Origin of the sequence: Bradyrhizobium sp. 191, assembly GCF_023100985.1 — a bacterium.
Taxonomy (GTDB): domain Bacteria; phylum Pseudomonadota; class Alphaproteobacteria; order Rhizobiales; family Xanthobacteraceae; genus Bradyrhizobium; species Bradyrhizobium diversitatis.
Genome location: NZ_CP064692.1, coordinates 6,189,477 through 6,301,506, shown reverse-complemented (window position 1 = coordinate 6,301,506; position 112,030 = coordinate 6,189,477). Strand labels below are relative to the sequence as shown.

The window sequence follows — 112,030 nt, the reverse complement described above, 5'->3', positions numbered from 1 at the left end:
TGGCCGCGCCTATGGACCGGGTGTCGCCGACATGAAGTCCGGCCTCGTCATGAACGTGTTCGTGGCAACCGCCTTCCACAAATTCGGCGGCTCGCCGCACCCGATCAAGGTATTGATCACCTCGGACGAGGAGATCGGCTCGCCCTCCTCGCGCCCGGTGATCGAACGTGAGGGACGCGCCGCCCGCGCGGTGTTCAATTCAGAGCCGGGCCGCCCCACCGGCAATATCGTCACCGGCCGCAAGGGCGGCATCTTCATGCATCTCGGCATCACCGGCAAAGCCGCGCATTCCGGCGCCAATTTCGCTGCCGGCATCAGCGCGATCGGCGAACTCGCGCACAAGATCGTGCATATCCATGCGCTGACCGATCTCGACAAGGGCATCACGCTCAATGTCGGCCTCGTCTCGGGCGGCCAGTCCGTCAACACCACGGCGCCCTACGCCGAGGGCCAGATCGACCTGCGTTACGTCGATCCGGCGGAACGCGCGAGGGTGATGGCCGCAATCGAGACGATCGTCGCGACCTCCTACGTGCCGGGCACGAGCGCGACGCTGACGATCAAGGGCGAGTTCGTGCCGGTGGTGCAGAGCACGGATTCGAAAGCGCTGTTCGAAAATTATCAGGCCGCCGCAAGGCAGGTCGGCCTCACCACGCTCCAGGGCGAATTCTCCGGCGGCTGTGCCGATTCCGGCTTCACCGCCGCGGTCGGCACGCCGACCATCTGCGGCCTCGGCCCGGTCGGCGGGCTCGCGCACACGCCGGAGGAATATCTCGAGCTCGACAGCATCGTGCCGCGCGCGCAGGCGCTGGCATTGGCGATCTTGAGGGGATAGCCGCCACGCACTCCGTCGTCATGCCCGGGCTTGACCCCGGGCATCCACCTCGATCCCAAACTGCCGATGCACGTGGATGGCCGGGTCAAGCCCGGCCATGACGAGAGAGGACGGCGCGCACCCACGCGCACGCATTCAACTCACGAATAACTCGGCGCGTCGGGCTTGCGGAAGATGTGGATGGGGTCACCCGGCACGATCGGAGAGCCTGAGAACATCGCGTAGGCGTAGAGCGCGAGATAGACGATCGCGAGCGCGCCGACGGCGTAGAAGGCCCAGGTTGCAACGCGTTTCATCGATCCGCTCCATTGCCGTCCCGCATGGGGGTTCAGGCGCTTCTAGAGCGACGACGGAGAAAAGGCCAGCCTTCCGCGCCGACACGCGCGGCGATCAAATGCCGCGCCGGCCGCGCGCGGGAAGGCTGACATCCGCAAGCCTGGCCGCGTCCTCGTCCTGGTCGACTGCCAGATACTGGCCGTGCCAATAGGCAAGGGCCGCGGTGCGGGCCGAGCTCCTGATGTCCCTGACACGGCCGATGACGATACCGTGCGAGTGACGTTCGACGATCTCCTCGACCTCGCAATCGAAGGCGGACAATGCATCGAACAGCAGGGGAACGCCGGAGACTGCCGTCACCCATTTGGCGCCTGCGAAACGATCGGCGCCCTTCAACCCGCCCTTGCCGGAAAAGCGTTCGGCAATCTCGAGCTGGTCGGCATTGAGGATGCTCACGCCGAAGGCGCCGTGGCGCTTGATCAACGGAAAGGACGACGCATCGCGGTTGATGCTGACCAGCAGCGTGGGCGGCTCGACTGACAGCGAGGTGACCGAGGTCACCGTCATGCCCGTAATATCCTTGCCCCGCCCGGCGGTGATGACGCTGACGCCGCCGGTGAGGTGGCGCATGGCGCCGCGGAAATCGGCGGACGAGACGGGGATTTCGGTCATGAGATCGCGGGGCACTACATTCATGGCATTGCTCCCCGAAGCGGGGATTCCTCTTATTTAGGTACGATCGTCCGCCGACAAAAGATGGCTGAGGATCGAGCCTTCAAGGCTTGCGAGTTCGGCCGAGCCGCGCTGGCGCGGCCGGGCCGCGTTGACCGTGACGTCATGGGCGATCCGGCCCCCCTCGATCACCAGCACCCGGTCCGCCAAGGCGACGGCTTCGGAGACGTCGTGGGTCACCAGGATCGCGGTAAAGCCCTGGTCGCGCCAGACGCGTTCCAGGAGCCGCTGCATCGAGATGCGGGTCAATGCGTCCAGTGCGCCGAGCGGCTCGTCGAAGGCGAGCACGCGCGGGCGCGAGACCAGCGCGCGGCCGAGCGCGACGCGCTGCTTCTGGCCGCCCGACAGCACCGAGGGCCATTGGTCACGCTTGTCGGCGAGACCGACCTCGCTCAAGGCTTTCTCGGCACGCGCATGCGCATCGCCGGAGGCACGATCGCGGCCGAGGCCGACCTCGACATTGGCAAGCACGCGGGCCCAAGGCAGCAGCCGCGGCTCCTGGAACATCACGCGGATGTCCTCGGGCTGGACGTCACCGCCGAAGCTGATGCTGCCGGCATCGATCTCGTCCAGGCCGGCGATCAGACGCAGCAGCGTGCTCTTGCCGCAGCCGCTCTTGCCGACGATCGCGACGAACTGGCCGGCGGGGATGTGCAAATCGATCCCGCGCAGCACCTCGTTGGCGCCGAAGGATTTGCGCAAGCCCCGGACGCTGAGCGGCCGGCCGCCGGTGTGAGCCGGACGCTCCTTGTGCACGACACGCGCATGAGGGACGAAATTGGCACGGCTGGCGAGCTCGGTCTCGGGAAGAGAGGTACGAAGCGCTGTCTGCATGTGATTCCCAGTATTTCTTGCTCAACGTTTCTGGAAGGCGGGGTGCCAGGAGAGCGTCGCCCGCTCCAGCACGCGGGAGGCGCTGTCGGCAAGCTTGCCGAGTAGGGCGTAGATCAGGATCGACAGCACGACGACGTCGATCAGCATGAACTCGCGCGCCTGCATCGCCATGTAGCCGAGGCCCGAGGAGGCCGCGATGGTCTCGGCGACGATCAGGGTCAGCCACATGATGCCGAGCGCGAAGCGGATGCCGACGAAGATCGAGGGCAGCGCGCCAGGGAAGATCACGCGGCGGAACAATTCGCCGTCGCTCATGCCGTAGATGCGGCCCATCTCGATCAGCTGGGGATCGACCGTGCGGATGCCGTGCAGCGTGTTGAGGTAGATCGGGAAGAAGACGCCGAGCGCCACCAGGAACAGCTTTGCGCCCTCGTCGATGCCGAACCAGAGGATGACCAGCGGGATCAGCGCCAGATGCGGCACGTTGCGCACCATCTGCAGCGTGGTGTCGGTGAGCCTTGCCGAGAGCTGAGACAGGCCGTTGGCGAGGCCGAACGCGAAGCCGATGCTGCCGCCGATCAGAAAGCCGATCGAAGCGCGCCAGAACGAGACCCAGATGTTGCGGACGAGCTCGCCGGAGAGCAGCAGCTTCCAGCCGGCCAGCACGACGTCGCTCGGCGCCGGCAGCACGCGGGTCGGCACGAAGCCGGTGACGCTCGCGACCTGCCAGATCGCGATGATGGCGAGCGGCACGATCCACTGGATCAGGCCGTCGAGACGCGGCAGGCGGAGGCTGCGCGGAAGCGAAACGCTGTCGATCAGGCTCATGACTGCGACACCCGGTGCTGCGGACGGAGATCGCTGCCGACCGTCTCGCCGAACGGACCGCCGTTGAAATGGAGCTTCGTCACGTTGCTCGGCTGCTCCAGCGAGAGCAGCGGGAACACCAGCTCGGCGAAGCGATAGGCTTCCTCCAGATGCGGATAGCCCGACATGATGAAGGTATCGATGCCGAGATCCTGATACTCCCTGATCCGGGCCGCGACGGTCCGGGCGTCGCCGACCAGCGCCGTGCCGGCACCGCCGCGCACGAGGCCGACACCGGCCCACAGGTTCGGTGCGATCTCGAGCTTGTCGCGCTTGCCGCCGTGCAGCTGCGCCATGCGCTGCTGGCCGACGGAGTCCATGCGGGCGAAGTTCTTCTGCGCCAGCGCGATGGTCTCGTCGCTGACATGCCTGATCAGCTCGTTCGCAGCGCTCCAGGCCTCTTCATTGGTCTCGCGGACGATGACGTGAAGACGGATGCCGAAGGAGAGTTTTCGGCCACGGGCCGCGGCGGCCTCCCTCACCTTCGCGATCTTCTCGGCGACCTGCGCCGGCGGCTCGCCCCAGGTGAGATATTTGTCGACGGTGTCGACGGCGACGTCGATGCCCGCATCCGAGGAGCCGCCGAAATAGAGTGGCGGCCGCGGCGACTGCACCGGAGGAAACAGCAGCTTGCCGCCCTCGACACGGATGTGCTTGCCTTCGGCGTTCACCGTCTTGCCGGCGAGCAGATCGCTGTAGACGTTCAGGAACTCGCGGGTGACCTCGTAGCGCTCGTCATGGCCGAGGAAGACGCCGTCGCCCTTGTTCTCGACCGGATCGCCGCCGGTGACGACGTTGACGAGGAGCCGGCCATTCGAGATGCGATCGAGCGTCGCCGTCATGCGAGCGGCAACGCTCGGCGATTGCAGGCCGGGACGGACCGCCACGAGATAACGCAGCCGCTCGGTGAACGGCGCCACGCTCGCGGCGACGATCCAGGAATCCTCGCACGACCGGCCGGTCGGCAAGAGCACGCCGAAATAGCCGAGTTGGTCGGCGGCCTGCGCGACTTGGCGCAGATAGTTGAAATTGACCTCGCGGCCGCCGATGCCGGTGCCGAGATAGCGGCCGTCGCCATGCGTCGGCAGGAACCAGAGGATGTTGGCGCTGGATTGGCTCATGGATGTGCTCCTAACCGTAGGACGTGCCGACCGCGGCGGCGACGATGCCGATCGAGAGCACGATGGCTGCGATCAGACGCTGGATGATACGCCTCATGTTCAAACCCTTGTGGATGGGAAGGCCGGTCGGCACGATCAGGCTGCCGGGTTACGCCAGACGATGTCGCGGATGACGATCGGCTTCGGGATCAGGCCGAGCTTGTGGAAGCGGTCGGCGACGCCCTGCTGAGTCGCGACGATGTCGTCGGTGACGGGGCCGACCACGAATGACGAACGGTTCGCGGCGATGGTCTGGATGTCGAGGGGAATGCCGGTGACCGCAGCGAGCGATTTCGCGACCTCGTCGCGGTGCTGCTCGGCCCATCTGGCGGTCGCGGTGGTGACGTCGACGATCTGTTGCAGGATCGCGCCATGGTTCTTCGCGAAGTCGCGGTTGGCGATGTAGAACGAATTGGTCTTGGTGACCTCGCGCGCATTGATCAGGATGCGGCCGCTCTGCCTGGTCTCGCCGATCGCGAAGTATGGATCCCAGATTGCCCAGGCCTCGATGCTGCCGTTGGCGAAGGCAGGCCCGGCGTCCGGTGGCGTCAGGTAGACCGGCGTGATCTCGGCATAGGTGAGGCCCGCCTTCTCCAGCGTCTGCACCACGATGTTGTGGGCGCTGGAGCCCTTGGTGAAGCCGATGCGCTTGCCTTTCAATTCGGCGATGGTGCGGATCGGCGAATCCTTCGGCACCAGGATGCCCTGGCCGTTGGTGATGGGCTGGCCGGCGGCATAGACGATCGCGGCGCCCGCGGCCTGGGCGAACACCGGCGGGGAATCGCCGACCGCGCCGTAGTCGACGCTGCCGACGTTCATCGCCTCCATCATCGGGGGACCAGAGGAGAATTCGATCCATTTCACCTCGATGCCTTGCGGGGCGAAATGTTTTTCCAGGGCGGCCTGCTGGCGCGCGATGACCAGCACGCCGTTCTTCTGGTAGCCGATGCGAATTTCCTTCACCGCGCCTTGCGCGTTGCCGCGCGAAGTGACGGCAGCGGCGGCCGCTGTTCCAATCGACAGTATCAAAAAGTCCCGACGCTTCATTCCACACTCCCGGCCGCGTGCGGCCGTCATTCATCTGCGTTCGGGAATGATGGTGCGGCTTATCGGAGGTGTCGAGACGTGCGGAAAAATAGCGATGCGCGCACTGTGCGTGTGGCGGCGTGCATGATTAATCTTTCAATTGGCCGCGGTGATGCAGAGAGATTTTTCCGCACGCGAATGTGAGCGCGGCTTCCGTCCGAGCCTTGACGACCGGATCATAGAAAGTCGCAAAACAACCCCATGCACAGTAGCTGGGCGTGCGAAAACAATGACTTACGCATTATCCGAAGTCTGTTTGACCCGTCGGGCAAAACAGGGGCATAATGGCATCATCGCGAACTGGGGGTGCTGGGGCGCTCCCTCCACCCTCTCGCCGGCATTCCCCGCCACCGGGTCTCGCCTTCGGCGAGCCCGATGACAGGCTCCGGCGGGGAATCCAGTACGCCGCGGCGTCTCCGCATCAAACGACTGTCTCTGGAATACTGGATCGCCCGCCTTCGCGGGCGATGACACTGAAGCCGTGGCGGGCGCGTGCCTCGCGCAGAACCGTTTGCAACTAGTGCAACCACCTCACCGGCAGATTCTGCAGCCCGCGGAACGCCCAGCCGCCGATCCGCACCGGCTCGTCGCCGGCGATCTCGATGCGTCTGGCGCGCGCAAACACGGTCGGCAGCGCGACGTCGGCGATCATGGCGCGGGAGGCGAAGGCACCGGCGCAGAAATGCGGGCCGGCGCCGAAGGCGACGCTCTTGGAGGTGTCGCGCCGCACGTCGAACTGGTCGGCGCGCTCAAAATGCTTCTCGTCGCGGTTGGCGGAGCCGAACATCAGGAACACGCGCTCGTCGGTTTCGAAGGCGACGTCGCGGATGCTCCAGGGCTTTGCGATCCGCCGCGGCGACATGCCGATCGGCGAGATCCAGCGGGCATATTCCTCGAAGGCCTGCAGCCAGGACACTTTACCGCGCAAAACCAGATCGAGCTGCTCGGGATGGGTGAGCAGCGCCCACACCGTGCCGGCGATCGCCTTGCGTGGCTCGTTCTGGCCGCCCGAGATCGCGAGCTTGACGTTGGCGCGCACGCTCTCCATCGGCATGCCCGAGGCGAGCAGCACGCCCAAGATGCTCTGGTCGGGGTTCTTGCGCATCACCGGCAGGATGTCGTCGATCGCGGCGTCGATGCCCGAGGTCGCCGCATGGCAGCGGGCCTCGACGGCGGGATCGCCGGCATAATTGGCGATGCCCTCGATCATGCCTTGCGACCACGCATCCATGTGCTCGAAGCCGATATTGGTGAGGCCGGTGATCGACTTCAGGCATTCGCCGGAGAACGGCAGCGCGAAGTCGCGCATGAAATCGATCCGGCCGGGCCCGAGGCGGTCGAGGATTCGATCCGCATGGGCCTGGAACAGCGTGGTCCAGTGCGCCTTCACCGTCTTCGGCGACACCGTCGGAAACATCGCGCGCCGCTCCACCTGGTGCGCCTCGCCGTCCTTACGCATCATGTTGTGGCCCATCAGCCGGTTCATCAGGCCGGCGGGCTGGTGCGAGGAGAACACGTCGATCTGCTTCTCGGAGATCGAGATGTCGTCGCGGCTCGTCAGCAGCGTCGAGCCGAGTTGCGGCACGAAGGCGATCGGCGCCTCCCGCCTCATCTTCGCGAGCATCGGATAGGGATCGGCCCAGAAGGCGGCCGGGTCGATGTCGATGCGCGGCGCGGTGCTCAAGGCGGTCCCTCCTGATTTCGTATGCTTTAGGGCACATTAGCGAACTCCGCGGCCGCCGTCTGTCCCTAGCGATAGGGACGGGCATTGGTCTGCTTCGTGAGCCTCCGGCAATGATCTATTAATCGTGAGCACGCGCCTCACGTGCCAGCCGATCGATTATCGCCTAAGTTGCAATCGACAATCATCGAAGAGCTCTGGCGCAAATCGCATGCAACCATCCGATTGGACTGTTGTCCTGTACTACGCGTGGCCAGTCATCTTGATACCTGCGGGATGGCTCGTGTTCGGGCGATTGTTCCGGGAACGCGCAGCTTCCGGGGCATCGATGATGGAATTGCGGGAGCAGCACCTCGCAGAAACACACCGGATGAGCGCTGTGATGGAGAGGATCGCAGCTGTTCTCGAGAAGAACGACGGGAAATTGTCGAAGTTACTGGCTTGGGAGGTTGAGGATGACCGTAGCCGATATACTGCTTGCGATGTACTCGTGGTGGCCGTTCATCCTGATCGTGGGTGGATCGATCCTCGCGATGCGTGCGATGCGCCAACGCACGTCGTCAGGCGCCACGATGATCGATCTGTATGAGCAGCAGATTGCCGAAACGCGCAGAACGAATGCCGGATTGGAGCGAATCGCTGCTGCTCTCGAGCTTGGGATGGGCACGGCCGGATCCCAGGCCAATAAGGGTGGCGGAACCGCTTGAATACGCAAAGTGTCCGCGAGACCATGTCGACGGTGCGACCGTGAAGCACCCCAATCCAAGAAAGCATCGATCGATTCGGCGAGACCGCTGGACTCCGGATCGCACGGGCATTGCATGGATGCTGATGTCAGCAATTTTCGCTGTCGCCATCTTTGCGGCCGTCGTGATTCATTATCCATTCCTGCCACAGCGAAACGCCGGTGCCGGCTTTGGACCCGACTGGGACTGCACACCGCAGCCCAGTGGCGAACCCACTTGCATCAAGAAGATTGATCGGTAAATCAGCCTGGACCTGTCGCCTGGACAATCAAGCAGTTGCTATCGCGGCGCCTGGATCGCCGCCCGTCGAAACCGAGGACTGACCTACCGGACCTCGGCAACCTTCGGTCCAGGTGACATCATCTGCGCGTTGGCCGCCAAGGGCCGCTTTGACGGCGATGCCGGATCCGGCAATCGGAAGGCGGCGTCGGGCGGCGTTCCCGGACGCCGGGCAGCGGTTGCCGGAAGCACGATCACCTTGGCTCCGACCTTCACCCGCTCGTAGAGATCCGTGACGTCCTCGTTGGTCAGCCGGATGCAGCCAGACGATACCTTCTTTCCGATCGTCGCGGGATTGTTGGTGCCGTGAATTCGATATTCGGTCTCGCCCAGATACATCGCCCGGGCGCCGAGCGGGTTGCCGGGGCCGCCCGCCATGAACCGCGGCAGATAGGGCTGACGCGAGACCATCTCCGCAGGCGGATGCCAATCCGGCCATTCGGCCTTGCGGGCCACGGTCTGCTCACCGGACCATGTGAAACCTTCGCGGCCAACACCGATGCCATAGCGCATCGCCTGCCTGTCGTTCAGGACGAAATAGAGGAACGTGTTTCCGGTATCGATGATGACGGTGCCCGGGGCCTGGCGGCTCGTATAGTCAACCACCTGGCGGACGAGTGCTCCGGGAGCATCAGCATCGGCTTTTGGCGGTTCGACCAGCGGAGCCGGGACCGGAATCGGAGCTGGAGCCGGGGTGAGAGCCGCCGCGGACGCATGAACTGGAGGTGCCACGTAAACCGGCGTTGACGATGCCCGGGCTTCGCGCGCGGGCGGTGTCCGTGCCGGTTGCACGCTCGCCGGGCGAGACAGCAAACCGTACCCCAATGCGGCGACGGCCACCGCGCCAATGGCAACTCTCGCGGCCATTGGTATTGCGAGCGTCTCAGCCTTTCTACGTTTCGCCCGCTTGCTCACGTCTCTCCCCAGGTCACCATGCCCAAGAGAGGTACCCAGCAAAATTTAAGAAACTTCCAAGCGATTTCGCACAGACCGGAACCGTTAGCTGTGGTTAACGCTGAACTCCTGTTCGGCAACAGGAACCGGGAGTACCGTCTGCTACTCAGGCCGCGGCATGAACGCGCGCTTCTCGTCGTGGAACGAGTCGAGATTTGAATCGCCCGGCGGAGCGGACACGCTCCGCTCTTCATGAACCGCGGCTTCGGGGCCAATCGCGTCGATTTGGCTTGGGTTCTGCCAAGTCCGATCCGACCTCGACCGCTGACGCGGCCAGACGCCATCACAATCTTCGCCTTCGGGCCGATTCCGTTGAAAAAGGCCGGCAGTATTTCGTTGTAATGGCTCCGTCGCGATGTGGCCGAACCGCTCTACCGGCCTCTATGCGAGCCTCGGGGTGGGTATCGGGATCAGCTTGGCCATCTTTCGAAGGTTCTGAGCGGTGGCTGCGAGGATGAACTCGTCGCGCGCGCCGTTTGGGCCTCGTAGACGTAAACGGTCGAGCTTGAGAATGCGCTTGAGGTGCGCGAACAGCATCTCGATCTTTTTGCGGAGCCGGCGCGAAGTGCGGCCCTCCAATGATCTTGCGATCTGGCGCGCCATGTCGCGAGCGCCCTCGTAGATCGAGCGCGGCACCCTCCGTGAAGGCTGCTTAGGGCAACACCGGGACTTCAATGCGCAGCGATCACAATCATGCTTGCTGGCGAGGTAAAGCATGGTGGCGCCATCATTCACCAGCGTTCCAGTCGTGGTAAGAACTTTACCGCTGGGACAACGGTAGAGGTCCCCGGCATGGTCATAGGTGAAGTCATCGCGCGAGAATATCCCGTCTGTGCGGGCGGACTTGTCGAAGACTGTAACATGCGGCTCGATGCCGTGCTCATAGACCAGCCAGGCAAGCATCTCGGCCGAGCCGTAGCCGCTGTCACCGAGGAGCCGGTTCGGATAGAGATCGAACCGTTTGAGCGAGCGCTCAATCATGCGTTTGGCGGCCAACACCTCCGCCTGCCGGATTGCCGTCGTCGCCTCGACATCGACGATGATCGCGTTCTCGACGTCGATCAGGTAGTTCGTCGAGTAGGCGAAGAAGGCTTGGCCACCATGCGCCCCCGTCCAGCGTGCCGCCGGGTCGGAGGGCGACACGAACTTCGGCGTGACCTCGGTCGCAGCTCCGAAAGCGGCATCATCGAGGACAGCCAGATACTCATCGATCGCTCGGCCGGCAGCCTCCGGCGGAAGTCCCCTGTCGCCTTCGATCCCCTTCTGCCGATTGGCATCGGCCTTGATTAGGCTCGCGTCGACGGCAAATCCTTCGCCGCCGACCAGTCGTTCCTTGATGCAGCGGCCCAACACGCTCTCGAACACGCGACGGAAGAGATCGCTCTGCCGGAAGCGGCCATGCCTATTCTTGGAGAAGGTCGAATGATCCGGCACCGCCCCATCCAGACCGAGCCGGCAGAACCATCGGTAGGCCAAATTGAGGTGAACCTCATCGCACAGGCGCCGCTCCGACCGGATGCCGAAGCAGTAGCCGATCAGGAGCATCCGGATCATCAGCTCGGGATCGATCGAAGGTCGACCGATACTGCTGTAGAAGGGCGCCAGGTCCTGCCTAATCTGTTCAAGGTCGACAAATCTATCGATCGACCGGAGCAAGTGGTCGGCGGGGATGTGCCTTTCGAGTGAGAACTCATAGAACAACGCAGCCTGTTCGACTTGCCGATGCCCCATCATGATCTTCAGTCCTGCCAATTAGACAGACTGAATCACTGATACCTCTGCGTCGCAACCGCTGCCTTTTTCAACAGAATCGGTCCAAAAGCTGACGGTCGGCGGGCAGCGGGCCAAGGTCCGCGATGGGTCAAAGGCGCCGTTTGAGCAGTCAGTCGGGTACTTCCGGTCTATCCCAATGAACGGACATCTTCAGAGCCGGTCGTCATATCCCAAAGGTGCCACTTCCAGGATTCGCAGCACGCCGCAGAAGTAGACGTTCGCGTTACGCGGACCTGCCGCGACACCACCTGTTATCAGGGCCCTGCCGCAGGACATCGCCGCTGGCGGCAGATAGGCGCCACTCACGATGAACATGCTGCCGCTCGGCGGCCCGCGCTTGAACTCCTGAGCCGTCCCTGCCTGCCAAGCTGGAGACCCAGCTTGCGTACTTGCAAGATTCCGCTCTACACTCTTAGACAGCATCGACACACTAAAGTATCCATAAGTTGTGTTCCGCGATTAACGGGACATTAACCCGCGGCTCAAGCGCGTGCCGTGGCCTTGTCGGACAGGAGTGGACCAGCCCCATGTGGAAAGACCCCATCACGAGCACGCCTTCGATCATCCAGACCGATTTCGGGCCCTTCGGGCAGAGCCTGCCGGGGGACGGTGAAGCCTATTGCGGCCCGACGTCGATGGTCATGGGCCTTTACTGGCTGTCGGCAAACGGCTTCACGCAGGTTGCTCCTGTCGTCTACAACGGCGAGGACGACCCCGTGACGATCAACCTGGAAAGGGTGGTCGCGGGCTTGATGCAGACGTCGAGCGAGAGCGGCAGCTTCGTGGACGGCATGACGAGCGGGATGGCCGACTATCTGTCGGCCTGCGGAATCGGGCCTGATCTCTATCATTTGACGAGCACTTCCAATCCGGACCTCGCGTGGCTCGCCGATCAGTTGGCCCCGAACGTGTCCGAGAGTCCGCAGACGATCGTCTTGGCCAATTTCGCGGTTGGCTGGTTTTCCGTTTCCCAGACGACGAAGGGATACATGGAGAATATCGGCGGCCATGTCCTCGCGCCGCTCACGGTGAACCTGACGGGCGGCACGATCACCATCAACAACGCTTTCCCCGCCTCGTTCGAGAACGTACCCAACCTCCCGTCCAGCAATCCGCAGACCGTACAGATCGCGCAGATGCCCAGCGGATGGACGCTGCAAAATCAGCCGCTCCCCTCCGAAGACTACAGCCAGGTCGTCACCGACGCGCTCACCGGGAGGGGCGTCTACGCCGTGCTCTGGCAGGGGCAAGCCTGGGCGATCTCGCCGTCGGCGCTGCCCTCGACATCCGGATATGAACCCAGCACCTGGACGATCAACCAGCCTAAGGTCATCAACACGAACGGCGGCACGCTGACCGTCGTCGCGCCGATCTCCGGGCTGGGCGGCCTCCAAAAATACGGCGAAGGCACGCTCCTGCTCACCAACACGAACCAGCTGATAGGATACAACACCGTAGGCGCCGGGACGCTGGCAAGTACCCGGACATCCGGCACACCATTTGGCAGCTTCAGGGTGATGGTGACGAACGGCGGAATACTCGAGCTTCGTTCGGACGGCGCGACGGTCGATGTGCAGATCGCCTCGGGATCTCTGGCGACGTTCGTCATCGGCTCTACGGGAGGCGCTTTGCAGCTTTCCGGAAGCGGCAACTTTCGCGTCGTCATCGGGGGCAATGACGACGGTACCCTGACGAACATTGTCCGCAACTCCGGCGGGACTCTCGTCATCGTGCCGGGCGGCGGCATGGCCCAGCTTGGGCTGACGCAACAGGTGTTCGTGGCAGGAACGGGAGCAAACCTGCCCGTCGTCACGAACGGGATCGTCGCTCCCTACATTCTCGGAGAGGACGACGACGCGGCCAGCTCGGGCAAGTTCCTGACCTATTCGCCCTCCGAGGGCTTCGCGAGCGCGGCGACCGTGTCCTCGACGGATGTCGGCATCAACGACGTTCCGGCCGACGCCGTCTACGAGGTCGTCGACAGCCAGGCGGTCGAGAGCGGCGGTGTGCCGCAGGTGGCGGCGCTCGAAGTGAACGGCGGGGCGATTACGGGCGGCGATGCGAGCATTCTGGTCGGAAGCCAGGCGAGCGGCGACGCCGCGGGCCTCATCATGAACGGCGGCAGCATCGCTACTGCGAGCCTTTCGTTCGGCGCGGCAGAAGGCCTGATCTACACCAATGCCAGCGGCGATAGTTCGCAGATCGCAGCCGCCATCGAGGGATCGGCGGGCCTGACGATCTTCGGTCCCGGCACGCTGACCCTGAGTGCAGACAGCAGCGGCACGCTTTCCGGTCCGATCAGGGTCAATGGGGGTACGCTGATTGCCGGCGGAACCGGTGGATCAGCAACGGGTGCCGGCGAGGTGCTGGTATCCTACGCGGCGACGCTGGAGGTCCCCGGCACGGTGACCGGCGCGGTTGTTGTCGGCGAGGCGGGCACACTGTTCATGAACGGTGGAACGGTCTCGGGCCTGGTCACCATTGCAGCGACCGGCACCGATACGCCTGCTCCCGGCGGCATATTGCAAGGGAGCGGAACAATCAGCGGGACCACCTCCATCAGCGGCATCATCCAGTCAGGCCCGCAGGCTGGCCTGATCACGTTCACCGGCGAGACCACCATGACCGGCGACGCGAGCTTCTATTGGCGGCTGCAGAAGCTCGTGGACGATGCTGATCCCGGAGCCGGACCTGGGATCTACTGGAACGCGCTGCAGTTCAACTCGCCGGATACGAACCTCGGCACCAAGAATGCACCTCTCTGGCTCTTCCTCGACTTCAGCGCCCTCGACGGGGACCCGGACGGCGGCAACGCGTTCTGGCAGAAGCCCCATACCTGGACGCTCTTTACCTACGCAGCCGATGCCGGCCGCTTTTGGCCGGCGTACGAGAACTTCTCGTACCAGTCCGGGAGCTTCAACACGGTCTTCGACAACTGGGTCGTGTCCCTGCAGTGGAAACCGGCCGCCTCGCCGCAGAGCCTCCCCGAGCGATGGCGCGCGAACGCTCGTGCGAGAAGCCGGTAACCTTGGGATCGCGCGCGATCTCGTCCATCGAACAGGGCGATGCGTTGCTGCTAACGGGCAAGCGCATCCTTGTAGATAATTCCATCTTTCATGATGATCTTGAAATTTTTGGCGGGGTCGGCAAGAAGGCCGATATTGTCCAGGGGATTTCCGTCGACGAGCAGCAGATCCGCGAGTGCGCCCTGTTCCACGACGCCGAGCTTGCCGGGATAGGGATTCCGCTTGCCCGACAGCGCCAGCAGTTCGGCGTTCGTCGATGTCGCCATGGTCAGCGCCTCGGCGGGCGTGTACCAGCGAGCGAGTGAGGCCAGGATGGCCCCCTGTTGGCGCGCCAGCGCTGCAGAGAACAGGACGTCGGTGCCCCACGCGGTCTTGATCTTGTACTTCCTCGCCAGCTCGTAGGTTCTGGCTATGCCGGGCCAGACCTCATCCGCCTTGGCTCGCTGGACGGAGCCTACGGGAAAGCCCAGCCTCAGATCCTCGGGGAGAGGCTGCGTGCTCAGCCAAACACCCTTCTCCGCCATCAGTTTCGCTGTTGCGTCGTCCATCAGGAAACCGTGTTCGATACACGTCACCCCAGCCGCAATGGCTCCCCGAATCGCGGCAGCCGTAAAGGCATGCACAGTGACATACGTGCCCCAATTCTCAGCCGCTTCAACGGCGGCGCGTATTTCGGGTTCGGTGAACGTCGTCACGTCGATCGGACTGAAAGGCGACGACACTCCGCCGCCAGCCGTCAACTTGACCTGGGAAGCGCCTTGCATGAGCTGCTCGCGGACGCGGACGCGGACCTCGTCGGGGCTGTCCGCAATCATTGCCCCACCGGTCTGCTCCATGCGGGTGAGCATGCCCCCGATCGTCCGCGGCAGGTCGGTAAGCTGGCGGAAGTCCCCATGCCCGCTCGTGACGGTAATGACCGCGCCGGACGGATAAATGCGCGGACCCTTGATGATACCTTCGTCGATGGCGCTTTTGAGCCCAAACACCGGCCCGCCCACATCGCGAACGGTAGTAAAGCCGCGCATGAGAGTGTTGGCGGCCTCGTCGCCAGCGACAAGATTGACGTAGCCGACGTCGCCGAGCGACTGTGCAGGTGTGACGCGGATCAACATCGCATGCCAATGGTTGTCGATGAGACCGGGCATCAGCGTGCGTCCGCCGCCTTCGACAATGCGAATGTCCGCCGGGCTATCCACCGCTATCGGCTGTAGCGAGATTGATTCTATCTTGTTGCCGCGCACCAGGACGTTGGAGGAGGCAGACAGCGTGGCGCTCTTGCCATCGAAGATGCGGACATTCTGAAAGAGCGTGGCCGCGCCACCTGCCTGAAGCGCCTGCTGCGCCAGGCTCGCTCCACCGAGCCAGGTCGAGAACACCACCGCGATCGACAAAGAACGGCATGCTCCGCTCATCGACGGTCGGATCCGCCGCGCGCCGTACAATTTATTCAAGAGAGTTCCTGACATCATCGCGCGCGGCCCCTCTCGTTGCGTATCGGCTGCGTTCGGTTGAAGCGGCCAGACCTTCGCGATTGCGATGCCGTGCATGGCTCTCGCAGCGACAGACCGATCTCGCGGCCTCGGTCAGAGCGGATCGCCCTGGTTGCGCCTCATGATCTTGAGAACCAGGAAGATCGCGCCGGCAACAAGGAAGGCAACACCGATCGCGGTGACTCCGCTGGACTCGCCGCTCAGGCCGAGCGCCGTCATCAGCAAACCGAAGAGCAGGAGAAGGATGCCCGCGAGTTTCTTGATCAGGAGGATTGGTCTTTCAACTGCGATCGCCATCAGCCCGCTCCCTTTTATCGACTCGTTTCCGCTATGCCGTTCTCGCCGCCGGCGGCCATGCATAGGTCAGCCAGGCCATGTCGTGAGAGATCAGGTCGACGCCGAGCACAAATCCGAGCACCCAAAGGCCTGTCATCGGGAATCCACCGAGGATAACGAGGAATTCCGAATGCGCTGGACGGCAGCATCATCCGAGCGGCTGCGAAGGTCGCGCAGCCCTTCCAACGCGCGGTAAAGAACGAGGCCATCGCTTCCAGCTCGCGAAAAGCTACTGTAGCGTGTAGACATTCGCATTGAAACGACAGGTAAACTGACACAACGGAGCTGTCGAAAGGCATCGCCGAAGCTTGCGGCAGGAGCAGCCGGGTGATTTCAGTCCGTAAATTCGTATCAATGTTGGTCAGCTGGCCGAGAAAGCCAATCGGCTTTCTTATTCGGATCATGCTCGTCACATGGGCCGTGCTGGCCATCTATTATTCGAACTTGCCTTGGGCCGGGCTGCGCACGATTTCGGCCGGAGCGTTTGCGGGCTTTGCAATCTGGGCGCTCTGGCGTTCGCGCCAACGGCGCATTTCCGTTCTCTTCCTCGTCATGTTTCTCGGTGTCGTCGCATGGTGGATCTCGATCCCTCCATCGCACGATCGCCATTGGCGACCTGAAGTCGCGGTGATGCCGCGGGCGGTCATCGACGGCGACCGCGTGCGTCTGACCGGTGTCCGTAACTTCGACTACCGGAGTCGAAGCGACTTCACGGTGCGCTACGAGGAGCGCGAGGTGTCGTTGTCGCACTTGATGGCCCTCGATTTCTACGTTTCCTATTTCACCGAGGGGCCAGTCGGACACACGTTCGTGAGTTTTGTCTTCGACAATGCGCCACCACTGGCCATCTCCATCGAGACCCGTCCCGAGGTTGGCGAAGGCTTTGCGCCCGTCGCCTCCTTGTTCAAGCAATTCGAGCTGATCTACGTGGTGGGGGAAGAGCGCGATGTTGTGGGCGTGCGCACCAACCATCGCCACGAGCCGGTGTACCTGTATCGCCTCAATACATCGGCTGACGACGCGCGCCGGCTGCTGATGATCTATTTGACGCGCATCAACGAACTCGCCGATCAGCCGGAGTTCTACCATCTGTTGACCAACAGCTGCACGATCAACATCGTGCGCTATGCGAATGCGGCGGGCCGGCGGGGGCGCTTCGACATTCGACATCTATTCAACGGCCTGATCGATAGCTACCTCTACCACTCCGGCCGGATAGATACGACGCTGCCGTTTGATGAACTGAGGCGGGGGTCCTTGATCAACGAAGCCGCACAGGCGGCCGATGGCGCAGCCGATTTCTCACAGCGGATTCGCTTGTCCTTGCCGACAATGATGCGACCCTAGCCGCAGTCGGCTCATCGGGCAGATGCAAGGCAACCAATTTCTCCCCTCACGCCTTGCTTCGGGTCACAAACGATCTCTGACGACAAGCGCTTGGCAGGTCTGCTTCGGGTCCAGCAACGGAAGTCGCCAACGCAGGCGTAATTCAATCGCGAGCGATGTTCAGCCCACCGGCCCCGGTGTCCAATAGTCTCCAGAAAGCGGGCTAACTCGCACGTCATCGATGACTCCGAGCTCGAGGCTCGGATCGAAATGGCGCATCGTGCGCTCGTTGAAGTCGATGATGCGGCCGGGCCTGAGTGGTCCGACGTCATTGATCTTGACGATGACCTTCTTGCCCACGGCCTCGACGAGGGCATATTTCGGCCTCGCACCAAATTGGACCCCGCCAAATTTCCGGCGCAAGCTCGTCTTGATGGCGGCCGCCCAGACAGAGGGATCATAACGCTCGCCGGAGGCTGTGCTCGGACCGCCTTCCTCCTTGCCGGGCTTGAACGGATTGTACATGGATGCAGCGCCAACGACCGCATCCCCGGAAGCGGCATCGACGACGGCATTTGAGTGAACCCCACGCGTCTCACATCGAGCAACGGCAACGGAAACGGCAAACGCGACCAGGGCGCCGCAAATTGCGGCGCTCGAGCGGAACAGCATTATATCTCCTGTGATTTTCGATCGTCGGTTCCGGGAACCGCAAACAGGCAAGCGAACGCGGAAGCGTTCATGGAGCTTGCGCCGTTGTTTTGCGGGTTCGAGCCAACCCCTCGGCTATGGAACCGTTGTGCGAACCGGGTGGCTCCCACGCAGTGTTTTAAGTTGCCGCCGACTAAGACAGAGATTGCGTCAGCAACATGACTTAACGGACAGCCTAAAGCGCGATGACATCGGGATGAATCGTCATCGCGCTTTACGTTGTTGTTTGCGCGTGATCTTTCCGGAAAACCGCTTCGCACTTTTCCGGATCATGCTCCAGCCCGCCGCCGCCTTCACCGGCGCAACATTGATGGCAAGCTTGCCGTAGCGATCCGTAAAAGCACGGGTGTCGATCTCTTCCAGTTGATCTCGCCGCTCATCACGCTCCTCTTCCATGCCGTCTGCGCCGGATCGTTCTGGAACTCCGGCATCACCTCGCGGCCGAACAGCTTAAGCGGAATGGCTTTAGGTTGAATCGACTGCCGCGGGTCGGTCACCTTCCCCGCTTGCTTGCGAGAGAGGGGGCGCACCTCTGTCGTTGCGCGATCAATCCTCATTTCATCGCGCTTTGGTGCGACTCGCAGATGTGTTGATCCAGATCAACGCCGCGACGGCCCGAATGCCTCAAATGTGCAGCAAGGCAACGGCCCGGATGCCGTCCCGATTCCCCATCTCATCCTGTAGAGACCGAACATGTCGGCCCCTGACGACACGACATCGCGCGTGCGCCGTAAGCGCATGGAGATTTTTGCGTTCCTGTTCCTGACGGCGATCGTGATGCCGGTGCTCGCGGTCGGGACCGTCGGCACTTACGGCCTCGGCGTCTGGATCTACCAGATGTTCGCCGGCCCTCCAGGCCCGCCACCCCCGCATTGATTGGCTCAAAGCGAAAGACAGGCATCATGGCTCAAACCACATTCAGCAATGCCAAGCTCGACCGCCGCGTCTTGATCACCGGCCGGGTGCTCACCGCCGAGCGCATCGTTGCACCGCCGGGCGCCGAGATCGCCAGCATCCTGGTGCAGGCGCGGCCCGAACGTCTCGCCGAGCTCGAAGCCGAGATCACTGCGCTGCCCGGCTGCGAGATCCACGGCCGCGATCCCCGAGGCAAGCTCGTCGTCGTGACCGAAGCGCCCGATGCCGGCAGCCTCGGCACCCTGCTCAACACCATTCAATCGCTGCCCAACGTCTATTCCGCAGCGCTCGTCTTCCACGCCATCGAAACCGCCTGAGTCAGGAAGAGCCATCATGACATCGCCCAAGCTCGACCGCCGCCAGATGCTGAAGCTCGAGGCAGCCGCGATCGCAGCGGCCGCCGCAGGCATGCCGGTGCCGGCGCTTGCCGCCAATCTCGTCGCCGAACGCCAGGCCACCGAACTGAAATGGGACAAGGCCGCCTGCCGCTTCTGCGGCACCGGCTGCTCGGTGATGGTCGCGACCAAGGACAACCGCGTGGTCGCCACCCATGGCGACATCAAGTCCGAGGTCAATCGCGGCCTGAACTGCGTCAAGGGCTACTTCCTCTCCAAGATCATGTACGGCCACGACCGCCTGACGCAGCCGCTGCTGCGCAAGACGAACGGCAGGTACGACAAGAACGGCGAGTTCACGCCCGTCACCTGGACCGAAGCCTTCGACATCATGGAGCTGAAGTGGAAGGAGGCGATCAGGAAGCGCGGACCGAACGGCGTCGCCATGTTCGGCTCCGGCCAGTGGACGATCTGGGAAGGCTATGCCGCCTCGAAACTGTTCAAGGCCGGCTTCCGCACCAACAACATCGACCCCAATGCCCGGCACTGCATGGCCTCGGCGGTCGCCGGCATGATGCGCACCTTCGGCATCGACGAGCCGCCGGGCTGCTACGATGACATCGAGGCGACCGATGCCTTCGTGCTGTGGGGCTCCAACATGGCGGAGATGCACCCGATTCTGTGGACGCGCCTGGCCGACCGCCGTCTCTCCGCGCCGCATGTTCGCGTTGCCGTGCTCTCGACCTTCGAGCACCGCTCCTTCGACCTCGCCGACATCGGCATGGTGTTCAAGCCGCAGACGGACCTCTACATCCTCAACGCCATCGCCAATCACATCATCAAGACCGGCCGGGTCAACAAGGACTTCGTCGCCAGGCATACCGTGTTCAAGCGCGGCCAGACCGACATCGGGTATGGCCTGCGGCCCGAGCATCCGCTGCAGAAGAAGGCGACCGGCGCGGCCAAGCCCAACGACGCCACCGACATGAGCTATGACGAATTCGTCAAGTTCGTGTCCGAGTACACGCTGGAGAAAGCCGCCGAAATGTCGGGCGTGCCGCTCAACCGTCTCGAAGCGCTCGCCGAGCTCTACGCCGATCCGAAGACGAAAGTGGTCTCGTTCTGGACCATGGGCTTCAACCAGCACACCCGCGGCGTCTGGTGCAACAACCTCGTCTACAACATCCATCTTCTGACCGGGAAGATCTCCGCGCCCGGCAACAGCCCGTTCTCGCTGACCGGCCAGCCCTCGGCCTGCGGCACCGCGCGCGAGGTCGGCACCTTCTCGCATCGTCTGCCTGCCGACATGGTCGTGACCAACAAGGCGCATCGCGACCACGCCGAGCACATCTGGCGGCTGCCCGAAGGCACCATTCCCGACAAGAACGGCGCGCACGCGGTGCTGCAGAGCCGGATGCTGAAGGACGGGCTGATCAACGCCTATTGGGTGCAGGTCAACAACAACCTTCAGGCCGGCCCCAACATCAACGAGGAAATCTATCCGGGCTTCCGCAACCCCGACAATTTCATCGTGGTCTCGGACGCCTATCCCTCGGTGACCGCGCTCGCCGCCGACCTGATCCTGCCCACCGCGATGTGGGTGGAGAAGGAAGGCGCCTATGGCAATGCCGAGCGGCGCACCCAGTTCTGGCACCAGCTCGTCTCCGCGCCCGGCGAATCGAAATCCGACCTCTGGCAGCTCATGGAGTTCTCCAAGCGCTTCAAGATCGAGGAGGTCTGGCCCGAGGAGCTGATCGCCAAGAAGCCCGATGTCAGCGGCAACACGCTGTTCGACGTGCTCTACCGGAACGGCCAGGTCGACAAGTTTCCGGTCTCCGACATCGAGTCTGGCTATCTCAACGACGAGTCCAAGGCGTTCGGCTTCTACGTGCACAAGGGCCTGTTCGAGGAATATGCCCAGTTCGGCCGCGGCCATGGCCACGACCTTGCACCGTTCGACACCTATCACCGCGAGCGCGGCCTGCGCTGGCCGGTGGTCAACGGCCAGGAGACGAAGTGGCGCTTCCGCGAGGGCAGCGACCCCTACGTCAAGCAGGGCACCGACGTACAGTTCTACGGCCATGCCGACGGCAAGGCGCGCATCTTCGCGCTGCCTTACGAGCCGCCGGCAGAATCGCCCGACAGCGAATATCCCTATTGGCTCTCCACCGGCCGCGTGCTGGAGCACTGGCATTCCGGCACCATGACGCGCCGCGTGCCCGAGCTCTACAAGGCCTTCCCGGAAGCCGTCTGCTTCATGCATCCGGACGACGCGCAGGAGGCCAAGCTCCGCCGCGGCGACGAGGTGAAGGTGGTCTCCCGCCGCGGCTTCATCCGCGCCCGCGTCGAGACCCGCGGCCGCGACCGGCCACCGCGCGGCCTCGTGTTCGTGCCGTGGTTCGACGAATCCAAGCTGATCAACAAGGTGACGCTCGACGCCACCGATCCGATCTCGCTGCAGACCGACTTCAAGAAATGCGCCGTACGCATCGAGCGGGTGAACATGTCATGATGAAACGATCCGCAATCATCCTGCTCGCCTTCGCGATCGCAGCGGGCACGAGCTCGCTGACGGCGCAGACAGTGACGTCGGGCCTGCGCGGCCCGACCCCGCTCAACGACGAGGGACCGGCGCCGCCGATGCTGCCGAACCGCAATACTTCCGAGAGAGAGGTGCGCAACTATCCGGAGCAGCCGCCCGTCATCCCGCACAATATCGACGGCTATCAGATCGACCTCAACGGCAACAAATGCCTGTCCTGCCACGCGCGGGCGCGCACCGCTGAATCTCAGGCGCCGATGGTGTCGATTACGCACTTCATGGACCGCGACGGCCAGTTCCTCGGCTCGGTCTCGCCGCGACGCTTCTTTTGCACCGAATGCCACGTGCCGCAGAACACCGCCAATCCGCCGGTCAGCAACGATTTCATCGACATCGACACGCTGCTGTCGCGCGCAAGCCCGGGTGGCCGCCGATGACGACGACCGCTGATGGGCCCAACGCGGAGCTGAAGACCAAACGCGGCTTCATCGCGCGGTGCTGGGTTTTCGCCCGCGAGCTCTGGCAGGTGCTGACCCGGCCGAGCTCGGTGTTCGCGCTCGGCACCCTGGTGCTGGCCGGGTTCGTTGCCGGCGTGATCTTCTGGGGCGGCTTCAACACCGCGCTGGAATTGACCAATACCGAGAAGTTCTGCACCGGCTGCCACGAGATGAAGGACAACGTTTACGCCGAGCTGAAGTCGACCATCCACTTCTCCAACCGCTCCGGCGTGCGCGCGACCTGCCCGGACTGCCACGTGCCGCACAAGTGGACCGACAAGATCGCGCGCAAGATGCAGGCCTCCAAGGAGGTCTGGGGCAAGATCTTCGGCACCATCGACACCCGCGAAAAATTCCAGGATCACCGCCTCGAGCTGGCGGCGCACGAATGGGCGCGCTTCAAGGCCAATGATTCCCTGGAATGCCGCAACTGCCACAGCGCAGATTCCATGGACATCACCAAGCAGTCGCCGCGGGCCGCGGTCGCGCACCAGCGCTTCCTGTTCACCAAGGAAAAGACCTGCATCGACTGCCACAAGGGCATCGCCCACCAGCTACCCGACATGCGCGGCGTTCCCGGCTGGCAGTAGCCTCAGCTCTCACCGCGTCGTGGCCGGGCTTGTCCCGGCCATCCACGCCTAACCACGCAGCACAAGGAACGTGGATGCCCGGGCCTTCGCCGCGCCGGAGCGGCTTCGGCCGCGCAGGCGGGACAAGCCCGGGCATGACGACCTCTTGCAAGGCTCACATGCGGGTGCCCCACCGGCAATTGCGGGGCGACCGCGCTTGAACCCTTGGAGCGAATGGTTAGTTTTGGCGGATGGCGAATCGTCGCCTCTTTCGCCCCTCCTCAAGACAGACATGGCCACTTTCACCCCGCATCAGGATGCCGCGCTCAAGGCCGTCGGCGACTGGCTCAAGGCCAAGCCGGGCCGCAACGGGACGCCGCCGGTGTTCCGCCTGTTCGGCTTTGCCGGCACCGGCAAGACCACGCTGGCGCGGCACATCGCCGAGGGCGTCGATGGCGAGGTGAAGTTCGCTGCCTTCACCGGCAAGGCGGCCCTCGTCATGCGCAACAAGGGCTGCGACGACGCCTCGACCATCCACTCCCTGATCTACCGCGCCCGCGAGTCCGGCGAGGAGCAGCCGAGCTTCGAATTGTGGGACGATGCGCCGGCTTCGAAGGCGAAGCTGATCGTGATCGACGAATGCTCGATGGTCGATGCCGAGCTCGGGCGCGACCTGATGTCGTTCGACTGTCCTCTCCTGGTGCTGGGCGACCCCGCGCAGCTGCCGCCGATCCAGGGCGGCGGCTTCTTCACCAACACCACACCCGATGCGATGCTGACCGAGGTGCATCGCCAGGCCCAGGACGATCCGATCGTGCGGATGTCGATGGACGTGCGCGAGGGGCGCGAGCTCGACATCGGTCGCTACGGCGAGAGCGAGGTGGTCTCGCGCAAGGAGCTCGACCCCGATCGCGTCATGGGCGCCGACCAGATCCTGGTCGGCCGCAACAACACGCGCCGCGCCTACAACATGCGGGTGCGGCAGCGCCAGAACATCGAGGACCAGTTCCCGGTCGCCGGCGACAAGCTGGTGTGCCTGCGCAACAACCGCAAGAAGGGCCTGTTCAACGGCGGCCTGTGGCGCGTGAAGTCGCGCAACACCTCGCGCTCGAAATCCCGCATCCTCAGCATGCGGCTGTCGCCGGACGAGGATTTCGGCCACAAGGTGACGAAGGTCTCGGTGCGCGCCGACTGCTTCGAGGGCGGCATCGAGCAGATCGCCTGGGAGCAGCGCAAGCCCTATGACGAGTTCGACTACGGCTACGTGCTGACCGTGCACAAGTCGCAGGGCTCGCAATGGGACGATGTCGTACTGTTCGACGAGAGCTTTGCGTTTCAGGAGTCCAGGGCGCGGTGGCTCTATACCGGCATCACGCGGGCGGCGAAGCGGCTCAGCGTGGTGGTGTAGAACTCGCCAATCTCCGTGTGAGCGGCTTCACCGAGATGCATTCACTGCCCGCTAGGCTTTGCGATGTATCCCGTACGAAAACCGCATTGGAGTGGAGCGCATGACGGCGCGCGTAACAAAGCCTGAGCATCCCGAAACCGATCTCGATAGTCTCGCCGCGAGCCGTCGGGACTTCCTGAAATCGGCGAGCGCGGCAGCCGGTTCGCTCGCGCTGTCGATCACGGCTCCAGGGATTGCCCTCGCGGCGCCCGGCGGATCGGTGCGAGTCTCGAAGGAGCGGCTCAATACGCTGGCGGCAAAATTCTATGCCGTCTTCAACGAAGGCAATATTCTGCCGGCGAGCTTTGCCGACAAATATGCGGCGCGCCATGACGTCGAGCTGAGGGGCATCGTCACCTTCACGCGCATCCCGGAGACGGGAGAACGCGTCAAGGTCAGCGGCCTGCTTGCCGTCCCGGCGGGCGCGCGCGGCGCTGTTCCGGTGTTGTCGTGGCAGCATGGCACGATCCTGTCGTTCGACCAGGTCCCCTCGAACCTGCTGCGGCTGGCCGACCAGACATATGAACTGCGCGACAACGTCGATTCGATCGAGACCTTGTTCAATGTGCAGCGCTTCGCCGGCAACGGCTATGCCGTCGTCGCGGCCGATTATGTCGGCAAGGGCCCCTATCGCAATGGCCGGAGCGAAGCCTATGCCGTGAAGAGAGCGACCGTGCAATGCTGCCTCGACATCCTGAAGGCGGGGCTGCTCGAGCTGCGGACACTGGGCCTGCGCCAGTCGTCCCTGTTCCTGAACGGTTGGTCGCAGGGCGCCCTGAACACGCAGTGGCTGAAGCAGGAGATGCAGCGCCGCGGCATCAAGGTGCAGGCGGCTGCGGCAGAAAGTCCGTTCAACAATCTCGCCGAGAGCTTTCACTACTGGGCGAACCCGGCGGCTTTTATTCCGGCCTCGGACAGCTCGTATCCGATGCCGCCGGCCTGGATCACGCCTTGCATGATCGTCCTACTCGGCAGCTATCGGCGCTATTACGGGCTCAATGATCTGTTCAAGACCGCGATCAAGCCGCAATATCAGGCGTTCGCGGAGAAGTACTGGTCCGATTACAGCCTCGAGGGCGAGATCGCGAAGAGCATTCCTCCCGCCGGCGATTTCCTCGTCGATGGCTTCTTCGATCGCTTCACCAGCGATACGAACAGCGCCCTCCAGCGCCGCCTCGGCGCCAACAGTGCGACCTTCTGGGATTATGATTCCCCGATCAGGTTCTATTACGGGCTGGCCGACGAGGCTCTGCATCCACGCCTCGTGCGGCCCGCAATCGCCGCCGGCGGACATTTCGCGGAGGGGGTTCCGGTCAAGGGCGCAAGCCATCGCGCCACGTTCCTGACGAGCCTCTATGGTGAGGCGGACGTGCTGAACGGACAGTCGACGGCGTTCGACTGGTTCAATTCGCTGGCGTGAGCGGGCGCGGGCGAGCGCGGCGTGCTGACGTCGCCCGCGCCGCCGGGCGATCGCGCCGTCACGATCTCGTGTCCGCCCCGACGTAACAATCGGCGGCTGCGTCCGTATCTCGGATGGTACGAAAACGCGGCCGGGCAGGCTGTTCGCCTGGTCCCGGCCGCCCTAGACTGTCAGCCCTTCCGAAAGAGGATTGCCATGCGCCGAACCGCCATCGCCTCCCTGCTCGCCGCAACCACCGCCCTGACGCTGGCATTCACGATGCCCTCCCGCGCCGCGGAGGATGCGGTCGTGATCCCCGCCCCCGCGCTGGACGCGGCGCCCGCGAGCGGCATCCAGACCGCCGTGATCGCCGGCGGCTGCTTCTGGGGCGTACAGGGCGTCTTCCAGCACACCGCGGGCGTCGTCAACGCGGTCTCCGGCTATGCCGGGGGCACCAAGGCGACCGCCGACTACCGGACCGTCTCGAGCGGGCACACCGACCACGCCGAGGCGGTCGAGATCAAGTACGACCCGAAGAAGATCTCCTACGGCAAGATCCTTCAGATCTACTTCTCGGTGGTGCACGACCCGACCCAGCTCAACCGCCAGGGCCCGGACGTCGGCCCGCAATATCGCTCGGCGATCTTCACCACCTCCGACGAGCAGAAGAAGGTGGCGGAGGCCTATATCGCCCAGCTCAACAGTGCGAAGGTCTTCAACAAGCCGATCGTGACCAAGATCGGCGCGCTGGAGGCGTTCTATCCGGCGGAGGCCTATCACCAGGACTATCTGACGCTGCACCCGAACCAGCCCTACATCGCCTATAACGACATCCCGAAGGTCGAGAACCTGAAAAAGCTGTTCGCGGATAACTACATTGAGAAGCCGACGCTGGTGAACGCCAGCAAGGCCACCAACTGATCGAGATCACGAAAGAAACGGGAGACCCATGCCCGACACCAAAACGAAGATCACGGACGACAAGGTCATCAAGAGCGAAGAGCAGTGGCGGCGCGAATTGACGCCGATGCAGTACGCGGTGCTGCGCGAGAAGGCGACCGAGCGTCCCTTCTCGGGCGAATATGAGCACGACGAGCGCGTCGGCACTTATGTCTGCGCCGGCTGCGGCAATGTGCTGTTCGCGTCCGACGCCAAGTTCGATTCCGGCTGCGGCTGGCCGAGCTTCACCCAGCCCGCGGTCGAGAGCCATATCGACGAGGAGCGGGATACGAGTCACGGCATGATCCGCACCGAGGTGCTCTGCTCCAAATGCAGCGGCCATCTCGGCCATGTCTTCCCCGACGGTCCCGGGCCGACCGGCTTGCGCTATTGCATCAATTCCGCGGCGCTGAAGCTCGAGCCCAAATAACCTTGCGCGCTGCCGGGTTCCCCAGTGGAACCCGGCGGTATGATGTGCTTTTCTTCCTTGGCGGTGCGGCCCATCAGCGCATTCGGCGGCCGCCAGGGAGGATGCCATGACGCTTGGGACCATCCTGATCATCCTGGTGATCATCTATCTGCTCGGCGGCCTGTCCGGCCGGTTCGGCGGCTACGGCTATGGTCTGGGCCATTCCGGCATGGGCATCGGCGGGGTCGTGCTGGTGGTGTTGATCGTGCTGCTGCTTCTTGGCAAGATGTGAACCACTTAAGTTGTTGAAATAATTCCATTTATTTCGCCCGCGGAGCTGCCATGCGTGGATTCATCATCTCGCGTCGCAGGGGTCGCATTTCTGTCAAATCGGCCTATATTAGAGGACGAGAATGACATGCGGCGGGCCCGCCTGGCGGCTCCTGCCCTCCCCAACCCCACGCGCTTAAAGCCCCAGAGAAGATCACGAGGTCTTTGACCATGCGTCCACTGCGTCCGTTCAACTTCAACACCTCCGCCGAACTCTTTCCCGCCGCGATCCGCAAGAAGAAGCGCGCAGGTTTCACCTATCGCCGGTTCGGCACCGCGGCCGAGGCCGTGCAGTTCGCGATGGAGCAGTTGCCGACGGATTCGCTGAACGGCGCCTATCTCCAGGTCGAGGAAGCCCGCTTCGACCAGAACGGCATCCGCTCGCTGTACGAGAGCGAAGCCTTCCCGCTGCCCCGTCGGCCCAAGCCCGCGCCGGCCGCGGAGACCGACGCCGACGCGGCGTAAGCTTTTCGCTGAGCCTTACGATGTGCGCAGAAAGCGCGATGGCCGAAAGGTCGTCGCGCTTTTTGCGTCTGGCTCACGCTCTCGCGCCAGCGGAAGAGCTGCACCGAACCTGACGCCCGACCGCCTCAATCAAAGATCCTTCAGGGCTCAAATCCGCGGCTGCTTCTCCAACCAGCGGCGGAGCAGGCGCACGTTGCGCATGTTGGCGCGGAACATCACGTCGAAGGCGTCGCCCGCGAACGGGACCAGGCCGACCACGCCGTCGAGCGCGACATTGCCGAGCATGCGCGCCGTGATGTGCCAGGGCGCGCCCAGCGCGCGGGCTTCGCGCACCAGCCACAGCGAGATCGCGGTCGTGATGATGTCGCCGACGACGGGGATCAGGCCGATCAGCCCGTCGATGCCGTAGCGGATGTTGGTGCCGGGCAGGATGAAGGCGACGTCGAGCAGCTTCGCGATCGCCTCGATACGCGCGATCCGCTGCTCGCGCGTCAGGTTGCCGAACGGACTCGCCTGCCCGAATTCGAAGCCAAACTCGCGAAATCCCTGCTCCAGGCTCTCGGGCCTGATCTCGTGGCCTTCCTGGTCGATGATCGGCCCGCGCGCCTCCTTGCCGGAAAAGGGCGCACGCGAGCTGCTCCCCGTACGGGATCTGCGAGGAGCAAGGATGTCGTCGTCGGACATGGTCATGGTCTCTGGACAACGCGCCGCGGCGGCGGAGGTTGCCGCCGCGATCGAATGCCGCGCGTCAGGTCGGCGCCGCCGCTGCCTGCGGCTCCTCGACATAGCGATGCACGAGCCAGGATGAAATCGCCGCCGGCACGAATCCGACGAGGCCATACAGGATGAACTGCACCGCGCCCGAATCCGGTCCGCGCGAGCTGTAGGTGAGCGATGCCAGGACGAAGGCGAACAGGCCGACCAGAAGCATCCGCAAGCCCGGACCGATCCGGCGGATATGGATCAGGATGTCGTCGACCGCGCCGATCATCAGCGCGGGCAGGAAGCCGAACAGATAGCTGTATTGCAGGGTCTTGAAGAACACCGCGAACAGCTTGCCGACTTCGCCGAGGCTGGTCTGGGCCCAATAGCCGGACTGGTAGGTCGTCGTCAGCAGCAGCAGGAACCCGCCCACGAACGGGCCGACCAGCGCAAACACCAGATAGCGTTTCATCAAACACCCTCACCTTCGCCAATATATTATAGCAGTGCAGCGGGAACCTTGAACAGCGGGGCGCCGGGCTCCACCCGAGGGGAACAAGTGGCAAGGCGACGAGTTCATGCTGGACCTGAACTTGACCCTGGCAGATTGGAGCCGCCGATGTCCCCTCAACTCGTTCTGGCGACAATCATGGTGGCAGCCCTGGGCGGCCTCTCGAGCGCCCCCGCTTTCGCCCAAGGCCATATGGGCACGCCACAGGAGCAGAAGGCCTGCTCGCGAGATGCATCGCGCTTCTGCCGCAAGGAGCTCGGCAACGACATGGCCGTGCAGAGCTGCCTGCAGGCCAACCGCGCCAAGCTGTCGCGCGCTTGCAGCAAGGTCTTTCAGAGCCACGGCATGTGAGGATCGGAACCCCATCCCCGCGAACGGAGAGCGATGCCATGTTGCGCGACGAACAACTCTCGATCCTGCGGGACATCAGCCAATCCGTTGCCTTTGCCGACGAGCGGCAGGGCCAGGTCGGGCAACTGATCGCCGACGGCTACGTGATGAAGGACGGCGATCTGTTCGAGCTCACGGCGAAGGGTGTCACCGCCGTCGAGGAACACGCTGCCGCTCTCGGCGTAAGCGATGCGGAACAAGCGGGCGCATCCTCCGATCGGCTGATCTGATCGCGCGCGACGTGACTCGCGCGCAACAATTGCGAATTCCTTTGCGCCGGCCATTGCAGGCTCGTGACAATGGCGCATACTTCGCTCGGGCGGCGCAGCACTTTCGATTCGAGCATCAAGAGATCGAGCGACCACATGCGGGACCAGAGTTCCCGGCGTGAAGGCTGTGACGTACGGCAGATCAAGCCGCGTGCGGCGCCCCAAAAACCAAGTGGCTCAAGCCCTAGGGAAATCGGGGACCCATCCGCATGACACGCCATCAGACGATCGCTTCGCTCTTCGCTTTCGCCGTCACCAGCCTCGCACTCCAGACCTCGCCCGGCCTTGCCTTCTCGTCCGAAGCACAGCAGATGTGCTCGGGCGATGCGATGCGGCTGTGCTCCAGTGAGATTCCGGACATTCCACGGATCACTGCCTGCATGGTGAGGAACAAGTCGCAGGTCAGCCCCGGCTGCCGCGCCGTAATGGACCGCGAGCACGCCGCCGCCGCGGCATCGCGCAAGCGCGAAGCGGCGGCGCGGTAGTTCAAGCTTCCGCAGCGTCATGGCCGGGCCTCGTCCCGGCCATCCACGTCTCGTCCCGACGTACAAGGAACGTGGATGCCCGGGACACGCCCGGGCACGACGATCTCTCTGTCTAGAGAAGTGTCTAATCACCCCACTGCGCGAAGGCGTCGTTGAAGGCGCGCTCGCCGGGGGCACCCTTCTCGATGGCGATGATGGCGCGGCGCTGGTTGGCGTAGACCAGGGGCACGTCGAACCAGGAGCGCTCCTTCAGGAGCTGGACGTTGCGGGCGCGGTCGGCATCGACATTGGAGAGGCCGACCAGGAAGAAGCCGTCGGTGACCTTGACCGCGAGGCCTGCGAGCGGCGTGCCGCGCGCCTGCTCGTTCGACTTCATCAGGATGCCGGGCACGTTGGAGACGCTGCCGCCCGGAAAATCCGGCGGCAGGATGAAGGTCAATTCCGCGGTGTGGCTCGCCGGCAGCGAGGAGTCGGTGTTGCGGCGGAACGACATCGTCATCTTGAACTTGCGGTCGGGGATCTCGATGTCGGCGCGCACGGCGACGTCGGCTTTCTGGTTGCCCGAGGCCTTGATCGGCTCGAGCCGCCACACCACCGAGCCGACATATTGCTTGCCCTTCGGATCGGACGGATCCTCGTCATAGAGCACGACCTTCTGCGCCACCGGCGCGACAGGCTGGTCGCTGGCCGAGGGCTGGCCGACGCGATCCGGAATCTTCGGCTTGCTCTGCGGTTGTGCCGGGCTCGGCGTCTCCACGACCTGAGTCGCGGACGGTTTGAGAAAGCCGTTGACGATCTGAACGGCCTGCTTGCCCCAGAGGATTCCGGCGCCGACCAGGATCAGCACGATGCCGACGGCGATCGCGCTCTTGAACGGAAATGCCGAGCCGGTGCGGACGCGCTTCTTGGCCTCGCCCTCGGACGCGGCGCGCGGACGCGGCGACGGCGGCGCGTAGCGCTCGGCCTCCTCGATCGCTTCGTCGTAGGAATAGGGCGCCTCGGACTCGCCGGCGCGGTTCTCCAGGCTCGGCTCCAGCCGGTCGAATTCCGGCGAGGGCGAGGGCACGTTGGCATAGGTGCGGCGCGCGGCGCGGCTGGCCTGCGCGGCAGCGCCGCCGAGATCGTTGGCGTCGGCCGTGATGTCGCGGAAGCCGCGCACACCAGGTGCCGGCGGCGGGGGTCCCATGTCGGGCGGACGGCGCGCACCGGCGCGATCGCGCCCGGCGGGCGGCGGCTCCGACGGCGGCGGGACGGACGGTCCCGGCGGGCGCGGGGCGTCGAAACGGGGAGCGCGGGGCGGGCGCGGGGCCTCGCCCTGCTCATCGACGCTGATTGACGGACGGTCGGCCCGCGGCGGCGTCGGGGCCGGTCGCGTGCGCGGCGGAGCCGGCTGAGATGCGGGAGCGTTGGCTTCGGCGGCGCGGGTGCTGGCCCGGCGAAAAGCATCGCCGCTGCTGCTGGAGCGGGCGCCGCCACCGGGGCGCGAGGCCTCGCGGGCGCGCTGGGCGGCCTCCGATTCGACCTTGCGAACGGCCTCTTCCAGCGACAGCCGTTCGCGCGTGATCTCGGATTCGGAAAGCGGCGGCTGCACGCTCCGCAGCTGCGCGATCAGCGCCGTGCGCGCCCTCTCATAGAGCGCGCGACGGCTTTCGCCGGGAGCGTTGGGGTCCAAGGCGGCAATAGCGCGGGCGATCAGCGGATAGTAATCAGCCATTTCTACTCAACTATACGCGCGTCCCGGTAAGATATCGTTAAGCCTCAAACGGATTTTGCACGAGGATAGTATCTTCGCGTTCGGGGCTGGTGGAAAGCAGCGCGACCGGGCACCCCACCAATTCCTCGATCCGCCGGACATATTTGATGGCCTGGGCGGGCAGGTCGGCCCAGGACCGCGCGCTCGCGGTCGGCTCCTTCCAGCCCTCGATGGTCTCGTAGATCGGCTCGACCCGGGCCTGGGCGCCCTCGCCGGCCGGGAAATGGTCGATCTCCTTGCCGTCGAGCCTGTAGCCGGTGCAGACCTCGATCGAATCGAAGCCGTCGAGGATGTCGAGCTTGGTCAGCGCCAGGCCATTGATGCCGCAGGTCCGGACCGCCTGGCGGACCAGCACGGCGTCGAACCAGCCGCAGCGGCGGGGACGGCCGGTATTGGTTCCGAACTCGCGGCCGCGCTCACCGATCTTGCGGCCGATCTCGTTGTCCTGCTCGGTCGGGAACGGGCCCTGCCCGACGCGGGTCGTGTAGGCCTTGCACAGGCCGAGCACGTAGCCGACCGCGCCAGGCCCGAGGCCGGCGCCGGTCGCGGCCTGCGCCGCCACCGTGTTGGACGAGGTGACGTAGGGATAGGTGCCGTGGTCGACGTCGAGCAGCGCGCCCTGCGCGCCCTCGAACAGCATGCGCTTGCCGGCGCGCCGCTCGATGTCGAGCAGCCGCCACACCGTCTCGGCATAGGGCAGTAGCTGTGGCGCCATAGCCATCAGCTCTTTCAGGATCACCGCACTGTCGAATTCCGGCAGGTTGAGGCCGCGGCGCAGCGCATTGTGGTGCGCCAGCAGGCGGTCGATCTTGTGCGGCAGCGTCTGATGGTCGGCGAGATCCATCAGGCGGATGGCGCGGCGGCCGACCTTGTCCTCATAGGCCGGGCCGATGCCGCGGCGGGTGGTGCCGATCGCAGTTGCGGCGCTGGCGGATTCGCGGTGCGCATCGAGCTCGCGGTGCAGCGGCAGGATCAGCGTGACGTTCTCGGCGACGCGCAGATTGTCCGGAGAGACCGCAACGCCCTGCGCCCTGAGCTTGGCGACCTCGTCGAGGAAGGCGGAGGGATCGAACACCACGCCGTTGCCGATCACCGACAGCTTGCCCTCGCGCAGCACGCCGGAGGGCAGCAGCGCGAGCTTGTAGGTCTTGCCGTTGATCACCAGCGTGTGGCCGGCGTTATGACCGCCCTGGAAGCGGACGACGATGTCCGCCTGCTCCGACAACCAGTCGACGATCTTGCCCTTCCCTTCGTCGCCCCACTGGGCGCCGACGACGACAACATTGGCCATGCGCGGGTAATCCTTCGAAGATTTCTCTGTAAGTGGCATGATCCGAACGGAAAACCGGGATCCACTCTTCCGGGATCACGCCTGCGCCCAGCCCAATTCCCGGCCGAGGCCGTTCGCACGCGAGGCAGCCCAACCGGATAAAGGAAGCAGCCCCTCTAGGCAAGCAAGAACGGGGCTTTTTTCGGGCTCAACGCGCACTCCAAGCCTTTGATATCCCCCGAAAATCCAGAAACCTTCCGGGCCAGCGCAATGGCTTCGACCAAAGCGTGAGAGGCCGCCTTCGCCGCTGCATGGTCGCGATGCGTCCGCCCCCCATTGATGCAACCTCGATTTCCGTGTCTTTGGACAGCGCCGGGTGATCAGCCGGCCCGGGTCTCGCCGGGCCGGAGGCTTCGGCGTACTCCACGCGGGGCCCCAACAGCCACATGTCCGCCACCGGCCACACCACGAGCGCGGAAACATCCGGACACAGCTGGATCGCCAACCAGCCTTATCTGCTGCTCAGCATTACCGCGCTGTGCTGGGCCGGCAACGCCATCGTCGGACGGCTCGCCGCCGGACACATCCCGCCGGTCACGCTGTCGTTCCTGCGCTGGTTCTTCGCCTTCCTGCTGGTGCTGCCGTTTGCCTTCAAACACCTCGTACAGGACTGGCCGGCGATCCGCGGCAAGCTCGGCCTGATGGTCACGCTCTCGGTCACCGGCATCGGCGCCTTCAACACGCTGCAATATTGGGCGCTGGAGCATACCCAGGCCCTCAACACGCTGCTGCTGCAATCGGCCGCGCCGCTGCTGGTGGCGCTGTGGTCGCTGGTCATTCTCGGTATCCGGCTCACCGCGGCGCAGGCCTTCGGTGTGCTGCTGTCGATGTGCGGCGTGCTGACCATCCTGCTGCACGGCGATTTCACCACGCTGTCGAACATCGACTTCAACAGGGGCGACCTGATCTTCCTCCTCGCGCTCCTGATCTTCGCGCTCTATTCGGTGCTGTCCCTGAAGCGGCCGCCGATGCACGGCCTGTCGTTCCTCGCCTTCACCTTCGGCTGCGGCGCCGCCTGTCTCATTCCGCTGGAGATCTGGGAACTGTCCGCACGCCCGGTCATGAAGCTCGACGGGCCGAACCTGCTGACCCTGTTCTACGTCGCCGTTTTCCCCTCGGCGCTCGCCTATCTCTGCTTCAATCGCGGCGTGCGCCTGATCGGCGCCAACCGAACCGCGCCGTTCTTCCACGTCGTGCCGGTGTTCGGCTCGATCATGGCGATGGTGTTTCTGGGCGAACACCCGCAGGCGTTCCACTTCATCGGCTTCGCCCTGGTGCTGGCGGGCGTGTTCGCAGCGTCAAGGAAGCAGGCGACGTAGCTCTTCCTTCTCCCCTTGTGGGAGAAGGTGGCGCGAAGCGCCGGATGAGGGGTATCCATACGCACATTCCAATGAGAGTTGGACTCGCGGAGAGAAACCCCTCACCCGTCTCGCCGCTTCGCGGCGAGCCACCCTCTCCCACAAGGGGAAAGGGAAAGAAGCGCGCCGCGCGATGGACAGCCTACTTCGTCTTGAACTTGCTGTAGGCCTCGCTCGTCGCGATGATCACGTGCTCGGCGCAGCCGTTGACGCGATGCGGATCGGCCTCGCGCTCGTAAGCCTTGGACGTCATCATGTCGAGGAAGGCCGCGACCGTCGGATAATAGACCAGCGCCACAAAGTCCCATTCGTTGCCGTCGTGCGGACCGAGCGCAACCGCCTTGGCCTCGCCGGTCCAGAGCAGCGTGCCGCCGCGTGCCCTGATCATCGGCACCGTGATCGCGCTGTAGCGAAGATAAGCGTCCCAGCCGGATCCGTCGCCGTCGCGCGAACGCGCATGGAATCGCATCAGGTTCAGCATCACCACCGGCGCCTGCGGATCGAGTTGCTCCAGGCCCACAATGTTCAACATATTGACCGCCAATGGCACCTCCTCGGGTCATGCCTGCATTGTAGCATTGCGGCCCTGTGACTTGTGTCACAACGACAATCCGGCGCAAGCTTTCATGCAACGCCAATGACGACCGCCTCGCCCGCGCCACCGGCCTCGAATCCGGCCAGTTGGCTCAACAACCAGCCTTATCTGCTGCTCAGCCTGACCTCGCTGTTCTGGGCCGGAAACATCGTGCTCGCACGCCATGTCGGCGCGCATGTGCCGCCGCTGACGGTGACCACGATCCGCTGGTACGGCGTGTTCCTCATCCTGTTGCCGTTCGCCTGGCCGCATCTGAAGCGCGACTGGCCCGCCCTGCGCAGGAGCCTGCCCTTGATGCTGTTCCTGTCGCTGGTCGGCTTTGCCTTCAACAACGCGATCTCATATTGGGCGATGCAATACACCGAGGCGCTGAACGCGCTTCTGATCCAGTCGGCAGGTCCCCTGTTCGTGGCGCTGTGGTCGCTGGTGCTGTTCGGCGTGCGGCTGACCGGCGCGCAACTCGGCGGCATCGCGATCTCGCTGCTCGGCGTGCTGATCATCATCCTGCGCGGCGATCTCGCCGCGCTCGCGAGCATCAGCTTCAACAGGGGCGACATCATGTTCGCCTCCTCGCTGGTGGCATTCGGCATCTACTCCGCCTTCATCCCGCGGCGGCCGAAGATCCATCAGCTCTCCTTCCTGTCCTTCACCACCTGCTGCGGCGCGACGATGCTGCTGCCGACGGCGATCTGGGAGGCGGCAAGCGGCCGCGTGCTGCAATTCGACGCGATCACGCTGGCGACGCTGGGCTACATCCTGATCTTTCCCTCCACCCTCGCCTACCTCTTCTTCAACCGCGGCGTGGCGCTGATCGGGCCGAACCGGGCGGCGCCGTTCTTCCATCTGGTGCCGGTGTTCGGCTCGGCGATGGCGATCCTGCTGCTGGGCGAAAAGCTGCAAGCGTTCCACCTGATCGGCTACGTGCTGGTGCTCGCCGGCGTCGTGATCGCATCGCGCCAGGGCTCGGCGGTGAAGTAATTCCACGTGACGGGCGGCAAACTCACGCCTTTCGATTTCATTGAAGAGACGCTAGGTTCCCCGCCAACGAAAAAGAGGGAACGACTCAAGATGATTTCAGGGCTGATTCGAAACTTGCGCACCATCGGCGCGGCCGCGCTGTGTCTTGCCGCCGCATCCACCGCTCAGGCCGACAACTATCCGAGCCGCAACATCACGCTGGTGCTGCCGTTCGCGGCCGGCAGCGGAACCGACACCACGACGCGGCTGATCTCGCAGCATCTGTCGCAGGCGCTCGGCGTCGGCATCGTGATCGAGAACAAGGCCGGTGCCAACGGCATGCTCGCGGCGACCTATGTCGCGAAGGCCGCTCCCGACGGCTACACGCTGCTGGTGACCACCAACACCACGCATTCGGCCAATCCCTATCTGCTCAAGAGCCTCACCTACGATCCGGTCAAGGATTTCACCCCGATCGCGCGCACCGGCGACCTGCCGTTCATGCTGGTCATCAATCCGGAAGTGCCGGCCAAGTCCGTCGCCGAGCTGGTCGCGTACGGCAAGGCCAATCCGGGCAAGCTGAGCTACGCATCGGGCTCGTCGTCGGCGATCGTCTCGGGCGCGACCTTCGCGCACAATGCCGGGCTCGACCTCCTGCACGTGCCCTACAAGAGCTCGCCGCCGGCGCTCAACGACGTCATGGGCGGCCGCGTCTCGATGATGTTCGTCGACATCCTGACCGGCCTGCCCCACGTCAACGGCAACGCGCTACGCGCGCTCGCGGTCACCACGAAGCAGCGCTCGCCGCTGGTGCCGCATCTGCCTTCGATGCAGGAGGCCGGCGTGCCCGACTTCGACATCTCGTCCTGGCAGGGCTATTTCGGCCCGGCCGGCATGCCGAAGGAGATCGTGACGCGGCTCAATACCGAGATCAGGAAGATCGTCGAGAATCCGGAGATCAAGGCCAAGCTCGCCACGCTCGGCATGGATGCGTTCTCGGGGACGCCGGAGCAGCTCGGCACATTCGTGAACGAGCAGCTCGTGCTGTGGGAGAAGCTGATCACGAACGCGAAGATCGAGAAGCAGTAGCGCACGCGCAAATGCCACGTACTCCACATCTTCCGTCATGGCCGGGCTTGTCCCGGCCGTCCACGGATATCCGTGCGCGCGGTGCCCGAGAACGTGGATGCCCGGGACAAAGCCCGGGCATGACGACCGCGTAGAGTTCTTGCGCGACGAGTTACGCCGCCCGCACCTTGGCGAGGAAGCCATCCACCGCGTTGCGCAGCGCGCCGGATTGGCTGTCCAGTTCGCGTGCGTTGGTGAGCACGTCGCCGGCCGCTGTGCCGGTCGCTTCCGCGGCCGAGGTGACGCTGCCGATATTGGCGTTGATCTCGCTCGAACCGGCCGCGACCGACTGGATGTTGCGCGCGATCTCGCGCGTCGCCTCGCCCTGCTGCTCGATCGACGCGGAAATGCCCGCGGTGATCTCGCTCATCTCGGCGATGGTCTGGGTGATGCCGGAGATGGCCGTGACCGCGTCGCTGGTCGAGGTCTGCATCGCCGCGACCTGTGCGGAGATCTCCTCGGTCGCCTTCGCCGTCTGGTTGGCGAGCGCCTTGACTTCGGAGGCGACGACCGCGAAGCCGCGGCCGGATTCACCGGCACGTGCCGCCTCGATGGTGGCATTGAGCGCGAGCAGATTGGTCTGCGCAGCGATCGAATGGATCAGCTTGACGACTTCGCCGATCTTCTCGGCGCCGGTCGAGAGCACCTGCACGGTGGCGTTGGTGCGCTCGGCGTCACTGACGGCGCGGCTCGCGACCTCGGTCGAGCGGGTGACCTGACGGGAGATTTCCGCAACCGAGCTCGACAGCTCTTCGGCGGCCGCCGCGACCGTGCCGACGTTGCCGGAGGCCTTTTGCGAGGCAGCGCCGACCGTCGCGGCACGCGAGGAGGCGTCGCTGGCGGTTGCCGTCATCGACTGCGCCGTCGTCTGCATGCCGGCGGCGGCCGAGGAGACCGAACGGACGATGCCGTTGACGCTGCGTTCGAAGTCGTTGGCGATCTCTTCCATCGCGCTGCGACGTTCCGCCGCGGCGCGCTCCTTCGCCTCCGCCTCGGTCTTCTCGAGATCGCGGATGCGGACCGCATTGTCCTTGAAGATCTGCACGGTCGAAGCCATCGCGCCGACCTCGTCACCGCGACCGACGCCGGGGATGTCGCCCTCGAGCTTGCCCTCGGCAAGATCCTTCATGCGGGCGCCGAGCAGCGCCAACGGACGGCTGATGCTGCGACCAAGCAGCCAGGCGACACTGCCGGCCACGATCACGATGCCGAGCATGGCAAGGCTGAGCATCCAGTAGACCGGACCCATCTTGGCGTCGATGTCGTCGAGATAGGCGCCGGTACCGAGATACATGTCGAAGCCGGGCACCGCCACCGCGTAGCCGATCTTGCGGATCGGCTTCTCTTGCCCCGGCTTCATATACTCATAGTGCAGCAGGATCGATCCCTTCGCCTTCACACCCTCCATCAGTTCGAGGGACAGCTTGCGGCCGTTGGTCACGACGTCCATTCGGTTGGCGCCGATCACCTTCGGATCGGGTGCGAGCTGCGTGATGCCGTCGTAGGAGGTGCCGAACAGATAGCCCGCCCCGTTGTCATAGGTCATCGCGTTGCCGTAGCGGCGAATCTCGGCCATCGCGGCGTCCTTCGTCATCTCGCCGGCATCGACGCGCTTCTTCAACGCGGCGGCATAATTGCGCGCCAGCTCGACGATCGCCTTGGCCTGGTCGATGCGCGCCTCCACCATCTCCTGCTTCATCAGGTAACCGGCAAGGACACCGGAGACGCACAAGCCGAACAAGGTGACGCCGACAAGAATGCCCAGCTTGGGCGCGATCTTCAGATTGCTCAACTTCACAGGTTAGCTCCGGCAATAAAGGGATACGGGCACGCGACGAGATCGATCAAAATCGAATCAAGTTTTAGTGGGGGAGCCCTTAGCAAGTTACTTACGTGCCTCCGTAGAAGCCCGGACCGCGCACGGAAAAACGGAAATATACCTGGCTCACGACAACCGGGAATTGTACGCACTCGCCCCGATTTCGCGTAAAAGACGCAAAGGCCCGCCACGAAGGCGGGTCACAACAAGAAACCAAATCGGGAGCATGACATGCCGAAATACAAGGTGGTGACGCCGAAGGGTGCGAGCTTCACCGTCGCGGGCAGCGATTATTCCTACGAGCGCGAGGCGCTCGATCCGATCGATGCCGAGATCGTCGAGGCGCCCGCCGACGAGGCCGGGTTCATCGCCGCCGCGAAGAATGCCGACGCGATCTACGCCAAGGGCATCCCGATCACCAGGTCGATCATCGACGCGCTCGAGAGCTGCAAGGTCATCACGCTCGGCTCGGTCGGCGTCGACAGTGTCGACGTCAAGGCCGCCACCGCGCGCGGCATTCCCGTCACCAACATCCCCGACACCTTCATCGAGGAGGTCGCCGACCACGCCATGATGCTGCTGCTCGCGGGCTTCCGTCGCCTGGTCGAGCAGGACAGGATGGTGCGCAGCGGCCGCTGGGCCGAGGGCCGGCCGGCGCTGCTCAAGATCCCGAGGCTGATGGGTCAGACGCTCGGCTTCATCTCGTTCGGCCGCGTGGCGCGTGCAGTCGCGAAGCGCGCGGCGCCGTTCGGCCTGCGCATGATGGCCTACGATCCCTTCATCCAGGAAACGCTGATGTACGACCACGGCGTGATCCCGGCGACGCTGAACGAGGTGCTGTCGCAATCCGACTTCGTATCGATGCACGCCCCGGCGAGGCCGGAGGTACATCACATGCTGACCGAGAAGCATTTTCGGCAGATGAAGAAGGGCTCGATCTTCATCAACACCGGGCGCGGCGCCACCGTGGACGAGGAGAGCCTGATCAAGGCATTGCAAGAGGGCTGGATCGCGCACGCCGCTCTCGACGTTCTGGAGAAGGAACCGCCCTCGCACAACAATCCGCTGCTCGGCATGGAGAACGTGACCCTGACCGCCCATGTGGCGTCGGCCTCGGCACGGTTTGACGAGGCACGCAAGCGCCGCGTGGGCTACGAATTGTCACTGGTGCTCCAGGGCATGTGGCCGGTAAGCTGCGTCAATCCGTCGGTGCTGCAGAACACCGCGCTCCGCCGCTGGCAGCCCGTCAGCATGGACCGGGGACCGAACAGCTAGGCGGGCGGCGCAGAACGCGCCGACGACCGAAACGGCCCTTCACCGGCGATCAACGCCGGGAAGGGAGACATCATAGGGAGGAACCGATGAGGAACGACATCACACGTCGTGACGCCTTGGCGCTGGGCCTGTCCGCTGCAACGCTCGCAGCCACCGGTGCTGCAGCGCAAACATCCAATATCAAGGCCGCCGACGTGGCGGCACCCAAGCGCGAGATCGAGAAGGGCGCGTCCCTGCGCATGCTGCGCCCGGTGCGCTTCGTCCAGGCCGACGAGGACGTGTTCCGCGCCAATGCTGCAAAATTCACCAAGGAGACCGGGGTCGAGGTCAAGGTCGACTTCGTCGGATGGGAGGACATCAACCAGCAGACCGCCGTGACCGCCAATTCCGGCGCCGGTCCCGACATCATCATCGGCTTCTCGGATGCGCCGCACATCTACATCGACAAGCTGATCGAGCTGACCGACGTCGCCGACTATGTCGGCAAGCGGTATGGCGGCTGGCTGCCGCTGGCGCAACGGTATGGCAAGAAGAACAAGAGCGACGCCTGGATCGCACTGCCGTTCGGTGCCACCGCGGGCCCCCTGATCTACCGCAAGTCGATCCTGCAATCGGTCGGCTTCGACAAGGTGCCGGAAGACCATGCCGGAATCATCGACCTGTGCCAGAAGCTGCACAAGGCCGGCAAGCCGGCCGGCTTCGCGCTCGGCAACGCCAAGGGCGACGGTAACGGCTTCGCAAACTGGGCGCTATGGTCGCACAACGGCTCCCTGCTCGACGAGGAAGGCAACGTCGTCATCAACAGCAAGGAGACGATCGCCGCGCTGAACTGGGTCAAGCAGCTCTATCCGACCTTCATCGCCGGCACGCCGTCATGGAACGACGTCAGCAACAACCGCGCCTACTCCTCGCAGGAGATCTCGCTGACCGCTAACGGCGTCTCGCTGTACTTCTCGCTGAAGAACGACCCGGCGACCAAGGCGATTGCCGAGGACAGCGAGCATCAGCTGCTGCCCAAGGGTGTTGCGAAGATCTCGCCCATGGCGGGCCTGACCCTGAACGCCATGGTGTTCAAGCACAGCCAGTACCCCAACGCCGCCAAGGCCTTCCTGCAATACATGCTGGAAAAGGACCAGTACGAGCCGTGGCTCAATGCCAACTCCGGCTACTGGTCCCAGCCGCTGGCCGCCTATGCCGAGGCCGCCGTGTGGTCGCAGGATCCCAAGGTGAAGCTGTTCAAGGACACCATGAACAGCACCTATTACGATGGCTACAAGGGCCCGATCTCGACGGCCACGGGTGCCGTCAGCGCCGACTACGTGCTGATCCAGATGTTCGCGTCCGTCGCAACCGGCGCTGCCACTCCGGAGGCCGCCGCAGCAGAGGCCGAGCAGCGCTGCAAGCGGTACTTCCGGCGGCAAGCCGCGAAGTAACGCCCGATAACGCGGCCGTCATTGCGAGGAGCAATGACAAGCCGTCATTCCGGGATGGTGCGCAAGCACCAGACCTCAGGTGCGCAAATGCGCACCGGGAATCTCGAGATTCCGGGTTCGATGCTGCGCATCGCCCCGGAATGACCTTGGAGCCCTGAAAAGACAAAGGTCCGATGTCCGTAACCGCACTTTCAACCCACGGCGCGATGGCCCGGCAGCCCTCCTGGCTGGTCCGCCTGTTCGACTACAAACCGTTCCTGATCGTGATGTGCCTCGCGCCCGCGATCGGGCTGCTCACCGTGTTCCTGACCTATCCGCTTGGACTCGGCATCTGGCTCGCCTTCACCGACACCACGATCGGCCGGCGCGGCACCTATGTCGGCCTGGAAAACTTCCAATATCTGCTCACCGATCCCTTGTGGTGGAACGCAGTGTTCTACAGCGTGGTCTATACGGGAGTCGCGACCTTCGGGAAGTTCGCGCTCGGCTTCTGGCTGGCGCTCCTGCTCAACAATCATTTTCCGTTCAAGAGCCTCTTGCGCGCGATCATCCTGCTGCCGTGGATCGTGCCGACGGTGCTCTCGGCGCTGGCATTCTGGTGGATCTACGATCCGCAGTTCTCGATCATTTCCTATCTTTTGGTCGACGTGCTGCACTGGCGGTCGAGCAATATCGACTTCCTCGGCTCGCCCTGGCCGGCGCGATTCTCGCTGATCGCCGCCAATATCTGGCGCGGCATTCCCTTTGTCGCGATCTCGCTGCTGGCGGGCCTGCAGACCATTTCGCCCTCGCTCTACGAGGCCGCGATGCTCGACGGAGCCAGCGCCTGGCAGCGCTTCCGCTACATCACCTTCCCGATGATGATGCCGATCCTCGCCATCGTCATGACCTTCTCGATCATCTTCACCTTCACCGACTTCCAGCTGGTCTACGCCATCACCCGCGGCGGCCCGGTGAACTCGACGCATCTGCTGGCGACGCTGGCCTTCCAGCGCGGCATCGCCGGCGGCGAACTCGGCGAAGGCGCGGCGATCGCGGTTTCGATGATCCCGTTCCTGGTGTTCGCGACGCTGTTCTCCTATTTCGGCCTGGCGCGACGCAAGTGGCAGCAGGGAGAGGCCAATGACTGACACCGTCGCGCAACCGACCGCGGACGCCAAAGCCGCGCCCGACACCATGGCCTGGGATTCCGGGCTGCGGCGGCTGATGATGATCTACCTGCCGCTCGGCTGCTTCGTGCTGATCCTCCTGTTTCCGTTCTACTGGATGGCGATCACCTCGTTCAAGCCGAACGCGGAGCTGATGAACTACAAGGACAACAACCCGTTCTGGATCTCCTCGCCGACGCTCGCCCACATCAAGCACCTGCTGTTCAACACCGCCTATCCGCGCTGGCTGACGACGACGATGCTGGTCGCGGTCGGCTCGACCACGCTGTCGCTGATCGCGAGCACGCTGGCCGCCTACGCCATCGAACGGCTGCGCTTCCGCGGCAGCCCCTATGTCGGCCTCGGCATCTATCTCGCCTATCTGGTGCCGCCGTCGATCCTGTTCATTCCGCTCGCCACCGTCGTCGTGCAGTTCGGCCTGTTCGACTCGCCGCTTGCCCTGATCCTGGTCTATCCGACCTTCCTGGTTCCGTTCTGCACCTGGCTGCTGATCGGCTATTTCAAGTCGATCCCCTACGAGCTCGAGGAGTGCGCGCTGGTGGACGGTGCGACACGGCTCCAGATCCTGCGCCGGATCACGCTGCCGCTCGCGGTGCCCGGCCTGATCTCGGCCGGCATCTTCTCCTTCACGCTGTCCTGGAACGAGTTCATCTACGCTCTCGCGTTCATCCAGAGCGGCGCCAACAAGACCGTGCCGGTCGCGATCCTGACCGAGCTCGTCACCGGCGACGTCTACCAGTGGGGCGCGCTGATGGCGGGATCGCTGCTCGGCTCGCTGCCGGTCGCGATCTTCTACTCGCTGTTCGTGGATTACTACGTCTCCTCGCTGACCGGCGCGGTGAAGGAATAGCTGGCCGCCTCGCACGAACGATCGTGCTATCGTGATAGATTCCATGCCTGCTCCGATGCTACCCGCTGGACCGGCGGCGGGGGAGCGTTGGCGTTATCGGTACTCGCTCCAGAAAGCGAGGATTTCATGGGATCGTCAAAACTCCCCTCAATGTCCAGACGAGGCTTTTGCCTGTGCTGCGTCAGCGGTGCTTTCGCCGCCACGACAGGCTGGCTTACACCGAGGCAGGCATATGCCGAGGCCCGCGGTATCGTCAGCCTGATCAAGGACAGTGCTGCGACATCTCCGATCACGACCTACAAGCTGCGCAACAACATCAGCGTGCTCGAAGGGTCCGGCGGCAATATCGCGGTGCTGACGGGCCCGGACGGAAAGCTGTTGGTCGACGCCGGCATCGGCGTATCGCGCCCTCAGCTCAGCAAGGCCCTCGCCGAGCTTGGCGGCGAGCCGGTTGCGCATCTGATCAACACGCATTGGCACTTCGACCATGCCGACGGCAATGAATGGCTGCATGCGGCCGGCGCGAAGATCGTAGCCCACGAGAACACCCGCAAGCATCTCTCTGGCATCCAGCGAGTCGAGGACTGGGACTACAATTTCCTCCCCTCTCCCGCCGGCGCCCTACCGGCCGAGGTCTTCGCCAGGGAGCACAGGCTGAAGCTCAACGGCGCGTCGATTTCGCTAAAGCACTACGGACCCGCGCACACCGATAGCGATATCTCCGTCTCGTTCGCCGAGGCCAACATCCTGCATGCGGGCGATACCTATTGGAACGGCATCTACCCCTTCATTGACTATTCCACCGGCGGCAGCATCGACGGCATGATCTCGGCATCCGACGCCAATCTCGCCGCGGCCAAGAGCGATACCATCATCATTCCTGGCCACGGCAAGCCCGTCAGCAACAAGGCCGAACTCCAAGAATTCCGCGACATGCTGGTCGCCATCCGCGACAATGTCGGCAACCTCAAGAAGCGGGGAAAGACGAGGGACGAAGCTGTTGCCGCCAAGCCGACCGCTGCGTTCGACGCAAAATGGGGGCAGTTCGTCGTCGATCCCGGCTATTTCACCAGGCTGGTCTACGAAGGCGTGTGAAGCGCTGCGGCGTTTGGGCCGGATTCACAAAACTGCAACGTGCCATCATAAGGCGTGCGTCCGCCAATGAGAGAAGCACATGCGCGCGACTTCTCTCAGCACCGTCGCAACGATCATCCTCACCGCCAGTTCTGTGCTGGCGCAGAGCGAGGGCGAATTCCCGGCCAAGCTCGCCGGCCACGTGGCGATGCCTGCCGAGTCGTTCATCGACGCGCCCGCCGATCTCGACGCCTCAGGCAAATACACCACCGGCAAGCGCGTCGACGCGCTCGTCACCGGCGACGTCTACCAATGGGGCGCGCTGATGGCTGGATCGCTGCTCGGCTCGCTGCCGGTTGCGATCTTCTACTCGCTGTTCGTGGATTACTACGTGTCCTCGCTGACCGGGGCGGTGAAGGAGTAGCAAAACTAGGCCAGCCGCGCCTTGAGGCGCGGCGTGGCCCAATCCAGAAAGGCGCGGAGCTTGAGCGGAGCGGGCTTTCGCTCCGCGTAGACGATATGCACGGGCCAGGGCGCCTGCTCGAATTCCTCCAGCATGAGGACGAGCTTGCCGGAACGTCGCGCCGCCTCCATCTTGTAGGACATGACGCGCGTGACGCCGGCACCTGCAACGGCAGCTTCGACCGCCGCTTCCGAGTCGCTCACCGTCAATCTCGACCGTATCGGCACCGTGACTTCGCTGCCGTCCTTGACGAACTTCCAGCTCTTCTGCGCCGCATGGCTGTCGACGCCGATACAATCGTGCGACGCGAGATCGGCGGGCTCGCCCGGGTGCCCCCGCTTCACGAGGTATCCGGGACTGGCGCAGAGCACGAACCGGACCGAGCCGACCCGGGTCGCGATCAGGTTGCTGTCCGGCAGACCACCGATTCGAATCGACACATCGATATTCTCGTGGACGGTGTTGACGATGCGATCGGTAAGGACGAGCCGCAGCGCGATCTCGGGATAAGCCTCCATGAACTCGAGCGCGATCGGCAGAAGGTGCATGTGGCCCAGTCCCCACGGCGCCGTGACCGCGAGATCGCCCCTCGGACGTCTGTACTCGCCGGAGACCTCCCTCTCGGCATCGTCCACCTGCTCGATGATCCGCTTGCAGGCCTCGATATAGGATCGTCCCGCATCGGTCAGCGTCATCTGGCGCGACGACCTCTGAAACAGCTGGGCGTTCAGCCGCGCCTCCAGCTCGGCAACCGTCCGGCTGACCGTCGCGACCGGCATCCTGAGGCGCCGGGAGGCTGCCGAGAAGCTTCCTGTTTCATTGACGGCGATGATCACCGACATCGCCTCCAGCCGGTCCATCAGACGCGTCTTTCCGTAACCTGAGAAGTAGCTTCTCGATCATATGGACTGATCCCGCCGGTCGCAATCGGTTACCCGAAGCTTGCCGCGGACTTTGGAATGCGACGGCTGGAAGCTTGCCTGGAAAAAGATCATGACTACCGAGAACATCACGCGCCCATCAGCCGGCCTCGATCGCCGGCACCTCGTCCTCGGTCTGTCCGGGGTTGCCATTGCCGCTACTACGCCGGCTGCCGCGGCGAAACCGCAACACGATCGCTCCAAGACGGGGAGCGGCTATCCGGTCACGTACCATCGGACCAAGACGATCGACGGGATCAACATCTTCTACCGCGAAGCCGGGCCGAGGGATGCGCCCGTGGTATTGCTGCTGCACGGCTTTCCGACCTCCTCCCACATGTTTCGCAACCTGATCCCGGCCCTGGCGGACCGGTACCACGTGATCGCTCCCGACTACCCCGGCTATGGCCAGAGCGACATGCCTCCCCGCGCGTCATTCAAGTACACGTTCGATCGCTTCGGCGAGCTCGTCGACGGCCTGCTGGACCAGCTCGGCGTCAAGCGCTACGCGATGTACGTCATGGACTACGGCGCGCCGGTCGGCTGGCGGCTGGCGGCTGGCGCTCAAACATCCCGAGCGCATCAGCGGCCTCATCGTTCAGAACGGCAACGCCTACGACGAAGGACTGAAGGAGTTCTGGAATCCGATCAAGAAATACTGGACCGACGGGTCAGACAGCAGCCGTCAGGCGCTGATGAAGCTGCTGACCCTGGAGACGACCAAATTCCAGTACACCGACGGCATGTCAGACGTGAGCCGCATCTCGCCCGACAACTGGGTCCATGACCAGGGGCTGCTGGACCGGCCCGGCAACAACGAGATCCAACTGGACATGTTCTACGACTACCGGACCAATCTGCCGCTATACCCGGCAGTGCAGGCCTACTTCCGCAAGCACAGGCCGCCGACGCTGATCGTGTGGGGCAAGAATGATTTCATCTTTCCTGCCGACGGTGCCCACCCTTACAAGCGCGACCTTCCCCAGGTGGAGTTTCATCTGATCAACTCCGGCCACTTCCTGCTCGAGGACAGGTTCGACGAGGTAACGCCCCTGATCCGCGATTTCCTCGCTCGCAAGATTGCCTGAGGCGCAACGAGATCGGATCAAGCGTCACAGAACCCGATTCCGATCTCCTCGCCGCCAAACAGCAGCCGGGCCTGCGGCCTTTGGGCCCGGCTTCACAAAACTGCAACGTGCCGTCCGCATAAGGCGTGCGTCCACCAACAGGAGACGCACATGCGCGCGACCTTTCTCAGCACCGTCGCAACGATCGTTCTCACCGCCAGTTCTGCGCTGGCGCAGAGTGAAGGCGAATTCCCGGCCAAGCTCGCCGGCCACGTGGTGATGCCGGCCAGCTCGTTCATCGACGCGCCGGCTGACGCACCCGCCGATCTCAAGACCGCAGGCAAATATACCACCGGCAAGCGGGTCGACGCGGTTGGCACCGTCATGGGCAAGTCTTACGAGCGACCGACCGGCGTGTCGCTGCCGTTCAAGGGCCAGCCGCTCCAGGGTCATTCGGGCATCAAGACCATGCCCGACGGCAGCTTCTGGGTCATCACCGACAACGGCATGGGTGCGCGCGCCAACTCGCCGGATTCAATGCTGTACCTGAACCGCTACAAGATGGATTGGGCGAGCGGCAAGATCGAGCGACAGGAAACCATCTTCCTGCACGATCCCGACAAGAAGGTGCCGTTCCGCATCGTGCATGAGGATACCCAGAAGCGCTATCTCACCGGCTCCGACTTCGACACCGAAGGATTCCAGATCGTCGGCGACACCTTCTGGATCGGCGACGAGTTCGGCCCCTACATCCTGAAGGCCGACAAGTCGGGCAAGATCCTCGGCGTGTTCGACACGGTTGCCGACGGCAAGCCGGTGCGCTCGCCGGACAATTGGGCGGTCGCGACGCCGGGTGCGCCGGGCGCGACCTACACCAATGTCAATCTCCGCCGCTCCAAGGGCTATGAGGGCTTCGCCGCGTCGAAGGACGGCAAGTTCCTCTATGGCCTGCTCGAAGGACCGCTGTGGGATGCCGAGAAGAAGGACTGGGAGAAGGTCGACGGCAAGGAAGCCGCCCGCATTCTCGAATTCGACGTCGCCGCGGAGAAGTTCACCGGCCGCTACTGGCAGTATGTGTTCGAGCAGAACGGCAACGCCATCGGCGACTTCAACATGATCGATCAGGCCTCCGGCCTCATCATCGAGCGCGACAACGGCGAAGGCACCGCCGACAAGGCCTGCCCGCAAGGCCAGCGCGGCGAGAACTGCTTCCCTGACCTCGCCAAGTTCAAGCGCGTCTACAAGATCGAGCTGACCGACGCCAATGTCGGCAAGCCCGTGCGCAAGATGGGCTATATCGACCTGATGAAGATCAATGATCCCGACAAGAAGGCGAGGAAGCCGCTCAATGACGGCGTCTACACCTTCCCGTTCTTCACCATCGAGAACGTCGATCGCGTCGACGACACCCATATCATCGTCGGCAACGACAACAATCTGCCGTTCTCCTCCAGCCGCGATCCCAACAAGGCCGACGACAACGAGTTCGTGCTGCTCGAGGTCGCGGATTTCCTGAAGGCGAAGTAGCCTCTTCAGTCGCGACACACTCCGCCGTCGTCCCGGCAAAGGCCGGGACCCATAACCCCGAACGGAAATCGTGGCGCGAGATGGTGCTGCGAATCTTCGTCAAACCTGATCCTGTGAGTATGGGTCCCGGATCAGCGCTCCGCTTCGCTGCGCTTGTCCGGGACGACGGCTGAGTTTGCGGGGATGGCACGTCACCTCACCGTAAACTCCACCGGGATCGTAAAACTCATCGAGCCGTTCCTGATCTCGTCCGGGATGGGCGGGAACGGCGAGGCTTGGCGGACCATGGACATCGCCTGAGCGTCGAAGGCGGCGACGCCGGACGAGCCGCCGAGACGGCTCGACGTCACCTGCCCGCTGCGGCTGACCGTGAAGTTGAGCCTGGCGACGCCGCGCTGGCCGCCTCCGGCCGACGGATATGAATGGAAGCGCATCAGATGCGCGCGGACGCGTTGATTGTAGGATGCAATCGCGGAGGCCGTCGCACCCGCACTCATGGCGGATGACATCGGCGCCTCGTGCTCGGCGCGCGGGGGCGCACTGGTGCGCGGCGCGGGCGTTGCTTCCGACAGTTTCTTCGCCTCGCGGCGAACCACCTTCGGCTTCACTGGAGCGGGCTTTTCGACCGGCACGATCTTCGCCGGCTCGGGCCTGGCCGGCGTCGGCTCAAGCTTCTGCTCCGGTGGCGCGACCACGTCCGGCTGCTCCTGCGGCGGCGTCGGCGCGATGGTGTCCTCGACGGCCTGCTGCTGGACGGGTTCCGGCGGCGAGGCGTCGGCCTCTTGCATGACTGGCCCCGGGGCGACGTCGTCCTGCGTCGGCTGCGGCGCCGAGGTCACCGGGGCCATGTCGATCATGATCGCCGGCAGGCTGACGCCCTGCTCGGGCTGCGACTTGAGCCAGCTCATTGCAAGCAGCGCGGCAGCCACATGCAGCGCCACGATCACGGCCGCCGAGACACCCCAGCGCGCGCCCTCGTGCTCGCCGAGCGGCTCGTGCAGGACGAAGGCGTTCGCGCCCATCAGCTGCGTCCGTCGAGGCCGACGAGCGCGACCTTGAGATAGCCGGCATTGCGCAAGGTGTTCATCACCTCCATCAGGTCGCCATAGGAAACGGCCTTGTCGGCGCGCAGATAGATGCGCTCGTCCTTGCGGCCTTTGGTGGCAGCATCGAGCGAGCCGCTGAGCGCGTCGCGGCCCACGATATCCTCACCCACCGCGATCGAAAGATCCGGCTTGACGGTGACGAAGACCGGCTTGTCGGGCCGCGGCGCCGGTTCGGCCGCGGTTGCCGGCAGATCGACGCCGATGTCGACGGTGGCAAGTGGAGCCGCCACCATGAAGATGATCAGGAGCACCAGCATCACGTCAATGAACGGCGTGACATTGATCTCGTGGGTGACGTTTAGATCGCCGGGGTCGCCGCGCTTGAGCGCCGAAGGCGAACGTGCGCCGAGCTTGGTGGCCATGGCTACTCCGCAGCCCGCGCCAGGCGAAGATGGCCGTGGTCGCGCTGGCGGCTCACCAGCAGCATGAGCTGCGCCGAGGCGTCGCCGAGCAGGGCGCGGTAATTGGCAATGCCGCGGACGAGATGATTGTAGATCACGACCGCCGGAATCGCGGCGACGAGACCGAGGGCGGTCGCGAGCAGCGCTTCCGCAATGCCGGGCGCGACGACCGCAAGACTGGTGGTGTGGCTCTCGGAGATGCCGATGAAGGAATTCATGATGCCCCAGACGGTGCCGAACAGGCCGACGAAGGGCGCGATGGCGCCGATGGTCGCAAGCGCGCCGGTGCCGCGTGCAATCTGCCGCGACATCGCCGCCTCGACCCGCTCCAGCCGTAGCGCCACCCGCTCCTGCAGGCCGTCGTCGAGAATGCCGCCGGAGAGCTCCGCTTCCCTGGCGCATGACTGGATGAGCTGGGCGACCGCGTCGCGCGCGTCGCCAGCCCTTGCGGATGCATCGGCCAGCGTCATGTTGCCCTCGAGGGCGCGCGTCCGCCGCAGGGCGAGCGAGCCTTTGCGGCGCAGCTCGATGGTCTTGGCGAGCCACACCGTCCATGTCACCAGCGAGGCGATGACGAGCCCGACCATCACCGTCTTCACGATGATGTCGGCACCGACGAACATGCCCCAAGGCGACAGATTGCGCGGCAACAGGGCTTGGTCGATCGCGAAGGCCGGCGCCGGCGCGAAGGCCAGCGCGATTGTGAGGATCACGTGCCGAAGCCTGGAACTGCCCTGCATCCCGATCTCCCGACAAATGGAAGTTACGCCGAAGGCTGCGCCGCGCTGCGGTCAGCCAGCCGGCGGAACCGCGCCAGCTGGTCTGCGCGCAGCGCCCGCGCCTCGTCGCGGCCGACGAAGACCTTGAACATGATGCCGCCGTCGGCGTTGACGAACGCGACGAAAGCCGATGACTTGCCCATGAAGGGCCGCTCGACGAAGGCAACGGCCGCGCACCGCTCGTGGCGGAGATGGCCGTGCAATCCCTTCGGCTGCATCAGGTTGAAATAGCCCCGGCCGATCTCGCCCGCGGGAATTGGGCCCGTGAACTCGAAGATCGCATCATCGGTGTGGACGATCAGCGTGACCTCGCCCCATTCCGCGATGTCCTGCATCGCGGCGGCAAAGTGCTCGCCGCCCCCGATGCGCATCATGGACGGCGGCAGCGCCTCGATCACCGCGCGCGGGGTGACTTTGCACTCGCGCGCAACGTCCTCGATCACCGCGCCGGGATTGTCGGCCATATACGCCTTGAGATCGGTGCTCGGCATGTCCGGCTCCCTTTCGTGATCGGCCGCGATCTAGGCGGCCGCGCTCGCCTTGCGCTCGGTCATGATGACCTCGAACCCCTCGAACTTGGGATGACCGAGATAGAGGCTCTCGCCGGTCTTGTTGTCGGCGCGCGCATGAGCGCGGCGGAATTCCTCCGAGCGCGTCCAGGCCTCGAAGGCCGCCTTGTCGATCCACACCGTGTGCGAGGAATACAGCGTGTGGTCCCCGGCGACCGGCCCCTTGAGCAGATGGAATTCGACGAAGCCCGCCATGCTGCCGAGATAGGACTCCCGCGTCCGCCAGACGGTTTCGAACGCGGCTTCCGAGCCGAGCTTCACCTGAAAGCGATTCATAGCGATGAACATAAAGGTCTCTCCTTGCTATCAAGACGAAAACGCGCCGAAGCCGCGCTGGAGCATCAGCGCGGCGCGGCGGAGGTTGTGGAGCTGCGGGGCCGGTCGGCTTACGCACCTCCAAAGTGGATCTTCATTCCGGCCTTGTAGACTCTGCCCGGACCCGGGCTCGACCACAGCACGTCGTTCTGCGACGTGCCGTCGGTCGAGCTGCCTGGAATGGCGTAAGGCCGGTAGTACTGGTTCAAGAGATTGTCGATCGAGGCCGAGATCACGATGTCCCTGGTCGCATTGTAGGTCAGGTACAGATTGACGAGATCGTAGCCGGTCGAGCGGATATAGTTGGCCGGCACGTCGTTGTTGGGACCGTACGACGCCCACTGCGCCGACAGGATCAGCGTGCGATCGAGCAGGCGGACGCCGCCGGTGGTGACGACCTTGGTCGGGGTGATGGTCGCAAGCCCGATATTGGTCTGGACGTTCTTGCCCTGGATGTAGTGCCCGGCGACGCCGATGAACCAGTCGCCGGCATCGTACATCGTCTCAGCCTCGAAGCCCTGGATGCGAGCATTGGCGATGTTCTGATACTGGTAGTACTGGCTGAACGAGCCGAACCCGGTCGGCACCGGTGTGGACGCAACGAGGTCGATGTAGTCGCTGACGTCGTTGCGGAAGAGATTGATCTTGCCGCGGAAGGAGTCGTTGGCGCTGAAGATGTTGTCGTATTTCAGGTTGAAGCCGACTTCCTTGTTCTTGCCGACCTCTGGACGAAGGCTCGGGTTCGGCAGGAAGCAGAACAGCCCTACCGTGCCGTTCGGGCAGACGAAGAAGGCCGGTCCGCCACCCGTCGCATGTGCGCCGGAGATCACGGTCTCGGTGATCGACGGCGCGCGATAGCCTTCGGCGTAGCTGACATAGGGCTGGAAGCCCGGAACCGGCGTGACGCCAAGAGTGATCTTCGGCGAGAAGCGGTCGCCGCCGGCGCTGGTCCTGCCGGAATCAAGGTCATAGCGGTCATAGCGGATCGCGCTCACCGCCTCGAACCAGGTGCCGTAGTTCTGCTTCAGCTGAAGGAAACCGCCCGACACGGTGCGGATGCCGCTCGGCGTCGTGATGTTGGAATTGCCGCGGCTGTCGGTCGTGATCACGTCGTCCTGGAAGGCGTCGATGCCCCAGCTGACGGCGTTGCGCCAGTCGCCCACGTTGAATCGCGTGGTGTTGTTGACGTCGATGCCGTAGGTATCGAGGACATAGCCGCGCTTGTCGCCGACACAGCCCGAAATGTTGTTGCCGAAATTGCCCGTCCCGCAATAGGCGCCGCCGGACGTGGAATAGTGATAGGTCTTGGTCTGGTCGTTGTCGACGCGATTGCCGTAGATCGACATGTGCCAGTCAAACAGATTGTCGCTCGGCAGCGAATAGTTCCAGGTGATGGTCCCGGTGTAGTTCTTCGCATCGGAGGCGTAAACCGACGAGCCCTGATAGAGCGCTCGCTGCGCCGCCGTTACCACCGGACCGCGGTTGAACTGGCCGATATCGTATTGATAGTCCTGGAAGACGGCGCCGAACTTGACCTCATGACCGAGAGCCGGCCGCACCGTGAGCTTCATCAACCCGGCCTCGACCTGGTTGCCGGTGTTGCCGATCTCGGTGCCGTTGCCGTCCTTGTAATTGCCTTGGGTGCGGTAGACCGCGCCGCCGAAGATATCAACGTCGGGCGTGGCGCGCACGCCGCCGAACACCGAGCCCAGGCCGCGATTGTTGTTGGAGCCGTAGGAGCCCGAGAGATCGACGCCCCAGCGCTCGCCGGGGCGCAGCACGTCGTTGATGTCCTTGGTGCGGAACGAGACCAGGCCGCCGATCGCGCCGGAACCGTAGATGTTGGCGGTCGGTCCGCGCACCACATCGACCCCGCCGATCAATTCAGGATCGAGGAAGAAGGAGCCGTTGGCGTTGTGGCCGGTGCGCTGGTAGTTCTGCCGCGCGCCATCGACGACGACCGCGACGCGCCCGAAATCCTGCAAGCCGCGAATGTTGATGACTGTCGCGGGATCGTCGCCGCGCTCCTGAAACGATACGCCGGGAATGGCGTAGAAGATGTCCGACAGCCGGTTCGGCTGGAGCCCCTGGATCTTGCCCAGCGAAATCGAGCTGACGGGCGCGAGCGCATCGATCGCCCGTTCCGGAGTCTTGGTCGCGGCGACCGTGATGGTATCGAGCGTCTGCACGGGTGCGGTGCCGCCCGCTTGCGCGTGCGCATTCATGACGTCGGGCGTTGCCTGCTGCGCGACCTGCGGCTTGGCCGGCTTGCGCTTTGCCTGCTTCGGCCGCTCCGACGCCGCACTTTCGGCTTGCGGCGATGCGGTCTGCGCGAGACTGCCCTCCGTCACCAATGCTGCAATTGAAACCACCGACGCGCCCAAAATCAGGGCGCGCGAATACCTAGCCCCGTCAGCCATATCAGCCCCAGCCTGCACTTCGCTTCAATTTCGGAGTTACTTGGCTGGCGCGCGTTCGCAACGCGAACGACTGGCTGGCTGATTGTCTCAAGAGGCGGGCGAGTTCCCCGCTGTCAGAAATGGTTACGTGGCGACACTCTGACGGTCAATGACATCGCGTTACAGTTTATATCGATTGTAAACTGCGACGGTTGGAATGCGCTTGGCGCCGCCTATACAAACGGACGGTACTCCAGGTTTCGAAAGCGCATCACACCGACAATGTCAGCAACATCAGGAGACAGCACCGGCAGCGCGGCAGGGCCGGCACAAAGCCCTTCTGCAGCAACGCGAACTCTCACCATGCGCGGCAGCCGGATCGACAGCCGCGAGCTGTTTGCCGCCGAGCGCGAGATCATCATTGCGCATGGCGAGGACAGTTATCGCCTGCGCCTGACCTCGCAGAACAAGCTGATCCTGACGAAGTGAAACGCAATGGCATTTTGTCGCACCCTCGCCAATCTCCTGCTCTCCGGCACGATCGCGCTCGTGTCTGCTGCGCACGCGGCCGGCATCACCGTGCATGACGCGCGCGATCGCGAGGTCGCAGTGAACGACTTCGCGCGCACCGTCTCGATCGGCGGCGCCATCACTGAGATCCTCTATGCTCTCGGGCTCGAGAGCCGCCTGGTCGGCGTCGATACGACGAGCCTCTATCCGCCGGCGGCGCTGCGCGACAAACCCAATGTCGGCTACATGCGCCAGATCTCCGCCGAGGGCGTGCTGGGCCTCAACCCCACCCTGATCCTGGCGATCCAGGGCTCGGGCCCGCGCGAGACCATGGACATCCTGGAGACGGCGAAGGTGCCGCTGGTGCTGGTGCCCGAGACCTTTTCCGAGCAAGGCCTGATCGACAAGATCAAGCTGGTCGGCCACGCCATGGGCGTCGATGCGCGTGCCGAATGTCTCAGCGCCGCGGTCGGCGCCGATCTTGCGCAGCTCCGTGTCCTGCGCGCCAAAGTGGCGAAGCCGGTGCGGGTGATGTTCGTGATGTCGCTCCAGAACGGGCGAGCGATGGTGGCAGGCCACAAGACCGCGGCGGATGAGATCATCCAGCTCGCGGGCGCGGCCAACGCGGTCGACGATTACGACGGCTACAAGGTCATCAGCGACGAGGCGATCGTGGCGGCAAAGCCCGATGTCGTGCTGTCGATCGAGCGCGGCAAGGAGTCGCTCCAGGCCGACGCGGTCTATGCCCATCCCGGTTTTGCGCTGACGCCGGTCGCGGCCAACAAGAGCTTCATCACCATGGACGGGCTCTATCTGCTCGGCTTCGGGCCGCGGACGGCGGCGGCCGCGCGTGATCTGTCCGTCAAGCTCTATCCGGCGTTGGCCGAGGGCGGCGCGTTCACGTCGGCGCTGTCGGCGGCGAACTGCCGGCAATGAGCGTGGCGGTCGGGACCGAAGCACGGAGCCCGCGACGAAGCGCGAGACGGCGGTCCGCATCATTCGCGTTTCCTGTCCTGATCGCGGTGCTCGCGGTGACGGCGATCGTCGCGCTGACCGTCGGCGCCGCCGGCATCCCTCTCTCCCGGCTGCCTGCGGCGCTGGGCCTTGCCAGCGAAAGCACTGCCATGACGGCCCGCGACCAGCTCGTGCTGTGGTCAATCCGCATTCCCCGCATCGCAGCGGCCGCGATGGTCGGCGGCCTGCTCGCTGCGTCCGGCGCGATCATGCAGGGGCTGTTTCGCAACCCGCTCGCCGATCCCGCCCTGGTCGGCGTCTCCAGCGGCGGCGCGCTCGCAGCCGCAGGCGCGATCGTCTTCACGGATTCGCGCTTCGGCGAGGCGCTGCGCTTTCTCCAGACCGAGCTGTTGCCGCTCGCCGCCTTCGCGGGATCGCTGGCGACCACCGCGATTCTCTACGGCATCTCGAGCCGCTCGGGACGCACCTCGATCGCGATCTTCCTGCTCGCCGGCGTCGCCATCACCGCCATCGCCAATGCCGGCATCGGGCTGCTCGTGTTCATAGCCGACGACCGCCAGCTGCGCGACATCACGTTCTGGATGCTCGGCTCGATGAGCGGCGCGACCTGGACCAAGAGCGCCCTGCTCGCGCCGGTCCTCGTCATCGGGCTGGCCGCCTGTGCCTTGATCGCGCGCGGCCTCGACCTGCTGGTGCTCGGCGAGGCCGACGCCTTTCACGGCGGCGTCGACGTCGAGCGCCTGAAGCGGATCTCGATCGTCATGGTCTCCGCCATGACCGGCGTCGCGGTGTCGATCAGCGGCGTCATCGGCTTCGTCGGCATCGTCGTGCCGCATCTGCTCCGTCTCGTGATCGGCCCGGCGCATCGCCTGCTGCTGCCGGCCTCGGTGCTATCAGGCGCCATCCTGATGGTCGGCGCCGACACGCTGGCGCGCACCATCGTGGCGCCTGCGGAGATGCCGATCGGCATCCTGACTGCCGCCGTCGGCGCACCCGTCTTTCTCTTCATCCTGCTGCGACAGCGCGGGCTCGCCGCGCTATGACCGCGGTGCTTGAAGCACGGCACTTAGGCAAGCGCGCCGGCCGCGCGACATTGCTCGACGGCGTCGGCCTGACGGTTGCGGCCGGCGAGATGGTCGCCATCATCGGCCCGAACGGCGCCGGCAAGTCGACGCTGCTGCGGCTGCTCTCCGGCGATCTCCGCCCGAGCGCCGGCGAGGTGCGGCTCAAGCAGCGCGACATCGGCAGCTTTGCGCCGCGCGAGCTCGCCGCGCGCCGTGCGATGCTGTCCCAGCACATCAACGTCACCTTTCCCTTCACCGTCGAGGAGATCGTGCTGATGGGCGCGGGCGAGCGCAGCTTGCGCGAGGCTGGCCCGCTCGTCGACGCCGTGCTGGACGAGGTGGGCCTCGCGCATTTCCGCGAACGGCAATTGCCGACGCTGTCGGGCGGCGAGCAGCAGCGCGCTCATTTCGCCCGGGTGCTGGTGCAGCTCGCCTGCGGCGAGGCCGAGCACGGCCCCGGGCTTCTGCTGCTGGACGAGCCGACCTCGAGCCTCGATCTGCGTCACCAGATCGACCTCGTCGAAGCGGCGCGCCGCCGAGCGGCGGCCGGCACAGCCGTCATCGCGATCCTGCACGATCTCAATCTCGCGATCCGCTTCGCCGACCGGCTGATCGTGCTGAATGGCGGCCGGCTCGTCGCCGACGGCCCGCGCGCGGAGATTGTCACACGCGAGATCATCCGCGATATTTTCGAGATCGACGCTGTCGTCCATCAGACCGATGGCGTGCCGTATGTGCTGCCGCAGTCGATGCGGGCGCTACCCTAAGGCCTGATGATCCTCGCTGGCGCCCCGACGGAGGTGCGTTCCCTCCCCCTTGTGGGGGAAGGCTAGGGAGAGGGGTGGCCCAGCAAATGGTGACAGTGATCGGCGATGCATCGAGCCCGGTGCGCGACGGAAAGAATCCCCGTGTGGCACCCCCCTCCCTGCCCCTCCCCCACAAGGGGGAGGGAACGCAGAGAGCACTGCCGTTGGCCGAACTCGATTCAACTTCAGACCACCCCCCTACCCCGCCGGGACGATCACCATGCTCTTGTCCTTGGGCCAGCGGATGCGCCAGGCGAAGTTGATGTCCTTGGACTCGCCGGGCTTGGCGTCGAACGACCATTCCAGCACGCCGCGCCTGTCGCGGATGTTGCTCGCGGTCGGCTGGGTGCTCGAGGGCAGCATCTCGACGACGATGTCCTCGTTCTCGCTGACCGGCAGCTGATCCTCGATCGCGACCTTGATCGGGAAATCATGACCGTTGCGGATCGTGGTCTTGAACGAACGCTCGTCGGTCTTCGACGTCGTCACGAGCAAGCCGGCCGAGCCCTCGTTGCGCTTGAGCACGGCGCGCTCGATTCTGACCTTGTCGTCGGCGCCGAAGCCGAGCCGCACGATGTCGTCCTTGGCGGACGCCGTGACCTTGCCGCGGCCGACGAAGGTGCCGTCGCGGTAGATCGCGACCTTGCCGGGCAGCAGCGTCGTGTCGTCGGTCTGCTTGAAGCTGGCTTCGAGGAAGGCGGTTGGATCCATCACCGGTGCCGCGCGAACCGCGAGATCGGCCGGAACCGTCATGGAGGTAATGCGCAGGCTCTTGGCGCCCTCGGCAGCGCCGAGGCTGACGCGGCCGGGAATTCTGAAGGTGGCCTGGAAATCGCCGATCTCGGCAACCGCCTGCTGCTCGTCGGCGCGCTCGGTCGCCTCTGCGACCTTGGACATGGGCTCGAACTGCGCCGAACGCTGGCGGGCGGTTGGCGCGGGCCGCGTCAGGTCCGAGGCGCTGCCGAGCGCAAGGGGCTTCGGCACTTGCGGATATTGCGCGACCAGCGAGTTCAGCTCCGGCGCGCTGCCGCCGCGGCCGATGCGGACCGTGGAGACGCCGAGCGTCACGTTCGACCAGTCCTCGCCGGTCGACTGCGTGACCTCGGCGCGGCGGACGAGTTCGAGCTGCGGCTTGCGATCCTTGGCGCCGGTATCGAGCCGGGCGTCGTAGAGCGGCACCCAGCGCGCATTGCGCACGGCGTAGGTTACCCGCAATGTCGCCTTGGTCGCCGCCGCCGAGGCGACGTCGATCCGCACTTCCAGCTTGCTCGGCGGCTTGGCCGAGCGCTCGGCTTCCAATTGCGCGATCTGTCGGTCGATCTCGCGCTGCTTTCGCGTGGCATCGCGGATTGCGGTGTCAGCGGTCGCGATCTCCTCGGCAACAGCCGCAAACGCCGCGCGCCATTCGGTGATCGGCCGCGCCTCGCCCTTCTCGCCGAGGCCGGCCGGGGAGGCTTCGGCGAAATGCTGCGCGAATTTGCGTCGGGCACCGGCCGAGTCGATCGCACCTTGCAGATCGGCCCGCTGATCTCTCAGTGCTTCGATGCGCTTGTCGAGCTCGGGCAGGTTGACCGGCGGTGCGGCCTTCGGCGGCCGCGCGTCGATCGTGCCGATGGTGAGCTTGGCGCCCGCCTCGCCTTCGACGCGGAGCGACGACGGATCGAGCGAGAGCGGAAAATCCCTGGCGACCAGCGTCGAGTCGCCGGAGGCGAGATCCAACGAGATGACGCGGGTGACGGTGGCGCCATCGGGATAGACGGTGACCGTGTCGATCGCCGAATTAACGTCCACGTTGGCCGCCCAGGACGACGATGCGAGGGCCGTGGTCACAAGGACCAGGCTCGTCGTTGCCAACCGTTTTGCGGTGATGCGCATAAAGTCCCTCCTGCCGGTATCGCCGCGCCGCCAGCCGGACGCGCGCGATGAATGCCTCGCCATCGTGATGAGACGCGGCGGGGAAGGAACTGGTTCGATTGGGGTTTCCTTGGGGCGCCACCGCGGCAGCAGCATGGCCGCGGAACGCATCGGCGCGCGGCCTCGGCGGAGCCTCAGGCCTGCGTGGGCGAACCCTGGCCGAAGATGCGCCGGAGCAGATCGGTCACGTTGCGGGCGCCGGCCTTCTTCAAGATGCTGGCGCGGTAGCCCTCAACAGTCCGCGCGCTCAGATGCATCCGCCGGGCGATCTCCTTGTTGGTGAGGCCGGCGGCGAGATGCTCGAGCACGTCGCCCTCGCGCGCGGTCAGGGGCTCGCAGCCTGTCAGCCAGCGTTGCCGGCTCGCGCCGGGTTGCGCGAATTCGTCGATGGCGGCATCGATCCGGCCGACGATGTCGTGGGTGCGGAACGGCTTTTCGATGAAATCGGCCGCTCCGCTCTTGATGGCGTCGACCGCCATGGCAATGCTGCCGTTCGCCGACGTCACGAGCACGGGCGCCATGCAGTTCTCCCCCCGCAGCCGCTTGAGCACGTCGAGGCCGGACCGATCGGGCGGCAGATCCAGCAGCACGCAGGCCGGCATCCGCGCCCTCGCGGCGGACAAGAGGGATGCACCGTCGGCGAAACAGATCACCTCGTAGGCGTTCTGCTGGAGCGCGGTCGAAAGTTGTTCGCGGGAGGCAGCGTCGGTGTCGATGACGAATATCTCACCCTTGGAAAGCATGTTTCCCGGCATGAACCCGATCCAGCAATGTCTTGGTCAAAAGGCCTGAGACGGTAGCGGGCTCCATCGCCCTGCCGCGCCGTCGTAAGCACGGCATTCACGCCCGCGCTTCGGTCTTATGTATGTTCCGCCGGGTTCCTGGATTTGACGGACCGGGACAGAAATTTTACATTTCGGGACATCTGCGGGAGCAGCTGGCAGGAACGGTTCGCATGACCGACCTCATTCGCAGCTCGAGCCTGAGTTATTATCCGGAGGTCGCCCGGTCGGTCGGGCTGGACCCCAGGCAGATGATGCGCAAGGCCAGGCTGCCGCCAGCCTGCCTCGACAAGCCCGACACGCCCATTGCCGTCGCTGGCCTGCGCCGTCTGCTCGAATTGTCCGCGGAGGCGTCCGGCGCCGAAGATTTCGGCTTGCGCCTCGCCGAGCGCGGCGGCCTGACCAATTTCGGCACGGTCGGCTTGATCGTGCGCGAGCAAGCGACCGTCGGTGAGGCGATCGATGCGTTCTCGCGCTTCATCCATGTCCATCACGATGGCATGCGGCTCGACGTTGCGCGCGGCAAGCAGACCGCGACCATCACGATGCATCTGCGCGGCCGGAAGCCGAGCGCGCCGCGGCAGTCGATCGACGTGGCGCTCGGCAGCGTCCACCGCATCATCCAGTCGCTGTTCGGGCAGGACTGGCGGCCGCGGGAGGTGCACCTGCATCATCCGCCGCCGCACGATCGCAAGCGCTATCGCGAATTCTTCGGCTGCCGCGTGATCTTCAACGCGAGGGATGACGCGATCGTGCTGTCCGCGCACGATATGGAACGTCGGATCCCGAACGCGCATCCGCTGATCGCGAGCTATCTGCGCAAGCGGATCGAGGCGATCGAAACGCGGCCCGCGAGCTGGGAGCAGAAGGTCGACGAGGTCGTACGTTTCCTTCTTGCCAGTGGCGACTGCACGATCGAGCGCGTCGCCGAGCATCTCGCCTGCACCCGCCGGACCATCCACCGCCGCCTCGCAGCATCCGGCACCAGCTTCTCGGCCATCCTGGACGCGCAACGCGCCGATCTCGTGATCCAGCTGATCGACGCTCCCGGCCGGCGGCTGGCTGACATCGCGATGCAGCTTGGCTTCTCCGCGCAGAGCGCCATGGCGCGCTGGTTCCGCAGCCGGTTCGGCTGCACCATCACCGAGTGGCGCAAGGGCGTGCGGCCCGAGACGGCACCGCCCACGGCGACTGCAGCTTGAGTTCAGCGCGCGGGAGCGGGCACGCCCATCGTGGCGAGGCCACGCCACCGGCTGCCGGCGAGCAGCGGACCGAACGCGATGGCAAATCCGAGGAAAGCGACGATCCAGCCGCAGGCGGCGATGTGCAGCAACGCATCGCCATGCGCGGGGAACACGACGGCAGCGACCCGGGCCAGGGCCGCGATGATGATCGCAGCATAGATCCCCTGGATCGCCGGCGAAGCCGTCAAGGCCTGTCCGGTGTGGCCGAGACTCGCGCGGGTCATGACCGCGAGCGTCATGGTTCCCGCCGCACCCGCCATCCAGGCGTGGATGCCGGCGCTAGGTGGCAGCACACCGAAAACCGCGAGCGCATGCAGGATGAAACCGAACGGCACGAAGACGTAGCCGACATGCAGGATCATGAGCAGCCGCTCGCGGAAGGTGCGATCTCCGGCCCAGCGCGCAAGCCGCACCAAGTGCAGCCCGCCGACAAGAGCCATCAGGACACCCGTGACGGCATTCGACGGCGCCACGATCCAGGAGACGAGCGCGACCGCGCTGCATCCGATCACCACGCCGTCGAAGCGTCCGAACGGCACGGGCAGTCGGCCGGGATTGAACTTGACCAGCCAGTTGCGGGTGAAGCTTGGGATGATGCGGCCGCCGATCAACGCAATCAACAGAATGACCACGCTGATGCCGACGCGGATGCTGACATCGGCCGCGCCCTGCTCATGCGTTTCGACATGAAAGGCGACGTTGCCGGCGAGCAGAACGAGCACCAGCCCCACCACGGGCAGGTTGCGCCAGTTGCCGCCTGCGATGATCTCGCGCATCGCGGCGGCGACGACCAATGCGAGGAAGGCGGCATCGACGATCAGCGCAAACGCCCAGCCGATATCGGCCGACATCGTCACGGCGATGCGCCCGGCGAGCCAGACCATCAGCAGCGCCCCCAGCGGCATGCCCTGGATCGGCAGCCGCCCCGTCCAGTTCGGGATCGCCGTGAACAGGAAGCCGGTGATGACGGCCGGCAGGAAGCCATAGAGCATCTCGTGGATGTGCCAGTCACGCGGCCCGAATGCGGAACTCACGGACAATTCGCCATAGAAGATTGGCACCCAGGCCAAGATCGACAGCGCCGCCTGGATCGCGGCGAGCAGGAAAAAGGGCCGAAAGCTGTTCGCGAGCAGCGGCCAGCCCGCAAAGTTATGGGATCGGGCGCCAGCCATGGCATCAACTCCAATAAATTCAGATCGTTGTCTGGAAAAATACCGCCACCCGACCGGCCCGTTTTGCGCTACCGCAAACACCAGGACGATTGCAGGTGCCATCACACTGCCGAGCGCCAAGGAGGCAGAATGGCCAAGGTCGACACATCGCTGGTTGCGCATTTGCCGCTGTTTGCGGGGGTGACGCCGGAGGCTCTGGACGAGATCCTGCGTGAGGCCCGCTCGGCCCGCTTTTCCAAGAACAGTGCCATCTTCGAGCAGGGGGCCGACGCGCAATCCTTCTTCCTGCTGTTGCACGGCCATGTCCGCGCGGCCAAGACCACGCCGACCGGCGAGCAGATCGTGGTGCGCTATGTCGCGCCCGGCGAAACATTCGGGCTCGCGATGGCGATCGGAGCCGCGCGCTATCCGGCGACGGCAATGGCGGTCGACGACAGCGTGGTGCTGATCTGGCCGACCTCGGCCTGGCCGCGGCTGATCGAGCGGTTTCCGGCGCTCGCCGCCAACACGCTCCAGACCGTCGGCACCCGGCTTCAGGAGAGTCACACCCGCATCCTGGAAATGTCGACCCAGCTGGTCGAGCAACGCATCGCGCACGCGCTGCTGCGACTCGCCAAGCAGTCCGGCAAGAAACTCGACCAAGGCATCGAGATCGACTTCCCGATCAGCCGCCAGGACATCGCGCAGATGACCGGCACCACGCTGCACACCGTCAGCCGCATCCTGAGCGGCTGGGAGAGCCAAGGCCTCGTGGAGAGCGGCCGCCAGCGCATCATCCTGCGCGAGCCGCACAAGATCGTCGTGCTGGCGGAGCGGAATGCCGACGGCGGCGCGGCGTGAGAGCCGACGCCGGGATGCCTCCGCTGAAGGGATGAGGGGCGCTTCCGCTTACGGCGAAAACGCTCCCTCATCCGGGAACGCGCGCGCCCGCGCGATTCCGGACCATTTCACGCCGGCACGCAATCGCTCAATGCAGCGAGGAATTTGTCGCGCTCGATGCCATGTTCGCGGCAGGCATCATCCACGGTGTGGAAGGTCGCGATTGGACAGCCGACGCAGGCCATCCTGAAGGCGAGAAACATGCGGATCGTGTGCGGCGCCGTGCGCATGATGTCATCGACCAGATCGTCGGATCCGAAGGGCATGGACAACTCCGTTCCGAATTGACGATAGCGGAGCGAGCGGAAGCCTCTTTGTTGAAGCGCAAGCTGGCTCGTCATTCCGGGGCGCGCGCAGCGCGAACCCGGAATCCATCGGGCAGCAACCAGTGCAGTGAAATGGATTCCGGGTTCGCACCAAGAGGTGCGCCCCGGAATGACAGGAAGCTACACCGCCCGGCTGTGCAGTTGCTTGCCGGGATCCAGATGCGCATCGAATGCGGCGGCGACGCTGCGGACCAGGAAGCGCGAATCCTTGGCGACCGCGAGCCGGTCGCCGTCCAGCCGCACGACGCCGTCGGAGATCAACGGCTTCAGACGACGGGCCGCCGATTTCAGCATCGCGCCGGCCTCTGCGCCATGACGGGCGCAGATGTCGCCGAGATCGGCACCGAACTCGCACATGATGCGTTCGATGATGTCGGCGCGCAGCCGGTCGTCGTCGGTGAGCCCATAGCCTTTCGCGGTGGCGAAGCGGCCGGCGGCGATGCTCTGGGCATAGGCGCCGATCTGCACCTCGTTCTGGACATAGCCCTGCGGCAGATGTCCGATCGCGCTCGCGCCGAAGCCGAGCAGGACTTCACTCTTGTCGGTGGTATAGCCTTGAAAATTGCGCCGCAACGTCCGCTGCTCGTACGCCACCGCCATGGAATCGTCGGGCCGTGCGAAATGATCGAGCCCGATCTGCACGTAACCGGCCTCCTTCAGGGCATTCGCGATCGCGCAGGCCTGGTCGTGGCGCGCAAGGCCGTCGGGCAGCATGGCCTCGTTGATCATGCGCTGGTGCTTCTTGAAATCAGGCACATGAGCATAGCCGAACACCGAGAAGCGGTTGGGCGCGAGCGCGAGGCTGCGCCGCACGGTGTCCAGGCACGAGGCGACAGTCTGGTGCGGCAAGCCGTAGATCAGGTCGAAATTGATTCCCTCGATGCCCGCGCCGTGGAGCATGTTGACCACGGACGCGGTCTGTTCGAAGCTCTGCACGCGGTTGATCGCCCGCTGCACCACGGGATCGAAGCTCTGCACGCCAAGGCTCGCGCGGTTGACGCCGGAGAGCCGCATGGCCTCGACCATGTCGCCGGACAACGTGCGGGGATCGATCTCGACCGCGATCTCGGCCGAAGGCAGCACGAAGAATTTCTGGCGCAGCGTCGCCATCAACTCGGCAAAAGCCTCCGGCGCCATGATCGTCGGCGTACCGCCACCGAAATGGATGTGCTCGACCTTGATGCGGCGGCCGATGGTTTCGGCGGCTAGCGCGATCTCGCTGCGCAGCGTCCGCTGATAGCCGGCGACGAGATCGTCGCGGCGGACGATCTGGGTATGGCAGCCGCAGTACCAGCACATCTCCCGGCAGAACGGCACATGCAGATAAAGCGACGCGCTGGCGCCCGCCGGCAGTTCCGCCAGCCACCGAGCATAGGTGTCTGGACCGATCGCGGGCGAAAAGTGCGGTGCGGTCGGATAGCTCGTGTAGCGTGGCAGGCGTTCCTCGCCGTAGACCGCCGCAAGATCAGTTCTCATATCTTACCTATTCGTAAATTCGCGCCGCGCGCAGACATCGCGGCAAATCACCGAATGCGTGTTAGTTATCCCGAATGCGCGGAAACGACTTTGCGCTCGCGCAAAGCGCGGCGGCCGGTTCCCGGCGATGATTTTCGCAATTCGCGTCGCCATCCGGAGCGCTGGCCATGAGGCTTCTTGCACTCGAACCCATTCTCTCCCTGCTCGACGTCCGCGGCCATATCCCGCGTTTCGACGACTTCCGGCCGGCCCCGGCCACACCAGCCGCCGGCGGCGTGGTGCGCGCCCTGGTCGCAGCAATCGCCGTCTTCGTCGTGTTGTCGCTGGCGATCTGGGGAACGGTCGGGCTTGCCATGTATCTGCTCTGAAGCGGAATGGCTTTGGGTCGAATTGATTGCACGGTTTGGTCCCTCGCAAGCGCAGGGCGATCGCATTTTGAGAGCTTTTCCCTGCGGCCATCCTTCGAGACGCCCGCTTTGGGCGAGCTCCTCAGGATGAGGACGGAGTGCGCGGCAGCAGTTCAACGAGCACTGACGCCGATAAGCCTCATCCTGAGGAGGCGCGTAAGCGCCGTCTCGAAGGACGAGGCGTGCGCGCAGGAACCACCAGCCGCATGTGTTAGCCCGCGCGGTCGAGATCCCAACTTGAAGATGCAAACGAGTTGGCGCTGAGTGCCGATGCGGTTGCGCCGTCGCTCGCGCTCTACATCCGCATCACTCCTGCGGACGCGGTCAGGGTCACATCACCGATCCTGCTCCGCTGAGCACCTAAGTACTGTTGCGGAGGTGAATCCGGCCGAAGCTTGTCGCAGCGCAAACACGCTTGCCGCGATCGGCGCAGACTGCATTCCGTCATCAAAACCTTTTCAGATGAAGGATGCTTCCGATGTTCACCCGCAGAGCCGCATTGATCAGCGCCGCCGCGACCGCCCTGATGCTGGCGACCCCGGCTTTCGCCGCCAGCGATCTCAAGCTGCCGCGTCAGAAGGTAGAGCTGGTCGCTCCGCCCTTCGTGCACGCGCACGAGCAGGCCACGACGCAGGGGCCCAAGATCGTCGAGTTCAAGCTGACGGTCCAGGAGAAGAAAGTCGTCATCGACGACAAGGGCACCACCTTCCAGGCGATGACATTCAACGGCTCGATGCCGGGGCCGCTCATGGTCGTGCACGAGGGTGACTATGTCGAGCTGACGCTGGTCAATCCCGCCACCAACACCATGCCGCACAACATCGACTTCCATTCCGCGACCGGCGCGCTCGGCGGCGGCGAACTCACGCTCATCAACCCCGGCGAACAGGTCGTGCTGCGCTGGAAGGCGACCAAGACGGGTGTGTTCGTCTATCACTGCGCACCGGGCGGCCCGATGATCCCCTGGCACGTCGTCTCCGGCATGAACGGTGCCGTGATGGTGCTGCCGCGCGACGGGCTGAACGACGGCAAGGGCCGAGAGCTGAAATACGACAAGGTCTACTATATCGGCGAGCAGGATATGTACGTGCCGCGCGACGAGAAGGGCAACTTCAAGTCCTACGAATCGCCCGGCGAAGCCTTCACCGAGACCGAAGAGGTGATGAACAAGCTGATTCCCACCCATGTCGTCTTCAACGGCAAGGTCGGCGCGCTCACCGGCAAGAACGCGCTCACCGCCAAGGTCGGGGAGAACGTGCTGATCGTGCATTCGCAGGCCAACCGCGACAGCCGTCCGCATCTGATCGGCGGCCATGGCGACTATGTCTGGGAGACCGGCAAGTTCGGCAATGCACCGGAGGTCGGGCTCGAGACCTGGTTCATCCGCGGCGGGTCGGCGGGAGCTGCGCTGTACAAATTCCAGCAGCCCGGCATCTACGCCTATGTCACGCACAATCTGATCGAGGCGGCCAATCTCGGCGCCACCGCGCACTTCAAGGTCGAAGGCAAGTGGAACGACGATCTGATGACCCAGGTGAAGGCCCCTGCCGAAATACCGCCTGCCAGCACCAACTAGACGCGACAAGGGGCCGGTGATTGATCACCGGCCCCTTCTTCCTTCGGGGGGATCATCATGCTGATCGCATTCAAGCTCAAACTGGTGCTCGCCTGCGCGGCCGGGCTTGCGGGGCCGCTGGCCGTTGCGCCTCTGGTTTCCGAGATAGCGACGCATGATGCGGGAGGCGAGCCGGCCATGGTCGAGGTCGTCCCCGGCAGCTTCTCATATCGTGAGGCCGGCGACTTCACCCGCGGCGGGCAGCAGGCGGAAGCGCCGCTGCGCACGATCCGGATCGACCGGCCGCTGCACATCATGCAGAATCAGGTCTCCTCATCCGACTATCAGCTTTGCGTGACGGATGGCCCCTGCCGCGCGCTCGACCGTAACGTGGCGATCGCCCCCGATCGCCCCGCAGTGCAGGTGAGCTGGCACGATGCCGAGGCCTATGCAGGCTGGCTGTCGCGCAAGACCGGCCGGCATTACCGCCTGCCGAGCGACGAGGAATGGGCGTTTGCCGCCGGCTCCAGGTTCAGGGATGATGGTGTGCCGGTCAATGCAAGCGACCCTTCGAAGCGCTGGATCAGCCGCTACGAGCGTGAATCCGAACGCGGCCTCACCGACACCACGGCCTATCCGTTCGGCAAATTCGGCCCGAACGAGCACGGCGTCGAAGATCTCGCCGGCAACGTCTGGGAGTGGACCTCGAGTTGTTTCGTGCGCTCGCGTGTCGACGACGCCGGAAATGCCGGCCGCCCGACCGTGAACTGCGGGGTGCGTATCGCCGAAGGCGCCCACCGCGCCTATGTCACCGATTTCATCCGCGACACCCGCGCCGGCGGCTGCGCCCAAGGCGTGCCGCCCGCCAATCTCGGCTTCCGCCTGGTGCGCGAGGAGACGTCATGGCTGGTCAGCGTGTCGCAGCGCCTGAGCAAGACGTGGCCGGCAACATCATAACGGCGCGCATCGTTTTCCCGTCAACGCCTCCATCCATTAATTAGAATCGATCTAAAGACAATATTGGAATCCCTCTAAGTCATGGCCCTCGCGACATCGCGTCGCTGACGTTGTCGCATCGCCTGCGCTACTCAATCGGGCGTTCAATCGCGCGCCTGGAGCAGCCCTTATGATCAATCTTCGCGTCCTCGCCGCGTCCGCGGCGGTGTTGAGCCTGACCTCGTCCTTCGTGTCGGAAGCAGCCGCCAATGGCGAGGTCAACGTCTATACCTATCGCGAGACCAAGCTGATCCAACCGCTGTTCGACGCCTTCAGCAAGGATACGGGCATCAAGGTCAATGTCGTCTCCGCAAGCTCCGGTCTGGAGCAGCGCATGAAGGCGGAAGGCGCCAACAGCCCGGCCGACGTGCTGCTGACGGTGGACATCGGCCGCATCGACGAAGCCGTGCAGGCCGGCGTCACCCAGCCGATCAAGTCGGAGGTGGTCGACAAGGTCGTGCCGGCGCAGTATCGCGATCCGGACGGACACTGGGCCGGCATCTCCATGCGCGCGCGCGTGATCTATGCCTCGAAGGATCGCGTCAAGCAGGACAAGATCACCTATGAGGAGCTCGCCGATCCCAAGTGGAAGGGCAAGATCTGCATTCGCTCGGGCCAGCACATCTACAACAACGCCCTGTTCGCGGCCTACACGGCCAAGTACGGTGAGGCCAAGGCTGAGGAATGGCTGCGCGGCGTGAAGGCCAATCTCGCGCAGAAGCCGTCGGGCGGCGATCGCGAAGCCGCCCGTGACGTCGCCGCCGGCAAGTGCGACATCGGCATCGGCAACACCTATTACTGGGCGCTGATGATGAACAACGATCCCGAGAAGAAGCCGTGGGCGGAGGCGACCCGCGTCATCCTGCCGACCTTCGAGGGCGGCGGCACCCACGTCAACCTCTCCGGCGTGTTGCTCGCCAAGAACGCGCCCAACAAGGCCAACGGCATCAAGCTGATCGAGTGGCTCGTGAGCGAGCAGGCGCAGCAGATGTATGCCGACCAGAACTACGAATATCCGGTTCGGGGCGGTGTCGCCGTCAACTCCACCATCGCGGGCTACGGCAAGCTCGGCCCGGATCCGTTGCCGATCGCAAAGATCGCCGCCAACCGCAAGGCTGCGGCCTCGCTGGTGGACAAGGTCGGCTTTGACAACTGATCTCTGGCGGCCCTCGTCACTCAAACTGGCAGAAGCTTCGGGCGCACGGCCTCGTTTGAGAGGCCGCGCCCACGCCGGGCGCGCGGCGACCGCAATCGCGATCGCAACCGCGATCCTGGTCGCGGCGCCCGTGATCTCGATCGTTTCGCTGGCTTTGCAGCCGGCGCCCGATGTGTGGCACGACCTGATCAACTACGTGCTGCCGGCCGCCCTCCTGGACACCGCGCTTCTGCTCGTCGGGGTCGGCGCGCTCACGCTTCTGATCGGCGCCGGCACTGCATGGGTGATATCGCGCCACGATTTTCCCGGCCGGGGCATGCTCCTGTGGCTGATGCCGCTGCCGCTGGCGATTCCGACCTATCTTGCGGCTTACGTCTATGCCGACCTGTTCGAACCGCTCGGCCTGGTGCACCGCACCCTGGCGGTCTGGCTGCCGCTGCGCGATGCCCTCGGCCATCTGCCCAACCTGCGCTCGCTGCCGGGCGCCATCTTCGTGATCGGGCTCGTGCTCTATCCTTACGTCTATCTGTCGGCGCGCGCGACGTTTCAGGTTCAGTCTGCCGAATTCGCCGAGGCGGCTACGACGCTGGGGGCCGGCCGATGGACCGTTTTCTGGCGCGTTTCACTGCCGATGGCGCGGCCGGCGCTCGCGGTCGGCGTGGCGCTGGTCGCGCTGGAAACGCTCAACGACATCGGCGCCAGCGAATATCTCGGCATCCGCACGCTGACGGTCTCGATCTTCACCACCTGGCTCAACCGCGGCAGCCTTGCCGGTGCGGCGCAACTCGCATGCCTGATGCTTGCGATCGTCGCCGGCCTGATCGCGATGGAGCGTTACGGCCGTCGCAACGCCAACACCGAATTCTCGGCCGAAAGCCCGCATGTGAGGCAGCGAACCCCGCTTTCGGGCGCAAGAGCGTGGATCGCGTTCGCGGTCTGCGTGCTGCCGGTGCTGATAGGCTTCGTCGTGCCGCTGTTCTATCTGGCGCATCAGGCTCTCGGTCGCGGACTGCTTGCAGATTTCGACCCGCTCCTGTGGCGCCACACCTTCCATTCGTTTGCCTATGCAGCGCTCGCGACGCTCATGGCGCTGATGCTTGCACTCGCCACGACGATCGCGCACCGCTTTCGGCCCGATCCTCTGCGATATGTGGCGATGAGCATCGCGCAGACCGGCTACGCGCTGCCGGGTCTCGTGATTGCCCTCGGCCTGCTGACCCCCGTGCTGGCGGTCGACAACGCGCTGAGCGCGGTCGTTGCCTGGACGGGACGTTCGCTGCCCGGGCTGATCCTGGTCGGCTCCGGGACGGCCGTCGTCATCGCCTACACGATTCGTTTTCTGGCGGTGCCGGTCGGCATGATCAAGGCCGGGTTCGACAACATTCCGCGCGACTATGACGAGAGCGCGCGGACGGTCGGCGCGGGCCAGGCGGTCATGTTGAGACAGATCTATCTGCCGCTGCTCCGGCCCGCGATGCTCGGCGCCGTCATCATCATGTTCGTCGACTGCCTGAAGGAGCTGCCGGCAACGCTGCTCTTGCGGCCGCTCAACGTCGAAACGCTGTCGACGTCGATCTACCAGTTCGCAAGCCGCGGCAATTTCGAGGACGGCGCGCTCGCGGCCCTCCTGATCATCGCCGCCAGCATCGGCCCGGTCGTCTGGCTGACCCGGTTCTCCGAGGTGCCGAGCGGCCCCGCTTGAAGGCATGGGCACATCGTCCGCACACCCGTGGTGCTTCGACCAATCGAGTTGTCATCGCCCGACCTGATCGCTGAGCAAAAATCGTAAGGACGCGCAGACCGTATTGTGTTGCGCGCCCCCAGCGTTTCCCGCTTACGTGTTCTTCAACGCGACGCGGAATTCGGCTTCGGTCTTGGACTTGACCTCGTCGAGCGAAACGCCGTCGGCGAGCTCGATCAGCGCCATGCCGCCGCTGCCATGCTTGTCGATGGTGAAGACGGCCAAATCAGTGACGACCATGTCGACCACGCGCTCGCCGGTCAGCGGCAGATTGCACTGCTTCAAGAGCTTCGGGCCGTCCTTGGCCGAATGCTCCATTACCACGATGACGCGCTTGACGCCGGCGACGAGATCCATCGCGCCGCCCATGCCCTTGACCATCTTGCCGGGGATCATCCAGTTGGCGAGATCGCCGTTCTGGGCCACCTGCATGGCGCCGAGGATCGACAGGTCCATGTGGCCGCCGCGGATCATGCCGAAGGAATCCGCGCTCGAGAAATACGAGGTCGAGGGCAGCTCGCTCACGGTCTGCTTGCCGGCGTTGATGAGATCGGCGTCTTCCTCGCCCTCATACGGGAACGGGCCCATGCCGAGCATGCCGTTCTCGCTCTGCAGGCTGACGTCCATGCCGTCCGGGATGTAGTTCGAGACCAGCGTCGGGATGCCGATGCCGAGATTGACGTAATAGCCGTCGCGCAACTCCTTCGCGGCGCGCGCGGCCATCTGTTCACGGGTCCAGGCCATCGTTGTGCTCCTGTCGATTCTTTAGTGGCGCATGATCTGATCGGAAAACCGGTGTCCAGTTTTCCGGATCATGCGCTCGGGCGCGGGCGGGTGTTGCGGAATTCGATGCGCTTCTTGGCCGTGCCGACCTCGACGATGCGCTTCACGAAGATGCCGGGCGTGTGAATGTGGTCGGGATTGAGTTCACCGGCCGGAACCAGATGCTCGACCTCGGCCACCGTGATCTTCGCGGCGGTCGCCATCATCGGGTTAAAATTGCGCGCGGTCTTGCGGTAGATGAGGTTGCCGGCGGTGTCGCCCTTCCAGGCGTGCACGATGGCGAGGTCGGCGAACAGGCCGCGCTCCATCAGGTACTTCTCGCCGTCGAATTCCTTCACTTCCTTGCCTTCGGCGATCAGCGTGCCGACGCCGGTCTTGGTGTAGAAGGCCGGGATGCCGGCGCCGCCCGCGCGGATGCGCTCGGCCAGCGTGCCCTGCGGATTGAATTCGAGTTCCAGCTCCCCGGCGAGGAATTGCTGGGCGAACAGCTTGTTCTCGCCGACATAGGACGAGATCATCTTCTTGATCTGACGGGTTTCGAGCAGGCGGCTGAGGCCGATGCCGTCGACGCCGGCATTGTTGGAGACCACCGTCAGGCCCTTGACACCGGACTCCCGGATCGCGTCCGACAGCTCCTCGGCAATGCCGCAGAGGCCGAAGCCGCCCGACATGATCATCATGTTGTCTTTCAGAATGCCTGACAGAGCCGACCTGGCGTCGGGATAGACCTTGTTCATGCAAAAAACCTCGACTGAACCTTCGGCTTGCTGGCCGTCGCGCCTTATTGGCGGCGATTATTAGGCGAAATCGTCCGAAGCCGTCAATGATACGGGGTTCTCCGCTGCGCCGCTGGGTGGTAGAAGCTGCCCACGCCGTGGGCATAACCGTGCAGCGGCCTTGAAAGCGTCAAGAAAACCCATCAAGTTGCGGGGGTTGGGTGTGGGCGCGCAGGTTTCCCGGCCCGCCCTCTGGCTCCAACGACCAACCCGATCAGGACATGCCATTGACCATGGCCCAAGGAATGAAGCGCCTCGGGACGCCGATCGCGGCGCTGCTCGGCGTCGCGCTGATCGCCCTGATCGCGACCTCCTGGCTCATCAACCGCGACGCGCTGCGCAAGGCGGTCGAAGCGCAGATCCGCGACGTCACCGGGCTGGAGCTCAATGTCGCAGGCAGCATCGATATTTCGGTGCTGCCGGCGAGCTACATCTCCTTCCACGACGTCGGCCTCAAGGGCGGCGGCACCAGCACGCCAGCGCTCCAGGTCGACGTGCTCACCGCAAATCTGCGGCTGCTGCCGCTGCTGCTGCAGCGGTTCGAGATCGCCGACCTGATGCTGCTGCGTCCGCGCATCCATGTCAGCCTCAAGCCGGACGGCGAGAGCAACTGGACGCCCTTCATCCAGACCATCGCGCGCACCATGAAGCCCGGGGCCGAGAACCAGGTCTCGTTCTCCGAAATCCGGATCCAGGACGGCGTGCTCGACTACGAGGACGCCGCCACGCGCGCCACCGAGAAGCTCGAGGACATCGACCTCTCGCTGGCCTGGCCTTCGATCTCGCGCTCCTTTGCCGCGACCGGACAGTTCGACTGGCGCGGCGAGCGTGTCGACGGCTCGATCAGCTTTTCCGATTTCGTCGCCGCCCTCTCCGGCGACCGGTCCGGCCTGAAGGCGCGCATCGCCAGCGCGCCGCTCAAGCTCGCCTTCGACGGCAGCGTCGCCAATCGCACCAGCCCGATGATGGAAGGCACGCTCACCGTCGACAGCCCGTCCTTGCGCAACGCGCTGCGCTGGACCGGGCAGCCGCAGCCCGGCAGCGGCGGCTTCGGCCGCTTCGCGCTGAAGGCGCGCGCCAACGTCGTCGGCGCCTCGATCGCGCTCACCAACGTCAACGTCGAGCTGGACGGCAACGCCGCCGAGGGCGTCATGACCTACGCCAATAACGGCCGGCAGACGCTGCAGGCGACGCTCGCCGCCGACGCGCTCGACTTCACGCCTTATATCTCGACGTTCCGCCTGCTCGCGAGCGGCGCGCGCGACTGGAACCGGCAGCTGTTCGATCTCCAGGGATTGTCGACCACCGACCTCGACATGCGCCTGTCCGCGGCCAAGCTCACGGTCGGGCCGACGAGGCTCGGACGCACCGCGATCGGCGCCAATTTGCGCAACGGCACGCTGGCGCTCTCGGTCGGCGAGGCGCAAGTCTATGGCGGGATCGCAAAGGGCTCGTTCGGCATCGCCCGGTCCGACACCGTCGCCGACATCAAGGCGCAATTCCAGTTCACCGACGTCGACCTCCAGGCCTGCGCCACGGAGCTGTTCGGGCTCAACAAGCTGTCCGGCCGCGGCAATATCAACGTCTCGCTTCTCGCCTCCGGGTCGAGCCCGTTCGGCCTCGTGCAGTCACTCGACGGAAGTGCCACCGTGACCGGGCATGACGGCGCGATCGCAGGCTTCAACGCCGAGCAGCTCCTCAAGCGGCTGGAGCGGCGGCCGCTGTCGGGCGGTGGCAATTTCCGCAACGGCTCGACGCCCTACACCAATCTCACCATCGCCGTGAAATTCTCCGACGGGATCGCCACCGCCGAGGACATCCGCGTCGAAGGGCCGGCGACGAAGATCACGCTCACCGGCACCGCCTCGGTGCCGACGCGCGAATACGACATGAAGGGAGTGGCAAGCCTCAACAGCGCCTCGGGATTCGAATTGCCGTTCGTGGTGCAGGGGCCATGGGACGATCCGCTGATCTTTCCCGATCCGGAAAGCCTGATCCGCCGCTCGCCAGCCTCCGCGCCGCTGCTTGACATGCTGAAGGACCGCAAGGGAGGCGATGCCGTGCGCTCCGCGATCGAGCGCATCACGGGAAGCGGAAAGCGTCCCGCGCCGGCGGAAGCGCCGACCGCGGAAAATACTAAAGAGAACGCCAAGTCCAACTAGCAAGTCCAACTGAGCTGACGTCCGACTCAGGTGAGTTTCAACTGAGGACGGCGCCTCTCCGGTGTTGGCCGACCATCGCGAATTGATCCGGCCGAATTGATGCGGCGATTTCATCGTCCACGCGTTTCTGCTCCGGGCCAACACCTCCACGACCCGGGTCTGACAAGATGCGTTGATTGCGCTACCATCCTGCGCTAGTGTTTTATACGACCGGTTAAAAACACCGGCCGTTTGAGGGAGAAAAACGTGAGATCCAAGGTAATTGGCGCAGTATCATTGGCGGTCGCTGCGGTTGGGCTTTTTGCCGCCACTGCACCCGCCTTTGCGCAGCAGAAGACGATCACGGTCTGGTGGGGCAAGGGCTTCTATCGCTCCGAAGACGACGCGCTGATCGAGACGATCAAGAAATTCGAAGCCAAGACCGGCATCAAGGTCGAATTGTCGCAATACGCGATCCAGGACATGATTCCGAAGACGGTCGCAGCGCTCGATGCCGGCACGGTTCCCGATGTCGCCTATTCCGACTCCTATGACGTGCAGGCGCAGGGCAAGTGGGCCTATGAGGGCAAGCTCGAGGACCTCACGGACGTCATGGAGCCGATCAAGGGCCGGTTCGTGCAGAACACGCTCGATGCATCGATCCTCTACAATGACGTCGCCAAGAAGAAGGCCTATTACGGCTTCCCGCTGAAGCAGCAGAGCATGCACGTCCAGATCTGGAACGACATGCTGGAGAAGGCCGGCTTCAAGCAGAGCGACATCCCGAACGACTGGACGGGCTATTGGACGTTCTGGTGCGACAAGGTGCAGCCGGCGATCCGCAAGGCAACCGGCCAGCGCATCTACGCCGTCGGCCAGCCGATGGGCGTGGAATCCACCGATTCCTTCCAGTCGTTCTACACCTTCATGGATGCCTACCACGTCAAGCTGGTCGACGACGACGGCAAGTTGCTGGTCGACGACCAGAAGGTCCGCGACGGCCTGATCAAGGCGATGAAGGACTATACCGACACCTACATCAAGGGCTGCACCCCGCCCTCCTCGACCACCTGGAAGGATCCCGACAACAACGTCGCGTTCCACAACAAGACCATCGTGATGACCCACAACTTCACGATCTCGATCGCGGCGAAGTGGTTCGAGGACTCGCAGAACCAGGCGCTCACCCAGGAGCAGCGCGACGCCGGCAAGAAGGCCTATGAGCAGGACATCATCACGGCATCCTTCCCGAAGGCGCCGGATGGTTCGACTATCCGCTACCGCTCGGACGTCAAGACCGGGCTGGTGTTCACCGCGGCCAAGAACAAGGCCGAGGCCAAGCAGTTCATCAGCTTCCTGCTCCAGGAAGATAACGTCCGTCCCTACATCGAAGGCGCGCTCGGTCGCTGGTTCCCGGTGACCAAGGAAAGCCAGGAAAGCCCGTTCTGGCAGGCTGACAAGCACCGCAAGGCCGTCTACGCGCAGTTCAAGGGCGGCACCGCCGCGTTCGATTTCACCAAGAACTGGAAGTTCACGATCCTCAACAACGAGAACGTGTGGGCGAAGGCGATGAATCGCGTCGTCAGCGAGAAGGTTCCGGTCGACAAGGCCGTCGATGAACTGATCGCCCGCATCAAGCAGGTCGCGGGCTAAGGTCTATCCCCTCCCTCTCCCCGTTCTTACGGGGAGAGGGTTGGGGTGGGGGGCTCTATCCGCTAGTTGTGCGCGTAGTGAGTCCTGTACCCGCTCACCCGGATCGCGCCGGACGATGCTTCGCATCGCCGGGGGCGATCCGACCTCTCCCCGCAAGCGGGGAGAGGTTTTAGATTTGAGAAGAGTCCGAAAAGAATGGCGATCACGCTCTCTGGCGATCAGGCAATCCCCGGCCCGCCCTTGTCGTCGCGGCTGACCCCGGCGCAGGTCTGGGGCATCATCCTGCTCGCGCCCTATCTGCTCGTTTTCCTTGCCTTCGTCGTCTATCCCGTCTGCTACGGGCTGTGGCTGGCACGGGCCCCTTCGAATTATGTGGCGCTCTACAATGATCCGATCTTTGCGCGCGCCGCGGTCAACACGCTGATCTTCCTGGTCATCGGCATCAACATCAAGATGCTGATCGCGCTGTTCCTGTCCGGCTTCTTCGCCCAGCAGCGCACCTGGATCAAATGGCTCTCGGTGATCTTCATCCTGCCCTGGGCGGTGCCATCGATCCCGACCATCCTGTCGGTGCGCTTCATGCTCAATCCCGAATGGGGCATGATCAACCACTACATCTTCGCCTTGACCGGCGATGACGGCCCGAACTGGCTGAACGATCCGACCGTAGCGCTGACCATGGCGATCGCCGTGCACATCTGGAAGTCGCTGCCGTTCTGGACGCTGATCCTGATCACCGGCCGCCTCGCGATCTCGCACGACCTGTTCGAGGCCGCCGAGGTCGACGGCGCGAGCTGGTGGCAGAAATTCCGCTACATCACCTGGCCGTCGATGCAGACGCTCTACGTCACCTGCACGCTGCTCTCGATGATCTGGACGCTCGGCGATTTCAACAGCGTCTACCTGCTCACCGGCGGCGGCCCGGCCGACCTCACGCACGTGCTGGCGACGCTCGGCATCCGCTATCTCCGGCTCGACCAGCTCTCGCTGGCCATGGCATCGATCGTCTGCGCGATGCCGTTCGTCCTGCCGCTCGTGTACTTCATGATGAAACGGTTGTCGCGATGAAGCTCCCCGGCGTAAGACAGTTTTCTTGGCGCGAAGTCGGAACCGAAGCGCGGCTGCTGCTGATCGGCATCCCCGTCTTCCTGTGGACGATGATCCCGATCTATCACATGTTCCTGTTCGCGATCTCCCCGAAGGAGGACGCGTTCTCGGGCAAGCTGTGGCCGGATCACCCGACGCTGCACAATTTCGAGATCGTGTTCAAGCAGCAGCATTACTTCCTGCGCGACTTCTACATCCAGTTCTGGAACTCGACCGTGATTGCGGTCTCCGTCGGCGTGCTGACACTGTTCATCGCGACGGCGGCGGCGTTCTCGATCTCGCGGCTAAAGGTGCCGGGCGGGCGCACGGTGTTGAACCTCGCGCTCTTCACCTATTTCATCCCCGCGGCGTTCCTCGCCGTGCCGATGTACCGCACCATGGGCAATTACGGCCTGCTCAACAATCACTGGTCGCTGATCCTGGCGATGGTGACGATCGCGAGCCCCTACGCGATCTGGGTGCTCAAGCAGGCCTCCGACAAGCTGCCGGTCGAGCTGGACGAGGCCGCCGTGATGGACGGCGCGACCACGCTGCAGATCTTCCGCCTAGTCTATTTGCCGCTGATGATGCCCTCGCTGGTCGCGATCGGCACCTATGCCGTGCTGCTGGCCTGGAACGAATATCTCTACGCGTTCCTGCTGCTCTCGAACGACCGCGAGATCACCCTCCCCGTCGCGCTCGGCAACTTCCTCGCCGCGGACGACTCGCCCTGGGAGCTGCTGATGACCACCGGCTTCATCTATGCGCTGCCGCCGGCCGCGGTCTATTATGCCTTCCGCCGCTACATGGTGGGCGGGCTCACGGCGGGTGCGGTGAAGTCGTAGGGCTCCTTCGTCATTGCGAGCGCAGCGAAGGAATCCAGGATTTTTCCGCGGAGAGACTCTGGATTGCTTCGTCGCTCCAGCGAAAAATTGCTTCGCAATTTTGTCGCGGGCTCCTCGCAATGACAGCAGAACCTACAGCGGCGCCGCGCTCTCGCCCTGCGAGCTCGACAGCTTCGAAGCGAGCGAGGCGATGACGATGACGACCGCGATCAGGGCGATCACGAGCGTGCAGATCGCGTTGATCTCGGGCTTCACGCCGAGCCTGACCTCCGAATAGATCCGGATCGGCAGCGTCGCCGAGCCGGGGCCCGTGGTGAAGCTCGCGATCACGAGATCGTCCAGCGACAGCGTGAACGCCAGCATCCAGCCCGCGACGATCGCGGGCGCGATCAGCGGCAGCGTCACCGAGAGAAAGGCACGCACCGGGTCGCAACCGAGGTCCATCGCCGCCTCCTCCAGCGAGCGATCGAGGGAGCCGAGGCGGGACTGCACGACGACGACGACGAAGCACATCGTCAGCGTTGTATGGGCGATCGTCACGGTCCAGAAGCCGCGCTCGGCGTTCAGCGCGACGAACAGCAGCAGTAGCGACAATCCGGTGATCACTTCCGGCATCACCAGCGGCGCATAGAGCATGCCGGAGAACAGCGTCCGACCGCGGAACCGCTCGCCGCGCGACAGCGCCACCGCGGCGAGCGTCCCGAGCAGCGTGGCGATCGTCGCGGAGGCAACCGCGACCCGCAGGCTCATCCAGGCCGCCTCGATCATGGCGCGGTCGTTGAAGAACTCGTGATACCAGCGTAGCGACCAGCCGCCCCACACCGTCACCAGGCGCGAGGCGTTGAAGGAATAGATGACGAGGATGAGGATCGGCAGATAGAGGAACGCCAGCCCCAGCGCCAGCGAGGCGATGTTGAAGCGGGACAGGCGGGAGACCTTGCGCATCGCGCTACCTTCCCTGTTCCAGCTGCCGCTTCTGCAGCCGCTCGTACAGCAAGAGCGGCACCAGCAGCACGACCAGCAGCACGATCGCCGCAGCGGAGGCAACCGGCCAGTCCTTGTTGGTGAAGAATTCGAGCCACAGGGTCTGGCCGATCATGAGCGAATTGGAGCCGGCCAGAAGGTCGGGAATGACGAATTCGCCGACAATGGGAATGAAACACAGGAGCGCGCCTGCGCCGACGCCGGGCAGCGACAGCGGAAAGGTGACGAGCCAGAACACCTGCCAGGGCGGCGCGCCGAGATCGGCGGCCGCCTCCTCCAACGCCGGCTCCATCTTGGCGAGCGTGGCGTAGAGCGGCAGGATCATGAACGGCAAGTAGGAGTAGACGATGCCGATATACATCGCGGTGTCGGTGGAGAGCCACACCACGGGCTGGCTGACCAGATGCAGCGCCAGCAGGATCTGGTTGAGCAGGCCGTCGTGCTGGAGGATGTTGATCCAGGCATAGATGCGGATCAGGAACGAGGTCCAGAACGGCACGATCACCAGCACCATCGCCACCGCTTGCCAGCGCCTCGGCAGTCGCGCCATGCCATAGGCGATGGGATAACCGATCAAGAGCAGCAGCGCGGTCGCGGTCACGGCGACGGTGAGACTGCGCACATAGGCGAACACATAGATGTCGTCGGAGACGAGCAGCTTGAAATTGTCGATTGATAGCGCGGCAAAGGCGCCCTTGACCGCCTCCCATCCCGCCGTCAGGTCGAAGACCGGCTCGTAGGGCGGCTGTGCGATCGCCGTCTGCGACAAGCTGATCTTCAGCACGAAGGCGAACGGCACCAGGAAGAACAGCACCATCCAGACATAGGGTGCGATCGCGGCAAAGCGCGCCGGCCGCGCGAAGATGCGGCGGGAGCTCATGACGGCAGCACCACGCAATCGTCGGGCGTGAACCAGGCGACGACATGCTGGTTCAGGCTGTAGGCGTCGACGTCTAGCCGCGCGCTGTTGGCAACCGACGCCTGCAGCATCCCGCCGGTGTCGAGCTTCACCTTGAAGGTGGTGGTGCCGCCGAGATAGCAGATGTCGGCGATGACGCCGTCGAGCCGGTTGATCGCCGTTTCACGACCGGCCTCGCTCACGGGACCGCGGCGCGACAGCTTGACTTTCTCGGGGCGGATCGCGACCGCCAATCTTCCCGCGCCGACCGGCTCGCGCGGCTCGGCCACCACCAGCGCACCCGCATCACGCGTGCCGATGACCAGACGATGACCATCGCGCAATTTGGACTCGCCATCGAACAGATTGATGTCGCCGACGAACTCCGCGATCCAGCGCGAGCGCGGCGCCTCGTAGAGCTCGCGGGGGCTCGCGACCTGGGCGAGCTTGCCGGCCTTCATCACGCCGATCCGGCTCGCCATCGTCATCGCCTCCTCCTGATCGTGGGTGACGATGATGAAGGTCATGCCGAGCCGCCGCTGCAGCTCCATCAGCTCGCCTTGCGTGCTCTCGCGCAGCCTCTTGTCGAGCGCGGCGAGCGGCTCGTCGAGCAGCAGCAATTGCGGCCGGCGCGCCAAGGCGCGGGCGAGCGCCACGCGCTGGCGCTGACCGCCCGAGAGTTGATCGGGCTTGCGCTTCTCGAGCCCCTCGAGCTTGACCAGTGCGACCATCTCGGCCACGCGGGTGGCGATCTCGGCGCGCGGCATGCCGGCGCGCTTCAGGCCGAAGGCGATGTTGTCGCGCACAGACAGATGCGGGAATAGCGCGTAGTTCTGGAACATCATGTTGACCGGGCGCTCGTGCGGCAGCGCCTGCGCGATGTCCTTGCCGCCGAGCAGGATGCGTCCCTCGTCCGGCGCCTCGAAACCGGCGAGCATGCGCAAGAGCGTGGTCTTGCCGCAGCCGCTGGGACCGAGCAGCGCGAAGAACTCGCCGGCCTTAATGTCGAGCGAGACGCCATCCACGGCGCGGAACGTCCCGAACGTCTTGGCGACGCCCTCGATCCGCAGCAGCGGCTGCCCTGCCGCCGGATACGGATCTCCACCGGCCGCCTTGGCCGCAGTGTCTGTTCTGGGCAACTCGTCCGTCATGGTCCCCGCCAACCCCGATTCCGCCGCACGCTAGCGGCCGATCGTCCCTAGCTCAACCAGTTCGGGAGGAATCGTTCACATCCGCCATGAACGCCGCCAGCGCGTCACGGTCCGCCGCGGGCATGGTCAGGCCGAGCTTGGAGCGACGCCACAGGACGTCCTCGGGGAAGCGCGCCCATTCGCGGCTCATCAGGTATCGCACCTCGGCGCCGGTCATCTCGGGGCCGAAGGCAGGGCCGAGATCGTCGCGGGTCTTGGCGTCCCCGAGCACCGCCGGCAATCGCGAGCCATAGGCCGCAACCAGGCGCTGGGCCTGCGGCTCCGAGAGGAACCACCAGCGCTCGCGTGCGAGGTCGACCTCGGTGTCGAAACGGTCCCAAGCGAAATCTCCACCCGGCAGCGCTGCGCCCGCGGTCCAGGGCGGCGACATCGGATAGAACGGCGTCAGCTTCGTCACCGCCCGCTCCGCGCGCAGGCGCGACGTGGTGACATCGCCGCCGAACATCGTGAGCAGCGGCGCCTTGCGCCGGCGCGCGTGGAACAGGGTCGTGCCGTCACCTCCTCGCACCGACGCCGGCCTCAAATTGACGCCAGAGACCGTCCGGACCACGTCGACCGGGGCGATGCGCTCGCGGAAATAGCGGCTGGCCGCTTCGCAGAGATAGCTGACGTCGGATCCGGCCATCGCCACGATCGCGGGATCTCCGGTGAATTCACGCGTCACCGTACCGATCAGGGTGAAGTCGCGCTCGAACGGGCTCGCGAAGATCAGCCGGCCGTCGCTGTTCTGGAAGACGTAGACGTTATCGGACTCGAACAGCCGCGGCACGATGATCTGGCTCATCTGTGTGGCGGCCATGGCGGGCTGGGGTTGCCGCAGCACGGTCTCCGCAACCAATGGCGTCCAGGCCCCGCTGGTGTTGGCCAGCGCCCGGGTCGTGATGGTACGGCGATGGCCGCGATCGGCCACGGAGAGCCGCCAGACGTCGGTTCGATCGGCGCGGACGCAGCGTGCCCCGGTTCGGATCGCCGCGCCACGTTCGGCCGCGTCCAGCGCCGTGAGCACCACGAGGCGGGAATCGTCGACGACGCAGTCCGAATATTCGAACGCCGTGCCGAATGGGCGCCTTAGCGCGTTGCCGACCGGATGGTGGGTGATGTCGAGAGTCTTCGATCGGGGCAAGCCGCTCCGGCTGGCGAGGCTGTCATACAGGAACAGGCCGGCGCGCAGCAGCCATGGTGGACGCTCATCCGAATGCGCGGGAACAACGAAGCGCATCGGCCGGACCAGATGCGGCGCGATCCGGAGCCAGGTCCGGCGCTCGGCCAGAGCCCGGCGCACCCGCCAGAAGCCGCGGCGCTCCAGCACCGAGAGATCGCCGTGGATCAACCGCGGTGTTGCCGACGATGCCGCGCCGCCGAGATCGCCCTGCTCGAAGAGGATAACCCGCAGGCCGCGACCCGCCGCATCGCGCGCGAGGCTGGCGCCGTTCAGGCCGCCGCCGATGATCGCGAGGTCGTAATCCGCCATGAAGCCGTCGAATGGGAGCGAAGCATTCCCATAACTAGCCGGTCTTCAGCGCAAGCTCCATGGCTTCGGCGCGACCGATGAGGCCGGCATATGTCCCGATCGGCAGCGGCTTGCCGAGCAGATAGCCCTGCACGCCGTCGCAGCCCTCCTTGGCGAGGAAGGCGAGCTGGTCCACCGTCTCGACGCCTTCGGCGATGATCGACATATCGAGGCCGTGGCCGAGATCGATCACCGCGCGCACGATTGCCGCCGATTGCGGGTTGCGGCCAAGATTGATGATGAAGGCGCGGTCGATCTTGATCTTGTCGAACGGGAACGCCTGGAGGTAGCTCAGCGAGGAGTAACCGCTGCCGAAATCGTCCATGGAGATGCGCACGCCAAGCGCCTTCAGGCGGCGCAGCAACGCAAGGCCGCGATCGAAATCCTCGATCAGCACGCCCTCGGTGATCTCGAGCTCGAGCCGGCCCGGTGCAAGGCCCGTCTCGATCAGGATCGAATGGACCAGTCCGACCACGTCCCCGTGCATGAACTGCGCCGGCGACAGATTGACCGCGACCTGCAGCGGCTTCGGCCAGGACGCCGCCTCGCGGCAGGCCTCGCGCAGGATCCACTCGCCCATCTCGACGATCAGGCCGCTCTCCTCGGCGATTGGAATGAATTCGGCGGGCGAAACCTGGCCGCGCACCGGATGCTGCCAGCGCGCCAGCGCCTCGAAGCCGATGATCTCGCTCTCGGCAACGCTGTGGCCCGCGGCCCCCTGCGGCTGGAAGGCGAGCGAGAGCTCGCCGTTCTTGACCGCCATCGAGAGGTCCTGATGCAGCACGCGGCGATCGCGGATCTGCTGGTCCATCTCCGGCTGGTAGAGGCTGATCGTGCCGCGCGACTTCTGCTTGGCGCGGAACAGCGCCGCGCCGGCATTGGCAAGCAGCGAGGCGCCATCGGTGCCATTGTGCGGGAAGACCGACATGCCCGTGGTGATGCCGGCGCGGACCGGCCGGCCGTCGATCTGGAATTCCCGGGCGACGGCTTCGCCGATTTGCCGCGCCAGTGCGAGGCCCGCCTCGGGCTGCTTGCCGTCGATGATCAGGCCGAACTCGTCGCCGGACAGGCGCGCCACCACGCCGCCGCGCGCGGAGTCCTGGAGCCGATGGGCCACCTCGATCAGGAGCTTGTCGCCAAGCGCATGGCCGAAGACGTCGTTGACCTCCTTGAGGCCGTCGAGGTCGACGCAGAGCACGGCGAACTCCTCGCCGGTGCCTTCGCAGGCCTCAATCATCTGGGTCAGCGCCTGGAGGAAGGCGGCGCGGTTCGGCAGATCGGTGAGGCCGTCGTGATAGGCCATGTGCGCCATGCGCGACTCGGTCTGGCGGCGGTCAGTGACGTCCTCGTGGGTCTTGATCAGATATTGCGGTTCGCCGGCATCATTGAGCACGGTGGCGCGGCGGGTGAGGAACAGCCGCAGGCCGTCCTTGGTGGAGATCGGATGCTCCTCGGTGATCATCCCGCGCTTCTTGATCGCGGCCTCATCGCGCGCGATGATCAGCTTGGCTTCCTTGGCGTTGAAGATGTCGGAGGCGGTCAGGCCGGTGGTTTCCTCGCGCCTGCGGTTGAGGATCGTCTCCGCGCTGCGGTTGGCGAGCAGATAGCGGCCGTCCTTGACCTGTTCCACGATCAGCGCGACCGGGATGTTGTCGACCACGAGTTCGAGGAACTTCTTGGTGCTCTCCAGCTCCTGCGACAGCGAGCGGCGGTCGGTGATGTCCTCGAACACGATGAGCAGAAATTCGGGCTTGTTGCTCTCGTTGCGGACCACGATCCGGATCGAGGCGACCATGCGCCGCGCACCGGCACGGTCGACCTCGAACTCGTTGCGATATTGGCCACCCGGCGAATTGAGCGCCGCCTGGTCGGCCGCCTCGATGCTGGACGCCGAGCCCGGCGCAAACAGCTCCCGCGCATTCCTGCCGACGGCGAAGTCCCGCGACAATCCCCAGAACCGCTCATAGGCGCTGTTGGCGAAGATGTAGCAACCATCCTCGATGCTCTTGGCTGCCACGCAGGCCGGCACATGGTCCAGCACCGATTCCAGGAATTGCTTGGTCGAGGCGAGCTGCCGCGACAGCCTGCGCTGCTCGCTGACGTCGAGATGCGTGGCCACCGAGCCGCCGTTCGGCAGCACGAAATATTTCACCAGGATGGCCCGCCCGTCGGGCAGTTCCGTGATCAGACCATTGGCGCTTGCCGCCTTGTCGTAAAATTCGTCGTCGGAAGCGCCCAGCACGCCGCGCTTGCGCCGAAGCGCGAGGAGCTCGCGGCCGTTCATGCCCGCCCGGACATCCGACCGCGTCAGGCCATAGATCTCGAGATAGCGGTCGTTGCAGAAGATGATGCGGCGCAGCGCATCCGTCATCACCACGCCCTGGTTGAGATTGTTCATGGCGGAGGAGATGAAGGCGTTGCGCCGCAACTGCAGACGCCTGGTCCGGCGCAGCGAGGAATGGATCCACAGCGCGATCGCGGCGAGGAACGAGCACACGACGATGACCGCAATCAGGGCTTCCCAGATGACGCTGGGATCGAGCTTGGTGAGATCGCCCGGACCAAAGCTGTCCGATAGCGCAAAGGCACGCGCAGGCGTGACCGCACCGGCCAGGCATACGACGGCCTGCACAGCAATCAGAAGCGCGCTGCCCACGTGCCAGTTCTTCTCAGCCATCAGCCACCCGCGATTTCAACGTCGGATTGTCTGGCCTCGCGGGTTTGGATCGGGTAAACGCCTGTAGGCGCAACAGAAAAATGTGACGCGAAATACGGCAATTGCCCTGACATGATAAATGCTTGCTTAATGGAAAACGGGCCCGCGCCCTCGTTCTCGGCTCCAATGCCACCGGCACCTCCAGCGAACATTCTGCACAACCATGGATAGGGTCGATTGCATCGTCATCGGAGCCGGCGTGGTCGGGCTCGCGGTAGCCCGGAAGCTCGCCCAGGCCGGGCGCGAGGTCATCGTGCTCGAGGCAGCCGAGGCCATTGGCACCGTCACCTCCTCGCGCAACAGTGAGGTGATCCATGCCGGCATCTACTATCGCGCCGGAAGCTGGATGGCGCGCATGTGCGTCAGCGGCAAGCACGCGCTCTACCGCTACTGCGCCGAGCGCGGCATCCCCCACAAGAATTGCGGCAAGCTGATCGTTGCGACCAGTGCGAAGGAAACCGAGAAGCTGCAATCGATCAAGGCGCATGCCGAGGCCAATGGCGTGCTCGACATGCAGCTGCTCACGGGGGAGGCCGCGCGAGCGCTGGAGCCGGCGCTCGCCTGCGATGCTGCGCTGCTGTCACCGTCAACGGGCATCATCGACAGCCACGCCTACATGCTCTCGCTGCGCGGCGAGGCCGAGGACGCCGGCGCGGCCTTCGCGTTTCACACCCCGCTGATCCGCGCCAAGGCGACTGCCGGCGTCATCGAGGTCGAGGCCGGCGGCGAGGCGCCGATGACGCTGCAATGCAGCCTCCTCGTCAACGCCGCGGGGCTGTCGGCGACGAATGTCGCGCGCAACATCGACGGCATGCCACTGGACCGGATTCCTCCGGCCTATCTCGCCAAGGGAAATTACTTCAGCTGCAACGCCAAGGCGCCGTTCTCGCGCCTGATCTATCCGGTGCCCGAGCCCGGCGGGCTAGGGGTCCATCTGACGCTGGACATGGCAGGGCAGGCACGTTTCGGGCCCGACGTCGAATGGATCGAGACGATCAACTACGAGGTCGATCCGTCACGCGCAGAGCGCTTCTATCCGGCGATCCGCAAATACTGGCCGACGCTGCCCGATGGCGCGCTGATGCCGAGCTATTCGGGCATCCGCCCGAAGATCGTGCCGCCGGCCGTGGCCACGCAGGACTTCCTGATGCAGGGCCCGCACGATCACGGCGTCGCAGGCCTGATCAACCTGTTCGGCATCGAATCCCCAGGACTGACGTCGTCGCTCGCGATCGCCGATCACGTCGCCGAGCTCGCAGACATCTAGCGCGTGTTCGCGTGAGGTGGATGACGGTTGGCGTCGAGAAAACGGTCCCAACAAGGCTGGCGCAAGGCAGACGTCTTGCGCCACCTTGCAGCAGGGATGAGCACGAATGACCTCATCCCTGCGTGAAAGGATGCGATCAACTCTACGATGTTGCGGGGGTCGCTAGTGGAGCGTATCGCCGTGCTTCAGACGCTCGATCTGGTCCTTGACCATCAACTTCCGGCGCTTCAACTCAACAATTTGCAGGTCGTCTGTTGAAAGGTGCACGAGAGCTTCGTGCAATTCGTTTTCGAGAAGTTTGTGCTTCCGTTCCAATTCAACCAGATGTGCCTGAATTGTCATTCGAAACCTCCTCGGTAGGGTTGAACCTCAGGATTCGATCCGGACAAGCAAGTCTACATCAGCGATCCATTCTGTCGATGGGTATCCGTCGTCGCGGTGTCATTTTTGAAAGTTCATATGTAACGAAGCGTGACTAGGGGAACCGCGCGGGAAAAATCCGTGATATCAATGCGCCTGCGCGACGCTGCACCCGCCTGCAGAAATATCTTGCGGGAGATTGGCGAGCAGGGATCGCAGATCGCTTGCGATCACGCCGCGCAAGGACGATAATTTCCACAGGGCATCCACAGCCTTAATCTCACGCTTATCGGTTTTCGGCCACCGCAGACATGACCAATGAAGACGAGCGTGAGCTCGAAGCCGAGCTCACCCGGTTGCAGCAGGAACACCGAGATCTGGACGCCGCGATCGATGCACTGCATCAATCGCCCGCCCCCGACCTATTGCGGTTACAGCGGTTGAAGAAGCGCAAGCTGTTGTTACGTGATCGCATCGCGTTCATCGAAGACCAGATTACCCCCGACATCATCGCCTGATCCGTGAGCCGGCCTGCACCGCGGCTTGCCCAGATGAATCCGCTTGACTCGATGAGAACAAAATAGGAACATTTTGGAGCGCCCAAACCTCCGAAATGCCCAAGCCACGACACGAGGACAACGCAGATGTCGGCAACGCCCCTTCTCGACAACAGCCATTATGAACAGGCCTGCGATCAGGCGATCGCGATGTGCGACGGCAATCTGCGCAGCACGATCAAAGCGCTGATCATGGCCAATGAATATCTGGAAACCGAGCTGGAGGAATTGCAGGCCGCGATTTCCGCCGGCTGCATTCCGGAGACCTCGCGCAGCAAGATGCGGAGCAAGAGCAGCGCCGCCTGATTTTCAACAACCGGAGCAACGCCATGTCGGATGTGACCTACTACGTTGCAATGCCCTTCTTGATCGATGCAGACGGCTCGCCGGTCGCAGGCACTGCCGAGGAATGCCAGACCTCGACTGCGGCGCTGCGGCGCGCCGAGATATTGGCCCACGGTGCCGGCCACATCGGCGCGGTCGCATTCAGCCGCAGCGGCGATCCCGTGACCGGCGAATTCGGCGACGCCAGGCTGCTGCGCAAATTCGGCAACGTGCCGGAAGATCTGGGGACACTGTAAGTTCAGCTGCTGACCAGCCTGATCTGCGGCTCGTGCCGCCGACACGCCTTGCGCACGTACATGGCGGCGTCCGCCTCCTCCAGGGCACGGCCGGCGTCGGACTGCGCCCCCAGCAGCGCGACTCCGGCGGAAGCGCCCGCGGTCACGTGCTGGCCGCGAAAGACAAAAGACAATTCGTCGATCGCCTGCTCGAAGGCCGCGGCCTTCGCCTTGGCGTCGGTCTCGCTGAGATTCCAAAGCAAGAGGGCGAACTCGTCGCCCCCGAGCCGGCCGACCACGTCGGAGGCACGGACCTGTCGCGTCAGCGTGGCGACGATCGCCTTGAGCACCTCGTCGCCGGCGGCATGACCGAACGAATCGTTGATCGGCTTGAGCCGATCGACGTCGAGCACTATCAGTGCTCCGCTGGCGCGGTAGCGCTTCATATAGGCGATGGCGCGCGCAAGCTCGCGCTCGAAGCCGCGCCGGTTGGGAATCTCGAGCAGGAAATCCGTGTCGGCCGCAGCTTCCAGTTCCGCAACCCGGAGCTGCGCCTCCTTGAGCTTGGCTCGCAGGCCCCGGATTGTCGCCCTGACGTTTTCAATAGCCCCACCATCGCCCGAGGCGGCGCGCCGGGGCGGCTTCGCCGGACGCTTGGTCAGCCGTTTGGGGGCGGATCGGCCGGCGCTGGTTTTCCGGCCCTTTTTGGCCTTCGCAGCGCTCGCCGTTCTTGGTTTCTTCATGGGCATCCTGCTCAATGAAGGCTTGCGGGGATTCACCAAGACAGGATAGTGGATTCCCTTCTCCTTGCCACCGCCTTGCGAGCCGCCGGCCGGAACCGTAAATCTGGCCTATCTTTCTGTTTTCCGGACACAATTAACGTCATGACCGCGCCGATCGCCATCATCATGGGAAGCCAGTCGGACTGGGACACGATGCGGCATGCTGCCGACACGCTTGACGCGCTCGGCATTGCCGCCGACAGTCGCGTCGTCTCGGCACATCGCACGCCCGACCGGCTGTTTGCTTTCGCCAAGGGCGCCAAGGCTGCGGGTTACCAGGTCATCATCGCGGGCGCCGGTGGGGCTGCACATTTGCCCGGCATGGCGGCGGCACTGACGGAACTCCCGGTATTCGGCGTTCCCGTCGAATCCAAGACGCTCAAGGGCGTCGATTCGCTCTATTCGATCGTCCAGATGCCGGCGGGTGTCCCGGTCGGCACCCTCGCCATCGGCAAGGCCGGTGCGATCAACGCCGCGCTGCTGGCGGCCGCCGTGCTGGCATTGTCCGATCCGGCCCTGTCCGATCGCCTTGCCGCCTGGCGCAAGGCGCAAACTGAGGCGGTCGCCGAGCGCCCGGAGGACAAGGCGTGACCGACACCAGGCATGTGAAGCTGAAGCCCGGTGACACCATCGGAATCCTCGGCGGCGGACAATTGGGCCGGATGCTGGCCATGGCTGCGGCCCGGCTCGGCCTGCGCTGCCAGGTGTTCTCGCCCGATCCGGACTCGCCGGCCTTCGACGTCGTGCTGAACGCGACCTGCGCAGAATATGCCGATGTCGAAGCGCTCGAGCTGTTCGCCAACGACGTCGACGTCATCACCTATGAATTCGAGAACGTGCCCGCGGCAGCCGCGATGGTGCTGGATGCGCGCCGACCCGTGCTGCCCAACCGCAAGATCCTCGAGACCACCCAGGACCGTCTTGCCGAAAAGGATTTCGTCACGCGGCTCGGCATCGGAACCGCAGCCTATGCCGACGTCACCTCCGTCCCCTCCCTGCGCGAGGCGATCGCCAGGATCGGCCTTCCGGCCGTGCTGAAAACCCGCCGCTTCGGTTATGACGGCAAGGGCCAGGTCATCATCCGCGACGGCGACGACATCGCGAAGGTGTGGACCAGCCTCGCCACCAAATCGGCGATCCTGGAGGCCTTCGTGCCGTTCGAGCGCGAGATTTCCGTGATCGCCGCGCGCTCGGCCGCAGGCGAGGTCGAGTGTTTCGACGTCACCGAGAACGAGCACCGCGACCACATCCTGAAGATATCGCGCGCGCCCGCGCCGATTCCGGATGCGCTCGCCGAGGAAGCGCGCAGCATCGCCGGAAAGATCGCAGGCGCGCTCGACTATGTCGGCGTGCTCGCCGTCGAGATGTTCGTGCTCGCCAATGGCACCGGACCGAAGGTGCTGGTCAACGAGATCGCTCCGCGCGTCCACAATTCCGGGCACTGGACGCTCGACGGCGCCTCGGTCTCGCAGTTCGAGCAGCACATCCGCGCCATCGCCGGCTGGCCGCTCGGCAAGCCCGTGCGCCACGGCGAAGTCGTGACCATGACCAACCTGATCGGCGACGAGATCTACGATTACGAAAGATGGCTGAGCGTGCCGGGCGCGACCGTGCACATCTACGGCAAGGGCGCTCCGCGCCCGGGCCGCAAGATGGGCCATGTCACCGAGGTCCGGCCGCCGCAGGGCGAATGAGGGGACCGCAACTGCTGGCCGCGATCCCCTTTGCGATTACGCCGTCTTCACGCCCGCGACGACGCCGGTGGGCTCCTCGCTGAGCCAGCGATAGATCACCCCGCCCAGCGCGCCGCCGATCAGCGGTGCAACCCAGAACAGCCAGAGCTGTGACAGCGCCCAGCCGCCGACAAACAGTGCCGGGCCCGTGCTGCGCGCCGGGTTCACCGAGGTGTTGGTGACGGGAATGCTGACGAGATGGATCATCACCAGCGCGAGGCCGATCGCGAGCGGTGCGAAGCCCGCCGGCGCGCGGCCATGGGTGGCACCCATGATGATGAACAGGAACATCATGGTCATCACCACCTCGGTGAGGAAGCACACCATCATGCTGTACTGGCCAGGCGAATGCGCATCATAGCCGTTGGAGGCAAAGCCCTTGCTGACGTCGAATCCGGGCGCCCCGCTCGCGATGACATAGAGGAGGCACGCGGCAACGACCGCGCCGGCCACCTGCGCGATCACGTAGGGCAGGATCTGTCCGGCCGGAAAGCGCCCGCCGGCGGCAAGGCCGACCGTGACAGCCGGATTGAGATGACAGCCCGAGATGTGGCCAATCGCGTAGGCCATCGTGACGACGCTCAGGCCGAAAGCCAGGGACACGCCGACCAGGCCGATTCCGACCTGCGGGAAGCCGGCCGCGATCACTGCGCTGCCACAACCTGCGAATGTGAGCCAGAAGGTGCCGATGGCTTCGGCAGCATATTTTTTCATGTCCATTGTGGTCCCCTGATTTCAAGATTCCGGAACAAAGCTCCGGTTGCGGCCTCGCCATTGGCGTCGAATCGCCCAAATCGGGGCCGCGTGGAGGTATTTTCGCCGCATTTAATGGCCGAACTTGGCCCGAAAACCCGCTTGGCCGGTGGACATCCAAGGTTTTGTCTGATACATCCGCGCGCTCAAGGCCAAGGGCGCCCGGCTTTTTGCCATCCCCTTTGACTTACCAGAATTCAAATCCGATCTACTGAAGAGGATGCCGCGTGCAGGTTCTCGTTCGCGATAACAACGTCGATCAAGCTCTCAAGGCGCTGAAGAAGAAGATGCAGCGCGAGGGCATTTTCCGCGAGATGAAGCTCCGCGGTCACTACGAGAAGCCCTCCGAAAAGAAGGCGCGCGAAAAGGCCGAAGCCGTGCGCCGTGCGCGCAAGCTGGCCCGCAAGAAGCTGCAGCGCGAAGGCCTGCTGCCGATGAAGCCGAAGCCGGTGTTCGGCGCAGGCCCGGGCGGTGATCGCGGCGGTCGTGGCGGCCCCGGTGCAGGTCCGCGCGGACCGCGCTGATTTGCCGAACCTTTAAGATCTCGGTTTTCGATGACGCGGGCCCTTGGCCCGCGTTATTGTTTGTGAGCGGTGCCTTCGCGGGACGGGGCACGACCGATGCGGCGCTAAAGCGCGATAAGATTGGATGAATGGTCATCGCGATTTAGGTAGTTGTTTGAGCACGATCTCCGCGCAAACGCGTTCCGCGTTTGTCGCGAGAGAAAACCGCGGCACACTTTGCCGGATCATGCTTTAGCGCGAGCGAACCGTCGATGGCTTCCCCTTTCCCTCAGCGCAGCTTGGCGTGGCGACGCCGGATCTGGCAGCAGCCGCTCGTGTTGGGCTTGATGGGGATCGCGCTATGCGGCTGCTCCTTCGATCTGGGATCGTTGATCCCGGCGAAGGACAAGCCCCAGGAGACGCCCAAGGCAGAGGCGCCTGCCGAGAGCACGGTGAGCGCCGGCAACGTCACCGAAGCTCAGGCCCACACTGCAAAGGCCCAGTCCCTGGCGAAGTCAGGGGAGACCGCGGCAGCGCTCGACGAGTTCAATCGCGCCGTCGGGCTCGATCCCTACAATGCGCAGGCACTCTATGGCCGCGCCCTGATCTACCAGGGCAATAACCAGCACAACTTCGCGATCGCCGATTTCGGCGCCGCGAGCGGGCTCAACCCGCAGAAGGTCGAGCCTCTGCTCGGCCGCGCCACCAGCTATCTCGCGATCGGCAAGCTCAAGGAGGCCGCAGCCGATCTCGATGAAGCCTCCGAGGCCGATCCGCACAATGCCCAGGTCTGGACCACGCGCGGACAGGCCTATGAGCGTTTGGGGGACAGGGCCAAGGCCGCGGCCTCCTACACCAGGGCCGTCGCGCTTCGTCCACGCGATGACGCCGCCCGCAACGGCCTCGCCCGCGTCGGCGGCTGACGGTCTGGCGCAGCGCGGGCCAGTCTCAATCGGGCGTGGCGCTCTTCGGCAGAACGGAGTTGAACATCGACTTCATGCCCGACAGCATCTCGTCGGCGACATTGGTCTTCCTCGGCCGCGGCATGGAGGCACCAACATCGGCACGCAGGTCGAGCGGGGGCGCTATGACCGGCACGGGAATGTCGGCCGGCGGCGTCACCCGATTCGGATCGTCGCTGCCGACCGAGGCCGTGTAGGGCGGATTGGAGCCGCCATTCCCATAGGCCTCAGATGAGGGCGTCGAGACCGTGATCGGCGGCGGCAGCGGACGGACCATGGACGGCTCCATGCCAATAACCCGCGGCGCCTCCGGCGTGCGGGCGGCTTCCCGCACCGCAGGCTCCGCCGACCTCTCGGTTGGCTTGGCCTCGGACGACTTGAGCTCGGCAGGCTTGGTTTCGGAAGATCTGGCTTCAGCGGACCTGCCCTCAGGCGACTTGCGCAGGCGCTCGATCGCGGCACGTACGAGATCGTTGGCATCGGGGGTTGCGGCCGGAGCGGCAGCAGCCGGCGCCGAATTGGCCTCGACCACCGACGCAGGCGCGGTCACGGCCGGCGTAGACTTGGCGACCGCCTTTTCACGGGCGGACGGCTTGGCGCGCGGGCTCTCGGCCGGCGCCACATCCGGAGCCTTCTCGGCGGCCTTCTCAGACCCCTTCTCAGCCCCCTTGGGCTCGGCGACCGGATGATCGGCCGCCGCCTTGTCGGCTGCCGGCTTGTCGGTCACGTTCTTCTCGGCGATGCCCTTGGCCTTGATGCCGGGCGCAGGGAGGTTGGCGACAGCAGCAGGCTTGCCGTTCTGGCCGGCGTCGGCGGGCGCAACAACGGCCGCGGGGGCATCAGCCGCCGGCTTGGCGTTGATGTAATGATTAACGATGTACGCCCCGATGATCGTCGCGAGCACCGAGGGGAAAATATCCATCGAGATTTTAGCGAGGTATTTCAGCATTTCTCGGCCACTCCCCGCGCGATCTGATGCGGGAACTTTAGGGCATTGTGAGGGATCAACTGCGACGGATCAATGGCAAAGGGTAACGCCGGACCTACGGCTTCAGCTCGATCTCAAGGAACACGATCTCAGTTGAGGTTTCGTTAAGTACGTCGTGTTGGACGCCGGCCTTGCGGAAGTAGGATTTTCCGGCGGCGAGCTGCGCCTTGGACCGTTCGCCACCGGGCGCCACGATGGTCATCTCGCCGGCAACGACCGGAACAATCACGTAATCCATCCCATGGGTGTGATGCCCGGTAGCGCTACCCGGGACGAGCCGCCATTCGGTCACCCGGACCTGCTCGTTGTCGACCTGGACCTCGGACTTGGCGGCAAGCATCGAAACTCTCCTTTAGCGCTTCACGGCACGAAAACCATAAACACGTAGACGGCAAATACCACCATATGGACCAGTCCGAACAGGACATTGGTCCTGCCCGTGCCGAAGGTCAGCATGCTCAGGAAGAAGGTCAGCAGCAAAAGGACGCTGCCCTGGGCGTTCAGGCCGAGTTCGAGTTCCTTGTCGAGCGCATAGGTGGCGACACCGACGGCAGGGATCGTCAGACCGATGGTCGCCAGCGACGAGCCGAGCGCGAGATTGATGCTTTTCTGAAGGTTGTTCCTGCGGGCCGCGGCAATGGCCGCGACGCCTTCGGGCATCAGGATCAGCAGCGCGACCAGAAGGCCGGCGAAGGCCGATGGCGCGCCGATCCTGGCGCCGACGGCATCGACCACCAGCGAGAATTTCTTGGACAGCAGCACGACCGCCAGAAGCGAGACCAGGAGCAGCGCTACCGTGAGCGCGAGCGCCCCGGCCGACAGGTGCACCTCCGCGCCCTCGCCCTCGGCCCGTTCATGAACGAAGTAATCCTTGTGCAGGACGGTCTGGGTGTAGAGAAACACCGCATAAAGCGCGAGCGTGACAACGTCGACGAAGCCGAGCTGAATCGCCGAATAGACCGGCCCCGGCGTGGTGGTGGTGTAGTTCGGCAGGATCAGCGTGATGGTCGCAAGCGCGAACAGCACGCTGAGATAGACGTTGGCCCCTGAGAGCTGGAAGCCCTGCTCGCGATAGCGCAGGCCGCCGATGAAGATGCAGAGGCCAACGAGGCCGTTGCAGACGATCATGACGACGGCGAATACGGTGTCGCGCGCCAGTGCCGGGGCAGGCTTGTCGCCCAGCATGATCGTGGTGATCAGCGCGACCTCGATGATGGTCACCGAAAGCGTCAGCACCAGCGTGCCATAGGGTTCGCCGACCCGCTCCGCGATCACCTCGGCATGATGAACCGCGGCGAACACGGTGCCGAACAGGATGACCAGGAGGACGACGGCGAAGACGAGCCCGCCGAGCGACAGCGTGAACACATAGTCCGTCGCGCTGACGGCTGCGAACAACAGCACGGCCAGCCCCGGGAAGATCCAGGCCGACCGGGGCATCGGATTGTGCGCGCTCATCCACCACTTCCATTTGCTTGAATGAGCAGTAGCAAATCGGCCGGCAGATTCAATGCCAGTGCAGGATCGGGGCGACCGGCAGGAACGTCAGCAGCAGGAACAGGGGGATCAGCACGGCACCCGCGCGCAGGAGATAGCCGAAGAAACTCGGCATCTCGATGCCGCTCTCGCTGGCAATGCTGCTCACCATAAAGTTTGGCGCGTTGCCGATATAGGTGAGCGCTCCCATGTAGACGGCCCCCATCGAGATCGAGGCAAGCGTACCCGAGAGCTCGTGCATCAGCACTTGCGGGTCGCCGCCGGCGAGCTCGAAGAACAACAGATAGGTCGGAGCATTGTCGAGGAACGCGGACATCAGGCCGGTGAACCAGAAATAGGCGACCTCGCGCGGCGCTCCGTCCGGCTCGGTCACGGCGGAGAGCAGCCATGCGAACGCACCATCATTGCCAGCATTGAGCATGGCAATGACCGGGATGATGGCGACGAAGATGCCGGCGAACAGCTTTGCGACCTCGCGGATGGGCTCCCAGGTGAAACCGTTGGCCTGCCTGTGCTCGTCGGGCGTCAGCCACACCGACAGCGCCGCAATGGCCAGCAGCGCCAGATTGCGGACGACGTCCTCGAGGTCCAGCTTGGTGCCGAGAATGTCGAAGGCTATGCCGGGCTTCCACATCGCCGAGGCCAGCAGGCTCGCGACGATGGCCGCGATCAGCACCAGATTGACGAGGCCGCGGATGCGGACCGGCTGCGCCGGGCCGGTGTCAGCGAGCGGCTCGCTCCGGAAATGCCAGACGTCGACGGCGACGAAAATCGCGAGCAGCAGTCCGGCCACGATCGCGGTCTGCAACCAGAGGGCCCGCGTGGTCCAGAAGAAGTCGACGCCGTGCAGGAAGCCGACGAAGAGCGGGGGATCGCCGAGCGGGCTCAGCGCGCCGCCGACATTGGCCACCAGGACGATGAAGAAGATGACGACATGGGTGTTGTGGCGTCGCGGCCGGTTGGCGCGGATCAAGGGGCGGATCAGGATCATCGCGGCACCCGTGGTACCGACGATGCTCGCCCCCAGCGTGCCAAGCGCGAGGATGCCGGCATTGGTCGCCGGTGTCGCCTTGATGTCTCCGGTGATGAGGACGCCGCCGGCCACGACATAGAGCGAGAACAGCAGCACGATGAAGCCGAGATATTCGACCAGCACGGCGTGAACGAGCGCCGCCAGCGTCGCCATGCCGCCGGCAAAGAAGACGAGCGAGGCGAGCGCCAGCAGCGACCAGGCCGCGGCGAACTTGCCGTAATGGTGGTGCCAGAATTTTGCGAACAGCAGCGGCCCCAGAGCGATCGACAGCAACAGGCCGGCAAAGGGCAGCGCATAGGGCCAGCGCATCGCCGCGCCGTCGAGCCCGGTCGCGGCCCACGCCTGCTGCGGCAACAATGTCAGGATGGCGGCGAGGGCCTGGCTCCAGAGCCGCGTGACGATTCGCTTAGGATCCAATGAATTGCCTTGCCTTTTCGACCGCACCGAAGGCGTCGAGATTGTCGTGTCCGCCACCCGCAAAGCGAACGAACTGCTTCGGTTCGCGCGCGAGCGCGAACAGACGCTCTCCGAATATGATCGAAATGACAAGGTCATTGGTGCCATGCATCACCAACAGCGGCACCGTGACGCGCGCGATCCGTTCGTCCGAACGAAACTGGTCGCGCATCAGGAGGCGCACCGGCACGAACCGGAATGCTAGTGCGGCGATGTCGACCGTCGAGGTATAAGGCGCTTCCAGGATCAGCCTGCCGATCGGGTGTTCGGATGCGAGCGCAACTGCCACGCCCGTCCCGAGCGAAAAGCCCCAGACGACGATACGTTCCGCTCCATAGCGCGCAGTGGTGAAAGCGTAGGCGGCTGCGGCGTCGCGCAGCAGGCCCCGTTCGCTCGGTGTCCCGCTCGAGCCGGCATAGCCACGATACGACAAGGCAACGAGGCCGGTGCCGTCGGCGGTCATCGCCTTGAAACGGCTGACGCGGCCGGCGAGAAAATCGCCATTGCCGGGGAAGTACAGAATCACGGAATGACCTGGCCTGGCCGGCACGTGCCAGACGACGACTCTCTCGCCGTCCGACGTGGTCAGCACGTGCTCTTCCGCCTCGGGAAGTCCGGCAGCATCGGGTGCGGTGCGGCCGACGGGCGGGATCGGAAACAGCATCTCGCGCTGCCGGACATACAGCACGAGGAGCCCGGCGCAATAGACGGTCACCAGCGCAATGGCGATCCACTTGACGATGGTCATCATTGCGCGGCCCGCCTCTCGATGAGACTTACGGCTTGCGACGACTCCGCAGCAATTTCATGACATCGGGCCGAAGGCTCGCCGGAACATCGCGGCAGCCGCACGCCTGCTCGTGAGCAGCGTGCCAGACGACGCGCTGCTCGCGCGTCGCTTTGGGGGGCATCGGATGGGACCGGTGCCATTCCTCGTTGATAGCCACGGTCGGCGCGCCTCGCGCTACATCGCCTTGACGATGTTCTCGGTGACCTTCTTGGCGTCGCCGAGCAGCATCATGGTGTTGTCGCGATAGAACAGCGGATTGTCGATGCCCGCGTAACCCGAGGCGAGCGAGCGCTTGATGAACATCACGGTGCCGGCCTTCCAGACCTGGAGCACCGGCATGCCGTAGATCGGCGAGGACTTGTCCTCTTCGGCCGCGGGGTTGGTGACGTCGTTGGCGCCGATCACGAAGGCGATGTCGGCCTGCGCGAATTCGGAGTTGATGTCCTCGAGCTCGAACACCTCGTCATAGGGCACGTTGGCTTCCGCGAGCAGCACGTTCATGTGGCCTGGCATGCGGCCGGCCACCGGATGAATTGCGTATTTCACCTCGACGCCTTCCTTCTTCAGCATGTCGGCCATTTCGCGCAGCGCGTGCTGGGCCTGCGCCACCGCCATGCCGTAACCGGGCACGATGATGACCTTGGAGGCGTTCTTCATGATGAAGGCGGCATCGTCCGCCGAGCCGAGCTTGGCCGGCTTCTGCTCGCCGCTGCCCCCGCCGGCCACGGCAGTCTCGCCGCCGAAGCCGCCGAGGATGACCGAGATGAAGGACCGGTTCATCGCGTGGCACATGATGTAGGACAGGATCGCGCCGGAAGAGCCGACCAGCGCGCCGGTGATGATCAGCGCGGAATTGCCGAGCGTGAAGCCGATGCCGGCCGCGGCCCAGCCGGAATAGGAGTTCAGCATCGAGATCACGACCGGCATGTCGGCGCCGCCGATCGGGATGATCATGAGCACGCCGAGCGCCAGCGCGAGGATGACGATCATCCAGAAGTCGAACGCGCTGCCTGACAGCACGAGGCCGACGATGAAGAACACCAGCGCCAGGGCCAGCGCGATGTTGATGATGTGGCGGAACGGCAGGATGATCGGCGCACCGCTCATGCGCGCCGACAGCTTCAGGAACGCGATCACCGAGCCGGTGAAGGTCAGCGCGCCGATGGCGACGCCGAGCGACATCTCGACCAGGCTCTGCGGATGGATGTTGCCGGGGGTCCCGATGCCGAAGGCCTCCGGCGCGTAGAACGCGCCGGCCGCGACCAGCACTGCGGCCATGCCGACCAGCGAGTGGAAAGCGGCGACCAGTTCCGGCATCGAGGTCATCGGCACGCGGCGGGCGATCACCGCGCCGACGCCGCCGCCGATCGCGACCGCGAGGATGACGAGGATCCACGCCACGCCGTCGGCCGGCGGATGGCTTGCGAGCGTGGTGGCGACCGCGATCGCCATGCCGATCATGCCGAACAGATTGCCCTGGCGCGAGGTTGCCGGGCTCGACAGCCCGCGCAGCGACAGGATGAACAGCACCCCCGCCACGAGATACAAGAATGCAGAGAGATTGGCGCTCATCTCAGGTCCCCATTGATCCCTTCAGCCCGAGGTGGCCGCTCACTTCGACTTTTTCTTGTACATCGCCAGCATGCGCTGGGTGACGAGGAAGCCGCCGAAAATGTTCACGCAGGCGAAGACGAGCGCGACGAAGCCGAAGCCGCGCGCCCAGCCCGAGCCGCTCGAAATCATGCCGACACCCACCGCGAGCAGCGCGCCGACCACGATCACCGAGGAGATCGCGTTGGTGACGCTCATCAGCGGCGTATGCAGCGCCGGCGTCACCGACCAGACGACGAAATAACCGACGAAGACGGCGAGGACGAAGATCGACAGCTGGAAGATGAAGGGGTCGACGAGCTGTGCTGCATGCTCCATGGCGGCTCTCCTTAAACCCGATTTAAAATGATTTGGGCTGGAAGTTCGGGTGGATCACGGCGCCGTCTTTCGTCAGCGCGGTGGCCTTGACCAGCTCATCGTCCCAGTTAACGGCGAGCTTCTTCTCTTTCTTGTCGACCATGGTCTCGATGAAGGAGAACAGATTGCGGGCATAGAGGCTGGAAGCCGAAGCCGCGACGCGGCCGGCGACGTTGGTGTAGCCGACGATCCTGATGCCATCGAGGTCGACGACCTCGCCCGGCTTCGCACCCTCGACATTGCCGCCGCGCTCGACGGCGAGATCGACCAGCACCGAACCCGGCTTCATCGACCTGACCATGTCGGCGCTGACGAGCTTGGGCGCCGGCCGGCCCGGAATCAGCGCGGTCGTGATCACGATATCCTGCTTCTTGATATGCTCGGCGGTGAGCGCGGCCTGCTTGGCCTGGTATTCTTTCGACATTTCCTTGGCGTAGCCGCCGGCGGTCTGTGCGTTCTTGAATTCCTCGTCCTCGACCGCGAGGAATTTCGCGCCGAGCGATTCGACCTGCTCCTTGGTGGCGGGACGCACGTCCGTGGCTGTGACGACGGCGCCGAGACGGCGCGCGGTCGCGATCGCCTGGAGGCCGGCGACGCCGACGCCCATCACGAACACCTTGGCCGCGGGCACGGTGCCGGCCGCGGTCATCATCATCGGAAAGGCGCGGCCGAACGCCTCGGCGCCCTCGATCACGGCGCGGTAGCCGGCGAGATTCGCCTGCGAGGACAGCACGTCCATCACCTGCGCGCGGGTGATGCGTGGCATCAGCTCCATGGCGAATGCGGAGATGCCGGCATCGGCCATCGTCTTGAGCGCCGCCTCGTTGCCGTAGGGATCCATGATCGCGATGACGAGCGCGCCGCGCTTGTACTGCGCGAGCTCGGACGCCTCGGGGCGCTTCACCTTGATGATGATGTCCGCGTCCTTGAGCGCGTCGGCACTGACGGTGGCTCCAGCCGCGGTGAATTCGGAATCCGGCAGGCCCGACTTGATACCGGCGCCCGGCTCGACGGCAAGCTCGGCGCCCAGCGCTTTGAACTTCTTCACCGTGTCAGGCGAAGCGGCGACGCGCGGCTCCGACGGATCGATTTCCTTGGCAACGGCAATCTTCATGAGGCCTCCGGCGACGCGGGAAAAAGCGCGCACGCGAACTTAGCGTTACTCCCGCAACGTTGGATACCGGTTTTGGGACCGGCTTGAATGCAAATTTTGTGGGCACCGACGACGCTGGCGGTGCGGCAGACGATGGATCAGGTGAGGAAGATCGCCATCAGGATCACGATGAGCGCGACCGAGGCCGTGCCGTACTTCACCAGTTTGATGAAGCCCTCATAGGTCTGCTCGTGGGCAACATAGTCGTTGCCGTCGGCGGTGGTGTACGCCACTTCACTATGGTCAGCCATGGATGTCCCCAGTCGAAACTCGAATTCTCGGGCTGGGATACCTTAAAGATTTGAACAGGGCAACGGCACCGAGGCGGGGTTTTCCCGCAAATCGGGTCATTTGGAATTCCAATTGTCGCGGATCCAGCGCGCGAGGCTCTCCTCGCTGACTTCGCCGGCCGCGAGCGACAGGATCATGGCTGCCGCTTCTGCCTCGGGTACAACGAAGTCGATGCCGTTCACGCCGAGAAACGTGTACAGCGCCAGCAGAGACGTGCGTTTATTGCCGTCGACTAACGGATGATTGCGCGCGATGCCGAAAGCGTATGCCGCCGCCAATTCAGGAAGATCGGCGCTCTCGTAAGACCATTCGTTTCTGGGCCGATCGAGCGCGGATTCGAGCATGCCCTCGTCTCGAAGGCCGCTTGCACCGCCATGGATCGCCAGCTGTTCGTCGTGGATCGCAATGATGATCCGACGCATCAGCCAGAACGGCTCGCTCATTTGGCAAGCTCGGCGAGGGCGTTGTGATAACGCTTCATGCCTCGCCGCGCGACTTCCATCGCTTTTTCGAAGTCGGGATCACGCGGCGTCAGCAGGACGCCACCGTCCGATTGCTCGACCGGAAACAGCTTGTCGCCCTCTTTGAGATTCAGACGAGCCGCGAGCTCCTTCGGCAAGATGACGCCGATCGAATTGCCTATCTTGCGCACCTGGAGCACGGTGGACTCGTTCTTCAGATCCTTGGGGCCCGCATTCTCGTTCATGCCCGCACCTCGTTATACACTTGTATAACATGCCCCGAGCGATCGTTCAACAAATGTTTTACGGCCCCTACATCAGCCCATCGCCTCCAGCTCGTCGATCATCCCGGCGATGACGCTGAGCCCGCCGTCCCAGAACTTCGGGTCCTTGGCATCCAGCCCGAACGGCCGCAGCAGCTCGGAATAGTGCTTGGTGCCGCCGGCGGCGAGCATGTCGAGATAGCGCTCGGCAAAGCCTTCGGCCGCATTCTCGTAGACGGCGTAGAGCGAGTTCACGAGGCAGTCGCCGAAGGCATAGGCGTAGACGTAGAACGGCGAATGGATGAAATGCGGGATGTACATCCAGTAGTTCTCGTAGCCCGCCTTGATCTCGATCGCGGGCCCTAAGCTCTCGCCCTGCACCGACAGCCAGATCTCGCCGAGCCGCGTCGCGGTGAGCTCGCCGTTCTTGCGCTCGGTGTGGACCGCGCGCTCGAAGGAATAGAACGCGATCTGCCGCACCACGGTATTGATCATGTCCTCGACCTTGCCGGCGAGCAGCGCCTGACGCTGTTTCGCGTTCTTGGTCTGGGCCAGCAGCCGCCGGAAGGTCAGCATCTCGCCGAACACGCTCGCGGTCTCCGCCAGCGTCAGCGGCGTCGGCGCCATCAGCGCGCCGTTCTTCGCCGCCAGCACCTGGTGCACGCCGTGACCGAGCTCATGCGCGAGCGTCATCACGTCGCGCGGCTTGCCCTGGTAGTTCATCAGCACGTAGGGGTGCGCCGACGGCGTGGTCGGATGCGAGAAGGCGCCCGGCGCCTTGCCCGGCCGCACCGGCGCGTCGATCCAGCGATCGGTGAAGAAGCGCTCGGCGATATCGGCCATCTCAGGCGAGAAGCCGCGATAGGCCGTCAGCACCATGTTCCGCGCATCGGGCCAGCCGATCACGTCGGTGGCCGCAAACGGCAGCGGCGCGTTGCGGTCCCAATAGGCCAGCCGCTTCTTGCCGAACCATTTCGCCTTCAGCGCATAATAGCGATGCGACAGCTTCGGATAGGCCGCGCGCACCGAGGCGACCAGCGCATCCACCACCTCGCGCTCGACCCGGTTGTTGAGATGGCGGGAATCCGCGACGTCCTTGAAGCCGCGCCAGCGGTCGGAGATGTCCTTGTCCTTGGCCAGCGTGTTGGTGATCAGCGCAAAGGTGCGCTCATTGGCCTTGAAGGTCTTCGCCAGGGCTTCCGCCGCGCTCTTGCGCTTGGTGCCGTCGCGGTCCTGCAGCAGATTGAGCGTCGGCTCGATCGCGAGCTCCTTGGATCCGACCTTGAAGCGCAGGCTGGAGATGGTCTGGTCGAACAGCCGGTTGAAGGCTGAATAGCCGGTCTGCGCCTTCTCCAGGAAGAGCTGCTCGAGCTTGTCGTCGAGCTGATACGGCTTCTCCTTGCGCAAGTCTTCGATCCACGGACGGTAGTAGGCGAGCTCGGTGGCCTGCATCGCGCGGTTCAAAATATCGTCATCGATCCGATTGAGCTCGAGTGCGAAGAACAGAAGATGCGTCGACGCCGCCGTCAGGCGCTCGGACACGTCGCCGTAAAACTTTGAAATCGCGGGGTCAACGCTGTCGCCGGCATGGACGAGACCGGCATAGGAGCCGAGACGGCCGGCGAGATCGTCGATCGCCTCATAGCGTCGCACGGCTTCGGCGAGCCATTTTCCGCCATCTTCGTTTGCTGTCCCTGTTGCCAGCTTGCCCTTGTAGTCCGTCTCGAAGGCGACGCAGTCGATATCCAGCTTTTCGAGATCGCGCGCCACTTCCGGCGCGTCGATCCCGGAATAGAGATCGGCGAGGTTCCACTCCGGAAGCTTGCCGGTCTTGCTCGCGGCCTTTGCAAGTGAAGGCTTGGCGAGTGAAGGCCTGGCGAGCGAAGGCCTGGCGAGCGAAGGTTTGGCGGGCGAAGGTTTGGAGAATCTTTTCTTGGCGGGGGATTTCTTGGTGGCTGGCTTGCGGAGTGCCGATTTTGTGAGAGCGGTCTTGGAGCGCGAAGTCATTGTGTGGAAAACCTGTGTTCAACAATCGCGACGGCGGGCGGGGGCATCAAGGCTTAAGCATGTGTTAATCGGCTTCGGCCAGAGTGCCCCGATTCGAGACAGATAGTAGTAGCGTGCGGGGAACACCATGGCTGCCAGTATTTTGATCGCCGATGACGACGCTGTAGCCCGCCGGCTGGTCGAGAACATGGTGCAGAAATGCGGCTATGAGACGGTCGTCGTGGACTCCGGGGACGCCGCAATTGCCACCCTCACCGCCCCCGATGCACCGGCCATCGACGCCGTCATCCTCGATCTCGTGATGCCCGGCCTCGACGGCATGGGCGTACTCGCGAAGATCCGCGAAGCCGGCCTGAGCATCCCTGTCATCGTGCAGACCGCCCATGGCGGCATCGACAACGTGATCTCGGCGATGCGCGCAGGCGCGGCCGATTTCGTCGTCAAGCCGGTCGGCGTGGAGCGGCTCCAGGTCTCCTTGCGCAACGCGCTCAACACGTCCGCGCTCAAGGGCGAATTGCAGCGCATCCGTCACAGCCGTGAGGGCCGGCTGACTTTCTCCGACATCATCACGCGCGCTGAGGCAATGACCCCGGTGATGCGCGCCGCGCAGAAGGCGGCGAATTCGGCGATCCCCGTGCTGATCGAGGGCGAATCCGGCGTCGGCAAGGAAATGTTCGCGCGCGCCATCCATGGCAGCGGCGAGCGCAAGGCCAAGCCATTCGTCGCGGTCAATTGCGGTGCGATTCCCGACAACCTCGTCGAGTCCATCCTGTTCGGCCACGAGAAGGGCGCCTTCACCGGCGCCACCGAGCGGCACATGGGCAAGTTTGTCGAAGCTCATGGCGGCACGCTGTTTCTGGACGAGGTCAGCGAGCTGCCGCTGACCGCGCAGGTGAAGCTGCTGCGCGCGCTGCAGGAAGGTGCCGTGGAGGCCGTCGGCGGCCGCAAGCCGGTGAAGGTCGACGTCCGCATCATCTCGGCAACCAATCGCAAGCTGCTGGAGCGGGTGAAACAGGGACATTTCCGGGAAGACCTGTTCTATCGCCTGCACGTGCTGCCGCTGACGATTCCCTCGCTGCGCGCCCGGCGCGAGGACATCCCGCATCTGCTCAGGCATTTCCTGGCGCGCTTTGCCGCCGAGGAGAACCGCCAGATCACCGGCATCAGCGGCGAGGCGGTCGCGCACCTGGCCCAGCTCGACTGGCCCGGCAACATCCGCCAGCTCGAAAACGCGGTCTACCGCGCCGTGGTGATGAGCGACGGCGACCAGCTCGACATTGGCGATTTCCCCCTGCTCGCCTCGCAGCCGCATCCCGCTACGGATATTCCGACCGCTCCGCTGATGCTGGAGCCGGCGGCGATACCCTCGATAGCTTCAGGTAATGAAATACCGATCGCGCCGCTCCCCGCCGTGGGAACTCTCGCCATGCTCACCGCGACCGGCGATGTCCGCGCGCTGGAGGACATGGAGAACGAGATCATCCGCTTCGCGATCTCGCATTATCGCGGCCAGATGTCCGAAGTGGCTCGCCGCCTCAAGATCGGCCGGTCGACGCTCTACCGCAAACTCGACGAGGCCGGGGTTCCCGGACATGGCGGCAAAAGCGGTGAGGAGACGCACTGAGCCGGGTGCAAACGGAGGTTCGCGCGACGGTGCGCGACAGCGGTAAGCCGTTCGCATGACGACAGAATTCGACTGTGATTTGAACCGTGACCTGGAAGTGACAGACAGAGGGAAAACCGCGTGGCAGAAGCGCACAATCCGTTGCCAAGAGGCTCCCTTGAAGTCAGTTTGTCGTGAGTTGTCCCGGGTAGCGCTGGCCGCAGAATCGGGGCCTGTATATCGTCTGCGTAGGAATCGTTGCGTGCAGGCGTGCAACTTTCGAGAGGCCGGCGCAGTTTAGCCGAAGCTCATCAATAGGCGATAACGAAGCTGTTCCACGAGTGGACAGCTCACCCGAGGGGTGCGACACAATGCGTGACTGTTTGAACCACCGTGCGGGCTTTGACCGTGTCTTGATGACGGTCGCAGCGACCTTCCTCGCGGTGTCCGCCAACTCGGCGCTGGCGCAGGACCAGGCGCGCAGCAGCGCCGCCGAACTCGCGATCGAAGCTGCGATCCCGCGCCCCGAGCCGGCAAACGTCCCGCCCCCCACAGCAGCCGACATCAAGCTCGACACCACCGCCACGGTGCAGGATCCCACCAAGGAAATCGCGAAGGAGCCCGTCAAGGCGGACGCCGCGCCTGCGCCGGACAAGGTCGAGACCAGGCCGTCCGACGTCGCCACCACGCCAGCGCCCGAAACGCCGAAGAGCGAGACTGCGAAGACCGAGCCTGCAAACACCGAGCCTGCAAAGGCTGACACCGCGACCGCCACGCCGGCGGCTCCCGCGGCACCTGCTGCAGCGCCTCCCGCCGCCGAGCCGGTGAAGGCCGCGAGCAACGTGCCCGCCGCCGACCAGCCGGTCGCGGACAAGCTCAAGGACATCATCGGCGCCAAGACCTCGCGCTATTTCGACCGCAAGAACGAGCGCGCGGCGATCGAGAAGTTCTACGGCACACGCGATTTCGCGCCGGTCTGGACACAAGGCGGCAACCCGACCGCTGCGGCGAAGGGCGTGATCGCGCGGCTGAAGGACGCGGCCTCCGATGGCCTCAATCCCGCGGACTATCCGTTGCCGGATTTCGCCGCCGCCACGACGCCCGATGCGCTGGCGGATGCCGAGCTCAAGCTCACCGCCAGCATGTTCGACTACGCGCGCCATGCCCAGAGCGGCCGCATGCATTGGTCGCAGGTCAGCGGCGACATTCTCTATCCCGAGCATCCGGTCGACCCCAACGAGGTGCTCGCCAAGGTCACGACCGCGGCGGATGCTTCCGCGGCGCTCGACAGCTACAACCCGCCGCACAAGCTCTACAAGGAGCTGAAGGCCAAGCTCGCCGAGTTGCGCGGCCAGGGCAACGGCCCGGTGATCGAGATCGCCGACGGCCCGGCGCTGAAATACACCCCGGCCAGCAAGAAGCGCGCTGAAATCGTCGTCGAAGATCCGCGCGTGCCGCAGCTCCGCGCCAAGCTCGGCCTTGCCGAGAACGCCGGCGACACCCGCTACGACGCGGCGGTCGCCGAGGCCGTGCGCAAATTCCAGAGCGGCGCCGAGATGAAGGCGACGGGTATTCTCGACGACAAGACCGTCAAGGCGCTCAACACTCCCAAGCGCGACAAGCAGATCGACGTCGTGCTGGTCAACATGGAGCGCTGGCGCTGGCTGCCGCGCGACCTCGGCGCGCCTTCGCTGGGTGATGCCTATGTCATCCTCAACATTCCCGACTTCACGCTGAAGGTGATGCAGCGCGGCCAGCAGGTCTGGACCACCCGCGTCGTGACCGGCAAGCCCGGCCAGCACGCCACCCCGCTGCTGACCGAGACGATGAAGTACATCACGGTCAATCCGACCTGGAACGTGCCGCCGTCGATCGTCTACAACGAATACCTGCCGGCGCTGCAGCAGGACCCGACCGTGCTTCAGCGCATGGGCCTCAGGCTCGAGCAGAACCGCGACGGCTCGGTGCACATCTCGCAGCCGCCCGGCGAAGCCAACGCGCTCGGCCGCATCCGCTTCAACTTCCCGAACAAGTTCCTGGTCTATCAGCACGACACGCCGGACAAGCAATTGTTCGCCAGGGACGAGCGCGCATTCAGCCATGGCTGCATGCGCGTACAGAATCCGGATCAATACGCCTCCGTGCTGCTCAACATCACCATGCCGAGCGAGAAGTACACGCCGGAGCGCGTGCGCAGCATGTACGGCAAGAGCGAGATCGATCTGAAATTCCCGACCCCGATCCCGGTCAACATCACCTATCAGACTGCGTTCGTGGATGACGCCGGCAAGCTGCAATTCCGCAAGGACATCTACGGTCGCGATGCGGCCATGATCAACATCCTGAAGAACAACCGCGGCAAGGACCTCGAGGCTGTCGTCGCCCATTCCCAGCCGAGCTATTCGCGCCCGGCGACGACGCTGCCCTCCGGCGTGGCGGTGGCCAACAATGGCGGTGGCTTCGGCTCGTCCGGCCCGAACTTCTTCGAGCGGCTGTTCGGAGCGCCGACCCCGGCCCAGCCGCCGGCGCCGGTCGGCCGTCGTCCGCAGCGGGTGTTTACCCGCTGAGGCCGGCTCAGCGCCATTCTCACAAGAATTCTGCAATGAAATCAGCGGCCCCGTCCTTTGGATGGGGCCGCCTAACGTTAACCATGCGCCAACCCGCGCCGGGGCGGCGGGCGTTTTTTTGCCACAGTCAACCGCTTAGGATCGTACTCTGACTTGGTTTGGGGGCGGGAAGGTCAACCTCGAATTAACCTTCTTGCTTTAAGAAAGCGTTCATCCTCTTCGCGCTGCTAACGGGGTTGGCGGGAGAGTCCATTTTGAACGCTCGTCGACTGGGTGGGCTCATACGTGCTGACTGGTTTCGCACGCAAATTCGTTGCGCTGTCGTTGTCCCATGCGGGGGTGAAGGCCGGATCCCGGATCGGCCTCGCCTCCGTGTTGCTGCTTGCCGCCGCAGGCTCGGTCCACGACGCCGCGGCGCTGAACGAGACCAAGTCGCTCTCCTTCCACCACACCCATTCCGGCGAAGACCTCACCGTCACCTTCAAGCGCGACGGCCGCTATGACGAAGCCGCGCTGAAGCAGCTCAACCACTTTTTGCGCGACTGGCGCACCCAGGACGAGACGGTCATGGACCGTCGCCTCTTCGACATCCTCTGGGAAGTCTATCGCGACGTCGACGGCAAGCAGCCGATCCAGATCATCTCCTCCTACCGCTCCCCCGCCACCAACGCCATGCTCCGCCGCCGCTCCTCCGGCGTGGCGCGCTCCAGCCAGCACATGCTCGGACATGCGATGGACTTCTACATCCCCGGCGTGCCGCTGGAGCAGATCCGTTTCGCCGGCCTGCGTCTCCAGCGCGGCGGCGTCGGTTTCTATCCGACCTCCGGCTCGCCCTTCGTGCATCTGGACACCGGCAGCGTCCGGCACTGGCCGCGCATGACGCATGACCAGCTCGCCCGCGTCTTCCCGGACGGCAAGACGGTGCATCTGCCGACCGACGGCGTTCCGCTGAAGAACTATGAGCTGGCCAGGGCCGAGATCGAGCGGCGCAGCAGCGGCGACGACGCCGGCAGCAAGCCGAATTTCTTCGCCGCCTTGTTCAGGAGCAAGCCGGCTCCCGCCGCGAGCAGCGACGAGGATGACGAGGGCGCGCCCGCAACGGCCGCGAAGCCGTCCGCGCCGACCGTGGTCGCAGCCGCCGCCAAGCCCGCCGAGCCGGTGCCGACGCCCCGCGCCAAGCCGCAGATCGCCGCAACCCTCCAGCTCGCTTCGGCCGATGCCCAGATCGTTGCGCCGCCGAAGCCCGCGCCCGTGGCTGACAAGCCGGCGACCGGCAAGTCTGTCGAGGGCAAGCTGGAGACACCGGCCGACATCATCAACGCCCGCGGCTTCTGGGATGATGTCCCGGCCGCGCCGCAGCAGGCGACGCCGGCTCAGGTCGCAGCGTTGAAGGCGCGTCAGGCGCTGGCCGCCGCCACCGATCCGCAACCAACCGCGAGCGTGACCAACGCGGCCTTCCAGGCCCTGGCCTATGCGCCGGCGGCCTCCCCGGTCGACCGCGCCAACGTCGTCGCAGCGTCAGCGCCGATCCCGCGCACCGCCCGCCCGTCTGCGGCCTCCCGCAGCGTGGCCCAGGCGACGGAGATCAACATGGTGGTCGGCAAGAGCATCGACGGCAGAGTCGCAACCGCCACCCGCCTCTCTGCGGCCAAGGGCGAAAACATCTGGCTCAAGATCGTGATGCTGTCGCCGAGCGCCAGCCGCGCGATGTCGGTGACGCTGATGGGCGAGCTCGACACGGTCGCGCTGCGTGCCTATTTCGTCAAGCCGCGCGCGGTCGTCGCGATGGGTTTTGTCGACGATCCGATGCAGGGCCTGTCCTGCGACAGCTTCTCGGGCAGCGCGACCGCGAAGCTCGAGACGACGTCGTTCGTCATGCGCACCGCGGCGCTGCGCTGAGGCCGGTAGCCCCTCTCTCTATCCACGAACTCGGCCTCGTAGCCCGGATGAGCGCAGCGACATCCGGGAAAGCGGCGCGCGCTGAAACAGCCCGGATATCGCTTGGCTCATCCGGGCTACAGGTTCACAGCATCTATTTATTTCGCTTTCCCGCCCCGCCGGTCCAGATGATAGGTCAGCGCCAGCGACAAGCAGACGGCGAGCTCCCGCTTCGGCAATTTGCCCGCCACCGGCAACAGCAACGCCCTGGTCTGCCGATACTCGAACTTATCTGGAAAGCGCTCGCGAAAGGTGTCGATCAGCGTCGTCTTGCAGTTGAACAGAATGGCGGCGTGATCGGAAGCCTTCAGGCGGCCCAGCCTGATCGTTGAGCCGCTGCCCGTCTCTTCGGTCAGGTAGGCCGGTTCACCCCATTTCAGGGTTTCGCTGAGCCGCCCGACCTCCTCATGCGCCGCGGCGGTCGCAAAGATCAGCTTGCGTACCTGAAGAAGCCGCTTACGCATCGGCGTCGGAAAGGCGTCGAAGGCCCGGCTCACCTCGCGCGGCAATATCGGCTCGGTCACAGTCTCACTCTCGATGGATCGGCAGTCGGTCGCCGCCGTGCGCCGGATCAAGCCGGCAGGCCTGCCCGGAGAAGGCCCGCCTCATAGCGCTGACGATCGACCTCCTGCTTATAATGCTGGGTAGCGAGATGACTGGCCACCGAAAATGCCGGCTCACGCTTGAGAACTTCGGCCGCGTGCGCGCCAGCCGCCACTGCATTGCCCATCTGCGCGAAGATCCCGGCAAGGAAGGCGTGATGGGTGTGATCGGGGCGTGAGATCCTCGAGAAGGCTTCGGCGGCTTCGGCGTATTTCTCGGCACAGTAATAGGCGCGCCCGAGATGGCTCCAGAACCGCTCTGGGTGATACGGATTGAGCCGCATCGCCTTCTTGATCCAGTCGATGCCCTCCTCCGGCCGCCCCAACCAGGTCAGCAGTTCGCCCTGCTGCACCACCACGAGGTCATAGTTCGGGTTGAGCGCGAGCGCGCGTTCCTGATGATAGGCGGCCTTGCCATGGTCGTCGCGGTTCAGATTGAGTGCCGCGAGGATGCGGTGGACGTCGCTGTCATTGTCGTCGAGGCCCAGCGCGGTTTCCAGCTCTGCAGCCACCTGCTCGAAGGTGGCGTCGCGATCCGCGCACCAGTTATAGACCCAGGTCTGGCCGAGGACGCACGCCTTCCACGCGTGCGCGTGAGCATAGTTCGCGTCGAGTTCGAGCGCCCGACCAAGCAGAAGTTGCGCCCGCGCATTGTCTTCGCGATTGGAGCGATGGTGCAGGATCTTCGCAGCCAGCACGCATTCATAGGCTGCCATGTTGTCCGTCG

General features: G+C 64.6%; 110 protein-coding genes and 4 pseudogenes (2 of these 114 only partly in view). 57 read left to right on the top strand and 57 right to left on the bottom strand.

Annotated features, from left to right (window positions below; genetic code table 11):
* Positions 1-835 carry the 3' portion of a M20 family metallopeptidase gene (locus IVB23_RS29510; protein ID WP_247800965.1) on the top strand. Its footprint begins 314 nt before the window's first position, so only the last 835 of its 1,149 coding nucleotides appear in the window; the start codon falls outside the window, past its left edge; it ends in the stop codon at positions 833-835.
* Positions 836-975: 140 nt separating this feature from the next.
* On the opposite strand, the gene IVB23_RS29505 is transcribed toward IVB23_RS29510, so the two are convergent.
* From IVB23_RS29505 to IVB23_RS29475, 8 genes are all read right to left on the bottom strand, one after another.
* Positions 976-1,131 (bottom strand): hypothetical protein, encoded by a 156-nt coding sequence (locus IVB23_RS29505; protein WP_166813576.1) that lies wholly within the window; start codon positions 1,129-1,131, stop codon positions 976-978.
* Between the two features lie 94 nt (positions 1,132-1,225).
* Positions 1,226-1,807: a flavin reductase family protein gene (locus IVB23_RS29500; RefSeq protein WP_247800964.1), complete on the bottom strand. Its 582-nt coding sequence runs from the start codon at positions 1,805-1,807 to the stop codon at positions 1,226-1,228.
* Positions 1,808-1,840: 33 nt separating this feature from the next.
* Complete coding sequence (locus tag IVB23_RS29495; protein WP_247800963.1) at positions 1,841-2,677, bottom strand: ATP-binding cassette domain-containing protein; 837 nt, start codon at positions 2,675-2,677, stop codon at positions 1,841-1,843.
* A gap of 21 nt (positions 2,678-2,698) precedes the next feature.
* The gene (ssuC, locus tag IVB23_RS29490) at positions 2,699-3,505 is read right to left on the bottom strand and encodes an aliphatic sulfonate ABC transporter permease SsuC (protein WP_247800962.1); all 807 of its coding nucleotides are present in this window, start codon (positions 3,503-3,505) and stop codon (positions 2,699-2,701) included.
* Positions 3,502-4,665, bottom strand: coding sequence for an FMNH2-dependent alkanesulfonate monooxygenase (ssuD, locus tag IVB23_RS29485; protein ID WP_247800961.1), 1,164 nt, complete (start codon positions 4,663-4,665; stop codon positions 3,502-3,504). Before ssuD ends, ssuC begins: the two co-directional genes overlap by 4 nt.
* A gap of 10 nt (positions 4,666-4,675) precedes the next feature.
* Positions 4,676-4,798 carry a hypothetical protein gene (locus tag IVB23_RS39365; protein WP_256469019.1) on the bottom strand — a complete coding sequence of 41 codons (123 nt, stop codon included), beginning with the start codon at positions 4,796-4,798 and terminating at the stop codon, positions 4,676-4,678.
* A 2-nt stretch (positions 4,799-4,800) separates the two neighbouring features.
* Positions 4,801-5,751: a sulfonate ABC transporter substrate-binding protein gene (locus IVB23_RS29480; protein ID WP_197968831.1), complete on the bottom strand. Its 951-nt coding sequence runs from the start codon at positions 5,749-5,751 to the stop codon at positions 4,801-4,803.
* A gap of 556 nt (positions 5,752-6,307) precedes the next feature.
* On the bottom strand, positions 6,308-7,474 hold the full coding sequence (locus IVB23_RS29475) for a cytochrome P450 (protein ID WP_247800960.1): 1,167 nt from the start codon (positions 7,472-7,474) through the stop codon (positions 6,308-6,310).
* Positions 7,475-7,926: 452 nt separating this feature from the next.
* Here IVB23_RS29475 and IVB23_RS29470 point away from each other — a divergent pair, with 452 nt between their 5' ends.
* Entirely contained in the window at positions 7,927-8,178 is a 252-nt protein-coding gene (locus IVB23_RS29470) for a hypothetical protein (RefSeq protein WP_051394065.1), read from the top strand.
* Positions 8,179-8,541: 363 nt separating this feature from the next.
* Here IVB23_RS29470 and IVB23_RS29465 read toward each other — a convergent pair whose 3' ends face one another.
* From IVB23_RS29465 to IVB23_RS29455, 3 genes are all read right to left on the bottom strand, one after another.
* Complete coding sequence (locus IVB23_RS29465) at positions 8,542-9,411, bottom strand: L,D-transpeptidase (protein ID WP_247804987.1); 870 nt, start codon at positions 9,409-9,411, stop codon at positions 8,542-8,544.
* A gap of 420 nt (positions 9,412-9,831) precedes the next feature.
* The gene (locus IVB23_RS29460; RefSeq protein WP_247800268.1) at positions 9,832-11,184 is read right to left on the bottom strand and encodes a transposase; all 1,353 of its coding nucleotides are present in this window, start codon (positions 11,182-11,184) and stop codon (positions 9,832-9,834) included.
* A 189-nt stretch (positions 11,185-11,373) separates the two neighbouring features.
* Positions 11,374-11,538, bottom strand: a complete 165-nt coding sequence (locus IVB23_RS29455) for a hypothetical protein (RefSeq protein ID WP_247800959.1) — start codon at positions 11,536-11,538, stop codon at positions 11,374-11,376.
* 212 nt (positions 11,539-11,750) lie between these two features.
* On the opposite strand from IVB23_RS29455, the gene IVB23_RS29450 reads away from it, so the two are divergent.
* Entirely contained in the window at positions 11,751-14,249 is a 2,499-nt protein-coding gene (locus tag IVB23_RS29450) for a hypothetical protein (protein WP_247800958.1), read from the top strand.
* Positions 14,250-14,299: 50 nt separating this feature from the next.
* Here IVB23_RS29450 and IVB23_RS29445 read toward each other — a convergent pair whose 3' ends face one another.
* Together IVB23_RS29445 and IVB23_RS29440 are read right to left on the bottom strand one after the other, a co-directional pair.
* The gene (locus IVB23_RS29445; RefSeq protein WP_247800957.1) at positions 14,300-15,796 is read right to left on the bottom strand and encodes an amidohydrolase family protein; all 1,497 of its coding nucleotides are present in this window, start codon (positions 15,794-15,796) and stop codon (positions 14,300-14,302) included.
* 36 nt (positions 15,797-15,832) lie between these two features.
* Positions 15,833-16,036: a hypothetical protein gene (locus IVB23_RS29440; protein WP_061880762.1), complete on the bottom strand. Its 204-nt coding sequence runs from the start codon at positions 16,034-16,036 to the stop codon at positions 15,833-15,835.
* A gap of 393 nt (positions 16,037-16,429) precedes the next feature.
* Between IVB23_RS29440 and IVB23_RS29430 the strand changes: the two genes are divergently transcribed.
* Positions 16,430-17,422, top strand: coding sequence for a DUF4105 domain-containing protein (locus tag IVB23_RS29430; protein ID WP_247800956.1), 993 nt, complete (start codon positions 16,430-16,432; stop codon positions 17,420-17,422).
* Positions 17,423-17,581: 159 nt separating this feature from the next.
* Here the strand turns inward: IVB23_RS29430 and IVB23_RS29425 are convergent, their stop codons facing one another.
* Entirely contained in the window at positions 17,582-18,073 is a 492-nt protein-coding gene (locus tag IVB23_RS29425) for a septal ring lytic transglycosylase RlpA family protein (RefSeq protein ID WP_346659124.1), read from the bottom strand.
* Between the two features lie 318 nt (positions 18,074-18,391).
* Positions 18,392-18,567 (bottom strand): annotated as a pseudogene (locus IVB23_RS39490) (LLM class flavin-dependent oxidoreductase); the annotation flags it as partial.
* 238 nt (positions 18,568-18,805) lie between these two features.
* Here IVB23_RS39490 and napE point away from each other — a divergent pair.
* From napE to IVB23_RS29365, 11 genes are all read left to right on the top strand, one after another.
* Complete coding sequence (napE, locus tag IVB23_RS29415; protein WP_061880766.1) at positions 18,806-18,988, top strand: periplasmic nitrate reductase, NapE protein; 183 nt, start codon at positions 18,806-18,808, stop codon at positions 18,986-18,988.
* Between the two features lie 26 nt (positions 18,989-19,014).
* Positions 19,015-19,344, top strand: coding sequence for a chaperone NapD (locus IVB23_RS29410; protein ID WP_197968447.1), 330 nt, complete (start codon positions 19,015-19,017; stop codon positions 19,342-19,344).
* 16 nt (positions 19,345-19,360) lie between these two features.
* Positions 19,361-21,874 carry a nitrate reductase catalytic subunit NapA gene (napA, locus tag IVB23_RS29405; RefSeq protein WP_247800954.1) on the top strand — a complete coding sequence of 838 codons (2,514 nt, stop codon included), beginning with the start codon at positions 19,361-19,363 and terminating at the stop codon, positions 21,872-21,874.
* Entirely contained in the window at positions 21,871-22,341 is a 471-nt protein-coding gene (locus tag IVB23_RS29400; RefSeq protein ID WP_247800953.1) for a nitrate reductase cytochrome c-type subunit, read from the top strand. The genes napA and IVB23_RS29400 overlap by 4 nt, the downstream gene beginning before the upstream one ends.
* The gene (locus IVB23_RS29395) at positions 22,338-22,991 is read left to right on the top strand and encodes a NapC/NirT family cytochrome c (protein WP_247800952.1); all 654 of its coding nucleotides are present in this window, start codon (positions 22,338-22,340) and stop codon (positions 22,989-22,991) included. Before IVB23_RS29400 ends, IVB23_RS29395 begins: the two co-directional genes overlap by 4 nt.
* A gap of 271 nt (positions 22,992-23,262) precedes the next feature.
* Positions 23,263-24,378: an ATP-dependent RecD-like DNA helicase gene (locus IVB23_RS29390; RefSeq protein WP_247800951.1), complete on the top strand. Its 1,116-nt coding sequence runs from the start codon at positions 23,263-23,265 to the stop codon at positions 24,376-24,378.
* Positions 24,379-24,478: 100 nt separating this feature from the next.
* Positions 24,479-25,837: a lipase family protein gene (locus IVB23_RS29385; protein ID WP_247800950.1), complete on the top strand. Its 1,359-nt coding sequence runs from the start codon at positions 24,479-24,481 to the stop codon at positions 25,835-25,837.
* Between the two features lie 195 nt (positions 25,838-26,032).
* Positions 26,033-26,737 carry a peptide-methionine (S)-S-oxide reductase MsrA gene (msrA, locus tag IVB23_RS29380; RefSeq protein WP_247800949.1) on the top strand — a complete coding sequence of 235 codons (705 nt, stop codon included), beginning with the start codon at positions 26,033-26,035 and terminating at the stop codon, positions 26,735-26,737.
* A gap of 28 nt (positions 26,738-26,765) precedes the next feature.
* Entirely contained in the window at positions 26,766-27,185 is a 420-nt protein-coding gene (gene msrB, locus IVB23_RS29375; protein WP_197968451.1) for a peptide-methionine (R)-S-oxide reductase MsrB, read from the top strand.
* Between the two features lie 106 nt (positions 27,186-27,291).
* Complete coding sequence (locus IVB23_RS29370) at positions 27,292-27,456, top strand: DUF3309 family protein (RefSeq protein ID WP_035677634.1); 165 nt, start codon at positions 27,292-27,294, stop codon at positions 27,454-27,456.
* 209 nt (positions 27,457-27,665) lie between these two features.
* Complete coding sequence (locus IVB23_RS29365; protein WP_027560969.1) at positions 27,666-27,959, top strand: hypothetical protein; 294 nt, start codon at positions 27,666-27,668, stop codon at positions 27,957-27,959.
* 147 nt (positions 27,960-28,106) lie between these two features.
* On the opposite strand, the gene IVB23_RS29360 is transcribed toward IVB23_RS29365, so the two are convergent.
* Together IVB23_RS29360 and IVB23_RS29355 are read right to left on the bottom strand one after the other, a co-directional pair.
* On the bottom strand, positions 28,107-28,649 hold the full coding sequence (locus tag IVB23_RS29360; protein WP_247800948.1) for a DUF4112 domain-containing protein: 543 nt from the start codon (positions 28,647-28,649) through the stop codon (positions 28,107-28,109).
* Between the two features lie 58 nt (positions 28,650-28,707).
* Positions 28,708-29,133 (bottom strand): DUF5413 family protein, encoded by a 426-nt coding sequence (locus IVB23_RS29355; RefSeq protein ID WP_061880775.1) that lies wholly within the window; start codon positions 29,131-29,133, stop codon positions 28,708-28,710.
* Between the two features lie 147 nt (positions 29,134-29,280).
* Here IVB23_RS29355 and IVB23_RS29350 point away from each other — a divergent pair, with 147 nt between their 5' ends.
* The 3 genes from IVB23_RS29350 (at position 29,281) to IVB23_RS29340 (ending at position 30,316) form a co-directional block, all read left to right on the top strand.
* Positions 29,281-29,523, top strand: coding sequence for a hypothetical protein (locus IVB23_RS29350; protein WP_061880776.1), 243 nt, complete (start codon positions 29,281-29,283; stop codon positions 29,521-29,523).
* Between the two features lie 38 nt (positions 29,524-29,561).
* Positions 29,562-29,792 carry a hypothetical protein gene (locus IVB23_RS29345; RefSeq protein ID WP_061880777.1) on the top strand — a complete coding sequence of 77 codons (231 nt, stop codon included), beginning with the start codon at positions 29,562-29,564 and terminating at the stop codon, positions 29,790-29,792.
* A gap of 248 nt (positions 29,793-30,040) precedes the next feature.
* Complete coding sequence (locus IVB23_RS29340; RefSeq protein WP_210343535.1) at positions 30,041-30,316, top strand: hypothetical protein; 276 nt, start codon at positions 30,041-30,043, stop codon at positions 30,314-30,316.
* A gap of 124 nt (positions 30,317-30,440) precedes the next feature.
* Here the strand turns inward: IVB23_RS29340 and IVB23_RS29335 are convergent, their stop codons facing one another.
* Complete coding sequence (locus tag IVB23_RS29335) at positions 30,441-32,030, bottom strand: hypothetical protein (RefSeq protein WP_061880779.1); 1,590 nt, start codon at positions 32,028-32,030, stop codon at positions 30,441-30,443.
* A gap of 37 nt (positions 32,031-32,067) precedes the next feature.
* Entirely contained in the window at positions 32,068-33,360 is a 1,293-nt protein-coding gene (locus tag IVB23_RS29330; protein WP_061880780.1) for an adenylosuccinate synthase, read from the bottom strand.
* 425 nt (positions 33,361-33,785) lie between these two features.
* Here IVB23_RS29330 and IVB23_RS29325 point away from each other — a divergent pair, with 425 nt between their 5' ends.
* Positions 33,786-34,718, top strand: a complete 933-nt coding sequence (locus IVB23_RS29325) for a DMT family transporter (protein ID WP_061880781.1) — start codon at positions 33,786-33,788, stop codon at positions 34,716-34,718.
* A 181-nt stretch (positions 34,719-34,899) separates the two neighbouring features.
* On the opposite strand, the gene IVB23_RS29320 is transcribed toward IVB23_RS29325, so the two are convergent.
* Positions 34,900-35,289: a DUF1330 domain-containing protein gene (locus IVB23_RS29320; protein WP_247800947.1), complete on the bottom strand. Its 390-nt coding sequence runs from the start codon at positions 35,287-35,289 to the stop codon at positions 34,900-34,902.
* A 105-nt stretch (positions 35,290-35,394) separates the two neighbouring features.
* Between IVB23_RS29320 and IVB23_RS29315 the strand changes: the two genes are divergently transcribed.
* Positions 35,395-36,330, top strand: coding sequence for a DMT family transporter (locus tag IVB23_RS29315; protein WP_247800946.1), 936 nt, complete (start codon positions 35,395-35,397; stop codon positions 36,328-36,330).
* Positions 36,331-36,420: 90 nt separating this feature from the next.
* On the top strand, positions 36,421-37,398 hold the full coding sequence (locus IVB23_RS29310; protein ID WP_061880783.1) for a tripartite tricarboxylate transporter substrate binding protein: 978 nt from the start codon (positions 36,421-36,423) through the stop codon (positions 37,396-37,398).
* A 151-nt stretch (positions 37,399-37,549) separates the two neighbouring features.
* Here IVB23_RS29310 and IVB23_RS29305 read toward each other — a convergent pair whose 3' ends face one another.
* A complete protein-coding gene (locus tag IVB23_RS29305; RefSeq protein ID WP_061880784.1) occupies positions 37,550-39,235 on the bottom strand; it encodes a methyl-accepting chemotaxis protein in 1,686 nt (561 codons plus the stop codon).
* Between the two features lie 252 nt (positions 39,236-39,487).
* Here IVB23_RS29305 and IVB23_RS29300 point away from each other — a divergent pair, with 252 nt between their 5' ends.
* From IVB23_RS29300 to IVB23_RS29270, 7 genes and pseudogenes are all read left to right on the top strand, one after another.
* Positions 39,488-40,531, top strand: coding sequence for a C-terminal binding protein (locus IVB23_RS29300; protein ID WP_197968459.1), 1,044 nt, complete (start codon positions 39,488-39,490; stop codon positions 40,529-40,531).
* A gap of 86 nt (positions 40,532-40,617) precedes the next feature.
* Complete coding sequence (locus IVB23_RS29295) at positions 40,618-41,964, top strand: extracellular solute-binding protein (RefSeq protein ID WP_247800945.1); 1,347 nt, start codon at positions 40,618-40,620, stop codon at positions 41,962-41,964.
* 266 nt (positions 41,965-42,230) lie between these two features.
* Positions 42,231-43,094, top strand: coding sequence for a sugar ABC transporter permease (locus tag IVB23_RS29290; RefSeq protein ID WP_245312107.1), 864 nt, complete (start codon positions 42,231-42,233; stop codon positions 43,092-43,094).
* 46 nt (positions 43,095-43,140) lie between these two features.
* On the top strand, positions 43,141-43,983 hold the full coding sequence (locus IVB23_RS29285; protein ID WP_245312108.1) for a carbohydrate ABC transporter permease: 843 nt from the start codon (positions 43,141-43,143) through the stop codon (positions 43,981-43,983).
* A 126-nt stretch (positions 43,984-44,109) separates the two neighbouring features.
* A complete protein-coding gene (locus tag IVB23_RS29280) occupies positions 44,110-45,078 on the top strand; it encodes an MBL fold metallo-hydrolase (protein ID WP_247800944.1) in 969 nt (322 codons plus the stop codon).
* A gap of 79 nt (positions 45,079-45,157) precedes the next feature.
* Positions 45,158-45,349, top strand: a pseudogene (locus IVB23_RS29275) (glycerophosphodiester phosphodiesterase); the annotation flags it as partial.
* Positions 45,347-45,481 (top strand): annotated as a pseudogene (locus tag IVB23_RS29270) (carbohydrate ABC transporter permease); the annotation flags it as partial. The pseudogenes IVB23_RS29275 and IVB23_RS29270, both read left to right, overlap by 3 nt.
* A gap of 5 nt (positions 45,482-45,486) precedes the next feature.
* Here IVB23_RS29270 and IVB23_RS29265 read toward each other — a convergent pair.
* Positions 45,487-46,380, bottom strand: a complete 894-nt coding sequence (locus IVB23_RS29265) for a LysR family transcriptional regulator (RefSeq protein WP_247800943.1) — start codon at positions 46,378-46,380, stop codon at positions 45,487-45,489.
* Between the two features lie 133 nt (positions 46,381-46,513).
* Here IVB23_RS29265 and IVB23_RS29260 point away from each other — a divergent pair.
* From IVB23_RS29260 to IVB23_RS29250, 3 genes and pseudogenes are all read left to right on the top strand, one after another.
* Positions 46,514-46,996 (top strand): annotated as a pseudogene (locus IVB23_RS29260) (alpha/beta fold hydrolase); the annotation flags it as partial.
* Positions 46,893-47,528 carry an alpha/beta hydrolase gene (locus IVB23_RS39485; protein ID WP_346659156.1) on the top strand — a complete coding sequence of 212 codons (636 nt, stop codon included), beginning with the start codon at positions 46,893-46,895 and terminating at the stop codon, positions 47,526-47,528. The pseudogene IVB23_RS29260 and the gene IVB23_RS39485, both read left to right, overlap by 104 nt.
* 150 nt (positions 47,529-47,678) lie before the next feature.
* The gene (locus tag IVB23_RS29250; protein ID WP_247800940.1) at positions 47,679-49,034 is read left to right on the top strand and encodes an esterase-like activity of phytase family protein; all 1,356 of its coding nucleotides are present in this window, start codon (positions 47,679-47,681) and stop codon (positions 49,032-49,034) included.
* 191 nt (positions 49,035-49,225) lie between these two features.
* Here the strand turns inward: IVB23_RS29250 and IVB23_RS29245 are convergent, their stop codons facing one another.
* The 6 genes from IVB23_RS29245 to IVB23_RS29220 all read right to left on the bottom strand — a co-directional run bounded on the left by IVB23_RS29245 (position 49,226) and on the right by IVB23_RS29220 (position 54,624).
* A complete protein-coding gene (locus tag IVB23_RS29245) occupies positions 49,226-50,056 on the bottom strand; it encodes an energy transducer TonB (protein ID WP_197968463.1) in 831 nt (276 codons plus the stop codon).
* Positions 50,056-50,502, bottom strand: a complete 447-nt coding sequence (exbD, locus tag IVB23_RS29240; protein ID WP_247800939.1) for a TonB system transport protein ExbD — start codon at positions 50,500-50,502, stop codon at positions 50,056-50,058. Before exbD ends, IVB23_RS29245 begins: the two co-directional genes overlap by 1 nt.
* 2 nt (positions 50,503-50,504) lie before the next feature.
* Positions 50,505-51,281 carry a tonB-system energizer ExbB gene (gene exbB / locus IVB23_RS29235; protein ID WP_247800938.1) on the bottom strand — a complete coding sequence of 259 codons (777 nt, stop codon included), beginning with the start codon at positions 51,279-51,281 and terminating at the stop codon, positions 50,505-50,507.
* 23 nt (positions 51,282-51,304) lie between these two features.
* Entirely contained in the window at positions 51,305-51,811 is a 507-nt protein-coding gene (gene hutX / locus IVB23_RS29230) for a heme utilization cystosolic carrier protein HutX (RefSeq protein WP_247800937.1), read from the bottom strand.
* 30 nt (positions 51,812-51,841) lie between these two features.
* Entirely contained in the window at positions 51,842-52,177 is a 336-nt protein-coding gene (locus tag IVB23_RS29225; protein ID WP_247800936.1) for an antibiotic biosynthesis monooxygenase, read from the bottom strand.
* A gap of 98 nt (positions 52,178-52,275) precedes the next feature.
* Complete coding sequence (locus tag IVB23_RS29220; RefSeq protein ID WP_247800935.1) at positions 52,276-54,624, bottom strand: TonB-dependent hemoglobin/transferrin/lactoferrin family receptor; 2,349 nt, start codon at positions 54,622-54,624, stop codon at positions 52,276-52,278.
* Positions 54,625-54,885: 261 nt separating this feature from the next.
* Here IVB23_RS29220 and IVB23_RS29215 point away from each other — a divergent pair, with 261 nt between their 5' ends.
* The 4 genes from IVB23_RS29215 to IVB23_RS29200 are packed head-to-tail and all read left to right on the top strand — an operon-like array spanning position 54,886 to position 57,919.
* Positions 54,886-55,092: a hemin uptake protein HemP gene (locus IVB23_RS29215; RefSeq protein ID WP_246515790.1), complete on the top strand. Its 207-nt coding sequence runs from the start codon at positions 54,886-54,888 to the stop codon at positions 55,090-55,092.
* Positions 55,093-55,098: 6 nt separating this feature from the next.
* Positions 55,099-56,049, top strand: coding sequence for a hemin ABC transporter substrate-binding protein (locus tag IVB23_RS29210; protein WP_247800934.1), 951 nt, complete (start codon positions 55,099-55,101; stop codon positions 56,047-56,049).
* On the top strand, positions 56,046-57,131 hold the full coding sequence (locus tag IVB23_RS29205) for an iron ABC transporter permease (RefSeq protein ID WP_061880800.1): 1,086 nt from the start codon (positions 56,046-56,048) through the stop codon (positions 57,129-57,131). The genes IVB23_RS29210 and IVB23_RS29205 overlap by 4 nt, the downstream gene beginning before the upstream one ends.
* Positions 57,128-57,919, top strand: a complete 792-nt coding sequence (locus IVB23_RS29200; RefSeq protein ID WP_061880801.1) for a heme ABC transporter ATP-binding protein — start codon at positions 57,128-57,130, stop codon at positions 57,917-57,919. Before IVB23_RS29205 ends, IVB23_RS29200 begins: the two co-directional genes overlap by 4 nt.
* 237 nt (positions 57,920-58,156) lie before the next feature.
* Here the strand turns inward: IVB23_RS29200 and IVB23_RS29195 are convergent, their stop codons facing one another.
* Both IVB23_RS29195 and IVB23_RS29190 read right to left on the bottom strand, forming a co-directional pair.
* Positions 58,157-59,833 carry a mucoidy inhibitor MuiA family protein gene (locus tag IVB23_RS29195; RefSeq protein ID WP_247800933.1) on the bottom strand — a complete coding sequence of 559 codons (1,677 nt, stop codon included), beginning with the start codon at positions 59,831-59,833 and terminating at the stop codon, positions 58,157-58,159.
* A gap of 173 nt (positions 59,834-60,006) precedes the next feature.
* A complete protein-coding gene (locus IVB23_RS29190) occupies positions 60,007-60,627 on the bottom strand; it encodes a response regulator (RefSeq protein ID WP_247800932.1) in 621 nt (206 codons plus the stop codon).
* A gap of 200 nt (positions 60,628-60,827) precedes the next feature.
* Between IVB23_RS29190 and IVB23_RS29185 the strand changes: the two genes are divergently transcribed.
* The gene (locus tag IVB23_RS29185) at positions 60,828-61,856 is read left to right on the top strand and encodes an AraC family transcriptional regulator (protein WP_197968472.1); all 1,029 of its coding nucleotides are present in this window, start codon (positions 60,828-60,830) and stop codon (positions 61,854-61,856) included.
* A 2-nt stretch (positions 61,857-61,858) separates the two neighbouring features.
* Here IVB23_RS29185 and IVB23_RS29180 read toward each other — a convergent pair whose 3' ends face one another.
* The gene (locus tag IVB23_RS29180) at positions 61,859-63,070 is read right to left on the bottom strand and encodes an NnrS family protein (RefSeq protein ID WP_247800931.1); all 1,212 of its coding nucleotides are present in this window, start codon (positions 63,068-63,070) and stop codon (positions 61,859-61,861) included.
* Between the two features lie 129 nt (positions 63,071-63,199).
* Here IVB23_RS29180 and IVB23_RS29175 point away from each other — a divergent pair, with 129 nt between their 5' ends.
* The gene (locus IVB23_RS29175; protein ID WP_061880805.1) at positions 63,200-63,910 is read left to right on the top strand and encodes a Crp/Fnr family transcriptional regulator; all 711 of its coding nucleotides are present in this window, start codon (positions 63,200-63,202) and stop codon (positions 63,908-63,910) included.
* Positions 63,911-64,017: 107 nt separating this feature from the next.
* On the opposite strand, the gene IVB23_RS29170 is transcribed toward IVB23_RS29175, so the two are convergent.
* Together IVB23_RS29170 and hemN are read right to left on the bottom strand one after the other, a co-directional pair.
* Positions 64,018-64,215, bottom strand: coding sequence for a DUF1858 domain-containing protein (locus tag IVB23_RS29170; RefSeq protein ID WP_061881218.1), 198 nt, complete (start codon positions 64,213-64,215; stop codon positions 64,018-64,020).
* A gap of 180 nt (positions 64,216-64,395) precedes the next feature.
* Positions 64,396-65,751 (bottom strand): oxygen-independent coproporphyrinogen III oxidase, encoded by a 1,356-nt coding sequence (gene hemN / locus IVB23_RS29165; RefSeq protein WP_247800930.1) that lies wholly within the window; start codon positions 65,749-65,751, stop codon positions 64,396-64,398.
* A gap of 167 nt (positions 65,752-65,918) precedes the next feature.
* Here hemN and IVB23_RS29160 point away from each other — a divergent pair, with 167 nt between their 5' ends.
* The 5 genes from IVB23_RS29160 to IVB23_RS29140 all read left to right on the top strand — a co-directional run bounded on the left by IVB23_RS29160 (position 65,919) and on the right by IVB23_RS29140 (position 71,567).
* Positions 65,919-66,119 carry a hypothetical protein gene (locus IVB23_RS29160; RefSeq protein ID WP_247800929.1) on the top strand — a complete coding sequence of 67 codons (201 nt, stop codon included), beginning with the start codon at positions 65,919-65,921 and terminating at the stop codon, positions 66,117-66,119.
* Positions 66,120-66,636: 517 nt separating this feature from the next.
* The gene (nirK, locus tag IVB23_RS29155; protein WP_247800928.1) at positions 66,637-67,734 is read left to right on the top strand and encodes a copper-containing nitrite reductase; all 1,098 of its coding nucleotides are present in this window, start codon (positions 66,637-66,639) and stop codon (positions 67,732-67,734) included.
* A 57-nt stretch (positions 67,735-67,791) separates the two neighbouring features.
* Entirely contained in the window at positions 67,792-68,670 is an 879-nt protein-coding gene (locus tag IVB23_RS29150) for an SUMF1/EgtB/PvdO family nonheme iron enzyme (protein WP_247800927.1), read from the top strand.
* Between the two features lie 169 nt (positions 68,671-68,839).
* Positions 68,840-69,865, top strand: coding sequence for a Fe(3+) ABC transporter substrate-binding protein (locus IVB23_RS29145; RefSeq protein ID WP_247800926.1), 1,026 nt, complete (start codon positions 68,840-68,842; stop codon positions 69,863-69,865).
* A gap of 55 nt (positions 69,866-69,920) precedes the next feature.
* Positions 69,921-71,567: an iron ABC transporter permease gene (locus tag IVB23_RS29140; RefSeq protein WP_247800925.1), complete on the top strand. Its 1,647-nt coding sequence runs from the start codon at positions 69,921-69,923 to the stop codon at positions 71,565-71,567.
* A gap of 132 nt (positions 71,568-71,699) precedes the next feature.
* Here the strand turns inward: IVB23_RS29140 and IVB23_RS29135 are convergent, their stop codons facing one another.
* Both IVB23_RS29135 and IVB23_RS29130 read right to left on the bottom strand, forming a co-directional pair.
* Complete coding sequence (locus tag IVB23_RS29135; RefSeq protein ID WP_131873980.1) at positions 71,700-72,350, bottom strand: CoA transferase subunit B; 651 nt, start codon at positions 72,348-72,350, stop codon at positions 71,700-71,702.
* 68 nt (positions 72,351-72,418) lie between these two features.
* Positions 72,419-73,126: a CoA transferase subunit A gene (locus tag IVB23_RS29130; protein ID WP_061880812.1), complete on the bottom strand. Its 708-nt coding sequence runs from the start codon at positions 73,124-73,126 to the stop codon at positions 72,419-72,421.
* 272 nt (positions 73,127-73,398) lie between these two features.
* Here IVB23_RS29130 and IVB23_RS29125 point away from each other — a divergent pair, with 272 nt between their 5' ends.
* From IVB23_RS29125 to IVB23_RS29110, 4 genes are all read left to right on the top strand, one after another.
* Positions 73,399-75,327: an AsmA family protein gene (locus IVB23_RS29125; protein ID WP_247804986.1), complete on the top strand. Its 1,929-nt coding sequence runs from the start codon at positions 73,399-73,401 to the stop codon at positions 75,325-75,327.
* Positions 75,328-75,573: 246 nt separating this feature from the next.
* Positions 75,574-76,959, top strand: coding sequence for an ABC transporter substrate-binding protein (locus IVB23_RS29120; RefSeq protein WP_247800924.1), 1,386 nt, complete (start codon positions 75,574-75,576; stop codon positions 76,957-76,959).
* 195 nt (positions 76,960-77,154) lie between these two features.
* Complete coding sequence (locus IVB23_RS29115) at positions 77,155-78,027, top strand: sugar ABC transporter permease (protein ID WP_247800923.1); 873 nt, start codon at positions 77,155-77,157, stop codon at positions 78,025-78,027.
* A complete protein-coding gene (locus IVB23_RS29110) occupies positions 78,024-78,890 on the top strand; it encodes a carbohydrate ABC transporter permease (protein ID WP_247800922.1) in 867 nt (288 codons plus the stop codon). The genes IVB23_RS29115 and IVB23_RS29110 overlap by 4 nt, the downstream gene beginning before the upstream one ends.
* 132 nt (positions 78,891-79,022) lie before the next feature.
* On the opposite strand, the gene IVB23_RS29105 is transcribed toward IVB23_RS29110, so the two are convergent.
* The 5 genes from IVB23_RS29105 to IVB23_RS29085 are packed head-to-tail and all read right to left on the bottom strand — an operon-like array spanning position 79,023 to position 86,170.
* The gene (locus IVB23_RS29105; protein WP_061880817.1) at positions 79,023-79,835 is read right to left on the bottom strand and encodes an ABC transporter permease subunit; all 813 of its coding nucleotides are present in this window, start codon (positions 79,833-79,835) and stop codon (positions 79,023-79,025) included.
* Positions 79,836-79,839: 4 nt separating this feature from the next.
* Positions 79,840-80,754: an ABC transporter permease gene (locus IVB23_RS29100; RefSeq protein WP_061880818.1), complete on the bottom strand. Its 915-nt coding sequence runs from the start codon at positions 80,752-80,754 to the stop codon at positions 79,840-79,842.
* On the bottom strand, positions 80,751-81,923 hold the full coding sequence (locus tag IVB23_RS29095) for an ABC transporter ATP-binding protein (protein WP_061880819.1): 1,173 nt from the start codon (positions 81,921-81,923) through the stop codon (positions 80,751-80,753). The genes IVB23_RS29100 and IVB23_RS29095 overlap by 4 nt, the downstream gene beginning before the upstream one ends.
* A gap of 52 nt (positions 81,924-81,975) precedes the next feature.
* Positions 81,976-83,454, bottom strand: coding sequence for a glycerol-3-phosphate dehydrogenase (locus tag IVB23_RS29090; RefSeq protein WP_247800921.1), 1,479 nt, complete (start codon positions 83,452-83,454; stop codon positions 81,976-81,978).
* A gap of 34 nt (positions 83,455-83,488) precedes the next feature.
* Positions 83,489-86,170: an EAL domain-containing protein gene (locus tag IVB23_RS29085; protein ID WP_247800920.1), complete on the bottom strand. Its 2,682-nt coding sequence runs from the start codon at positions 86,168-86,170 to the stop codon at positions 83,489-83,491.
* A gap of 202 nt (positions 86,171-86,372) precedes the next feature.
* Between IVB23_RS29085 and IVB23_RS29080 the strand changes: the two genes are divergently transcribed.
* A complete protein-coding gene (locus tag IVB23_RS29080; protein ID WP_247800919.1) occupies positions 86,373-87,476 on the top strand; it encodes an NAD(P)/FAD-dependent oxidoreductase in 1,104 nt (367 codons plus the stop codon).
* Positions 87,477-87,638: 162 nt separating this feature from the next.
* Here IVB23_RS29080 and IVB23_RS29075 read toward each other — a convergent pair whose 3' ends face one another.
* Complete coding sequence (locus IVB23_RS29075) at positions 87,639-87,818, bottom strand: DUF465 domain-containing protein (protein WP_061880823.1); 180 nt, start codon at positions 87,816-87,818, stop codon at positions 87,639-87,641.
* A gap of 329 nt (positions 87,819-88,147) precedes the next feature.
* Here IVB23_RS29075 and IVB23_RS29070 point away from each other — a divergent pair, with 329 nt between their 5' ends.
* The 3 genes from IVB23_RS29070 to IVB23_RS29060 all read left to right on the top strand — a co-directional run bounded on the left by IVB23_RS29070 (position 88,148) and on the right by IVB23_RS29060 (position 88,974).
* Positions 88,148-88,354, top strand: a complete 207-nt coding sequence (locus IVB23_RS29070; protein ID WP_008546179.1) for a DUF465 domain-containing protein — start codon at positions 88,148-88,150, stop codon at positions 88,352-88,354.
* A gap of 126 nt (positions 88,355-88,480) precedes the next feature.
* Positions 88,481-88,699, top strand: coding sequence for a hypothetical protein (locus IVB23_RS29065; RefSeq protein ID WP_028181615.1), 219 nt, complete (start codon positions 88,481-88,483; stop codon positions 88,697-88,699).
* A 23-nt stretch (positions 88,700-88,722) separates the two neighbouring features.
* Positions 88,723-88,974: a hypothetical protein gene (locus IVB23_RS29060; protein ID WP_028181614.1), complete on the top strand. Its 252-nt coding sequence runs from the start codon at positions 88,723-88,725 to the stop codon at positions 88,972-88,974.
* 2 nt (positions 88,975-88,976) lie between these two features.
* Here the strand turns inward: IVB23_RS29060 and IVB23_RS29055 are convergent, their stop codons facing one another.
* Positions 88,977-89,696, bottom strand: a complete 720-nt coding sequence (locus tag IVB23_RS29055; RefSeq protein WP_247800918.1) for a GGDEF domain-containing protein — start codon at positions 89,694-89,696, stop codon at positions 88,977-88,979.
* 141 nt (positions 89,697-89,837) lie between these two features.
* On the opposite strand from IVB23_RS29055, the gene purE reads away from it, so the two are divergent.
* Both purE and IVB23_RS29045 read left to right on the top strand, forming a co-directional pair.
* The gene (purE, locus tag IVB23_RS29050; protein ID WP_028181612.1) at positions 89,838-90,326 is read left to right on the top strand and encodes a 5-(carboxyamino)imidazole ribonucleotide mutase; all 489 of its coding nucleotides are present in this window, start codon (positions 89,838-89,840) and stop codon (positions 90,324-90,326) included.
* The gene (locus tag IVB23_RS29045) at positions 90,323-91,429 is read left to right on the top strand and encodes a 5-(carboxyamino)imidazole ribonucleotide synthase (RefSeq protein ID WP_061880826.1); all 1,107 of its coding nucleotides are present in this window, start codon (positions 90,323-90,325) and stop codon (positions 91,427-91,429) included. The genes purE and IVB23_RS29045 overlap by 4 nt, the downstream gene beginning before the upstream one ends.
* Before the next feature lie 36 nt (positions 91,430-91,465).
* Here IVB23_RS29045 and aqpZ read toward each other — a convergent pair whose 3' ends face one another.
* The gene (aqpZ, locus tag IVB23_RS29040) at positions 91,466-92,188 is read right to left on the bottom strand and encodes an aquaporin Z (RefSeq protein ID WP_061880827.1); all 723 of its coding nucleotides are present in this window, start codon (positions 92,186-92,188) and stop codon (positions 91,466-91,468) included.
* Positions 92,189-92,448: 260 nt separating this feature from the next.
* Here aqpZ and rpsU point away from each other — a divergent pair, with 260 nt between their 5' ends.
* Both rpsU and IVB23_RS29030 read left to right on the top strand, forming a co-directional pair.
* On the top strand, positions 92,449-92,745 hold the full coding sequence (gene rpsU, locus IVB23_RS29035) for a 30S ribosomal protein S21 (RefSeq protein ID WP_008546194.1): 297 nt from the start codon (positions 92,449-92,451) through the stop codon (positions 92,743-92,745).
* A 251-nt stretch (positions 92,746-92,996) separates the two neighbouring features.
* The gene (locus tag IVB23_RS29030; RefSeq protein ID WP_247800917.1) at positions 92,997-93,647 is read left to right on the top strand and encodes a tetratricopeptide repeat protein; all 651 of its coding nucleotides are present in this window, start codon (positions 92,997-92,999) and stop codon (positions 93,645-93,647) included.
* A 25-nt stretch (positions 93,648-93,672) separates the two neighbouring features.
* Here IVB23_RS29030 and IVB23_RS29025 read toward each other — a convergent pair whose 3' ends face one another.
* The 12 genes from IVB23_RS29025 to IVB23_RS28970 form a co-directional block, all read right to left on the bottom strand.
* Positions 93,673-94,635, bottom strand: coding sequence for a hypothetical protein (locus IVB23_RS29025; RefSeq protein WP_247800916.1), 963 nt, complete (start codon positions 94,633-94,635; stop codon positions 93,673-93,675).
* Between the two features lie 94 nt (positions 94,636-94,729).
* Complete coding sequence (locus IVB23_RS29020) at positions 94,730-95,014, bottom strand: cupin domain-containing protein (RefSeq protein ID WP_247800915.1); 285 nt, start codon at positions 95,012-95,014, stop codon at positions 94,730-94,732.
* Positions 95,015-95,034: 20 nt separating this feature from the next.
* A complete protein-coding gene (locus tag IVB23_RS29015) occupies positions 95,035-96,132 on the bottom strand; it encodes an ionic transporter y4hA (protein ID WP_061880830.1) in 1,098 nt (365 codons plus the stop codon).
* Between the two features lie 49 nt (positions 96,133-96,181).
* Entirely contained in the window at positions 96,182-97,621 is a 1,440-nt protein-coding gene (locus tag IVB23_RS29010; protein ID WP_197968490.1) for a sodium:proton antiporter, read from the bottom strand.
* A complete protein-coding gene (locus tag IVB23_RS29005; protein ID WP_197968510.1) occupies positions 97,611-98,408 on the bottom strand; it encodes an alpha/beta hydrolase in 798 nt (265 codons plus the stop codon). The genes IVB23_RS29010 and IVB23_RS29005 overlap by 11 nt, the downstream gene beginning before the upstream one ends.
* A gap of 216 nt (positions 98,409-98,624) precedes the next feature.
* A complete protein-coding gene (locus tag IVB23_RS29000) occupies positions 98,625-100,022 on the bottom strand; it encodes an NAD(P)(+) transhydrogenase (Re/Si-specific) subunit beta (RefSeq protein ID WP_197968491.1) in 1,398 nt (465 codons plus the stop codon).
* A 39-nt stretch (positions 100,023-100,061) separates the two neighbouring features.
* A complete protein-coding gene (locus IVB23_RS28995) occupies positions 100,062-100,379 on the bottom strand; it encodes a proton-translocating transhydrogenase family protein (protein WP_028180801.1) in 318 nt (105 codons plus the stop codon).
* A 22-nt stretch (positions 100,380-100,401) separates the two neighbouring features.
* Positions 100,402-101,532 (bottom strand): Re/Si-specific NAD(P)(+) transhydrogenase subunit alpha, encoded by a 1,131-nt coding sequence (locus IVB23_RS28990; protein ID WP_247800914.1) that lies wholly within the window; start codon positions 101,530-101,532, stop codon positions 100,402-100,404.
* A gap of 137 nt (positions 101,533-101,669) precedes the next feature.
* A complete protein-coding gene (locus tag IVB23_RS28985) occupies positions 101,670-101,822 on the bottom strand; it encodes an aa3-type cytochrome c oxidase subunit IV (RefSeq protein ID WP_008136857.1) in 153 nt (50 codons plus the stop codon).
* A gap of 96 nt (positions 101,823-101,918) precedes the next feature.
* Complete coding sequence (locus IVB23_RS28980; RefSeq protein WP_247800913.1) at positions 101,919-102,305, bottom strand: type II toxin-antitoxin system death-on-curing family toxin; 387 nt, start codon at positions 102,303-102,305, stop codon at positions 101,919-101,921.
* Positions 102,302-102,568 (bottom strand): AbrB/MazE/SpoVT family DNA-binding domain-containing protein, encoded by a 267-nt coding sequence (locus IVB23_RS28975; protein ID WP_061880835.1) that lies wholly within the window; start codon positions 102,566-102,568, stop codon positions 102,302-102,304. The genes IVB23_RS28980 and IVB23_RS28975 overlap by 4 nt, the downstream gene beginning before the upstream one ends.
* Before the next feature lie 72 nt (positions 102,569-102,640).
* Positions 102,641-104,593 (bottom strand): M3 family oligoendopeptidase, encoded by a 1,953-nt coding sequence (locus tag IVB23_RS28970; protein WP_247800912.1) that lies wholly within the window; start codon positions 104,591-104,593, stop codon positions 102,641-102,643.
* Positions 104,594-104,720: 127 nt separating this feature from the next.
* Between IVB23_RS28970 and IVB23_RS28965 the strand changes: the two genes are divergently transcribed.
* From IVB23_RS28965 to IVB23_RS28955, 3 genes are all read left to right on the top strand, one after another.
* Positions 104,721-106,217, top strand: coding sequence for a sigma-54 dependent transcriptional regulator (locus tag IVB23_RS28965; protein WP_247800911.1), 1,497 nt, complete (start codon positions 104,721-104,723; stop codon positions 106,215-106,217).
* Between the two features lie 350 nt (positions 106,218-106,567).
* Complete coding sequence (locus tag IVB23_RS28960; protein ID WP_247800910.1) at positions 106,568-108,763, top strand: L,D-transpeptidase family protein; 2,196 nt, start codon at positions 106,568-106,570, stop codon at positions 108,761-108,763.
* Between the two features lie 285 nt (positions 108,764-109,048).
* Positions 109,049-110,662: a DUF882 domain-containing protein gene (locus tag IVB23_RS28955; protein WP_247800909.1), complete on the top strand. Its 1,614-nt coding sequence runs from the start codon at positions 109,049-109,051 to the stop codon at positions 110,660-110,662.
* A 137-nt stretch (positions 110,663-110,799) separates the two neighbouring features.
* On the opposite strand, the gene IVB23_RS28950 is transcribed toward IVB23_RS28955, so the two are convergent.
* Positions 110,800-111,225, bottom strand: coding sequence for a DUF1801 domain-containing protein (locus tag IVB23_RS28950; protein WP_197968496.1), 426 nt, complete (start codon positions 111,223-111,225; stop codon positions 110,800-110,802).
* Between the two features lie 47 nt (positions 111,226-111,272).
* Positions 111,273-112,030: the 3' portion of an adenylate/guanylate cyclase domain-containing protein gene (locus IVB23_RS28945; protein WP_197968497.1), read on the bottom strand. It continues 1,009 nt past the right edge of the window; 758 of the gene's 1,767 nt are visible here — the last part of the coding sequence; the start codon falls outside the window, past its right edge; it ends in the stop codon at positions 111,273-111,275.

Excerpts from the sequence above, each read along its gene's own strand:
- IVB23_RS29505 (WP_166813576.1), bottom strand. The coding sequence starts at position 1,131 with ATGAAACGCGTTGCAACCTGGGCCTTCTACGCCGTCGGCGCGCTCGCG.
- IVB23_RS29500 (WP_247800964.1), bottom strand. The coding sequence starts at position 1,807 with ATGAATGTAGTGCCCCGCGATCTCATGACCGAAATCCCCGTCTCGTCC.
- IVB23_RS29495 (WP_247800963.1), bottom strand. The coding sequence starts at position 2,677 with ATGCAGACAGCGCTTCGTACCTCTCTTCCCGAGACCGAGCTCGCCAGC.
- ssuC (WP_247800962.1), bottom strand. The coding sequence starts at position 3,505 with ATGAGCCTGATCGACAGCGTTTCGCTTCCGCGCAGCCTCCGCCTGCCG.
- ssuD (WP_247800961.1), bottom strand. The coding sequence starts at position 4,665 with ATGAGCCAATCCAGCGCCAACATCCTCTGGTTCCTGCCGACGCATGGC.
- IVB23_RS29480 (WP_197968831.1), bottom strand. The coding sequence starts at position 5,751 with ATGAAGCGTCGGGACTTTTTGATACTGTCGATTGGAACAGCGGCCGCC.
- IVB23_RS29470 (WP_051394065.1), top strand. The coding sequence starts at position 7,927 with ATGACCGTAGCCGATATACTGCTTGCGATGTACTCGTGGTGGCCGTTC.
- IVB23_RS29460 (WP_247800268.1), bottom strand. The coding sequence starts at position 11,184 with ATGATGGGGCATCGGCAAGTCGAACAGGCTGCGTTGTTCTATGAGTTC.
- IVB23_RS29455 (WP_247800959.1), bottom strand. The coding sequence starts at position 11,538 with ATGTTCATCGTGAGTGGCGCCTATCTGCCGCCAGCGGCGATGTCCTGC.
- IVB23_RS29450 (WP_247800958.1), top strand. The coding sequence starts at position 11,751 with ATGTGGAAAGACCCCATCACGAGCACGCCTTCGATCATCCAGACCGAT.
- IVB23_RS29445 (WP_247800957.1), bottom strand. The coding sequence starts at position 15,796 with ATGCACGGCATCGCAATCGCGAAGGTCTGGCCGCTTCAACCGAACGCA.
- IVB23_RS29440 (WP_061880762.1), bottom strand. The coding sequence starts at position 16,036 with ATGGCGATCGCAGTTGAAAGACCAATCCTCCTGATCAAGAAACTCGCG.
- IVB23_RS29430 (WP_247800956.1), top strand. The coding sequence starts at position 16,430 with ATGTTGGTCAGCTGGCCGAGAAAGCCAATCGGCTTTCTTATTCGGATC.
- IVB23_RS29425 (WP_346659124.1), bottom strand. The coding sequence starts at position 18,073 with ATGCTGTTCCGCTCGAGCGCCGCAATTTGCGGCGCCCTGGTCGCGTTT.
- napE (WP_061880766.1), top strand. The coding sequence starts at position 18,806 with ATGTCGGCCCCTGACGACACGACATCGCGCGTGCGCCGTAAGCGCATG.
- IVB23_RS29410 (WP_197968447.1), top strand. The coding sequence starts at position 19,015 with ATGGCTCAAACCACATTCAGCAATGCCAAGCTCGACCGCCGCGTCTTG.
- napA (WP_247800954.1), top strand. The coding sequence starts at position 19,361 with ATGACATCGCCCAAGCTCGACCGCCGCCAGATGCTGAAGCTCGAGGCA.
- IVB23_RS29400 (WP_247800953.1), top strand. The coding sequence starts at position 21,871 with ATGATGAAACGATCCGCAATCATCCTGCTCGCCTTCGCGATCGCAGCG.
- IVB23_RS29395 (WP_247800952.1), top strand. The coding sequence starts at position 22,338 with ATGACGACGACCGCTGATGGGCCCAACGCGGAGCTGAAGACCAAACGC.
- IVB23_RS29390 (WP_247800951.1), top strand. The coding sequence starts at position 23,263 with ATGGCCACTTTCACCCCGCATCAGGATGCCGCGCTCAAGGCCGTCGGC.
- IVB23_RS29385 (WP_247800950.1), top strand. The coding sequence starts at position 24,479 with ATGACGGCGCGCGTAACAAAGCCTGAGCATCCCGAAACCGATCTCGAT.
- msrA (WP_247800949.1), top strand. The coding sequence starts at position 26,033 with ATGCGCCGAACCGCCATCGCCTCCCTGCTCGCCGCAACCACCGCCCTG.
- msrB (WP_197968451.1), top strand. The coding sequence starts at position 26,766 with ATGCCCGACACCAAAACGAAGATCACGGACGACAAGGTCATCAAGAGC.
- IVB23_RS29370 (WP_035677634.1), top strand. The coding sequence starts at position 27,292 with ATGACGCTTGGGACCATCCTGATCATCCTGGTGATCATCTATCTGCTC.
- IVB23_RS29365 (WP_027560969.1), top strand. The coding sequence starts at position 27,666 with ATGCGTCCACTGCGTCCGTTCAACTTCAACACCTCCGCCGAACTCTTT.
- IVB23_RS29360 (WP_247800948.1), bottom strand. The coding sequence starts at position 28,649 with ATGACCATGTCCGACGACGACATCCTTGCTCCTCGCAGATCCCGTACG.
- IVB23_RS29355 (WP_061880775.1), bottom strand. The coding sequence starts at position 29,133 with ATGAAACGCTATCTGGTGTTTGCGCTGGTCGGCCCGTTCGTGGGCGGG.
- IVB23_RS29350 (WP_061880776.1), top strand. The coding sequence starts at position 29,281 with ATGTCCCCTCAACTCGTTCTGGCGACAATCATGGTGGCAGCCCTGGGC.
- IVB23_RS29345 (WP_061880777.1), top strand. The coding sequence starts at position 29,562 with ATGTTGCGCGACGAACAACTCTCGATCCTGCGGGACATCAGCCAATCC.
- IVB23_RS29340 (WP_210343535.1), top strand. The coding sequence starts at position 30,041 with ATGACACGCCATCAGACGATCGCTTCGCTCTTCGCTTTCGCCGTCACC.
- IVB23_RS29335 (WP_061880779.1), bottom strand. The coding sequence starts at position 32,030 with ATGGCTGATTACTATCCGCTGATCGCCCGCGCTATTGCCGCCTTGGAC.
- IVB23_RS29330 (WP_061880780.1), bottom strand. The coding sequence starts at position 33,360 with ATGGCCAATGTTGTCGTCGTCGGCGCCCAGTGGGGCGACGAAGGGAAG.
- IVB23_RS29325 (WP_061880781.1), top strand. The coding sequence starts at position 33,786 with ATGTCCGCCACCGGCCACACCACGAGCGCGGAAACATCCGGACACAGC.
- IVB23_RS29320 (WP_247800947.1), bottom strand. The coding sequence starts at position 35,289 with ATGTTGAACATTGTGGGCCTGGAGCAACTCGATCCGCAGGCGCCGGTG.
- IVB23_RS29315 (WP_247800946.1), top strand. The coding sequence starts at position 35,395 with ATGACGACCGCCTCGCCCGCGCCACCGGCCTCGAATCCGGCCAGTTGG.
- IVB23_RS29310 (WP_061880783.1), top strand. The coding sequence starts at position 36,421 with ATGATTTCAGGGCTGATTCGAAACTTGCGCACCATCGGCGCGGCCGCG.
- IVB23_RS29300 (WP_197968459.1), top strand. The coding sequence starts at position 39,488 with ATGCCGAAATACAAGGTGGTGACGCCGAAGGGTGCGAGCTTCACCGTC.
- IVB23_RS29295 (WP_247800945.1), top strand. The coding sequence starts at position 40,618 with ATGAGGAACGACATCACACGTCGTGACGCCTTGGCGCTGGGCCTGTCC.
- IVB23_RS29290 (WP_245312107.1), top strand. The coding sequence starts at position 42,231 with ATGTGCCTCGCGCCCGCGATCGGGCTGCTCACCGTGTTCCTGACCTAT.
- IVB23_RS29285 (WP_245312108.1), top strand. The coding sequence starts at position 43,141 with ATGGCCTGGGATTCCGGGCTGCGGCGGCTGATGATGATCTACCTGCCG.
- IVB23_RS29280 (WP_247800944.1), top strand. The coding sequence starts at position 44,110 with ATGGGATCGTCAAAACTCCCCTCAATGTCCAGACGAGGCTTTTGCCTG.
- IVB23_RS29265 (WP_247800943.1), bottom strand. The coding sequence starts at position 46,380 with ATGGACCGGCTGGAGGCGATGTCGGTGATCATCGCCGTCAATGAAACA.
- IVB23_RS29250 (WP_247800940.1), top strand. The coding sequence starts at position 47,679 with ATGCGCGCGACCTTTCTCAGCACCGTCGCAACGATCGTTCTCACCGCC.
- IVB23_RS29245 (WP_197968463.1), bottom strand. The coding sequence starts at position 50,056 with ATGGGCGCGAACGCCTTCGTCCTGCACGAGCCGCTCGGCGAGCACGAG.
- exbD (WP_247800939.1), bottom strand. The coding sequence starts at position 50,502 with ATGGCCACCAAGCTCGGCGCACGTTCGCCTTCGGCGCTCAAGCGCGGC.
- exbB (WP_247800938.1), bottom strand. The coding sequence starts at position 51,281 with ATGCAGGGCAGTTCCAGGCTTCGGCACGTGATCCTCACAATCGCGCTG.
- hutX (WP_247800937.1), bottom strand. The coding sequence starts at position 51,811 with ATGCCGAGCACCGATCTCAAGGCGTATATGGCCGACAATCCCGGCGCG.
- IVB23_RS29225 (WP_247800936.1), bottom strand. The coding sequence starts at position 52,177 with ATGTTCATCGCTATGAATCGCTTTCAGGTGAAGCTCGGCTCGGAAGCC.
- IVB23_RS29220 (WP_247800935.1), bottom strand. The coding sequence starts at position 54,624 with ATGGCTGACGGGGCTAGGTATTCGCGCGCCCTGATTTTGGGCGCGTCG.
- IVB23_RS29215 (WP_246515790.1), top strand. The coding sequence starts at position 54,886 with ATGTCAGCAACATCAGGAGACAGCACCGGCAGCGCGGCAGGGCCGGCA.
- IVB23_RS29210 (WP_247800934.1), top strand. The coding sequence starts at position 55,099 with ATGGCATTTTGTCGCACCCTCGCCAATCTCCTGCTCTCCGGCACGATC.
- IVB23_RS29205 (WP_061880800.1), top strand. The coding sequence starts at position 56,046 with ATGAGCGTGGCGGTCGGGACCGAAGCACGGAGCCCGCGACGAAGCGCG.
- IVB23_RS29200 (WP_061880801.1), top strand. The coding sequence starts at position 57,128 with ATGACCGCGGTGCTTGAAGCACGGCACTTAGGCAAGCGCGCCGGCCGC.
- IVB23_RS29195 (WP_247800933.1), bottom strand. The coding sequence starts at position 59,833 with ATGCGCATCACCGCAAAACGGTTGGCAACGACGAGCCTGGTCCTTGTG.
- IVB23_RS29190 (WP_247800932.1), bottom strand. The coding sequence starts at position 60,627 with ATGCCGGGAAACATGCTTTCCAAGGGTGAGATATTCGTCATCGACACC.
- IVB23_RS29185 (WP_197968472.1), top strand. The coding sequence starts at position 60,828 with ATGACCGACCTCATTCGCAGCTCGAGCCTGAGTTATTATCCGGAGGTC.
- IVB23_RS29180 (WP_247800931.1), bottom strand. The coding sequence starts at position 63,070 with ATGGCTGGCGCCCGATCCCATAACTTTGCGGGCTGGCCGCTGCTCGCG.
- IVB23_RS29175 (WP_061880805.1), top strand. The coding sequence starts at position 63,200 with ATGGCCAAGGTCGACACATCGCTGGTTGCGCATTTGCCGCTGTTTGCG.
- IVB23_RS29170 (WP_061881218.1), bottom strand. The coding sequence starts at position 64,215 with ATGCCCTTCGGATCCGACGATCTGGTCGATGACATCATGCGCACGGCG.
- hemN (WP_247800930.1), bottom strand. The coding sequence starts at position 65,751 with ATGAGAACTGATCTTGCGGCGGTCTACGGCGAGGAACGCCTGCCACGC.
- IVB23_RS29160 (WP_247800929.1), top strand. The coding sequence starts at position 65,919 with ATGAGGCTTCTTGCACTCGAACCCATTCTCTCCCTGCTCGACGTCCGC.
- nirK (WP_247800928.1), top strand. The coding sequence starts at position 66,637 with ATGTTCACCCGCAGAGCCGCATTGATCAGCGCCGCCGCGACCGCCCTG.
- IVB23_RS29150 (WP_247800927.1), top strand. The coding sequence starts at position 67,792 with ATGCTGATCGCATTCAAGCTCAAACTGGTGCTCGCCTGCGCGGCCGGG.
- IVB23_RS29145 (WP_247800926.1), top strand. The coding sequence starts at position 68,840 with ATGATCAATCTTCGCGTCCTCGCCGCGTCCGCGGCGGTGTTGAGCCTG.
- IVB23_RS29135 (WP_131873980.1), bottom strand. The coding sequence starts at position 72,350 with ATGGCCTGGACCCGTGAACAGATGGCCGCGCGCGCCGCGAAGGAGTTG.
- IVB23_RS29130 (WP_061880812.1), bottom strand. The coding sequence starts at position 73,126 with ATGAACAAGGTCTATCCCGACGCCAGGTCGGCTCTGTCAGGCATTCTG.
- IVB23_RS29125 (WP_247804986.1), top strand. The coding sequence starts at position 73,399 with ATGGCCCAAGGAATGAAGCGCCTCGGGACGCCGATCGCGGCGCTGCTC.
- IVB23_RS29115 (WP_247800923.1), top strand. The coding sequence starts at position 77,155 with ATGGCGATCACGCTCTCTGGCGATCAGGCAATCCCCGGCCCGCCCTTG.
- IVB23_RS29110 (WP_247800922.1), top strand. The coding sequence starts at position 78,024 with ATGAAGCTCCCCGGCGTAAGACAGTTTTCTTGGCGCGAAGTCGGAACC.
- IVB23_RS29105 (WP_061880817.1), bottom strand. The coding sequence starts at position 79,835 with ATGCGCAAGGTCTCCCGCCTGTCCCGCTTCAACATCGCCTCGCTGGCG.
- IVB23_RS29100 (WP_061880818.1), bottom strand. The coding sequence starts at position 80,754 with ATGAGCTCCCGCCGCATCTTCGCGCGGCCGGCGCGCTTTGCCGCGATC.
- IVB23_RS29095 (WP_061880819.1), bottom strand. The coding sequence starts at position 81,923 with ATGACGGACGAGTTGCCCAGAACAGACACTGCGGCCAAGGCGGCCGGT.
- IVB23_RS29090 (WP_247800921.1), bottom strand. The coding sequence starts at position 83,454 with ATGGCGGATTACGACCTCGCGATCATCGGCGGCGGCCTGAACGGCGCC.
- IVB23_RS29085 (WP_247800920.1), bottom strand. The coding sequence starts at position 86,170 with ATGGCTGAGAAGAACTGGCACGTGGGCAGCGCGCTTCTGATTGCTGTG.
- IVB23_RS29080 (WP_247800919.1), top strand. The coding sequence starts at position 86,373 with ATGGATAGGGTCGATTGCATCGTCATCGGAGCCGGCGTGGTCGGGCTC.
- IVB23_RS29075 (WP_061880823.1), bottom strand. The coding sequence starts at position 87,818 with ATGACAATTCAGGCACATCTGGTTGAATTGGAACGGAAGCACAAACTT.
- IVB23_RS29070 (WP_008546179.1), top strand. The coding sequence starts at position 88,148 with ATGACCAATGAAGACGAGCGTGAGCTCGAAGCCGAGCTCACCCGGTTG.
- IVB23_RS29065 (WP_028181615.1), top strand. The coding sequence starts at position 88,481 with ATGTCGGCAACGCCCCTTCTCGACAACAGCCATTATGAACAGGCCTGC.
- IVB23_RS29060 (WP_028181614.1), top strand. The coding sequence starts at position 88,723 with ATGTCGGATGTGACCTACTACGTTGCAATGCCCTTCTTGATCGATGCA.
- IVB23_RS29055 (WP_247800918.1), bottom strand. The coding sequence starts at position 89,696 with ATGAAGAAACCAAGAACGGCGAGCGCTGCGAAGGCCAAAAAGGGCCGG.
- purE (WP_028181612.1), top strand. The coding sequence starts at position 89,838 with ATGACCGCGCCGATCGCCATCATCATGGGAAGCCAGTCGGACTGGGAC.
- aqpZ (WP_061880827.1), bottom strand. The coding sequence starts at position 92,188 with ATGGACATGAAAAAATATGCTGCCGAAGCCATCGGCACCTTCTGGCTC.
- IVB23_RS29030 (WP_247800917.1), top strand. The coding sequence starts at position 92,997 with ATGGCTTCCCCTTTCCCTCAGCGCAGCTTGGCGTGGCGACGCCGGATC.
- IVB23_RS29025 (WP_247800916.1), bottom strand. The coding sequence starts at position 94,635 with ATGCTGAAATACCTCGCTAAAATCTCGATGGATATTTTCCCCTCGGTG.
- IVB23_RS29020 (WP_247800915.1), bottom strand. The coding sequence starts at position 95,014 with ATGCTTGCCGCCAAGTCCGAGGTCCAGGTCGACAACGAGCAGGTCCGG.
- IVB23_RS29015 (WP_061880830.1), bottom strand. The coding sequence starts at position 96,132 with ATGAGCGCGCACAATCCGATGCCCCGGTCGGCCTGGATCTTCCCGGGG.
- IVB23_RS29005 (WP_197968510.1), bottom strand. The coding sequence starts at position 98,408 with ATGACCATCGTCAAGTGGATCGCCATTGCGCTGGTGACCGTCTATTGC.
- IVB23_RS29000 (WP_197968491.1), bottom strand. The coding sequence starts at position 100,022 with ATGAGCGCCAATCTCTCTGCATTCTTGTATCTCGTGGCGGGGGTGCTG.
- IVB23_RS28995 (WP_028180801.1), bottom strand. The coding sequence starts at position 100,379 with ATGGAGCATGCAGCACAGCTCGTCGACCCCTTCATCTTCCAGCTGTCG.
- IVB23_RS28990 (WP_247800914.1), bottom strand. The coding sequence starts at position 101,532 with ATGAAGATTGCCGTTGCCAAGGAAATCGATCCGTCGGAGCCGCGCGTC.
- IVB23_RS28985 (WP_008136857.1), bottom strand. The coding sequence starts at position 101,822 with ATGGCTGACCATAGTGAAGTGGCGTACACCACCGCCGACGGCAACGAC.
- IVB23_RS28980 (WP_247800913.1), bottom strand. The coding sequence starts at position 102,305 with ATGAGCGAGCCGTTCTGGCTGATGCGTCGGATCATCATTGCGATCCAC.
- IVB23_RS28975 (WP_061880835.1), bottom strand. The coding sequence starts at position 102,568 with ATGAACGAGAATGCGGGCCCCAAGGATCTGAAGAACGAGTCCACCGTG.
- IVB23_RS28970 (WP_247800912.1), bottom strand. The coding sequence starts at position 104,593 with ATGACTTCGCGCTCCAAGACCGCTCTCACAAAATCGGCACTCCGCAAG.
- IVB23_RS28965 (WP_247800911.1), top strand. The coding sequence starts at position 104,721 with ATGGCTGCCAGTATTTTGATCGCCGATGACGACGCTGTAGCCCGCCGG.
- IVB23_RS28960 (WP_247800910.1), top strand. The coding sequence starts at position 106,568 with ATGCGTGACTGTTTGAACCACCGTGCGGGCTTTGACCGTGTCTTGATG.